The 114,836-nt window shown below is 71.5% G+C and carries 100 protein-coding genes and 1 pseudogene (2 of these 101 cut by a window edge); 57 read left to right on the top strand and 44 right to left on the bottom strand.

Going from position 1 to position 114,836, the window contains the following annotated elements:
- Positions 1-566, top strand: partial view of an AAA family ATPase gene (locus tag ACFYPM_RS10985; RefSeq protein WP_387194028.1) — the 3' end only. Its footprint begins 2,161 nt before the window's first position; 566 of the gene's 2,727 nt are visible here — the last part of the coding sequence; its start codon lies beyond the left edge, outside the window; its stop codon occupies positions 564-566.
- On the opposite strand, the gene ACFYPM_RS10980 is transcribed toward ACFYPM_RS10985, so the two are convergent.
- Positions 551-3,022 carry a hypothetical protein gene (locus ACFYPM_RS10980; RefSeq protein WP_387194025.1) on the bottom strand — a complete coding sequence of 824 codons (2,472 nt, stop codon included), beginning with the start codon at positions 3,020-3,022 and terminating at the stop codon, positions 551-553. The genes ACFYPM_RS10985 and ACFYPM_RS10980 overlap by 16 nt on opposite strands.
- Positions 3,023-3,160: 138 nt before the next feature.
- Positions 3,161-4,525, bottom strand: a complete 1,365-nt coding sequence (locus ACFYPM_RS10975) for a hypothetical protein (RefSeq protein ID WP_387194022.1) — start codon at positions 4,523-4,525, stop codon at positions 3,161-3,163.
- A gap of 115 nt (positions 4,526-4,640) precedes the next feature.
- On the opposite strand from ACFYPM_RS10975, the gene ACFYPM_RS10970 reads away from it, so the two are divergent.
- The 8 genes from ACFYPM_RS10970 to mycP all read left to right on the top strand — a co-directional run bounded on the left by ACFYPM_RS10970 (position 4,641) and on the right by mycP (position 12,797).
- Positions 4,641-4,928, top strand: a complete 288-nt coding sequence (locus ACFYPM_RS10970) for a hypothetical protein (protein WP_387194019.1) — start codon at positions 4,641-4,643, stop codon at positions 4,926-4,928.
- On the top strand, positions 4,925-5,266 hold the full coding sequence (locus ACFYPM_RS10965; protein WP_387194016.1) for a hypothetical protein: 342 nt from the start codon (positions 4,925-4,927) through the stop codon (positions 5,264-5,266). Before ACFYPM_RS10970 ends, ACFYPM_RS10965 begins: the two co-directional genes overlap by 4 nt.
- Positions 5,267-5,304: 38 nt before the next feature.
- The gene (locus ACFYPM_RS10960) at positions 5,305-6,255 is read left to right on the top strand and encodes a hypothetical protein (RefSeq protein WP_387194013.1); all 951 of its coding nucleotides are present in this window, start codon (positions 5,305-5,307) and stop codon (positions 6,253-6,255) included.
- 178 nt (positions 6,256-6,433) lie between these two features.
- A complete protein-coding gene (locus tag ACFYPM_RS10955) occupies positions 6,434-6,991 on the top strand; it encodes a sigma-70 family RNA polymerase sigma factor (protein WP_387194010.1) in 558 nt (185 codons plus the stop codon).
- A gap of 101 nt (positions 6,992-7,092) precedes the next feature.
- Positions 7,093-8,889 (top strand): RICIN domain-containing protein, encoded by a 1,797-nt coding sequence (locus ACFYPM_RS10950; RefSeq protein WP_387194008.1) that lies wholly within the window; start codon positions 7,093-7,095, stop codon positions 8,887-8,889.
- On the top strand, positions 8,886-10,568 hold the full coding sequence (locus tag ACFYPM_RS10945; protein WP_387194005.1) for a S8 family serine peptidase: 1,683 nt from the start codon (positions 8,886-8,888) through the stop codon (positions 10,566-10,568). The genes ACFYPM_RS10950 and ACFYPM_RS10945 overlap by 4 nt, the downstream gene beginning before the upstream one ends.
- 130 nt (positions 10,569-10,698) lie before the next feature.
- Positions 10,699-11,595 (top strand): zf-HC2 domain-containing protein, encoded by an 897-nt coding sequence (locus ACFYPM_RS10940; RefSeq protein ID WP_387194002.1) that lies wholly within the window; start codon positions 10,699-10,701, stop codon positions 11,593-11,595.
- Positions 11,596-11,597: 2 nt separating this feature from the next.
- Positions 11,598-12,797: a type VII secretion-associated serine protease mycosin gene (gene mycP, locus ACFYPM_RS10935; RefSeq protein ID WP_387193999.1), complete on the top strand. Its 1,200-nt coding sequence runs from the start codon at positions 11,598-11,600 to the stop codon at positions 12,795-12,797.
- Between the two features lie 15 nt (positions 12,798-12,812).
- On the opposite strand, the gene eccCa is transcribed toward mycP, so the two are convergent.
- Positions 12,813-16,784 (bottom strand): type VII secretion protein EccCa, encoded by a 3,972-nt coding sequence (gene eccCa, locus ACFYPM_RS10930; RefSeq protein ID WP_387193996.1) that lies wholly within the window; start codon positions 16,782-16,784, stop codon positions 12,813-12,815.
- A 202-nt stretch (positions 16,785-16,986) separates the two neighbouring features.
- Between eccCa and ACFYPM_RS10925 the strand changes: the two genes are divergently transcribed.
- The 14 genes from ACFYPM_RS10925 (at position 16,987) to ACFYPM_RS10860 (ending at position 33,636) form a co-directional block, all read left to right on the top strand.
- Entirely contained in the window at positions 16,987-17,865 is an 879-nt protein-coding gene (locus ACFYPM_RS10925) for a WXG100 family type VII secretion target (RefSeq protein ID WP_387193993.1), read from the top strand.
- A 21-nt stretch (positions 17,866-17,886) separates the two neighbouring features.
- Positions 17,887-19,275 (top strand): type VII secretion integral membrane protein EccD, encoded by a 1,389-nt coding sequence (eccD, locus tag ACFYPM_RS10920; RefSeq protein WP_387193990.1) that lies wholly within the window; start codon positions 17,887-17,889, stop codon positions 19,273-19,275.
- A complete protein-coding gene (eccB, locus tag ACFYPM_RS10915) occupies positions 19,275-20,687 on the top strand; it encodes a type VII secretion protein EccB (RefSeq protein ID WP_387193987.1) in 1,413 nt (470 codons plus the stop codon). The genes eccD and eccB overlap by 1 nt, the downstream gene beginning before the upstream one ends.
- A gap of 128 nt (positions 20,688-20,815) precedes the next feature.
- Positions 20,816-21,139, top strand: a complete 324-nt coding sequence (locus ACFYPM_RS10910) for a WXG100 family type VII secretion target (RefSeq protein WP_387193985.1) — start codon at positions 20,816-20,818, stop codon at positions 21,137-21,139.
- Between the two features lie 32 nt (positions 21,140-21,171).
- Complete coding sequence (locus tag ACFYPM_RS10905) at positions 21,172-21,474, top strand: WXG100 family type VII secretion target (protein ID WP_387193982.1); 303 nt, start codon at positions 21,172-21,174, stop codon at positions 21,472-21,474.
- Positions 21,475-21,557: 83 nt separating this feature from the next.
- Positions 21,558-24,464, top strand: coding sequence for a hypothetical protein (locus ACFYPM_RS10900; RefSeq protein ID WP_387193979.1), 2,907 nt, complete (start codon positions 21,558-21,560; stop codon positions 24,462-24,464).
- A gap of 72 nt (positions 24,465-24,536) precedes the next feature.
- A complete protein-coding gene (locus tag ACFYPM_RS10895) occupies positions 24,537-25,397 on the top strand; it encodes a hypothetical protein (RefSeq protein ID WP_387193977.1) in 861 nt (286 codons plus the stop codon).
- A complete protein-coding gene (locus ACFYPM_RS10890) occupies positions 25,390-25,842 on the top strand; it encodes a YbaB/EbfC family nucleoid-associated protein (protein WP_387193974.1) in 453 nt (150 codons plus the stop codon). Before ACFYPM_RS10895 ends, ACFYPM_RS10890 begins: the two co-directional genes overlap by 8 nt.
- On the top strand, positions 25,835-26,140 hold the full coding sequence (locus ACFYPM_RS10885; RefSeq protein WP_387193971.1) for a hypothetical protein: 306 nt from the start codon (positions 25,835-25,837) through the stop codon (positions 26,138-26,140). The genes ACFYPM_RS10890 and ACFYPM_RS10885 overlap by 8 nt, the downstream gene beginning before the upstream one ends.
- A gap of 55 nt (positions 26,141-26,195) precedes the next feature.
- Positions 26,196-28,631 (top strand): right-handed parallel beta-helix repeat-containing protein, encoded by a 2,436-nt coding sequence (locus tag ACFYPM_RS10880; RefSeq protein ID WP_387193968.1) that lies wholly within the window; start codon positions 26,196-26,198, stop codon positions 28,629-28,631.
- Positions 28,632-28,880: 249 nt separating this feature from the next.
- The gene (locus ACFYPM_RS10875; protein ID WP_387193965.1) at positions 28,881-30,995 is read left to right on the top strand and encodes a hypothetical protein; all 2,115 of its coding nucleotides are present in this window, start codon (positions 28,881-28,883) and stop codon (positions 30,993-30,995) included.
- Between the two features lie 232 nt (positions 30,996-31,227).
- Positions 31,228-32,325: a discoidin domain-containing protein gene (locus ACFYPM_RS10870; protein ID WP_387193962.1), complete on the top strand. Its 1,098-nt coding sequence runs from the start codon at positions 31,228-31,230 to the stop codon at positions 32,323-32,325.
- A 332-nt stretch (positions 32,326-32,657) separates the two neighbouring features.
- Positions 32,658-33,236, top strand: a complete 579-nt coding sequence (locus tag ACFYPM_RS10865; RefSeq protein ID WP_387193959.1) for a hypothetical protein — start codon at positions 32,658-32,660, stop codon at positions 33,234-33,236.
- A gap of 124 nt (positions 33,237-33,360) precedes the next feature.
- Positions 33,361-33,636 carry a hypothetical protein gene (locus ACFYPM_RS10860; RefSeq protein WP_387193956.1) on the top strand — a complete coding sequence of 92 codons (276 nt, stop codon included), beginning with the start codon at positions 33,361-33,363 and terminating at the stop codon, positions 33,634-33,636.
- A gap of 124 nt (positions 33,637-33,760) precedes the next feature.
- Here the strand turns inward: ACFYPM_RS10860 and ACFYPM_RS10855 are convergent, their stop codons facing one another.
- Complete coding sequence (locus ACFYPM_RS10855; protein WP_387193953.1) at positions 33,761-34,066, bottom strand: hypothetical protein; 306 nt, start codon at positions 34,064-34,066, stop codon at positions 33,761-33,763.
- A gap of 52 nt (positions 34,067-34,118) precedes the next feature.
- Here ACFYPM_RS10855 and ACFYPM_RS10850 point away from each other — a divergent pair, with 52 nt between their 5' ends.
- Positions 34,119-34,682, top strand: a complete 564-nt coding sequence (locus ACFYPM_RS10850) for an AAA family ATPase (RefSeq protein WP_387193950.1) — start codon at positions 34,119-34,121, stop codon at positions 34,680-34,682.
- Positions 34,683-34,696: 14 nt separating this feature from the next.
- On the opposite strand, the gene ACFYPM_RS10845 is transcribed toward ACFYPM_RS10850, so the two are convergent.
- The gene (locus ACFYPM_RS10845) at positions 34,697-35,251 is read right to left on the bottom strand and encodes a hypothetical protein (RefSeq protein ID WP_387193947.1); all 555 of its coding nucleotides are present in this window, start codon (positions 35,249-35,251) and stop codon (positions 34,697-34,699) included.
- A gap of 92 nt (positions 35,252-35,343) precedes the next feature.
- Between ACFYPM_RS10845 and ACFYPM_RS10840 the strand changes: the two genes are divergently transcribed.
- The 3 genes from ACFYPM_RS10840 to ACFYPM_RS10830 all read left to right on the top strand — a co-directional run bounded on the left by ACFYPM_RS10840 (position 35,344) and on the right by ACFYPM_RS10830 (position 37,718).
- Positions 35,344-36,096: an MBL fold metallo-hydrolase gene (locus tag ACFYPM_RS10840; protein WP_387193944.1), complete on the top strand. Its 753-nt coding sequence runs from the start codon at positions 35,344-35,346 to the stop codon at positions 36,094-36,096.
- Positions 36,097-36,401: 305 nt separating this feature from the next.
- Positions 36,402-36,542 (top strand): hypothetical protein, encoded by a 141-nt coding sequence (locus ACFYPM_RS10835; protein WP_387193941.1) that lies wholly within the window; start codon positions 36,402-36,404, stop codon positions 36,540-36,542.
- A 396-nt stretch (positions 36,543-36,938) separates the two neighbouring features.
- Positions 36,939-37,718, top strand: coding sequence for a hypothetical protein (locus ACFYPM_RS10830; RefSeq protein WP_387193938.1), 780 nt, complete (start codon positions 36,939-36,941; stop codon positions 37,716-37,718).
- Positions 37,719-37,763: 45 nt separating this feature from the next.
- Here the strand turns inward: ACFYPM_RS10830 and ACFYPM_RS10825 are convergent, their stop codons facing one another.
- Genes ACFYPM_RS10825 through ACFYPM_RS10810 form a run of 4 tightly spaced genes read right to left on the bottom strand, consistent with a single transcriptional unit; the run spans position 37,764 to position 44,409 of the window.
- Complete coding sequence (locus tag ACFYPM_RS10825) at positions 37,764-38,591, bottom strand: M55 family metallopeptidase (protein WP_387193935.1); 828 nt, start codon at positions 38,589-38,591, stop codon at positions 37,764-37,766.
- Between the two features lie 12 nt (positions 38,592-38,603).
- A complete protein-coding gene (locus tag ACFYPM_RS10820; protein ID WP_387193932.1) occupies positions 38,604-42,002 on the bottom strand; it encodes a S8 family serine peptidase in 3,399 nt (1,132 codons plus the stop codon).
- A 35-nt stretch (positions 42,003-42,037) separates the two neighbouring features.
- The gene (locus ACFYPM_RS10815) at positions 42,038-43,252 is read right to left on the bottom strand and encodes a hypothetical protein (RefSeq protein ID WP_387193929.1); all 1,215 of its coding nucleotides are present in this window, start codon (positions 43,250-43,252) and stop codon (positions 42,038-42,040) included.
- A complete protein-coding gene (locus tag ACFYPM_RS10810) occupies positions 43,249-44,409 on the bottom strand; it encodes a HesA/MoeB/ThiF family protein (protein WP_387193926.1) in 1,161 nt (386 codons plus the stop codon). Before ACFYPM_RS10810 ends, ACFYPM_RS10815 begins: the two co-directional genes overlap by 4 nt.
- A 506-nt stretch (positions 44,410-44,915) precedes the next feature.
- On the opposite strand from ACFYPM_RS10810, the gene ACFYPM_RS10805 reads away from it, so the two are divergent.
- Positions 44,916-47,462, top strand: a complete 2,547-nt coding sequence (locus tag ACFYPM_RS10805) for a tetratricopeptide repeat protein (RefSeq protein ID WP_387193922.1) — start codon at positions 44,916-44,918, stop codon at positions 47,460-47,462.
- On the opposite strand, the gene ACFYPM_RS10800 is transcribed toward ACFYPM_RS10805, so the two are convergent.
- The 5 genes from ACFYPM_RS10800 to ACFYPM_RS10780 all read right to left on the bottom strand — a co-directional run bounded on the left by ACFYPM_RS10800 (position 47,463) and on the right by ACFYPM_RS10780 (position 51,391).
- Positions 47,463-48,329, bottom strand: a complete 867-nt coding sequence (locus tag ACFYPM_RS10800; RefSeq protein ID WP_387193919.1) for an oxygenase MpaB family protein — start codon at positions 48,327-48,329, stop codon at positions 47,463-47,465.
- Positions 48,326-49,540, bottom strand: coding sequence for an MAB_1171c family putative transporter (locus ACFYPM_RS10795; RefSeq protein WP_387193917.1), 1,215 nt, complete (start codon positions 49,538-49,540; stop codon positions 48,326-48,328). Before ACFYPM_RS10795 ends, ACFYPM_RS10800 begins: the two co-directional genes overlap by 4 nt.
- An 8-nt stretch (positions 49,541-49,548) precedes the next feature.
- A complete protein-coding gene (locus ACFYPM_RS10790; RefSeq protein WP_387193914.1) occupies positions 49,549-50,073 on the bottom strand; it encodes a hypothetical protein in 525 nt (174 codons plus the stop codon).
- Between the two features lie 50 nt (positions 50,074-50,123).
- The gene (locus tag ACFYPM_RS10785) at positions 50,124-50,639 is read right to left on the bottom strand and encodes a hypothetical protein (RefSeq protein ID WP_387193911.1); all 516 of its coding nucleotides are present in this window, start codon (positions 50,637-50,639) and stop codon (positions 50,124-50,126) included.
- Between the two features lie 341 nt (positions 50,640-50,980).
- A complete protein-coding gene (locus tag ACFYPM_RS10780) occupies positions 50,981-51,391 on the bottom strand; it encodes a hypothetical protein (protein ID WP_387193909.1) in 411 nt (136 codons plus the stop codon).
- 121 nt (positions 51,392-51,512) lie between these two features.
- On the opposite strand from ACFYPM_RS10780, the gene ACFYPM_RS10775 reads away from it, so the two are divergent.
- From ACFYPM_RS10775 to ACFYPM_RS10765, 3 genes are all read left to right on the top strand, one after another.
- Complete coding sequence (locus ACFYPM_RS10775; RefSeq protein ID WP_387193906.1) at positions 51,513-52,361, top strand: NAD-dependent epimerase/dehydratase family protein; 849 nt, start codon at positions 51,513-51,515, stop codon at positions 52,359-52,361.
- Positions 52,358-52,630, top strand: coding sequence for a hypothetical protein (locus tag ACFYPM_RS10770; RefSeq protein ID WP_387193903.1), 273 nt, complete (start codon positions 52,358-52,360; stop codon positions 52,628-52,630). The genes ACFYPM_RS10775 and ACFYPM_RS10770 overlap by 4 nt, the downstream gene beginning before the upstream one ends.
- Before the next feature lie 137 nt (positions 52,631-52,767).
- Positions 52,768-53,055 (top strand): hypothetical protein, encoded by a 288-nt coding sequence (locus ACFYPM_RS10765; protein ID WP_387193900.1) that lies wholly within the window; start codon positions 52,768-52,770, stop codon positions 53,053-53,055.
- A 75-nt stretch (positions 53,056-53,130) separates the two neighbouring features.
- Here the strand turns inward: ACFYPM_RS10765 and ACFYPM_RS10760 are convergent, their stop codons facing one another.
- Positions 53,131-53,772 (bottom strand): class I SAM-dependent methyltransferase, encoded by a 642-nt coding sequence (locus ACFYPM_RS10760; RefSeq protein WP_387193897.1) that lies wholly within the window; start codon positions 53,770-53,772, stop codon positions 53,131-53,133.
- An 89-nt stretch (positions 53,773-53,861) separates the two neighbouring features.
- Here ACFYPM_RS10760 and ACFYPM_RS10755 point away from each other — a divergent pair, with 89 nt between their 5' ends.
- Positions 53,862-54,458: a helix-turn-helix domain-containing protein gene (locus tag ACFYPM_RS10755; protein WP_387193894.1), complete on the top strand. Its 597-nt coding sequence runs from the start codon at positions 53,862-53,864 to the stop codon at positions 54,456-54,458.
- A gap of 108 nt (positions 54,459-54,566) precedes the next feature.
- Here the strand turns inward: ACFYPM_RS10755 and ACFYPM_RS10750 are convergent, their stop codons facing one another.
- Genes ACFYPM_RS10750 through ACFYPM_RS10740 form a run of 3 tightly spaced genes read right to left on the bottom strand, consistent with a single transcriptional unit; the run spans position 54,567 to position 56,664 of the window.
- A complete protein-coding gene (locus tag ACFYPM_RS10750; RefSeq protein WP_387193891.1) occupies positions 54,567-55,208 on the bottom strand; it encodes a hypothetical protein in 642 nt (213 codons plus the stop codon).
- Positions 55,205-55,954 (bottom strand): hypothetical protein, encoded by a 750-nt coding sequence (locus ACFYPM_RS10745; RefSeq protein ID WP_387193888.1) that lies wholly within the window; start codon positions 55,952-55,954, stop codon positions 55,205-55,207. Before ACFYPM_RS10745 ends, ACFYPM_RS10750 begins: the two co-directional genes overlap by 4 nt.
- Entirely contained in the window at positions 55,951-56,664 is a 714-nt protein-coding gene (locus tag ACFYPM_RS10740) for an ABC transporter ATP-binding protein (RefSeq protein WP_387193885.1), read from the bottom strand. Before ACFYPM_RS10740 ends, ACFYPM_RS10745 begins: the two co-directional genes overlap by 4 nt.
- 112 nt (positions 56,665-56,776) lie before the next feature.
- On the opposite strand from ACFYPM_RS10740, the gene ACFYPM_RS10735 reads away from it, so the two are divergent.
- Both ACFYPM_RS10735 and ACFYPM_RS10730 read left to right on the top strand, forming a co-directional pair.
- The gene (locus ACFYPM_RS10735; protein ID WP_387193882.1) at positions 56,777-57,625 is read left to right on the top strand and encodes a sensor histidine kinase; all 849 of its coding nucleotides are present in this window, start codon (positions 56,777-56,779) and stop codon (positions 57,623-57,625) included.
- A complete protein-coding gene (locus ACFYPM_RS10730) occupies positions 57,622-58,287 on the top strand; it encodes a response regulator (protein WP_387193880.1) in 666 nt (221 codons plus the stop codon). Before ACFYPM_RS10735 ends, ACFYPM_RS10730 begins: the two co-directional genes overlap by 4 nt.
- 6 nt (positions 58,288-58,293) lie before the next feature.
- On the opposite strand, the gene ACFYPM_RS10725 is transcribed toward ACFYPM_RS10730, so the two are convergent.
- Positions 58,294-60,297 carry a HelD family protein gene (locus ACFYPM_RS10725; protein ID WP_387193878.1) on the bottom strand — a complete coding sequence of 668 codons (2,004 nt, stop codon included), beginning with the start codon at positions 60,295-60,297 and terminating at the stop codon, positions 58,294-58,296.
- 452 nt (positions 60,298-60,749) lie between these two features.
- On the opposite strand from ACFYPM_RS10725, the gene ACFYPM_RS10720 reads away from it, so the two are divergent.
- Positions 60,750-61,700 (top strand): hypothetical protein, encoded by a 951-nt coding sequence (locus ACFYPM_RS10720; RefSeq protein ID WP_387193875.1) that lies wholly within the window; start codon positions 60,750-60,752, stop codon positions 61,698-61,700.
- A gap of 34 nt (positions 61,701-61,734) precedes the next feature.
- On the opposite strand, the gene ACFYPM_RS10715 is transcribed toward ACFYPM_RS10720, so the two are convergent.
- Genes ACFYPM_RS10715 through ACFYPM_RS10705 form a run of 3 tightly spaced genes read right to left on the bottom strand, consistent with a single transcriptional unit; the run spans position 61,735 to position 63,960 of the window.
- Complete coding sequence (locus ACFYPM_RS10715; RefSeq protein ID WP_387193871.1) at positions 61,735-63,324, bottom strand: serine hydrolase domain-containing protein; 1,590 nt, start codon at positions 63,322-63,324, stop codon at positions 61,735-61,737.
- Positions 63,325-63,342: 18 nt separating this feature from the next.
- Positions 63,343-63,618, bottom strand: a complete 276-nt coding sequence (locus tag ACFYPM_RS10710; protein ID WP_387193868.1) for a hypothetical protein — start codon at positions 63,616-63,618, stop codon at positions 63,343-63,345.
- Positions 63,619-63,621: 3 nt separating this feature from the next.
- The gene (locus ACFYPM_RS10705) at positions 63,622-63,960 is read right to left on the bottom strand and encodes an ArsR/SmtB family transcription factor (protein ID WP_387193865.1); all 339 of its coding nucleotides are present in this window, start codon (positions 63,958-63,960) and stop codon (positions 63,622-63,624) included.
- A 300-nt stretch (positions 63,961-64,260) separates the two neighbouring features.
- Here ACFYPM_RS10705 and ACFYPM_RS10700 point away from each other — a divergent pair, with 300 nt between their 5' ends.
- On the top strand, positions 64,261-64,653 hold the full coding sequence (locus tag ACFYPM_RS10700; protein WP_387193863.1) for a hypothetical protein: 393 nt from the start codon (positions 64,261-64,263) through the stop codon (positions 64,651-64,653).
- Positions 64,654-64,716: 63 nt separating this feature from the next.
- Here the strand turns inward: ACFYPM_RS10700 and ACFYPM_RS10695 are convergent, their stop codons facing one another.
- Together ACFYPM_RS10695 and ACFYPM_RS10690 are read right to left on the bottom strand one after the other, a co-directional pair.
- A complete protein-coding gene (locus ACFYPM_RS10695; protein WP_387193860.1) occupies positions 64,717-65,862 on the bottom strand; it encodes a hypothetical protein in 1,146 nt (381 codons plus the stop codon).
- Between the two features lie 4 nt (positions 65,863-65,866).
- Positions 65,867-66,160 (bottom strand): hypothetical protein, encoded by a 294-nt coding sequence (locus tag ACFYPM_RS10690; RefSeq protein WP_387193857.1) that lies wholly within the window; start codon positions 66,158-66,160, stop codon positions 65,867-65,869.
- Positions 66,161-67,127: 967 nt separating this feature from the next.
- Here ACFYPM_RS10690 and ACFYPM_RS10685 point away from each other — a divergent pair.
- From ACFYPM_RS10685 to ACFYPM_RS10675, 3 genes and pseudogenes are all read left to right on the top strand, one after another.
- Entirely contained in the window at positions 67,128-67,460 is a 333-nt protein-coding gene (locus tag ACFYPM_RS10685) for a hypothetical protein (RefSeq protein WP_387193855.1), read from the top strand.
- A 273-nt stretch (positions 67,461-67,733) separates the two neighbouring features.
- On the top strand, positions 67,734-68,624 hold the full coding sequence (locus tag ACFYPM_RS10680; RefSeq protein WP_387193852.1) for an S-4TM family putative pore-forming effector: 891 nt from the start codon (positions 67,734-67,736) through the stop codon (positions 68,622-68,624).
- A 120-nt stretch (positions 68,625-68,744) separates the two neighbouring features.
- Positions 68,745-68,948, top strand: a pseudogene (locus ACFYPM_RS10675) (NAD(P)H-binding protein); the annotation flags it as partial.
- A 33-nt stretch (positions 68,949-68,981) separates the two neighbouring features.
- On the opposite strand, the gene ACFYPM_RS10670 reads toward ACFYPM_RS10675, so the two are convergent.
- Positions 68,982-70,046, bottom strand: a complete 1,065-nt coding sequence (locus tag ACFYPM_RS10670) for an SMP-30/gluconolactonase/LRE family protein (protein ID WP_387193849.1) — start codon at positions 70,044-70,046, stop codon at positions 68,982-68,984.
- A gap of 316 nt (positions 70,047-70,362) precedes the next feature.
- On the opposite strand from ACFYPM_RS10670, the gene ACFYPM_RS10665 reads away from it, so the two are divergent.
- Complete coding sequence (locus ACFYPM_RS10665) at positions 70,363-70,746, top strand: hypothetical protein (RefSeq protein WP_387194439.1); 384 nt, start codon at positions 70,363-70,365, stop codon at positions 70,744-70,746.
- 64 nt (positions 70,747-70,810) lie between these two features.
- Here the strand turns inward: ACFYPM_RS10665 and ACFYPM_RS10660 are convergent, their stop codons facing one another.
- The 3 genes from ACFYPM_RS10660 to ACFYPM_RS10650 are packed head-to-tail and all read right to left on the bottom strand — an operon-like array spanning position 70,811 to position 73,766.
- A complete protein-coding gene (locus ACFYPM_RS10660) occupies positions 70,811-71,455 on the bottom strand; it encodes a response regulator (protein ID WP_387193846.1) in 645 nt (214 codons plus the stop codon).
- 51 nt (positions 71,456-71,506) lie between these two features.
- Positions 71,507-72,625: a sensor histidine kinase gene (locus tag ACFYPM_RS10655; RefSeq protein ID WP_387193843.1), complete on the bottom strand. Its 1,119-nt coding sequence runs from the start codon at positions 72,623-72,625 to the stop codon at positions 71,507-71,509.
- Position 72,626: 1 nt separating this feature from the next.
- Entirely contained in the window at positions 72,627-73,766 is a 1,140-nt protein-coding gene (locus ACFYPM_RS10650) for a hypothetical protein (RefSeq protein ID WP_387193840.1), read from the bottom strand.
- A 129-nt stretch (positions 73,767-73,895) separates the two neighbouring features.
- Here ACFYPM_RS10650 and ACFYPM_RS10645 point away from each other — a divergent pair, with 129 nt between their 5' ends.
- The gene (locus ACFYPM_RS10645; RefSeq protein ID WP_387193837.1) at positions 73,896-75,032 is read left to right on the top strand and encodes a hypothetical protein; all 1,137 of its coding nucleotides are present in this window, start codon (positions 73,896-73,898) and stop codon (positions 75,030-75,032) included.
- Here ACFYPM_RS10645 and ACFYPM_RS10640 read toward each other — a convergent pair.
- The 3 genes from ACFYPM_RS10640 to ACFYPM_RS10630 all read right to left on the bottom strand — a co-directional run bounded on the left by ACFYPM_RS10640 (position 75,013) and on the right by ACFYPM_RS10630 (position 79,468).
- Complete coding sequence (locus ACFYPM_RS10640) at positions 75,013-76,482, bottom strand: hypothetical protein (RefSeq protein ID WP_387193834.1); 1,470 nt, start codon at positions 76,480-76,482, stop codon at positions 75,013-75,015. The genes ACFYPM_RS10645 and ACFYPM_RS10640 overlap by 20 nt on opposite strands.
- Positions 76,483-76,576: 94 nt before the next feature.
- The gene (locus ACFYPM_RS10635) at positions 76,577-77,653 is read right to left on the bottom strand and encodes a glycosyltransferase family 2 protein (RefSeq protein ID WP_387193831.1); all 1,077 of its coding nucleotides are present in this window, start codon (positions 77,651-77,653) and stop codon (positions 76,577-76,579) included.
- Positions 77,654-77,716: 63 nt separating this feature from the next.
- Positions 77,717-79,468: a hypothetical protein gene (locus ACFYPM_RS10630; protein ID WP_387194437.1), complete on the bottom strand. Its 1,752-nt coding sequence runs from the start codon at positions 79,466-79,468 to the stop codon at positions 77,717-77,719.
- 312 nt (positions 79,469-79,780) lie between these two features.
- On the opposite strand from ACFYPM_RS10630, the gene ACFYPM_RS10625 reads away from it, so the two are divergent.
- The 5 genes from ACFYPM_RS10625 to ACFYPM_RS10605 all read left to right on the top strand — a co-directional run bounded on the left by ACFYPM_RS10625 (position 79,781) and on the right by ACFYPM_RS10605 (position 84,182).
- Entirely contained in the window at positions 79,781-80,170 is a 390-nt protein-coding gene (locus ACFYPM_RS10625) for a GntR family transcriptional regulator (RefSeq protein WP_387193828.1), read from the top strand.
- Positions 80,167-81,048 (top strand): ABC transporter ATP-binding protein, encoded by an 882-nt coding sequence (locus ACFYPM_RS10620; protein ID WP_387193825.1) that lies wholly within the window; start codon positions 80,167-80,169, stop codon positions 81,046-81,048. The genes ACFYPM_RS10625 and ACFYPM_RS10620 overlap by 4 nt, the downstream gene beginning before the upstream one ends.
- Positions 81,045-82,061: an ABC transporter permease subunit gene (locus tag ACFYPM_RS10615; RefSeq protein WP_387193822.1), complete on the top strand. Its 1,017-nt coding sequence runs from the start codon at positions 81,045-81,047 to the stop codon at positions 82,059-82,061. The genes ACFYPM_RS10620 and ACFYPM_RS10615 overlap by 4 nt, the downstream gene beginning before the upstream one ends.
- A gap of 126 nt (positions 82,062-82,187) precedes the next feature.
- The gene (locus ACFYPM_RS10610; protein WP_387193819.1) at positions 82,188-83,075 is read left to right on the top strand and encodes a helix-turn-helix domain-containing protein; all 888 of its coding nucleotides are present in this window, start codon (positions 82,188-82,190) and stop codon (positions 83,073-83,075) included.
- A 102-nt stretch (positions 83,076-83,177) separates the two neighbouring features.
- Positions 83,178-84,182, top strand: a complete 1,005-nt coding sequence (locus tag ACFYPM_RS10605) for a hypothetical protein (protein WP_387193816.1) — start codon at positions 83,178-83,180, stop codon at positions 84,180-84,182.
- 78 nt (positions 84,183-84,260) lie between these two features.
- Here the strand turns inward: ACFYPM_RS10605 and ACFYPM_RS10600 are convergent, their stop codons facing one another.
- The 10 genes from ACFYPM_RS10600 to ACFYPM_RS10555 form a co-directional block, all read right to left on the bottom strand.
- Entirely contained in the window at positions 84,261-84,683 is a 423-nt protein-coding gene (locus tag ACFYPM_RS10600) for a hypothetical protein (RefSeq protein ID WP_387193813.1), read from the bottom strand.
- 302 nt (positions 84,684-84,985) lie between these two features.
- Positions 84,986-85,786, bottom strand: coding sequence for a PIG-L deacetylase family protein (locus tag ACFYPM_RS10595; protein ID WP_387193810.1), 801 nt, complete (start codon positions 85,784-85,786; stop codon positions 84,986-84,988).
- Positions 85,787-85,935: 149 nt separating this feature from the next.
- A complete protein-coding gene (locus tag ACFYPM_RS10590) occupies positions 85,936-87,177 on the bottom strand; it encodes a glycosyltransferase family 4 protein (protein ID WP_387193807.1) in 1,242 nt (413 codons plus the stop codon).
- Positions 87,174-88,043, bottom strand: a complete 870-nt coding sequence (locus ACFYPM_RS10585; protein ID WP_387193804.1) for a sugar phosphate isomerase/epimerase family protein — start codon at positions 88,041-88,043, stop codon at positions 87,174-87,176. Before ACFYPM_RS10585 ends, ACFYPM_RS10590 begins: the two co-directional genes overlap by 4 nt.
- Entirely contained in the window at positions 88,040-89,524 is a 1,485-nt protein-coding gene (locus ACFYPM_RS10580; RefSeq protein ID WP_387193801.1) for a YcaO-like family protein, read from the bottom strand. Before ACFYPM_RS10580 ends, ACFYPM_RS10585 begins: the two co-directional genes overlap by 4 nt.
- Entirely contained in the window at positions 89,521-90,348 is an 828-nt protein-coding gene (locus tag ACFYPM_RS10575; RefSeq protein WP_387193798.1) for a hypothetical protein, read from the bottom strand. Before ACFYPM_RS10575 ends, ACFYPM_RS10580 begins: the two co-directional genes overlap by 4 nt.
- A gap of 2 nt (positions 90,349-90,350) precedes the next feature.
- A complete protein-coding gene (locus ACFYPM_RS10570) occupies positions 90,351-91,337 on the bottom strand; it encodes a Gfo/Idh/MocA family protein (protein ID WP_387193795.1) in 987 nt (328 codons plus the stop codon).
- A gap of 5 nt (positions 91,338-91,342) precedes the next feature.
- Positions 91,343-92,431 carry a class I SAM-dependent methyltransferase gene (locus tag ACFYPM_RS10565; RefSeq protein WP_387193792.1) on the bottom strand — a complete coding sequence of 363 codons (1,089 nt, stop codon included), beginning with the start codon at positions 92,429-92,431 and terminating at the stop codon, positions 91,343-91,345.
- A 56-nt stretch (positions 92,432-92,487) separates the two neighbouring features.
- A complete protein-coding gene (locus tag ACFYPM_RS10560; RefSeq protein WP_387193789.1) occupies positions 92,488-93,414 on the bottom strand; it encodes an HD domain-containing protein in 927 nt (308 codons plus the stop codon).
- Positions 93,411-94,589: an inositol-3-phosphate synthase gene (locus ACFYPM_RS10555; protein ID WP_387193786.1), complete on the bottom strand. Its 1,179-nt coding sequence runs from the start codon at positions 94,587-94,589 to the stop codon at positions 93,411-93,413. The genes ACFYPM_RS10560 and ACFYPM_RS10555 overlap by 4 nt, the downstream gene beginning before the upstream one ends.
- Positions 94,590-94,789: 200 nt before the next feature.
- On the opposite strand from ACFYPM_RS10555, the gene galE reads away from it, so the two are divergent.
- The 6 genes from galE to ACFYPM_RS10525 all read left to right on the top strand — a co-directional run bounded on the left by galE (position 94,790) and on the right by ACFYPM_RS10525 (position 103,537).
- Positions 94,790-95,818, top strand: coding sequence for a UDP-glucose 4-epimerase GalE (gene galE / locus ACFYPM_RS10550; RefSeq protein WP_387193783.1), 1,029 nt, complete (start codon positions 94,790-94,792; stop codon positions 95,816-95,818).
- Positions 95,819-95,970: 152 nt separating this feature from the next.
- Entirely contained in the window at positions 95,971-96,768 is a 798-nt protein-coding gene (locus ACFYPM_RS10545) for a GntR family transcriptional regulator (RefSeq protein WP_387193780.1), read from the top strand.
- A gap of 131 nt (positions 96,769-96,899) precedes the next feature.
- On the top strand, positions 96,900-98,102 hold the full coding sequence (gene trpB, locus ACFYPM_RS10540; RefSeq protein ID WP_387193777.1) for a tryptophan synthase subunit beta: 1,203 nt from the start codon (positions 96,900-96,902) through the stop codon (positions 98,100-98,102).
- A complete protein-coding gene (gene trpA, locus ACFYPM_RS10535; RefSeq protein WP_387193774.1) occupies positions 98,099-98,926 on the top strand; it encodes a tryptophan synthase subunit alpha in 828 nt (275 codons plus the stop codon). The genes trpB and trpA overlap by 4 nt, the downstream gene beginning before the upstream one ends.
- Before the next feature lie 7 nt (positions 98,927-98,933).
- Complete coding sequence (locus ACFYPM_RS10530) at positions 98,934-99,941, top strand: hypothetical protein (RefSeq protein ID WP_387193771.1); 1,008 nt, start codon at positions 98,934-98,936, stop codon at positions 99,939-99,941.
- 596 nt (positions 99,942-100,537) lie between these two features.
- Positions 100,538-103,537, top strand: coding sequence for a glycoside hydrolase N-terminal domain-containing protein (locus ACFYPM_RS10525; protein ID WP_387193769.1), 3,000 nt, complete (start codon positions 100,538-100,540; stop codon positions 103,535-103,537).
- Positions 103,538-103,798: 261 nt separating this feature from the next.
- Here the strand turns inward: ACFYPM_RS10525 and ACFYPM_RS10520 are convergent, their stop codons facing one another.
- Both ACFYPM_RS10520 and ACFYPM_RS10515 read right to left on the bottom strand, forming a co-directional pair.
- Positions 103,799-107,257, bottom strand: a complete 3,459-nt coding sequence (locus ACFYPM_RS10520) for an alpha-glucuronidase family glycosyl hydrolase (RefSeq protein WP_387193766.1) — start codon at positions 107,255-107,257, stop codon at positions 103,799-103,801.
- Positions 107,258-107,400: 143 nt separating this feature from the next.
- On the bottom strand, positions 107,401-108,483 hold the full coding sequence (locus ACFYPM_RS10515) for a LacI family DNA-binding transcriptional regulator (RefSeq protein ID WP_387193763.1): 1,083 nt from the start codon (positions 108,481-108,483) through the stop codon (positions 107,401-107,403).
- Positions 108,484-108,668: 185 nt separating this feature from the next.
- Between ACFYPM_RS10515 and ACFYPM_RS10510 the strand changes: the two genes are divergently transcribed.
- The 4 genes from ACFYPM_RS10510 to ACFYPM_RS10495 are packed head-to-tail and all read left to right on the top strand — an operon-like array spanning position 108,669 to position 112,784.
- Positions 108,669-109,889 carry an extracellular solute-binding protein gene (locus ACFYPM_RS10510; RefSeq protein WP_387193760.1) on the top strand — a complete coding sequence of 407 codons (1,221 nt, stop codon included), beginning with the start codon at positions 108,669-108,671 and terminating at the stop codon, positions 109,887-109,889.
- The gene (locus tag ACFYPM_RS10505) at positions 109,886-110,998 is read left to right on the top strand and encodes an ABC transporter ATP-binding protein (RefSeq protein WP_387193757.1); all 1,113 of its coding nucleotides are present in this window, start codon (positions 109,886-109,888) and stop codon (positions 110,996-110,998) included. Before ACFYPM_RS10510 ends, ACFYPM_RS10505 begins: the two co-directional genes overlap by 4 nt.
- Positions 110,995-111,894, top strand: a complete 900-nt coding sequence (locus ACFYPM_RS10500; RefSeq protein WP_387193755.1) for an ABC transporter permease — start codon at positions 110,995-110,997, stop codon at positions 111,892-111,894. Before ACFYPM_RS10505 ends, ACFYPM_RS10500 begins: the two co-directional genes overlap by 4 nt.
- Positions 111,894-112,784: an ABC transporter permease gene (locus tag ACFYPM_RS10495; RefSeq protein ID WP_387193753.1), complete on the top strand. Its 891-nt coding sequence runs from the start codon at positions 111,894-111,896 to the stop codon at positions 112,782-112,784. The genes ACFYPM_RS10500 and ACFYPM_RS10495 overlap by 1 nt, the downstream gene beginning before the upstream one ends.
- 18 nt (positions 112,785-112,802) lie before the next feature.
- Here the strand turns inward: ACFYPM_RS10495 and ACFYPM_RS10490 are convergent, their stop codons facing one another.
- Positions 112,803-114,386, bottom strand: a complete 1,584-nt coding sequence (locus ACFYPM_RS10490; RefSeq protein ID WP_387193750.1) for a gluconokinase — start codon at positions 114,384-114,386, stop codon at positions 112,803-112,805.
- A 110-nt stretch (positions 114,387-114,496) separates the two neighbouring features.
- Here ACFYPM_RS10490 and ACFYPM_RS10485 point away from each other — a divergent pair, with 110 nt between their 5' ends.
- On the top strand, positions 114,497-114,836 hold the 5' portion of the coding sequence (locus tag ACFYPM_RS10485) for a hypothetical protein (protein WP_387193747.1). It continues 320 nt past the right edge of the window; the window shows 340 of its 660 coding nt (coding positions 1-340); it begins with the start codon at positions 114,497-114,499; the stop codon falls past the right edge of the window.

Raw genomic sequence — 114,836 nt, 5'->3', positions numbered from 1 at the left:
AACTCTGGCTGGTGGCCGCGGAACTCGCCACCGAACGCGGCGACGGCGAGGCGGCCCGCACCGCCGCAGCATCCGCCGTGGAGGCGGCGGACCAGACCACCGCCATCGGCGCGCTGCGGGTCGCCACCGCCCAACTGATCGTTCGACCGGACCGGGTGCGGGCCGGGGACCTGGTGGCACTGGCCCGGGTCGTCGGTCAGCCCCGCGAGGTGGCCAGGGCGATCGAGCGGGTGGTCCGCTGGACCGGTCGGAGCGTCGAGCTGCTGGCTGAGGCGTACGAGATCCTCGGCGACCTGGGCGCGAACCTGCACCGGTCCCGGGTCCGCCAGGCGATGCGCGACCATGGCATCACGGTGCCGGGACGGGCGCAGACCCTCGCCGAGGGCGAACGGTTGCTCGCCGCCCTGGTCGCGGAGGGACTGTCGAACCGACAGTTGGCCGCCGCCACGCAGAGCAGCGCGAAGAGCATCGAGGGCCGGCTCACCCGACTGTTCAACCGCACCGGTTACCGGTCCCGGGTGGAGTTGGCCACGGCCGTGCTGCTCGGTGACTACCGCATCGGTTGAGGACGCCGCACGTCTGGTGCGGGCCGATGCCCGAGGAGGTTCGGAAGGGCCAGGTCGACTCCTCTCGCCCGCTGCCGCCAGCGCCCGCCGCCGGTGTGCAGCACCTGCTCCACCCGGGTGTCGTCGTAGGAGCCCGGCGGCAACAGCAGCGTCACACCGTCGGCCACCAACTCGGGCAGGCGCGACCGAATCGAGGTATGGGCGGCCAACGCGGCGGCGCTGGCCCGCACGTCGATCGCCCGGCCCGCCGCCACCCGAAGACGTACCAACAAATATCCGTCGCGTGCCGGCGGTCGGCCCTGGTGCAGCGGCAGGAAGTCGTCAGTCGGCTCGTCCCCGGGGGCCGGGATCAGCGCCCAGACGCCAGCCCTCCGCCCACCTGCGGGCCAGCGCACCACGTCGTCCGGGAGACCGTCCGTGCCGTGTCGCGCCCCGGTGCAGCGCAGCACGACGTCATGTCCGGGTAGCTCGGTCTCCTCCTGTGGCCGCCCGGCGTCGTCGATGTCGTAGCCCGCCCGTAGCCGCGCCTGGTCGAGCCAGCCCGCCGGCAACAGGAACCTGCCCGTCGCCCCGGCGACACGGTGGCCCAGGTCCGCCGGCAGGTCACCGACCCGGTCCAGGTCCACCAGGCCGCCGGCCTCGACCCGCAGGCACAGCAGATGCTGGTACGGGTGGGCACGGGCGACCCGCTCGCCGTCGAGGTCGCCGACGAGGAACAGGTCGGCCGATGGCACACCCTCCACCGCGACCCGCTGCGCCGACCACGGGCTGGCCAGCCAGACCCACACGGGGTCGGCGTTGACCTCGGGGCGTTCCGGCAACCACCGCAGACCGTGTGGCCGGCTGCCGGGTGCGGGAACGGCCGGTGCGGGGCGCGGGCTCGGTGCCGGCAACACCCGCTCGGGCGGCGGCGCGGCTGCCGCCGGTGCGCCGGGCGACCGCTTGGCTGCCGGTTCGCCGGGCGACCGCTCGGCTGTCGCCGGCTCGGCGGGCGACGGCCCCGGCGCAGGTGTCGACGGCTCATCCGCGCCCCGCCGACGCGGGATCAGCCAACCATCGTCGTTGCGCCACCGACCGGTCTCGGCCCGCAGATCCGCATCGGCGGCCCGCAACCAGCGCGCCGGACGTCGCTGTTCGTCGACGGCCCGGGCCAGGCCGTCGCGGACCACGACGACGACGCCGGGGGCCAGCGACCAGATCTCGACGCCGAGGTCCGACTCCAGAACGCTCAGGTGCTCCCGCAGGCCCTCGGTCCACTCGTCCGCCACCGGGGTCAGCAGTTGGAGGTCGGCACCCTGCCACCCGGCGTTCGTCAACAGTGCCCGCAGCTCCACAGCGCTCACCGCGAGCTGGCTGCCATCCGGGTAGCGCAGCGCGAGACGCCCTCCGTCGAGAATTGTCAGATCGACGAGCGTCATGCCCGGCTCGGCCGACAGGTCGGCGTACCGTTCGAGGAACGTGACCTCCGACGGCCGCTCCGAGCTGATCAGCGCCACCCCGCCGGCGGCGCTGACCGTGGGTCCGCCACCGGGCACGAGCCGTCCGTCACGATCGGTCTCGAAGCGAGGGGCGCCCGGTGCGTGTGGGGGGCGGTATTCCCGCCAGCGGGCGACCTCGCCGGAGCGGTCACGGGCGGCCAGGTCCAGGCAGCCGCGCAACAGCACCGCCTCGCCGCCGACCTCCGGGGTCCACACCGTCGCGCCGGTCGCCTCGGCCAGGGCCGTCACCTCGGCGTCGAGGCGCGCGCACTGTGCGGGATCGTCCGGCCAGCGCATCCACAGGCGTAGGTCACCGCCGTACAGGAACGTCGCGGAGAGGGCCGCGGCCACGTCCTGCCCGGAGTAACGGCCCGGTCTCTCCCCGGCGGCGTCCGGCCGGTACGTCGAGAGTCGGAACTGGCCGGCGCGAGTCGCGAGGGCCACCGTCACCAGGTCCGGATGACCGACGCCGAGCCGGGCGGCAGCGGCCCGGCGTACGACGAAGTCCTCGCGGTTGGCGAACTCCAGACCGCCCGCCAGCGGCAGTGTCGCCAGCCCGCTCCTCGGCAGCACCAGGCCGCCGGCCAGGTCGAACCATCCGGGCCGGGTGGTCTGGAGTGCGGAGGGCTGCACCAGGACCCAGTCGACCACCGCCCCGCTGACCCGGTCGAGCGGGATCGCCTCGGCAGGGCCGGCGAGGCCCGGGCCGCTCCGGCGCCGCACGGTCGCTCCGGCGGGCGCGACCAGGACGTCGCAGCTCAGCGCGGTGGCGACCTGCCCGAACAGGACCGCGTCGCGGGCACCGTCGTCGACGAGGACGCGAAGGTCCCGCCCCGCGACTCCGAGCGCCCGCGCGCATTCGGCAATCTCGTCCGCGGTCAGTGCCGTGCTGTCATCCGCTGGCCGGGCCAGCCCGCCGTCCTCGGTGCGGACCAGCACGAGGTCGCACAGGCCGTCGATGGGTAGCGGCAGATCCACCGGGGAAACCTGCTCCGGGCCTGCCCCGAGCGTGCGGTGTCGGCTGGGTCGCAACGTAGTCCTCGCTCTGTGTCCCGCCGCGGCCCGGCACCGGCCGCGAGGCGTCCATTCTGGGCGTACGCCCGGCGCTGGGGCAGCTCACCATCCGGTCTGGGCCGCGACCGGTGGACCCAGCCGCAACGACCACCGTGCCGCGGGTCCCGCGCCGACGACAATCGGCACGGTGCGTTGGGGGCTGTGCGACAGCGCGCGCAAGGGAGCCCACCGCGCCACGGGCTCGGGGCCCGCGCACACCACCACCCGTACCCTCGTCGACGATTCCTCGGCGGCCAACTCGGCAACGGCGTCGACCCGGCGGCAACCCTCGGGTGCCGCGTCGCCGAGCACGTCACCGACCACCACCACGTCCGTGTCGGCGTCGAACTGGTCCAGCAGGGCCAACGCCTGCCGGCGGCAGGCGGCCAGGTCACCGTCGAGGGTGAGCACGTCGGGGGCCATCGCGAGGTCGATCCACAGTCGACGTCCGTCCCGGTCGCCCAGCACCAGAGGCGCACTCGACGGTGGAGGTCGCTGCCCGTCGGTCAGCCACCCGTAGGGGGATCCCCAGCGAGCCGGGCGTGCGCCGACCAGCCGCACGGTCGCCCGGTCCGGGCCGCAGGTCAGATCCGTGACCAGGGTGGCGAACGGGTTGGGTCGGGACAGTGGAAGAAGTCCGGCCGGCCGGACGTCGGGCACCGCCCGAGCCGGGGTGCGATCCGCGGCTCGCGGCGATGGGACCACCACCGGCGGCAGGGCGGGTGGCGTGGTGGTGACCGCCGCGGGCGGTTGGCTGGGCGGCCCGGTCGCGACCGGGGGTGGCATCACGAGGGCTGGTTTCGCGGGCGCCGGGGGAGGTGGTGGCTCCGCTGGTGGCGCGGTCACCGGTGCGGTGCCGCCGCGGGTGGGTCGATGCCGTGCACGGAGGGCCACGTGTGCCCAGAGCAGCAGGAGCACGGCGAGCGCGATCAACGCCACCCGCAGCCCGGTCGGGGACCACAGGGCCGACAGTTGCGGCAGGGTGACAGTGGACGGTGCCGGCGGGTCGACGGATGCGGTGGACGCGGTCGACGGTTGGGACGGTGACACCGCTGTCGGTGCTGGCGTCGGTGCCGGAAGCGCGCCGGTCTGGACGCCGGGGCCCGTCGCGTCTCGGGGCAGCACGAGGATCCAGCCGGGCCGCAGGCTTGTCGCGTCGGTCAGCCGACGGCCGTCGGGTTGGAGTCGCCCCTCGTTGAGCGCGAAGATCTCCGGGGACCGATTGCCGTTGCCCAGTGTCTTCGCCGCGATCGCGAAGAGATATTCCCGTTGGCCGTCGACCGGAGGTCCGACGACGTAGTACTTGCCGGTCTCGCCCGGAGCGCGCAGCGTCGAGGTGGGTGCGGCGACGGCCGCCGCAGCGATCACCTGTGTGCTGAGGCCCAGCATGAGAAGGCAGAGACCGAGCACCGCGAGCCGTCGTCTCATCGTGGCATCGTCCTTCGCCGGGGGTGCTGCCGCGATCCAAGGATCGTCGGAAGAATGGTGAACCAGGGCGTGCCGTCCGTCGTTCTCAGGATGTTCTCCCGAGATCGGAGGCGTTATGAGGGGAATTACACCGTATCCGCAGGGTCAGGGCAACATCGCCGACGCGTGCCGCGATGCCGCGGCCGGCATCAGTACGCAACTCGACCGGCTACGCGCCCACCTGGCGAGCCTCGACCCGGCCCGCCTGCGGATGTCCGCCTCCCGCCGCGACGCCCTGCTGACCGGGTACGACATCTATGCCCGGATGCTCGACGACGCGCTCCAGGACATCGCCGCTGGCCTGCAGACGGAGGCCGACCTCCGGCCGGCCGATCTGGCACTCGCCGCCGGTGGGTCCCGATGAGCGGCGCCGAGTGGGCACCCGTCCCCGACGGCGCGGGCGACCCGGCCGACCTGGGGCCGGCCATCAACGCGCTGGCCACCGACGTCGCCAGGCGACTCGCCAGGCTGCGCGAGCAGTTGGAGCCGACGCGGGCGCGCTGGGCCGACAGCCACGACTACCTCGATCCGGCGGAGGAGTGGGCCATCGCGACGGACGGTCTGCTCGGCCCGACCGGCGTGCTGGGCATCATCAGCGACGCGGTGCGGATCACCCTGCCGGACCTTGTCGGCACCAGGTGGTCCGAGCGCATGTCCGGCCCTTCCGCCGGGCACGGGGGATCGGCAGCGGGTGGCGACTGATGGCCGCTGCCGCCGTCCCCCGCGGGGAGTGACCTCCCATGGTCATGTCCACCTGCGTCGACGCCACGATGCGGACAAGTGTCTGCATGCTCGTGCTCGGTCTGTTGTCCGACGTGGAGAGACGTGACGTCGCCAGTCACCTGGACCAGTGCGCGAGCTGCCGGGCGGAGCGGGAGGACATCGACCACACCGTCGACACTCTCGGCCTGCTCAGCGCCGCACACGTACGACGCTTGATCGCCGATTTCGGGGCGGGTCCGGCCGAGCCGGACCGTCCCCCTCCTGGTGATCATCTTTTCGGCGCACCCGGCGCCGCGTCGGCGCGGGACCTGCCCGCCCGCGCCGAGGCTCCGGTCGTGATCGTGCGCGAGACCCGCGCGGTGCCCCGTCTCGGCGTCCCCGACGACGTCCGTCCAGTGACCCGGGCCCACCCGCCTGGGGTGGCCGACCGGTACCGCGCCGGACCCGGTGAGGGCTTCCTGCCCCCACGACCCGCGACCGGCCCGTTGTCCCGTGGCCCGCACTCGCACCGCCGCCCCAGGTCACGCAGTCGACGCATCGGTGGCGTGGTGGGCTTGACCGGCCTGCTCGCCGTCGCGCTCAGCACGGCACTGCTCGTCGAGCCCTGGAACGCGACTGACTCGCCCGGCCCGGTCGTGGCGGTGGCGACCACCGACGACGGCGTCAGCGGCGTGGAGTTCTCCGCGGTTCTCTACGACGACGACGGTCAGGTCAACCTGCGGGTCTCGACCGACGGTCTGGCGCCGGACGCGTCGTACCAGCTGTGGGCACTCACCACGGCGGGCGAGGAGTTGCTGCTCGGTCGGTTGAACGGCAACCCGGGCCGCGGCGGCTACGCCGGTGAGGTCGCGGTGTCGGTGGACGACCTGAGTCAGCTCAGCGTCCGTCAGGTCGACGGCGGGGTTCTGGTGACGGCCGACGTGGTCAAGGGATCGCCGCGACCGGACGGGGGACCGGATCCGACGTGAGTCGAGCCGACGCGCCAACCGTCCAATCGCGACCGCACCGCCCGTTTCGATGTTCCGGCAGGTCAGCGTACCCAATGGGGTTCCGACGGCGAGCCGGCCCGCGCGGGTCTGCCAAGATTCCTCGGGAAAACCCCCACGAACACTGAACGCGGGTACCGATGCACTCGTTATCGCTGCCATGAACCAGGCCGCGGGGAACATGCTCTCGGGTGCGTCGTCGCCGGATCCGACCTACGACGATGCGCTGCGGCTCGCCTATGAGACACATGGGCCGATTCTGCTCAACTACCTGCTGCGTCTGACGATGGGCAATCGTGGCCATGCCGAGGACATCGTCCAGGAGACGCTGGTGCGTGCCTGGCACCACCCGGAGGCACGGACGACCGACGGCCAGTGGAGCCGGGGCTGGCTGTTCACCGTGGCCCGACGCATCGCCATCGACCACCTGAGGGCGGCCCGGGGCAGGCCGTCCGAGCAGCTTGACGAGCGCATCGAGGAGCGGCACGCCGCCGTGGACGACATCGACCGCCTGCTCAACGGCCGCGAGGTGCGCGACGCCGTCGCCAGGTTGCCCGAGCGGCTGCGCAGCGCACTGATCGAAATCTACTTTCAGGAACACACGGTCGCCGAGGCCGCGCGCAACCTCTCGATCCCCGAGGGGACGGTCAAGTCACGGACCTTCTACGCGCTGCGGGCACTGCGCGAGGACCTCGCCGGACGGGGGTTCAGCAGCTGAGGGGTTCGCCGGCAGAAGTTCCGAAGTTGGCCCGCCCAACCGTGAACCAACCGGTCGCTCGGCTCGTTCACAGCGCACACCCGTCGGAGAGGGAAGCAACCGTGACACTGAGATCGGTGATCGGACGCCTGGCCAACCTGCACACCTCGGGCCGGCGCGCATGGGGTTCACTGCGGACGACCCGTCAGCGGATCGAGGCCGGGGTCGCCTTCACCTCGGCTGTCGTCTGCGTCGTGGCGGCCGGCCTCCAGGTCGGGCCGGCGATGGCCGAGACCACAGTCGAGGGTGAGCCGGTCCCCGCCGACGTGCTGCCGGCAATCGTCGTCGGCGCCACGTCCTGCCCGGCGCTGACCGGGCCGCGACTCGCCGCACAATTGATGGCCGCCTCGGGGTTCAAGGGGACGGCCGTGTCCGAGTCCGGCGAGGGCATTGCCGGACTGGATTCCCGGGCCTGGCAGACGTGGGCGCCGTGGCAGCAGGCCCAGCGCGCCGACGTCCGAGCCAACGTGCTCGCGCTGGCGCACCGCACCTGCGAGGCGATCGGTCAGGTCCGGGCCGGCGGTGCCGGCGGCGACCTCTGGAAGGCGGCCGTCGCGGCCGACAAGGTCGGTCTGGACGCGGTGGTCAAGGCAAAGGGCGTGCCGACGTCCGCCCAGGAGCACGTCGACACGGTGGCCGGGTACGCCAACTGGTACGCCAAGCAGCCGCAGTTCTCGGGCGCGACGAGGCCGGCACGGCCGTCCGCCACTCCCGCCGCGGACAAGGTGGGCATTCCCGAGGAGTACGTCGACGCGGTGGTCAAGGCCGGTCAGGTGTGCCCGTCGACCGTGCCCGCTGCCCGGATCGCCGCGCAGCTGAGGTCGCTCTCCGCCTTCAACCCGAACCTGAAGGGCAGCGGCGGCGGCCAGGGCATCGCCCAGTTCACGCCGTCGCTGTGGGAGGAGTACAAGCCGTCCGACAGCGCATCGGTCTGGGACCCGCAGGTGGCCATCCCCACCCTGGCCACCGCGATGTGCGACCTGCGCAACCAGCTCTCCGGCATGAATCTGCGCCAGTCGGGGGAGGAGACCGACCCCTACTCGCTGGCGCTCGCGGCGTACCAGTGGGGCGTCACCGCGGTGCGGGCCAAGGGCGGGGTGCCGCGCGGCGCCGCCGTTCCGCAGCTCGTCGACACGGTCGGCCTCTACCTCGACGCGTACAACTCGGACAGCCGACTGGCTAGCGCATTCCCGTCACCGTCGGTGAGCCGCCCGGCCCCGCCGCCGTCTTCCTCGCCGTCGCCGTCGCCGTCGTCTTCCTCGCCGTCGTCTTCCTCGCCGTCGCCGTCGCCGTCGCCGCCCTCGGCTGTGCCTACCCCCTCGCCGACGAAACCGGCTGCGCCACCCACGCCCGCCACGACTCCGTCGCCCGTGCCGCCTCCCCCGCCGCCGGCTACCGCCCTGCCGGCGAGATGGGACCCAGCTGTCTCCTACCAGTTCACAAACGTGCTGAGCGGCCGGGTCATGGAGGTGCCGGGGAAGGACAACGTCACCGCCGGCGGGACGACCATCCAGCTCAACGACAACCTGCACCACAAGGACCAGTACTGGCACATCGCCAAGGCCGCCGACCCGAAGTACGTCGTGATCACAAACGCGTTCAACAACAAGGCCCTCGGCATCCGCGGCGGCTCCACCAAGGACGCCGCGGAGTTGGTGCAGGTCGACCCGGCGTTCGACAACCCCAGCCAGCAGTGGTCGTTCATCGACGGCGGCACGTGGATCACCCTCATCAACCGCAACTCCGGCAAGGCCCTCGACATCCTCGGTGACGACTGCTGTGGCAAGAACGGCACCCCGATCACCCAGTGGAGTCGGCAGAGCTGGGCCGTCGACCAGCGCTGGGTGCTCAGCAGATGACAGGGACGCGGGACACGGATCGACGCGGCGCGACGCAATGGGTGGCGGCGATCCTCACGGCGGTCGTGCTCGTCGCCGGCGCACCCGCCGCGCCGGCGCGCGCCGCGGTCGACGAGTACGTCCTCTACTACACCGTCACCTCGGCCTACCAGGGCAAGCCGGAGAACCTCGGTGAGATCGCCGGCCGGCTGCTGGGCAACTCGTCGCGCTCCACCGAGATCTTCAACCTGAACACCGCCCGACGGCAGCCGGACGGTGGGGCGCTCACCGACCCGAACACCCTCCATGCCGGTTGGTACCTGGTCGTGCCCTGGGACGCGGTCGGGGCGGGTCTTCAGCACGGCGTGCTGCCCAGCACCGCTCCCGCCGCCGCACCAGCCGCGAGTGCTCCGGCCCTCCCGCCACAGGCGTCCACGCCACAGGCACCAGGCATTCCCGGCGTTTCCGCCGTTCCCGGTAGGCCGTCGGCTCCGGCCTCCCCTCCCGGCGGAACGCAGCCGATTCCCACCCTGACACCGGGCCCGGCGCAGATACCGTCCGCGCCGCCACCACCCGCACCGCCAGGCAAATGCGTCACGGCGACCGCCGCCAGCGCACCGTCGAACTGGGCCACCGTGCGGCTGGCCGCCGAACTGGCCTGGCCGCACACCCGGGGCGTCGGGCAGCTCGTCGCGATCGTCGACTCCGGGGTGGACGGTCGGGCGAGCCAACTCGCCGGCCGGGTGTCGGTCGGGGCCAACATCGTGACCGGAGACGGCCGCGGGGACAGCGACTGCCTGGGCACCGGTACCGCGATGGCGGGCCTGGTTGCCGCGCAGCCGGTCGACGGGGACGCTTTCGCGGGCGTCGCCCCGGAGTCGGTCGTCATGCCGGTGCGGGTGGTCACGGAGCAGCCATCCGCCGACGCGGTCGCCCAGGCGACGGCTATCGAGGTGGCGGTCTCCGCCGGGGCGACGGTGATCGCGCTCGGCTCGTACGTGGAGGTCACCGCCGAGGGCGTGCTGCGGGCCATCGAGGCGGCGCTCAGCCGCAACATCGTCGTGGTGGCCGGCGCTCCGGCCGGTACGGGCGCCGCCGCCCCGCCGGCGGAGCTGATCAGCGTCGCCGGTGTCGGCGTGGACGGCAAGTTCCTGGAGGAGTACGCCGCGGACCTGGTCGACGTGGTGGCCCCGGGGGTCAACGTCTCCAGCATCGGCATCAACGGCACGAAGCAGTTCGTCGGCAGCGGCACGCAGTACGCGGTCGCTCTGGTCGCCGGCGAGGTCGCCCTGGTGCGTGCCGCCCACCCCGACCTGTCGGCCGCGCAGGTCGCCCACCGGGTTCTGGCCACGGCCGACAAGATGGGTGACGCGCAGCCGGATGCCCGGTACGGCGGTGGCATGATCAATCCGGCAGCCGCGGTGACCCGGGAGCTGCCCGAGGAGGCGACGCAGGTGTCCAGCGGTCGGCGTTCCGGTCAGCGCACCGGGGGCGACGGTACCCGGGTCGCGTTCCTGCTGACCGTACTGGCAGGGCTCGTGCTCAGCGCGTTGCTCGTGTTCCGCCTCCGCCGCAGTGTGCGGCGGGCCGCGACCGAGCCTGACACCGAGGGTGAGGATGATGGGTTGGATGCGGACTGGCCGGCGGGAACCGCCCCCGACGAACGGCCGAGTCAGCCGACACTCACCGGCGCGCACTGAGCGACTGTCGGTTTCGTGACAGCACAGACGTCCCCGGTCGTGAACTCCCCCGTGGGCAGTTCCGTTCTTAGAAGGCCGGGGACCGCGGGCGACCAGCCGCGCGGGCGAGGGATTGAGGACTTGGTGCGACATGGCTGACGACGTGTGCGATGAGCCCCAGCTCCGCAGCGCGCTCGGCGTGTACCTGGCCGGCGGGTTGGCCGAGGACCAGCGCGACGCGGTCGAGAGCCACCTTGCCACCTGCGCCCCGTGCTCCGCCGAGGCCGACGCGCTGGGTGAGGCGGTGGCGATGCTCGCCCTGCTCTCCGACCTCGACCACCGGGAGTTGGTGGCCGAGTATGGCGTCTCGCCGAGCGCGGCGGCGGCCGGTCCGGCCCGTGTCGACGAGCGGATAGCAGCACCGGAGCCGCCGCCAGCGCCCGAACGGGAGCCCTCCGCGGCGCAGCCGGCTCCGCCGGTCACGGCCCGTGCGGCGGGGCCGGCCCGTGGTCCTGCCGCGAACCGCGCCAGCACCGGTCCGGGCCGTACGCCGACCACGGCGGCCACCCGGCCCGGCCGCCAGCAGCGCTGGCGGCGGATGAGACTCGCGGGCGCCGGGCTCGCGGTGGTGGCCCTGGTCCTCGCGGGTCTGCTTGTCGGCCAGTCGCTGCGTGGCCGGACGACCACCGGGGACCTGGCGGTTCCGAAGGGCCCGGATACCGTCGTCACGCTTGTCACGAACGCCACCGACACGCCTAGCGGCGCCACCCTGTCGGTGGTCGTCTCGCAGCAGGACGGCGCGGTGAACCTGCGGGCGACCCTGGCCGGCCTGCGCGTCGGTGAGGCCTATCGGCTGTTCGTCACCGACGTCGACAATCAGAGCTGGGAGCTGGCCGTGGTGACCGGCGGGGACTTCCGGCAGGAGGTTGCCCGCGGCTGTCCCGTGCCCGTTGACCGACTCGACCGGTTCAGCGTCACCGCGGCCGACGGATCCCTGGCGGTCGTCGCCGTCGTGGACCGGGCATCGCGGTCGGCGACGCCGCGCTAGCCGTGGCGGGAGGCCTGGCCGGCGCGGTGGTCGTGGCGTTCACGATCGTCACCGGCTGGCCGGTGGCCGTGGCTGCTCCGACCCCACCGGCGCGCGCCGGCGGTTGCCTGCGTCCGCCGGAAACCGTCGAGACCGGTGTGCCCTGGGCGCAGGAACGACTGGGCGTGGAGCGGGCCTGGCCGCTGTCGCGCGGTCAGGGCGTCACCGTGGCGATCGTGGACACGGGCGTGGCCACGAACAGTCCGCAACTCAGCGGCCGGGTGCTCGCCGGCGTCGACCTCACCGCCGCCGGCCGGCCGCGCGCCGACGACGACTGTTTCGGGCACGGCACGTTCATCGCCGGCATCATCGGTGCGGCGCCCGCCGCGGGCACCGGCTTCGTGGGCGTCGCACCCGAGGTGCGGTTCCTGCCGATCCGGGTCGCCACCAGCATGGACGACGGAACGGCGGCGCTGCTCGCCAAGGGCATCCGCACGGCGGTGGACGCCGACGCGGACGTCATCAACATCTCCGCCAGCACGCAGGCCCTGGAGCCCAGCCTGGTCGAGGCCATCGCGTACGCCGAGGCCAGGGACGTGGTCGTCGTCGCCGCAGCGGCCAACAGCGCCCAGCACGGCCAGCAGGTGGCGTACCCGGCGGCGCTGCCCACCGTGGTGGCCGTCGGCGCGATCGACGCCACCGGTGCCCTCGCCGGGTTCTCGCAGACTGGCCGGCACCTGGGGTTGACCGCACCCGGTGTGGATGTGGTGAGCATCGGCCCCGGCGGGCCGGGCCACTGGCAGGGCAGCGGCACCAGCTACGCCGTACCGTTCGTGGTCGGGGTGACCGCGCTGGTCCGGGCCTACCGGCCGGCTCTGACGGCGGCCGAGGTGCGGCACCGGCTGCTGGTCACGGCCGACCACCCGGCGGTGGCGTTGCCGCACCCGGGCTACGGCTGGGGCGTGGTCAACCCGGCCGCCGCCGTGGCGACCGTGCTGCCCGAGGAGGACGCCGCCCGGCCCGGCCTGCCCATGCCGGCCGCTCGCCACCCCGACCTGCCGACCCCCGACCCGATCGGGCGCTACCTGGTCACTCTCGGTGCGGGGCTCGCCGTCGTGCTGACCGGGCTCGTCGTCCTGCTCACCGTGCTGATTCCCGCCGGGCACCGACGCCGCTGGCGGCCCGCCCGCGTCGTCGAGGTCCGCCGACCGCCGCCGACCTGAGGCCCCGCTACGACGTCACTGCTCCGGCCGGTCCGGCGCCGGCACCTCGGGGGTCTGCACCAGGCGGACCGAGCGCCGGCGGTCAACGTACTGGCCGCGGGCGGTGGGTAACGTCCGCGGCCGGATGTTGCCGAGGAAGGTGCCCTCCTCCCGAGGACAGGAGAACAGGACCGCGGGAGAGCCCAACTCCCAGGCCCGACGCAGCACCGGGCTCATCATCGCCCGGGACGCGCCCACGGTGCTCCGCGCGATGATCAGGTGCAGCCCGATCTCCGCGCCGTGCGGCAACAGCGGCAGCAGGGGTTGCAGCGGCGAGTCCCGGCCGCCCTCGATCAGCTCGAAGTCGTCGACGATGATGAACAGCCGCCCGCCGGTCCACCAGTCTCGTCGCGGCAGCCGGCTCGGTGGGATGTCCGGGCCGGGCAGCCGGCCGGTCAGCACCTGACCCGCCTCGGCGATGGTCGCGGTGAGACGCTCCGCCGACATCGAGTACCCGATCTGGTTCGCCTGCGGGATCGCGTCGTGCAGCTCGCGGCGGAAGTCGCCGAAGACCACACGTGCCTCGGCGGGCGGGTGGTGCGCCACGACGCTGCGGGCGATGTGCCGCAGCAGGTTCGTCTTCCCGGTCTCGGTGTCCCCGAAGATCAGCAGATGTGGGTTGGCGTCGAAGTCGTGCCACAGCGGAGCCAGGCGTACGTCGTCGAGACCGAGCGGAACGCGGATCTCGGCCTCGCGGGTGGGCGCGGTCGCGACCGGCAGATCCGCGACCGGCAGCACCTCCGGCAGCAGCCGCACCTGCGGTGCGCGCGGTGCGGTGGGCACGTCCAGGGCCTCGACCAGCTCGGCTGTCGCCTCGGCCAGGTCCTCCGTCTCCGGAATCCCGTCGATGCGGGGCAGGGCCGTCAGGAAGTGCCGGCGGTCCGGGGTGATGCCCCGGCCCGGGATGGCCGGCACGGTCGCCGCCACCCGGCTGTTGACCTCGGACTCCACCGGGTCGCCGAGCTTCAGCTCGAACCGGGTGCCCAGCACGTCCCGCAGCCAGGGACGGATCTCCGACCACCGACCGGCGGAGACGAGCAGGTGAACGCCGAAGCTCAGGCCCCGCGCGGCGATCTCGCCGAAACGGTCGTCCAGCTCCTGGAAGTCCTGCCGCGCGGTGTACCACCCGTCGATCACCAGGAACACGTCACCGTACGGGTCCTCGTCCTGGTATCCGCCGGCCTGCCGGGCCCGCCGGTAGCTGGTCATCGAGTCGATGCCGTGCTGGGCGAAGATCTGTTCCCGGCGTGCCATCAGATTCGTCAGCTCCAACACGGTACGGGTCACCCGGTCGCGGTCGAGCCGGCCCGCGACGCTGCCCACGTGCGGCAGCCGCGACAGTGCCCCCAGCGCGCCGCCGCCGAAGTCGAGACAGTAGAACTGCACCTCGGCGGCGGTGTGGGTCAGTGCCAACGCGCTGATCAGCGTCCGCAGCAGGGTGCTCTTGCCGCTCTGTGGGCCGCCCACCACACCGACGTTGCCCTTGCTGCCAGCCAGGGAGGCCAGCAGCAGCTCCCGCCGTTGCTGCGCGGGCAGGTCGACGAGGCCGATCGGCGCGACGAGCTGGCCGGTGCCGTACCCGCCCACCGGGGCCAGACCGAGGGTGGGGTGGTCGATCAGCGGAGGCAGCAGCTTCTCCAGCGTCGTGGTCTCCGTCAGCGGCGGCAGCCACACCTGGTGCGCGGCCGGGCCGTGCCCGTGCAGCACGGACAGCAGCACGTCGGCCATGACCGGCGGCTTCTCCTCGTTTTCCTGCGCCTCGTCCGGCTCCGGCGTCACCGGCGCCTCGGGGCGCAGATACTCGGTGCCGAACGGAACGAGACCACCCTGGACCGCCTGGAGGCGGCGCTGGTGCGGTGGTCGCCACGGCCCGGAGCAGTAGGCGCCCTTGAACCGGATCAGAGTCTGGGTGTCCGGTCGCAGGTAACCGTTGCCCGGCACGTTGGGCAACTCGTACGCGTCCGGCACACCCAGTACGCTGCGGCTCTCCATCGAGGAGAAGGTCCGCAGACCGATCCGGTACGACAGGTGGGTTTCGATCTGGTGGATGCGCCCCTCGTCGAGGCGCTGACTGGCCAGGAGTAGGTGCACGCCAAGGCTGCGGCCCAGCCTGCCGATCATCGCGAAGACGTCGATGAACTCGGGTTTGCTGCTGAGCATCTCGCTGAACTCGTCGACGACGATGAAGAGCGCCGGCATCGGCTCCAGCACGACGCCCTCGGTCCGCGCCTTCTCGTAGTCGCGCCGGGACGGGTATCCGCTGGCCCGCAGGTGCTCCTGGCGACGGTTCAACTCACCGGTCAGCGCGTCCTGCATGCGGTCGACGAGCTCCAGCTCCTCGGACAGGTTGGTGATTACCGCCGAGGTGTGCGGCAACCGCTCGAAGCCGAGGAACGCCGCCCCGCCCTTGAAGTCGACGAGGACGAGGTTCAGCTCCTCGGAGGTGTGCCGAGCGGCCAGCGCCAGCACCAGCGTACGGAGCAACTCGCTCTTGCCCGAACCGGTGGCGCCGATCAGCATCCCGTGTGGGCCCATGCCGCCTTCGGCGGCCTCCTTGATGTCCAGCTCGATCGGGGTGCCGGTGGCCGACATGCCGATCGGCACCCGCAGCCGTTGCGCCGCCGTCCGCCCGGCCCGGTAGGCGGTCAGGTCCAGGGCGGTCAGATCACCGAGCTGGAGCAGGCCGGCCAGGTCGTAGTCGGTGGCCAGCGGCTCCTCGGTGTCGGTGCCCGCGCCCACCCGGTAGCGGGCCATCGACCGGGCCAGCGCCGCCGCCGCCACCACGCCCAACCGGTCCGGGCGGCACAGTCGGCTGCTGCTGGACTTGCCGAGGTGGTCGAAGGAGACGATGTCCAACTGCTGCTCGGTGGCCCGCACCAGCAGGGTGTGCGGGTGCGCCTCCCAGCCCAGCGTCGCGCCCACGTCCAGCGTGAGCACGTTGCGATAGCCCTCCATGCCGAGGCGGTGGCCGGCCGGCAGGCGTGGCCCGTCGAGAACGAGCACCACGAACGGCTCGATGGCCGTGACCGGGGAGTCCGGCTCGTAGCCGGGGCGGTCCTGCACGTTCAGCGTGGCGAGGGCCTCCTCGATCTCGGTCCCGTCGGTGGCGAACCTCCGCCGGGTGCCGGTGACGTCGGGAACGGTGTCGTCCTGCACGTGCGGCAGCCACTTGGCCCAGTCCCATTCCATTCCCCGAGCGGCGGCGATCACCACCAACAGATCCTGCGGGGAGTGGGCGACGGTGAGCTGAGCCAGGATCGCGCGCACCGTGGACCGGGCCACCGACACGTCGCCGCCGAACCCGATCCGCGAGAAGCCGCGCAGGTAGATGGCGATCGGCGCGTCCTGCAGGGTGGAGTAGGCCCGCAGGAAGCGACGCAGGGCATGCGCGGCCAACGGCTCCAGATCCTCCAGCGGCTTACTGTTCGGTGCGGCCAACCGCACCGTGGAGCGGCGGGTACCGAGCCCCACGCGTACCTCGCCGAAGTCGTTGTGCGCCGTACGCCGCTCCCACAGCCGCTGGCTGAGCGCCATCGACCACAGCGCGCCCGGGTCCGGGTGCAGCCAGCGGGCGGCGCGCCGCTCCTCGGTCAGCGCGGCGCGCACCTTGCGTCGAACCTGGCCGAGGTAGCGCAGGTAGTCGCGGCGCTCACCGTTGAGCCGGTGCTTGTGCTGCCCGGCGTTGCGGATCAACGGCACGATCAACATCGCGATCGCCGAGAGCACCATGAGGCAGACGCCGACATAGGCCAGTGCGCCGGCGTTGGGTCGCAGGAACATGAGCACCATCGCGAGCGAGGCGATGGCCATCGGCGCCAGCATCAGCACGGCGCTCAGGCCCCGCTCGGCCGGCTCGGGGATGACTGGTGGCTCCTGGAGCGCGATCTCCTCGGCCGGCGCGACCGGGCCGGCGCGGCGAGCCTTACGGACGTACGGCACCGTGCCCACGTTCGTCTCCTTCGGTGAGGGGTTTCCCTCCGATCGGCCCGGTCGCCTGCCGAGCACCCGTCGGGCGCGTGACAACGGGCTTATCGTCCTGGGGATTCGGCGCTCGACCCGAAAGCGATGTCGGAGGCCACGGTCTCGCTTGTGGAGGCAGACCCGGCACCGGAGAAACGAACAGCAGTGACCATAGCAGGAGGGGGCGATTGTGGCGGAGACTCGCGTTACCCCGGATCAGTTGCGGGAGATCGGGAAGAAGATCGGCGCCCTTCTGGAGGACCACCAGTCGGTCTTCAACAAGCTGGCGAAGATGGAGCCGAACGCCGGCAAGTTCGACGCGGCGACCTGGCTGGAGGATCTCTTCGTCGACCGCCGCGACGGAATTATCGAACACGTGAAATACCTGCAACGGGCATTCGACGAGATCAACACCGGCCTGTACCAGATCGCCGACGACTACGAGCGGATCGACGGGAGCAACGCTGACGCGGTGTCCACGTTCAACAAGGACGCCAAGAAGGTCGTCGGCGGCATGGGTGACGCCGAGTTTGAGCCGACCAAGGTGCGGGAGCAGTCCAGCTACAAGACCGGCGACTACGGGTCCGAGGTGGACAAGTTGACCATCGACCCGGGGAGGGACCTGATCAAACCCTTCAAGCCGGGCGACATCGAGGGTATGGACGACTTCCTCGACATCAAGGGCATCGGGCCCAAGGACGACACGAACCTCGACCTCCGCGAGAGCCCGCAGCTCAAGGACACCGACGGTTATCCCGACTCGCGGCTCAGCGAGGGCAGTGCCGAGGAGAAGCCAGAGGAGAAGAAGCCGGAGGAGGAGAAGCCGGACGAGAAGAAGCCGGAGGAGAAGCCGCTCTCCACCGGTGAGCACTTCGATCCGCATCATGAGCCGTCGGGGGAGAGGTACGTCCACAACCCGTCCAACGACGACGATTTCCGGGGCAAGACGTACCGGTACTACGAGATCGACGGTAAGCATCAGACCGGTCCGGGCGGCGTCGAGATCTGGTGGACGGACCTGCAGCCCTACTACTACGACGGCCGCCGATACCGTCCGTACGAGCGCTGACACCCCCCCGAGATGGAACGGTTGAGCACGCAGCGACTCTCGGCACCCGTACGTCTCCGGTTCGTGCTCGGCTCACGTGCCGTGGACGTGGCCCTGCCCGGAGACGCGCCGCTTGTCGATCTGCTGCCGTCGGTGCTGCTCCAGATCAACCCCGAGGCCGCCGACCACGGCGCCGAGCACGACGGGTGGGTGGCGCAGCGCGTCGGCGAGCCGCCGCTGGACGAGGAGCACTCGGCCGTCGAGCTGAACCTGCTCGACGGTGAGACGCTGCACCTGCTGCCCCGGGCCGAGCAGTTGCCGCCGATCGACTTCGACGACCTGGTCGACGGTGTGGGTGAGCAGGCGCGTACCAGCCCGTGGCGCTGGACGGCTGCCCGCACCCGCGCGATGCTGCTCACCGACGGCGCGGTGCTGTTGGCGGTGGGCCTGGTGCTGCTCTGGCTCGGTGGGCCGGCGGTGGTGCGTGCCACCGTCGCCGCGGCGCTGACCGTCGTGCTCCTCGCCGCCGCCGGCCTGGTCAGCCGAGCGGTCCCGGACCCGCGGACGGGGACGTTGCTGGCCATGGCGGCGGCGGGATACTCGGCGACAGCCGGTTGGCTCGGGGCGGTCGCGATCGCCCCGCACTCGGCTCTCTCGGTGCGGATCTGCCTGGCGGCACTGGCCGCGGTGGTGACGCTCGCCGCCGGCCTCTCCGCGGTGGCCGACGCCGGCTTGTTCTTCTGCGGTGCGCTCGCCCTCGCGGTGAGCGTCGCGGTTCCGGCGCTGCTCACCGCGGCGGGTCCGGTGACCCCACCGGAGGCCGCCGCGTGTGGGCTGGTCTTCTCGATGGTGGTGGCGTTGATGCTGCCGCCGGCCGCGTTCCGCCTCGGTGGGCTGACGTTGCCGTTACTGCCCGGCAAGCCCGAGCAACTCTCCGAGGACATCGACCCCGAGCCACACCGGGTCGTCGTGGAACGGGGGAGCGCGGGTCTCGCGTACCTGGCCGCGCTCACGATCGGCGTGGGCGCCGCGCAGGTCCTGATGGCCGCGGCGCTGCTGGTGGCCGGCGGGCGCTGGGAGATGATCCTGGCGCTGTTGGCGGCCACCCTGCTGAGCATGCGAGCCCGGCACCTGAGCGGCCTGGTGGCACGCTGGGCGACGATGACACCGGCCGTGGCGCTGGTCCTGTTCACCCTGCTCCGGTACGCCGCGGACCAGGAGGGCGTGGCGCGGGCCGCCGTCCTGGTGCCCACCGTGGTGGCGGTCGCCGGCGCGTTGCTGACCGCAGCGTCCACGCTGCCCGGCCGTCGGCTGCGGCCGTACTGGGCGCGCACCGTGGACGTGCTGGAGATCCTTCTCGCGGTGGCCCTGATCCCGGTCCTCGGCGCGGTGCTCGGCGTCTACCAGATGGTCCGGGCCTGGGCCAGCTGATGGAGTCCCGCAAGGATCAGGTTCACGCTTACTTCTACACGGTCAGCCGCCTCAACTCGGCGGTGATGCAGGGCCGTCCAGACCCGCACGAGCCGCCGAACCAGCGTCCCCTCCTCGGCCTGGTCATCGGGATCCTGCTGGCCATCGTCGTCGCTGGTGGCTTCGGCATCTACGGCATCTTCCGACCCGGCGGAGACTCCTCCTGGCGGCAGGCGGGTGTCGTCATCGCGGTGAAGGAGACCGGCGCGCGGTACCTGCTGATCGAGGGGCAGCTCCGACCGGTGCTGAACTACGCCACGGCCCGCCTGGTGCTGGGCAGCGGCAGCCCGGCACGCCTCGTCCAGGTCTCCCGCGACTCCCTGCGGGGCGTACCGGTGGGAGCCCCGATCGGCATACCGGGCGCACCCGACACGGTGCCGGTGGCGGGCCGGCTCTACTCGGGTGCGTGGACGGTGTGCGCCCAACCGCCCGAGCCCTCGGGTACGGCCGCCACCACGCTGCTCCTGGGTGACCTCGCCAGGCCTGTCGCACTGACCGACCGGGAGGGGTTTCTGGTTCAGACGACCGACCGCCAGCGATACCTGGTCTGGCAGGGGCGCCGTCACCACCTGGCCGACCAGGCCGCGGTGGCGCTGGGCTACGCGGCGGTCGAACCGGTGGTCGTGACCCCGGCGTGGCTCAACCCCATCCCGGCCGGTCGGGACCTCGCCTTCCCCGCGGTGGGCGACCGCGGGCGGTCGGGACCGGCGATCGGCGGGCGAGTCAGCCTGCTCGGCCAGGTGTACGAGGTACGTAAGCCGGTCGGCGACGCACCCGAGCTGTACCTGTCCCGTTCGGACGGATTCGTGCGGCTGAGCCGCACCGCCGCAGCCCTGGTCCTGGCTGATCCGGCGATTCAGGCGGCGTACCCCGGAGGTGGGGTCGCGCCGATTCCCGCGCGGCCGGACGAACTGGCGGGCGCCACGGTCGCCAGTAGCACCGAGTTCGTGGACGGCTATCCGCCCGAGCCGCCGAAACCGGTGAGCGGTGCGTCGGTGCTGCCCTGCGTGGGCTTCCGGCCGGCCCGGGACGCGGTGACTGTCACCCTGACCAGGATCTCGACGTCGGCGGCGCGGTCCGCCCTGCCGGTGCCGCGGACCGCTGTCGCGGCGGGCGGCATCGTGGACCGGATCCTGATCGCCGCCGGCACGGGGGTGCTCGCCCGCAACCCGTACGCGCCCGGCGGTGGTGGGGCGCTCTATCTCGTCTCCGAGTACGGCGTGAAGTTCCCGCTACCGCCCAGGGGTGCGGAGGCGCTCGGCTACGCCGGCACGACGCCTGTCGACATTCCTTCCGAGTTGCTGGAACTGCTGCCGACCGGTCCGGCGCTGGACCCGGCCGCGGCGCTGGTGAGCGAGACCTGGGGTGGTTGACGGGGGTTTTCCCCGCAAAGGGACCGCTGGGCCCGCTGAGGCGGTGTTGTCGCCAGACCCGCTGGTTGCATGAGCCCCACCAGGCGGGAAATCCAGATCACCACGGTCCACAGCAGGGAGAGGCAGCCATGGCCAACGGTAATACCACCCTCGATCCGCGCACCGCCAACCGTGTCGCGGGGGAGCACCGCCAGACGGCCGGCGATGTCGACAGCGCCAAGAGCAGGTTCGGTGCGGCTGTCGACCTGATGGACGACTACTGCGACGGCGCCATGATCAAGGCGTTGCTGGAGGCGCGCGAAAACTGGATGAAGGAGGTGACCCGCATCGTCGCGGACCTCAACGAGATGGCCGGCAACGTGGACGGCACGGTGCAGGACTTCGACGAGCAGGATCTGGCGAACGCCGGCCAGGTCGGCGCCATCGGTGTGGGCATTCTCAAGGACATCTGAGCCAGCACAACTGATCGGAAAGGACCCCGGCAATGCCCGACAACGGCCTCATCGGCTACCGGTACGACCAGATCTTCGAAGGCATCTCGCAGATGCAGCGAGTCAACCGCGACGTCGAGGGTTACATCGAGAAGTTGTCCCAGGAGACCGGCCACGCCCTCGACACCTGGACGGGGCCGGCGGCCGCGAACTACAACCAGCTCTCGAAGCAGATCGAGGACAACTTCGCCGACATGAACACCATCGTCGCGGAGTTGGCCAAGGAACTGGGAATTCGTGCCGACGACATGAAGGAGCAGGACATCCGCTCCGGCAACCGGTTCGGCAACCGCTGAGCGTTTCGAGGTGACGCCGGGGGGCCCGCGGGCTCCTCGGCGCATTCCGGCAGATCGTGACGAGTCCGAGCGGTGGGGGAATCGTGCCAACGGGTGAAGTCGGGTCCTTCGACGAGAAGAGCCCACCCACGGGAGAGACGTTCCGCAACTACGAGGTGTGGACGCAGATCGGCCCGTTCGTCGCGGACATCACCGAGCCCGGCCTCAACGCCGAGGGCGGCTGGGCCGAGGCGGAGGAGGCGTTCAACAAGGCGGAGGTCGAACTCGACCTCGTCCTGGAGGATTTCGACAAGCTGGCCAAAGAGCTGACCGGTGGGGCGAAACCAGCCTTCGCCGGAGATGCCGCCGCCGCCTTCGACACCCATGTCGCGGAGGTGGTCGGGAAGAGCAGGAAGGGCGTCTACAACGTCCTCGACAGCAACGCCTACGGCACCAAGATCGGCGACGTCGGCGATGCCATCGTGAGCTTCCGCCGGGATTTCTGGGACATCATCGACACCGGCCACCGTCTGACCGACCGGCTGCGGGACTGGGTCACCGCCGAGATCGACAGGATCTACACCGGAGTCGACGACCAGAGCTCCAAGCAGTCGGACCTGGAGCGTGGGCTGGGCCAGGCCTACCAGGCCGGTGAGCGCTGGATCATGTCCAACCTGCGCGCCCGGCTGATGGAGTTGTCCACGACGTACCAGGAGATCGGTGGCCGGCTGCCTCCGTTCGACATCGCTGTGCTGAAGCCGATCGATACCAGCAGCGGTAACGACAAGAAAGACGACAAGAAAGACGACAAGAAGGACGACAAGAAGGACGACAAGAAGAACGAGAGCGGCGGCAGCGGTAGCGGTGGCGGCGGGAACAGCGGTAGCGGTAGCGGCGGGAACAGCGGCAGTGGCAGCGGTAGTGGCGGGAACAACAGTGGTGGCGATGGCCGTGCGAAGGCCCTCGACGAGGCTGAGGGCGCGGTGTCCGAGGCCATCGACGATCTGAAGAACGGTGACCCCACGCACGACCGCGCGCTCGACGAGGCGAAGAAGGCCGCGACCGACGCGATCGAGGGCCTGGGCAACGGGTCCGGCAGTGGGGCGCCGCCGACCAACGGAATCACGACCCCGGGGGAGCTGGCTCCACTGACCTCCGGTGGGGGAAAGCCCTCTGGTTCCGGCGGTGGAGCGCCGTCCGGTTCCGGCGGTGGAGCGCCGATCGGCGGTGGGACCTCCGGTGGTGACGCCGCGCGAGACAAGGCGCTCAGTGACGCGAAGGGCGCGGCGACCGATGCCATCGATGACCTCAAGAACGGTGACCCCGCACGCGACCGCGCGCTCGAGGACGCCAAGAAGGCGGCGTCCGACGCGATCCAGGGGCTCGGCTCGGCGGGTGCCGGTGCGCCCCCCACGAGCGGCGGCCCCGGCTCGGGTGGGGTGCCCGTCGCGGACGCGCGCAAGGACGCGCTGAAGGATGCGAAGAAGGCGGCCGACGACGCGATCGATGGCCTGTTGGGCGGGGCTGGCGGCGGCGTCCCGGTGACGTCCGGTGAACCCGGGAGTAAGAATCCCGGTTCCGAGTCCGGCAAGGCCGGAGGCGGCTCGGGTACCCCCGGTGAGGCCGCCGAGCAGGCGCGCCGGGACGCCCTGGAGGATGCCCGGGAGGCGGCCGACGACGCGATCGATGGCCTCGCCGGCGGCGGCGACTCGAAGGACGGGACACCACCGACGTCGTCGGCCGACCCGGTCGCCGAGGAGGCGCGCAAGGACGCGCTGGAGGATGCCCGGAAGGCAGCCGATGAGGCGATCAAGGATCTGCAGGGCGGTTCGACCGCCGACCCGGTCGCCGAGCAGGCCCGCGACAACGCGCTGGAGCAGGCGCAGGAGGCCGCCGACGAGGCGATCGAGGATCTGATCGAGAAGCCGACAGGTGATCCTGAGGTCGACGCCGCCCGCAAGGACGCGCTGGAGGACGCCCGGGAGGCGGCGGACGAGGCGATCGAGGACCTGAAGAACGAGGACGCGGGCGACACCACCCCGAAAGAGGCGCGCGAGCGGGCGTTCGACGAGGCGCAAAAAGCCGTGGACGGTGCCATCGACGATCTCGACGGCGAGCGCACGACGGGTGACGGCGCGGACAGTGAGGCCAAGCAGGCCCGCGAGGACGCCCTCGCGGACGCCCGGAAAGCAGCCGACGACGCTATCGAGGACCTGACGGACCAGGGTGACGGCCAGTCGGACAAGGGTGACGGCCAGTCCGACAAGGGTGACGGCCAGTCCGACAGGGGCGACAAGGAGGGCGACGGCAAGGGCGACAAGGAGGGCGACGGCAAGGGCGACGGGGCCGCCGAGAAGGCCCGCGACAGCGCCCTCGTCGAGGCCAAGGAGTCCGTCACCGACGCACTCGACGACATGATCGAGGACGAGCGGGCCGGCAAGGGTGAGGGCGACACTCCGGCCGAGCGGGAGACCCGGGTGGAGGCGCTCACCGACGCCAAGGAGGCCGCCGACGAGGCCATCGACGACCTGATCGACGAGTCCGGCGGCCACTCGTCCATCTCGGACTACCTCAACGGCAAGTCCACCGCCGGCGCGGACGGCGGCTCGGGCGGCGGTCCCGGCAGCGGCTCGGGCGGCGGCTCGGGCGGCGGCTCGGGCGGCGGCTCGGGCGGCGGTCCCGGCGGCGGTTCGGGTGGCGGGTTCGGCGGTGGTGGCGATGGCGGTGGTTCCGGCGGCGGCGACACGGGTGGGGAGAACCTGCCTGCTCCACTCGAGCTGGCGCCGGTGGCCTCGGCGGATCCCGGCAGCTCTCCGTCGTCCGCGTTGTCGCCCGGCGCGCAGGCCGGTCAGGGCGCCGGGTCCGGAATGCCGATGTCCCCGCCGATGGGTGGCGGCATGGGCAACCAGGGCGATCGGGACCGCGAACGCAACACCTGGCTGGTCGGCGAGGACGGCATGTGGGGCGACGACGGCGAAGCGGTCTCCAGCAAGGCCGTGGGGAGGAACTGACCCGTGGGCAGCGCGAGACGAGGCCCGACCGGGCAGCCACAGACACTGCAGGACATCGCCCACGCTCTCGACGTGGCGTCCCCGGCGGACATGGAGACGTCCGCCCGACTCTTCGACGAGGCGCGGAGCGTCCTGCGGGCAATCGCCGAGTCGTTGGACCGTGCGCTGGGTGAGCTGGACGACGCGTGGCGGAGCACCCAGGCGACAGTTGTCCGACTTGGCGAACCGTCACGTCGTACCCGGCAGTTGGTGCACCGCCTGGACGACGCCGAGTGCGGACAGCAGTTGCGGGTCATGGCGAATGCGCTCGGTGTCGGGCAGGCGCGGGTGCGGGACCTACAGGTGCAGCGAGCGGCGGACGGCGGTCCTTCCGACGACGAGTGGGACCGCCGGGCGCGAGTCGTCCTCCAGGGCCTCTCCGAGACGTACCGCGATGTCGGACTCGGACTCGGCGGCCAGCACCCGCCGACGGCCGAGACCGTCGACGAGCCGGGGATCCGTCATGCCCTCTCCGCGGCGGCGCGCGACGATCCGCCGGGGGTCGTGCTCGCGGCGGACTCCGCTGCCGCCGACCTCTTCCGCCCGGCGGCCCCGACGGTCCGGGCGGGTCAACCCGGCGACGCTGCCGCTCCGCCGTCCGGCGGCGGTGGTGGCGGGGCGGGCGGCGGCCTCCCGATGATGCCGCTCATGCCCATGGGCGGCATGGGAGGCGGCATGGCCGGCATGGGCGGCATGGGTGGCATGGGTGGCATGCAGAGCGAGGCCGGCGGGCAGCGTCGCAGCAGCACGCTCGCCCAGGGCGACCCGACGGTGTGGAAGGACGCCGATGCCGGGTGGAACGTGCTCGGGCGCAGCGAACGGGTCGACGAGCACATTCGGGAAGGGCTCCGCCAGGAGCTCGGGGACGGGAGGAAGGGTGACCGGAATGGCTGACCAGACCGACCACGGGCCAGGCGGCTCAGGACTGAACGCGGTCTTCGCCATGCTCGCCGAGGAGCGGCGCAAACTGGATGAGTTCCAGGCCAAGATGCGCGCGGCGAGCACCACCGTCGAGTCGCCCAACAAGATGCTCAGCGCCGTGTTCGACGGCCGGGGCGAGCTGGTGAAGTTGACGTTCAACAACACCAAGTACCGCGGCATGGCACCCAACGAGCTGAGTAGCCTGCTGGTCGAGACGCTGCGCCGGGGCCGCGCCGAGGCGTTCGGGAAGATCGACGAGATGGCCGGCCGGGACGTGGTGCCCGGCGTCTCCTTCGGCGACCTGGCCGGCGGGAAGGTGGATCTCGACGTGGTCGTCGGATCACTGATGACCTCCGCGATCGACCTGCCGTCGATCGTCCGGGCCGCGAAGAGCGAGGCGGGCCGGGCCGATGGCTGACGAGACGAGGATCGACCCGGAGGGAGCCCACCATCTCTTCAAGGTGGTCGACAGCGTCGCCGACGACATCGAAGACGCCCTGACCCGGGTCAGGAACATCCGGACGAGCCTCAACGAGCCGTGGGGCACTGACGAATACGGTCGCAAATTCGCGCAGCAGCGGGAGCCCAACGCCGAACAGACGCTGGGTTACGTCGCGACGGTGCGTGACGGGACCAGGGAGCTGGCCCGTGAGGGGCATGGTGCGGTCGACGCGCTCGTGGACCAGGACAAAGACAACAGCGCCAACCTTTCGTAGGTCCGCGTAACCAGCCGCATCGGGGAGTCTCGGTGTCTGTGGAGGTAGGACGAGCGTGAACCAGCGGCGAATCACCGTCACCCAGTCGGCGGTCTCCGGGTACCGGACACTCACGGACGCGCTGGCTGCGGCGTCGGACGGGTCGGTGATCAGCGTCCAGCCCGGCAGCTACACCGAGAACCTGGTGCTGACGAAGATCGTCACCATCACCGCCGAGGACGGGCCGGGCACCGTGAAGCTGACCGCGCCGTCCGGCGTCCCGGTCGTCCTCGCGGCGGAGTCGGCCGCGCTGTCCGGGCTGTCGATCATCGCGACCGACGCCGACAGCCCGGCACTGGCCCTGGTGATGGGCCAACTGAGCGTCACCGAGTGTGAGCTTGTCGCGTCGTCGTGGGCCGCCGTCTTCGTCCGGGACAGCGGCTCGCTCACCATGCGCGGCAGCCTGGTGCGCAACGAGGTCGGCGCCGGGGTCGTGGTGACCTCCTCCACCGGCAGCGTGCTCGACGACTGCCGCATCGAGCGGCTCGGCACCTCGGGCGTCGTCGTCGCCGAGCACGGCGAGCTACGGGTCCGCGCCTGCACCGTGCGGAACGCCGGCGGCAACGGCATCTGCCTCAACGGCCAGGGCCGGATCTCCATCGAGGACACCGAGATCATCGGTACGAGTAAGCCCGCGCTCGCCGCCGAGCAACAGTCCGCCGCCACCGTGCGTCGGATGACTGTCCGCGACACCAACGGTGTCGGCATCTACCTGGCCACCGCCGGGGCGTGCCTGCTGGAGGACTGCACCGTGGACGGCTGCGCCGCCGACGGAGTCTTCACCGACGAGCGGTGCGCACCGGTCCTGCGCCGTTGTCGGGTCAGTGGAGCCCGGCGTACCGGATTCCGTTTCACCGGTCGCGCGGGCGGTCGGCTGGAATCGTGCGTCGCCACGAAGATCGACGGCGTCGGCGTGAGCGTCGGCGACCGTGGCACACCCGAACTCGTCGACCTGGTGGTCAGCGACTGCACCGAGGTCGGGGTGCACCTCGACGGTGGCGCGGACCCGTTCTTCCAACGGATGCAGGTGCACGGCTGTGACGGAGCGGCCGTCGAGGTCGTCGGCGGTGCCCGTGGTCGCTTCGAGAATCTCACCATCGAACGCTGCGGTGGCGTCGGCATCTCGGTCAGCGGCCGCGCCCAGCCGTCGCTGAGCGGTCTGAGTATGCGGGGCAGTGCCGCCGCGGGTGTGGTCGTCGCCGATGCGACCGCCTCGTTCAGTGACTGCGACATCGCCGACGCGGGTGGCGACGGTGTGTCGGTGGGCGCCGGTGGGGACGTCTCGCTGACCGGGTGCAGGGTCCACGCCGCCGAGGGCGACGGATGCGTCTTCGGCGACGAGTCGCGGGGGACGGTGACCGACTCGGAGTTCACCGCGAGCGGTGGCGACGGCATCGCCGTGCGGACCGGCGGTTCGGTGCGGCTGATCGGCTGCGTGGTGCGGGACAACCAGGGCTCCGGGGTACGGCAGACCGTGCCGGACAGCCACCTGACGGTCGAGGAACTCGTCAGCTCCCGCAACAAGCTCCCCGACGCGTACGGCACGGCCGCCGTTGCCACCGCCGGGAACGCCCCCGCCGAGACGACGCCCGAGGGGGAGCGGCACATCGTTGCCCGCGGCTCCGACCCACTGCGTGAGTTGCAGTCCCTCGTCGGACTGCACGGGGTGAAACAGGAGGTGACGTCACTGGTCAATCTCAACAAGATGTCCAAGCGCCGCCAGGAGGCCGGGTTGTCCGCCCCGCCGATGGCGCGGCACCTGGTCTTCGCCGGCGCGCCTGGCACCGGCAAGACCACAATCGCCCGGCTGTACGGGCGGATCCTCGCCGAGCTGGGGGTGCTGCGCAAGGGCCACCTCGTCGAGGTCGCCCGCGCCGACCTTGTCGCGCAGATCATCGGCGGCACCGCCATCAAGACGACCGAGGCGTTCAACTCGGCCCTCGGGGGTGTCTTGTTCATCGACGAGGCGTACACCCTCAGCAACAGCCGCGGCGGCACCGGGCCGGACTTTGGTCGGGAGGCCATCGACACGCTGGTGAAGCTGATGGAGGACCACCGTGAGGAGGTGGTGGTCGTCGCGGCCGGCTACTCGGCAGACATGGAACGCTTCCTCCAGGCGAACCCCGGTCTGGAGTCACGCTTCAGCCGGACCATCGAGTTCGCCAACTACACACCGGCGGAGCTGGTGACCATCGTGGAGAACCAGTGTGTCCGGCACGACTACCGGTTGGACCCCGCCGCGGCGTCGGCGCTGCTGACCCACTTCGACCGGATCCCCAAGGACGGTACCTTCGGCAACGGCCGGGAGGCTCGGAAGGTCTTCGAACGGATGGCGGACCTGCAGGCTTCCCGGTTGTCGGCCGCGTCAGACGTGACGACCGCCGAGATGGCGCTGCTCACCGTCGAGGACCTGCCGACCGCCGTCGTCGGGGTGGGCGTCGCCGGGGTGTGAGGCAGGGCTCAGCCGACGCAGCACGCCGGAAACACCGGGGCCTTATCATTTCCCGACATGCGTCGCGTCCGGCTTGACGAGGCGTGCCGTGGGCGGCATCCCCACCGATTGACAAACCGTTGCCCCGAGTCAACTATGTGGTGGTTCTCGGGGTGGGGTGCTGGTGGAACGAGATGAGACAGGATCGGTGAGGCTCGCGTGGGAGCGGTCTCATCGGTTGCTCTGGATGCGTCCCGGGTGTCGCCGGTGATGTCGGCAGCTTCAGCGTCGCTGAGCAGCGGTCCACGGCGTGGCTCCGCGAACGCGTTGCGGTGGGTCGCGGACAACCTCGCGGTTGTCGGGCCGGACCCGGACGGCGCGATCGTCGCGATGGCGCGCCTGTTGCCCTCGGAGCGCGGGGTCGTGACAGTGGTCGGCCAGATCGTCGATCCCGACGACTGGGCGCTGATCACCGAGGTCCTGCCGATCGCGGTCCCGCCCGGGGCGGCTGCCCGCCTCGCGGTCAGCGGCACCGGCACGACCCCGACATCCGGCCCGCCCCCGGCCGCGGCCCTGGCCCGACAGCTTCAGGCCGACGTGTACGCGCCGAGCGGTCAGCTCCTGCTCGTGCCCGGCGGCGGCCTGTTCGCCGTGGACGGGTGGCGCTGGTTCCGGGCCGACGGCAGCATCTCCGACGGTGGCCACCGTTATCCGCCACCGCACTGGGAGGCCGAGGTCGACACCCTGGTTCGGCACGTCGGCTCGGGCCTCAGGGCCCACTGCGTGCCGGCCGGCCTGTGGCTCTACGCCGACTCTCCGGAGCTGCCGGCCCCGAGCCTGGACGACCTGGCGTTCGCGGTGCCGATGGACGCCGAGCGGGTGACGGTGCTGCTCGGGCGTCCCGGCGCGGCGACGCCCGGCGTCGAGGCGGCACTGTCGATCCTCGACGCGCTGGATCCCTCGATGGTCATCGCCCCGTACGGCGAGGCCGCGAACGAGGCGATGCGGTTGGCCGCCATGATCGCGGACCGCTGGGACCGCCCGGTCGAGGTCGCGACCGGCCTGCCGATCCTCGATGACGAGCACCGACCGGTGTCGGTCGCGATCGACCCGGACGGCGACACGTGGTGGACGTCCCCGGTGGCCCGGCTGCGGTGCGCTCCGGGCGTTCCGCCGACGCCGATCGGGACTGTCGACTTCCTCGCGGACCTGCGACCGGCCGGCCCCGGCACGTTCCGGCTCGACGAGCGCTGGGTGGTCGAGCCCACCCAGTTCGGGCTCTGGGTCCGGCCCCCCTTCGCCGGGCAGCACACGGGTGACGTCCGCCGTCGTCCGTGGCATCCACAGTGGTTCACGATCGCCGTCGGCCTGCCCGGTCTGCCCCTGTCCGACGACGTGTTGCCGATCATGCACCTGCTGCTGAACCGGCTGCCCGGCAGCGTGCGGGCCCGAACGCGGTTCGTTCCGGAGGAACTGAGCCACCTGCTGGCCCCCGACCCGGCCGACCGGCCCGACGTGGTGCTCGCGGCACAGCGCTCGACACCACCACGTTGGTGGCACCGCGACAGCCGGCTCTTCGCGGTTCTGCTCACCGCCGACGCCCGCACCGGCACGGTGCTCACCGATGCGGGCGAGGTCGAACCCGGGCAACTGGGCGAGATCATCGCCGCGTACCGGGAGGCGGATCCGCGTCCGGTCCTGCTGGTCTCCTCCGTGCCCGTCGCCCCGGAGATCGAGCAGCAGGTGGCCGACCAGATGCAGGTCGTGACGATCGGTCGACGGGCGGACGGCTGGTGGGCCAGCCTGCCCCGCCGGGTGGACCGTACGCCCCGCCCGGCGGTGCGCCTCGCATCGTCCTTTCCCTTTCAGGAGGACGACCTGGCCGAACTGCGGGCACCGGCCGGGGCCACACCGCCGCGCGCCCAGGGCGCTCCGGATGACGACGGGCCGCTGTTGGCGCTGGCCCGGATCTCCGGGGAGTCCGCCGCGGACATCCGGCGACGGGCCGACGGGTCCGGTCTCCGTACCGTCGTGGCGGCGCGCGGCCCGGACTGGCGCCGGCCGTTCCTACTGGCGGGCCAGCCGGTCACCGCCTGGGACTTCGCCACTGTCGTCGCCGACCGGCGGCCGGGCTGGGTCGGCGGGGGCGAGGTGGTCTGGGTGGAGGGTGGTCAGCTGACCGAGCCCCTGCTGCGGCTGCTCGCCAACTATCTCGGGTGCCTGGTCGGCGCACGGGCACTGCTGGTGGAGGACGCGCAGCCGGCCGCGCTGGCGTCCGGCTGGTGCGCGGTGCCGCCGCGTGTCGACGGTGGACAGATTGATTCCGGCCAGGACGGGCACGGATGCTGCACAGAGCGGGAGAGTCACGAGCATGGAAAGTCCTGAGCGAGGGTCGACACCCGAGTCCGTGCCCCCCGGCGACAGCCCACCGGCAGCGCGCCCATCGACGCCGGAAGCCGATGACCGGGGCTCGGGCGCGAGCGTGCCAGCGACCCCGGGCAAACGCCGACCCCCCGTGCAGCGGGCAGTGGCACTGAGCGGACTGCCACCCTTTGCGACTCCGTCCGCCGATCCCGCGACCGCCGCGCCGCCGGTCCCGATCGCTGACCGTACCCGGATGCCGGTGCCACGCCGGCCCGCCAAGGACCGATCGGACGCAACGCCGACTGTGCTCCGGCGACCCGGGCCGGTTGCACCGGCGTCGACCGCGCCCCCGGCGACGCCGGTGGCCCCCGCCGCCCCGACCGGCCCGCCGCCGGCTCGGCCGGAGACCGTTGCCGCCCAGCCGGACGCCGGGACCCCGCTGCCGCCGCTTCCGGACCCGGTCGACCGCTCGTCGGACGACGCGGAACCCGGTGCTGGTGACACGCCGCGCACCGAGCCGATGCCGCCCGCAGCCGCCGCGCCCGACCAGCCGACCGCCGCGACCGGGAGTCGTCCCCTCGGTGTTCTGCTCCGGCCCTGGTCGGTGTCGCTCCTGCTGGTCGGGCTGGTGGCGGTCACCGCCGTCGCGTTCGGCAGCCGGCTGCCCGACGATCGCGCCGAGGACCCGACAACCCCGCCCGGGGACGGCGAGATCGTGATCACCGCGGGTCCGGGTTACGGGCCGCCGCTGCCGCCCGGAAGTGGCCCGCCCACCGCGGCACCCACCTCGTCGGCATCATTCCCGTCGGCGTCAGCGCCACCCGTACCGGCACCGCCCGCGCCGGCGTCACCCGCACCGGCGCTGCCCGCACCGGCATCGCCCGCCGCCACCAGCAGCGCCGCGAAACCCCCCGGCGGCTCAGCACCGAAGACCAACGGCGCCGTCTCCGGACTGGCGAACCCCTCGGGCAGAAACCTGGCGTTGCGCCGCCCGGCGACCGCCTCCAGTTCTGAGAAGGCCTGGTGGAACGCCTCGTACGCGGTCGATGGCGACGCGACTACCCGTTGGGGCAGCGTGTTCGCCGATCCCCAGTGGATTTCCGTCGATCTCGGCGAGGTGTATGCGATCACGACCGTGACGCTGAACTGGGAGCACGCCTACGCCACCGCCTACCACGTCGACGTCTCCGTCGACGGCGCCTCCTGGAAGAGGATCTTCGCCACGACGGCGGGAGCGGCTGGCCCGGTGCTCATCCCGGCCGACAAGGCGGCCGCGCGGTTCGTCCGTGTCACGGGCACCGAGCGTGTCAACCAGTACGGCTACTCACTATGGGAGTTCGCGGTCTCCTGACGAGACGTGCGCCCGCATCGAGCAGGCCGGGTCACGGACGCCACCGCGATCGGGGGGGTGACCAGGCCGGACCACGCTGACGCTCGTCTATGTTGCCAGGACGCATCCAGACGTGTTGGAATGGGCTCATATCGCCGCAGCGCGGGGGCAACCGCGCTGAGAACGGCCAGCACGGGAGCAGCGCAGTGCCGGCAGCGTGCCGCCTTGGCGGGCGCCCGCCGGCCGCATCGCCGGGTCATCGCCATGACAACGGGCGTCCTGCCGGGCAGGCATCCGCGCCCGCCGTACGTATCTGCCAGCGCACAGACCCGGCGACGAGGTGAGAAGCAATCATGGTTTCCCGAGAGAGTTTCGCGGGTTGGTACCGGCACCGCCTGGTGTGGGTGGCGGTGATCCTGCTGGCGGTGTCGGCCGGCGCGGTCGTACTCGTCAACCGGGCCGGCCCGGAGACGAAGCCGGCGGATCTGCAGACGCAGATCATGGCCCGGATGCGTACCACGCTCGAACAGGCGGACCCGGGGCAGCACAACCACGCCGGGCACAATGCCCAGCAGGCGGCCGCCGGGGAGAAGCCCGCGGTGATCTGCGGGGTCCGCGTCTACGGCTACGAGCCGACCGAGGTCACCGCGCTCGCCGACGTTCGGACCGTCTACGGCTTCCACCTCTGCGGGGTCGCGGAGCGGGGGCGGCCCTGGGACGTGGCGGTCAAGCTGGCCGGCCCCGTGATCATGGACATGTCCAAGGAGCCGCCGGGCATCCAGGTCGTCGAGGCGACCGCCGAGGTCATGTTCACCGACCGGGTGAAGCAGGTGTTTCCGGCCAAGTACGCGGAGTTGGCGCTCAAGGAGGCGCTTGCCGAGTCGGAGATGGCCGACCAGCGGCGCCGGTACGACGCGGCGGCCGGGATGTGACGTTTCGTCTTCCGCAGCCGCGGTCAACGCAGCGTCGACTGGCAGGTGATCCTCCCCGTCGACGTCTCCGAGTCGATGCAACCGTCCACTCAGGGCGGCGCTGACCGCGTCCGTCCTCGCCGGCGTGACGACCCTGCGAACCCGCTTCGTGACCTTCTCCATCGAGGTGGTCGACCTGACCGACCGGGTCGTCGATCCGCTCAGCCTGTTGATGGAGATCAGCGTCTGCTCACCCGCCACCTGCATCGAGTGGTCGCCGTCGGTCGCAGCGCGCTGGTGCCGGACCTCGAACGGGACGCGTGGGCGCTCCTGGACGCCCAACACCCGACGACCGCGTCCGTGCTGCGCGTGCTGCGGCGCGCGGGTCACCGGCGGAGCCGAGACGCGTTCGGGCGGTTGAGTCAGCAGGACTGCATCGCGCTGGCTCTGGCCTGGCTGGTCGCCGGTGCCCACCAGGACGCCGCGGCGACGGCCGCCACCGCGGGACCCTGGCAAGCCGACTGGGGCCGAGGCCGTGCGAACGCCTACCGGCCGAGGTGGAGCGTACTGGCGATAAGGTCCACGGCCTGCTTCGCCTCGATGAGGCTCGCGCCAGTCTGCTTCCGGTAGGCGCGAACAGCGTGGATCGTCCGCCCGCCCTCCAGGTGCCGGACGACGTCCGGGTGCACGGGCTCGGCGATGCCGAGGTGATCCATTATCAGGTCGAGCTTGCGCTGGACGGCCGCGAGTTGGGTCGCCGAGCGGCGCTTATCCTGAGACATGGCCCCGAGCGCGACCCCCACCGACCCGATGACGGCGAGGACGACAATCACTGCTTCCCACGGATCCACCGGCCCATCCAATCACCGGTACGCAACCGAGGGCACCGCCGCGCTCAGGACCATGGCCAGCAACGGGATCGTCGTGCTCTCCGGCCCTCCGTGCTCGGGCAAGACCACGGCCCGACGGGTGCTGGCTGAGCAACGGGCCTCCGCAGGTCGGATCCACCTGGAGGTGGACAGCCTGTTCGAGCTTCTGTTCCCCGAATCCGATCGCAATCGTGACGATCGCATGCACGCGTACGCCGGTGCGCACCTCCTGGCCCGAATGCTCGTCGATCGTGCAGACACCGTGGTCCTCGAGTGCACCTACGCTCGCCGTGACCAGCGAGCCAGTCTGCTGGAAACGCTGGCCGGCTCCGCGGCGCCGCTCTGGGTCGTCGAGTTCTTCGTTACTCCCGACGAGGCCGTGGGCCGGTTCCGGCAGCGCCACCAGGTTACGGACCTCGACGAAGCGCTCGTTCGCGAGCGCGCCGAAGCGTTTCCCTACTTCGCGGGAGCCCTCCGCGTGGAGTCGTCCTCGGGGACCCCCGAGCAACACGCGCAGCACATCAGCACGTGGCTGCGGCAGGGTCCCCGACCGGTGGACCGGGACGCCTGGGTCCGGGCCGGAAGAGCCTGGAACTGAGGACGCCGTCGCCGTCAGCTCAAGGTGAGCGTGACGTCGTCGACGTCGAAGGCCGTGGCGCCGTTGCCGGCCGTCTCGCTGGCGAGGAAGCTGACCGTCGCGGTCCGCTCGGTCGTTGCCGTCCCGGTCGACATGGCGTACTCCCGCCACGGCGACCCGCCGTCGAAGGCCAGCGAGAACCTCGTCTTCGGGGGTGTTCCGGTGACGGCCAGCCCGACGTTGAGGTAGTCGCCGCGGCTGGTCTCCGTGGTGGTGGTGCGGACCCAGAAGCGGACCGTCAGGGTGCAGCCGGCCGGCACCGTGGCGGTGGTGCGCAGCAGGTCACCACGCGTCACGTCCAGTCCGGCGAAGGTGGCGTACGCCTGACCGGTGTGTGCGGGCCGGGCCGCGTTGCCGAACACGACGATGCGGGGCCCGGCGGTCCAGCCGGTGGTGCCGCTCTCGAACCCGGGGTTCGGGTGGATCTGCCCGGCGCAGGGCGCGTCGGCCGTGGGTCGGGCGGGGGATGCGCCGGCCGTGGCCAGGAGCAACAGGGCCGCGGCCGAGGCGGTGGTGGCGAGGGTCTTCATCAGTTCTCTCCAGGGTAAGAGATTCGAGACGGTCGATATCATCTGACCATGCGTCCTGCCCGTCGGCGCGTCAAGTCGGGCATGCTGTACGGATGCGACAGGTCACCGTGCTCGGCAGTTGCGGTGCCTTTCCCGAGCCGGGCCGTGCCTGTAGCGGTTTCGCGGTGGACTGGGTCGGCTACCGCGTGGTTCTCGACCTGGGCTACGCCACGCTGCCGCGACTGCTCGGACACTGGCCGGATGGCGTCCTCGACGCTGTCGTCATCACCCACGAGCATCCCGATCACTGCATTGACCTGCACGGGCTGTTCCGGCTGCGCTTCTACGGTGACGTCGGTAGGCCACGGCTGCCGTTGTACTGCCCACCCGGCGTGCTCGACCGGATCAGCGGTCTGGAGCCCGACGTCGACCTGGAGGCGGTCTTCGACGTGCATCCGCTGCCCGGCACCTACCGGGTCGGACCGTTCGACCTGACCGGGCTGTCGCTTCCGCACCACGTGCCGAACGTGGGCATCCGGCTGGAGGCGGACGGGATAGCCGTGGCCTACTCCGGCGACACCGGACCGACCCCGGTGTTGGCCGATCTCGGTCGCGACGCCGACCTGTTCATCGTCGAGGCCACCGACCGGGAGGGCGAGACCGATCGGCCCACCCGTCATTTGATGACCTCCACCGAGGCCGGTCACTGGGCACGCCGGGCGGGTGCCCAGCGGCTGATGCTCACCCACTTCTGGCCCGGCAACGACCGGGCAGCCGCCGTGGCAGCCGCACAACTGGAGTTCGACGGTGCGGTGCTGGCCGCCGAGGAAGACCTCACCGTCATGCTCGGGACCCCAAATCGCTGAGTGGCTGCTTAGCCAGGATCGACGGCACCTTAAGCGGAATAACTGTTCGTCAACCGATCCTGCATCGCGATCTTGCAGTTTCTGCCCCGACATCAGGGTGCATTCCCGCTTGAATCGGCGACAGGAAATGCAAGATCGGCGCGATGCTCTGCTCGACGCGTCTTGATTTACAAGCTGTTCCCGGGATCGAGGGGGTTCCGTTCGTCGTCGAAGCCCTGGGGCCACCCGCACATCCGGCAGCGGCTGCCCACAGTTGTCACCTAGCGGGCCCAGGGCCGTGCCGGTGCTCGAGACGGGATGTCGCCGTGCCAGAGATCCCTGCGCTCTGCCTCGACGATCGCGCACAGGCCCGGTCGGCGGTCCGCTTCGCGCTGCCGCCGGTCGAATGCCTGTCGCGATCCGAGCAGTCCAACAGTGGGCTGGGACGAAACGACGCCACCTTCTGACCGTGCGCCCCGAGGGGGCACGCGGTCGTGGTCGGTGCGGTCCCGGCGCAGGCAGGGCACGCGTCGACGTAGGCCACAACAGATCACTTAACGATGTGCATCGATATGGCTGGATCGGCTGCGGGTGTGCTGGAATGGCTCAGATCGCCGCAGCACGGGGGCAACCGTGCTGGAAATCGGCAGCACGGGAGCAGCGCGCCGCATCGCCGGGCCATGTCCACGTCGACGGGCAGGTGTCCGTCGTACCAGTCGCGGACCCGTATTCCCACGACACCGAGACGCCCGATCTTCGCCCTGTCGACGCACCGAGGTCGACGACGAGGTGAGCAGGGGTCGCGATGTCCGGTGGAGCTACTCCGGCCCTGCCCACACAGCAGAGGCCCAACGTCATGGAGGATGACCATGCGCCGTTTCCTCGCGGTGTGCACCGCCGCCCTGATCCTCGGCACCACGGCCGGCAGCATTCCGGCCGCCGCGTCCGGTGCCTCGTCGCGCTCGTGCACCCCTGGTCTGCTCTTCTGCGAAGACTTCGAGCGTCTGCCGAGTGGCGGAGCCAGCACGCTGGACTGGGGCGTCGACACGCGCAACGGCACGCTCACCGTCGAGCGTGCCCGCCGCGGCAACCAGGTGCTGCACATCCACACGGTGGACAACGGGCGCGCCTTCCTGCGCGTCGACGATTTCGCCGCGCCGGGCAACCGCTTCTACGGCCGGATGCGGCTGCGCGTCGACGCCTTCCCCTCCGCCCCCGACTGGGCGCACTTCACCCTGGTCGAGGCGACCGGCACCGGCAGTTCTGAGGTCGTCCGTCCGGTCGGCGGTCAGTACGCTCCCACGGTCCCCGGTGTCTTCTGGGGTGTGGGCGCCGACGGCGGCCCGACCGGCGACTGGACCAACTGGCGGGAGTCCGCACCGGTCACGGAGGACACCTGGCAGTGCTTCGAGTGGAAACTCGACCCGACGGACAACCGCGTCACGGTGTGGATCGACGGGGTGGCGAACCCGGACCTGACCGCGTCCACGACCGGGCACGGCGGCAACGACGTGCCCTTCGTCCTGCCGGCGGTGAACACGGTGAAGGTTGGCTGGCAGCTCTACCAGGGCGGCACCACGCCCGGCGAGTTCGACCTCTGGATCGACGACATCGCTCTCTCCACCAGGAGGCTCGGCTGCTGAGTGGTCGGCCGTTGCGGCGGTCGGATGGCGCGAGGTAGGCGCCGCCTAGCCGGGTTTGACGCTGGCGAGTTGGACGAGCAGGTGCACCAGTCGGTACGCCTCGGCGACGTCAGCGGCGCGGAAGGCAACCGTCCGGCCGCCGCCCAGGCGGGTCACACCCGGCACCAGCACCGCGAGGTCGACCATGTACGGGCCGTACAGGTCGACCTCGACGTCCAACGGCCCGGTCATCTTCGGCGCGGGAATCGACGCGCGCCGGGTGACCGCGTCGGCGGCGGCGCGGCGCAGCCGCTCCCGCGCCTCCTGCGGGTGCAGCGCCACCGCGGCGGCCTGACCCAGGGTCTGCTTGACGGCGACGGTGACCGCCGAGGGCACCAGCTCGCTGAATTCGGCGCAGGCGGTGTCGTCCCCGCTGAGCAGGACGACAGGCACGTCCAGGTGTCCCACCATGGCGGCGTTGAGGCCGATCTCGCCCAGTGACCGTCCGGCCACCCGCACGTCGAGGACGGCGTCACTGACCGTGTGCGCCAGGACGGCGGGCCCGGCGCCGGCCCGAGCGTGGTAGCCGATGAACAGGACAGCGTCGGTCTGCTCGTCCAGCCCGGCGAGCATGCCCAACGGGCGGGGCTTGCCCCGGACGAGGTGAGCACGCCTGTCGAGATCCTCCGGCAGGAGGTTCCGGAACGTGCCGTGTGCGTCGGCGACCCACACCACGGCATCGGGTTCGGCGTCGAACACACCAGCGATCACCGCGTTTGCCTCGGCCGTCATCAGGGCCCGGCCGCGCTCGTAGTCGTACCGTTCCGGGTTCGTCTCGCTGGGATGCACGATCCCCGAGATGCCCTCCAGGTCCACCGAGATCAGCGCCTTCATGGTCCTGGGACCCTACGCCCTTGCGGCACCATGGTCGACCGCGCCACCATGCACCCGGTAGGCGTAGGGCACCGCGGCCACCTCCGTGCCGAACCCGGTACGGGCGTCCAGGGTGGTCACCGTCAACGACCCGGTGACCAGGTCTCCCACCGGTCCGTCCGCGCCGAAGAGCACGGTGACGCGGCCGCTCTGCCCCGGCGCCAACGTCAGCGGCGTGGTCGGCTCGGTCGAGCCGTCGACCACTCGCCGCCAGTGACTGCCGGTGGACGAGGTGATCCGTCGGTCGAAGAGTCGAGTCAGGGCGGTCGCCGCGCAGTCCACCCGGGCCGGCGGCTGGGGAGCACCGCCGAACGGCCCGGCCCGGTTGGCGTTGCAGATCCAGGTCGTGGCCGACACCTGCGTCGACGAGACGAGCACCTCCGAGTGCCGGCCGGCGGCTCCAGCCAGGTCTGGGTCACCGACGTAGTAGCCGTCCTCGCCGTACGGCTGCGTGTCCAGCACGTGCGGCACCGCCGAATCGGCCGACATCCGCAGCCGGGTCGTGCCGGTCGGCACCGCGAAGCGAGGGTAGACGTCGACGGCGGACACCGGTGTCTGATAGGTGGCGGACGCCACCGGCCGCAACGGCACCTCGCCCATGGCGTCCAACCGGGCGTCCACGAGGTACGACGCCGGTGCCGTACCGGTGTTGGTGATGGTGAGGGTGGACTCAGCCGGCCGACCCGCCGGCAGCGCGGCTCCCGTCGGCACGCCGCTGGCCACCACCGACGCCGGGGCGAATCCCACCCGGCCGCGGAACGGCTGGCCGGTCCGGACCGTGGCGGTCGGCGCGGTGAGCACCAGCACCACGGTCCATCGACCTGGCTGCGGGGCACGCCGCACCAGGTCCAACCGGGGCGGCGCCGTGGCCCCCGCGGAGCGCGAGCTGCTGGCCGCGAGCGGCATTCCGCTCGGGTCGACGAGCAGGCCCCACACCTCCAGCCTCGGGTCGTCGCCGGCGTGCACCGACACGGCCAGCGCCGGCTTCCCAGCCGGTACGTCGAGTTGGAAGCTGCGCCGCTGCCCGAGCAGCGCCCACCCGGCGAGGGCGCCGTTGCCCCCGGAGAAGGTGCCGCCGAAGCTGCCACCGGCGGGACCGGTCGGCACCAGCGCCCGCAGTCCCAACGGAAGCGCCGCGTAACCCGTCGCGCCGGCGACGACGGTCACGGCTGCCGACGAGTCACCGGCCGTGGTCGGCAGGCGGACCGGCAGCCAGGCGGTCCGCGTACCGCCGGGCGGCACGACGACCGAGGGACCGCCGCGCGTGGTCAGCCGCAGCGCGCTGACGTCGTACCGAACCGGACCCACCGGGGGTGTCCCGTCGTCACGGGTCCAGATCGCCACGGTCCAGCGGCCCGGCTGCGGCCGGGCCACCGTCACCCGCCCGTACCCCCCGTTGCCCAGCGGCAGTGAGTAACCGGCGAGCCGGCCGGCCGGGTCGAAGACGCTCACCGCGACCGGCGCGGTGTGCCCTCGGGGGTCCCAGGCCACCGCGGCCTGGATCTGGTCGGTCCCGCCGGGCACGGTGACCGGCACTCGGCGGGCGTTCGCCGGTACGCCGTCGGAGTCGACGAAGGCCGTCCCCGCCCCCGCGGCCGGCGTCACCTGGCCGTCGGCGAGGCTGCGGGCCGGCGCGGTGGAGCGCAGGCCGACGGTGACGCGACGGGCGCGCCCGCCCGGATTGGTGAGGTGCACGGCGACCGGCGTGGCCTGCCCTGGCGCGCCGGTGACGTGCGCCGTCGAGGTGGCGACGAGCAACCCCGCCGCGTCCCCCGACGCCGGCCGACCGGCGGCTCCGGCAGAGGCTTCGGCGGGCCGGGCGGCGGACTCCCGGTGGTCGGCCAGGGCTGCGGCCAGCCGCACCGCGGCGAGGGTGTCCACCCGCCCGGCGCCCTGCTGAGCGGCCGGCTGCCGCAGGTCGGTCGCCGAGCTCATGAGGATGCGTTTGACCTGCTCGGGGGTCGGGGTGGCGCCGGTGTGCCGGCGGACCGTCTGGATCACCAGCGCCGCCGCCCCGGCCACGAACGGCGCTGCCGCGCTGGTGCCGCCGAACAGGAAGAACGGGCTGGGGGTGCCGCCGTCGAAGAACGAGACGCAGCTCTGGTAGCGCGCGGTGTCGGTCGAGCAGGCAGCCCACCCGGTGTCGCCGGGCGCCACGAGGTCGACGGTGCGGGGTTCCTCCTGCGCCGTGCCGCCGGAGCTCAACGCGGACACCGACTCGGACCGGTGGCCGCCGTCGCCGAGCGGCGACCCGCCGTACCCGAGCTGGCCGTAGGCACGCAGCTGGGTGCTCGCGCCGACGGCGATGACGTCCGGGTCGCTGGCCGGCGAACCCAGGGTGTCGTCCGGCCCGGCGTCCCCGGTTGCCACCACCACTGTCACTCCCGCCGCGACGGCGGCGTCGTTGGCCAGCCGCAGGGCGTTGGCGGCCGTGTCCGGATAGCCGTAGCCCACCAACGACTCGTTCAGCACGTCGACGCGTTCGTGCAGCACCGCCCACTCGATGCCCTGTAGGACAACCGATGTGGGCGCCGCGACGTTGCTGAACACCTTGGCGACGTGCACGGTGGCGGCCGGTGCGACGCCGAGGATTCGCATCGGGCACGGTCCGTCGGGGCGGTGCGCCGGATGCGCGTAGCGCCCGGCGTCGTAGACGCCGACGCCCTGGGCCGCCACGACGCTCGCGTCGCCGAAGGATTCCAGGATGTACGAGGGGGCGTCCAGGCCGTCGCCGGTGAAGTCGGCGTAGCCGGCCACGACCGATCGCCCGTCGCGGACGAACTCGGCCGCCGCCGGGTCGATCGCCCCGCCGAGCACGCCGACCCGCACCCCGGACCCGTCGGCCAGGTCGTGGGCGCCGGGCGATCCGACGGTACGCGTCAACGCCAGCCCCTCCGGTTCGGTCAGCGGCGGCTCATCCGGCCCGGCACAACTGCGGGCACCCGCCGCGGTCCCGCCGGTCGGTGGCGCGGGCCGGGTCGGGGCGACCGGTTGGCGCAGTCGCAGCGGGGCGTCGGGCAGGACTGCCCGCACCCCGGGTCGGGTCGCCAGCTCCGCGACGGCCCGCTCCGGCAGGGTCGTGGCGATGGCGTTCACGAGGCGGAAGGGCGCCACCCGGGTGGCCCCGGCGCGGCGCAGGTCGGTGAGCATCGGCTGCTGGTCGGCGGTGATCCGGGCGGCCCGGTCGGCGAGCAGTCGCCCGCCAGCGGTGTCGTGCTGGTCGGCGAGGACGACGATGACGGCTCGGGCCGGTCCGGCGTCGACCACGGCCGGTGGGGTCATGGCGGCTACCGGTCCGGTGGCCAGGGCCGGCGTCAGGAGGGCGGCCAGCAGTCGGTGCGGGGCGGTCAGTGGCACGGTGGGCGTCCTCACGTGCTGGTAGTGGTGGGCTGCGGTGGACGAGCCGATCAGGCGGCGGTTCGACGTTCGGTGACGAGGACCCAGCCGAAGGTGGCGAGTTGCAGGGCGACGAGCGCGAGGAAGCCGACGCCGTTCCAGAAGGCGAGCCCGTCGACCGGAGCGTCGATCCCGTCGACGGCCAGCCGGACCATCGTGACCATGGCGGGCGCCGTGAGGGCCAGCAGCGCCGCGGTCACGGCGAGCGAGCCCAGCAGGTAGAACGGCGCGTACCAGCGGATGATCCGCAGTTCCCGGGCCGGCACACCGCCGAGGTCGTGCCCGGCGTCGCGGCCGACCAGCCGCCGCAGCTGGTTGGCCAGCCACCGCCGGGTGTCACCCATCAGGTCGCCCAGCCGCAGCCAGTTGCCCAGCACGTAGTAGATGTCGGTACGCATGAACACCAGGAACTGGTAGACCACCGACAGCGTGAGCGTGTAGACGACGCCGCGCACCAGCCGCTCGTGCACCCCTGCGAGTTGCAGCACCAGGCAGACCGACATGAGCAACAGGTCCCAGGTCAGCCCGGCCAGGTACGGGGCGTAACGGCGGCGCCGGGGCACGGACCGGACGGCTGACATCTCGGTCTGCGCCACCAGGAACCACAGCCTTCGGCTGATGGAGAGCCGTCCGGTGACGCCCAGCGCCCGCACGGTGGCCGCGTGCGCCAACTCGTGCAGCAGCACCAGCACCCAGGCCACCATCGCGACCACCAGGGCGTTGGCCAACACCCCGTCCAGCAGGAACGCGTCGGCCGGGATGGGCCGCAGGGAGGGTACGAGCACCAGCAGCACCGGCACGGTCAACCAACTGCCGACGTAGAGCAGCCGCATCGGCGGCGCGAGCAGCCAGGACACCCGGTGCGGCGGCAGGTTCGCCAGCACCGCCATTCCCCGGCGGTCCGCGGTCGCGGGGCTGCCGGCCCCGGTCGCCGGCGCGCCTGCGTGACCCGTCGTGGCGTCCACGAGCAGGAAGCCGCAGGACGCGATGCCGTCGAGAAAGTCGGCGAGGTCCGGCTCGGTGCCGTACCGGTCGGCGAACCGTCGACGGACCTCGCCGAGCGGCAGTCCCGCGCCGAGCCACCGGACGAGGTCGACGCCCTCGGCCGGCAGCTCGACGAAGGTGCCGGTGTCGACCCGGCCGACCTCGCACACACCGTCCTCGCTCTCGCCGATGTGCAGCGGATACAGCCGGACGACCGCGGTGTCGGTGAGCGTGCTTGTCACGTCGCGGACCCGGACACAACAGGGGCCCGCAGGTCGCCGGGGCGGGGGACCCGACCGCCCGGGCCGCAGGCGGCGCAGTCGTCGAGCAGCGTGCCCTCGGCGAACTGCGTCTCCATCCGGTGCACGTCGACGACGAGCTTCCGGCCGACGATGACCGGCTCCGCCATGCCGGTGAGGTACTTGACGGCCTCCAGGGCAGCCAGGTTGCCGATCATCCCGGCCATCGGCGCGTTGCACGGGTTGATGGTCCGGTCGCCGATCACCCCGACCACATACTCGGCCATCGGCGTGTACTCCGGGTGGTTGGCCGCGGCGTCCTGCTCGACGCACTGGAAGCAGGCGGTCTGGTGGGGCACGTGCAGGAAGAGGCTGACCGTGAGCCCGTCGTTGGAACCACGCATCCAGGCGGTGCCCTCCCGCAGGGCAGCCTCGTTCAGCCACTGGTAGAGCGTGAGGCGGGGCCGGTCCGCGGCGCAGATCACCAGGTCCCGGCCGGACATGGCGGCGCGGGCGGCCGCCACCCCGTCGACCCGCGCGTTGCGCGCGCTGATCCGCACGTGCGGGTTGATCTCGGCCAGCCGGCGGACGGCGGCGGTCACCTTGGGTTGTCCGACGTCGGCGTCGGTGTAGAGCACCTGGCGGTTGAGGTTCATCAGTTCCACGTCGTCGTCGTCGACGAGCAGGATGTCGCCGACTCCGATGGCGGCCAGGCTCATGGCCACGTACGACCCGAGGCCGCCGATCCCGAGCACCGTGACCCGGGCGTCGCGCAGCCGGAGCTGGAAGTCGGCCGCGGTCAGCGGCGGCTTGTGGAAGTAGGAGAAGAACTCGAGGTTGCGCCGGTACCGCTCGCGTTCCACGGCGGGCAGCCGGGCCGGCGGGGGTACGGCGGCGTCCTCCACGAAGCCCATGCCGATCAGCGCGTCGACGGACTCGTCGACGTCGACGGCGGTGATGCCCGGATCGTGCTCCGCCATCGCCTCCGCCAGTTCCTGCCGGGTCCGGGTGCCGTCCAGCAGGTTCAACAGGTGCCAGGTGTTGCCGTGCTCGTCGTCGACCATCTCCGAGGCGATGCCATAGTCGCCGCCGCCGATGCGGATGCGGCCGTCGCCCAGCGGGATGGGTGGAAACACGCTCTTGATTCGGGGTCGCCTCATCCGTACTCACTCCTTCGGGTGCTCAGGTCGTCGTGGCGGTCCTGGTCACCGCCCGCCAGGGCGGGCGGTGACCAGGACACTCGGGTCAGCAGTCCGTGCAGGGGCTGCAAGCGCAGATGACAGTGGTCTCGATCTTCTCGAGACGACGGATCTGGATCTTCATGGCGACACCTCCCTCCCGGGTTCTCCGACTGGCCCGACCGGGACCGGCGGAGGCCGGCCGGTGCGTGGACCAGCACCTCGGTGAAGTCTGTGGCGGGCCGCCGGGCCGTTGGTGAATCCCGGACGATCCCGGACGGCCACCACCGGGGTCCTCCGGTCCACCCGGCGGATCAAGGACAGATCAGGTGACGCCGCCGGACCGTGCGGGTCTAGTAGGGGTACAAACCCGAGATCAGGACCGTCCAGGAGCCGCCGTGACCGAGTCGCCATCGAGTGCAAGCGGTGTGGCTCCGCCGGATCCCGGACCTGCCGACTCACTTGACGAGGTGGCCCAACGACTACGGATGTTGAAGGTCTGGGCTGGTGACCCGTCCTACGACACGATCAAGACTCGGATCAACGCGGCCGGGAAGGCCACCGGCCGGACCGGTGGTGTGCTGGCCCGCAGGACGACTGTCGCCGACTGCTTCAAAGGCGGGCGAAGGCGGCTCAACACCGATCTGGTGATCGCCGTTGTCGAAGCGCTGCATCCGGACGTCGGGTACGTGGCGCAGTGGCGGCAGGCGCTTCGAGTCGTCGGCGGGGAGGCCCGGGCGGCAGCGCAGGTACGGGTGCAGGACAACCTGCCGCAGGACCTCGTCGGCTTCGTCGGTCGTACCGCCGCGCTGAACCGGCTCCGGCGTGAGCTGCGCAGGGGCGAGGTGGATGGCGGCCCGGTCGTGCTGGCGATCCAGGGCATGGCGGGCGTCGGCAAGACCCAACTCGCCATCCACGCCGCGCATGCCCTGCACCGGCGCAAGCCGTTCGACCGGATCCTCTTCGTCAACCTGCGCGGATTCCACCCCGACCCCGGTCAACCGCCGGCCGACCCGGCCTCGGTCCTGGAGGGCTTCCTGCGCCTGCTCGGCGTCGCCGGCCAGCAGATCCCGTACGACCTGCCCGCCCGGGTTGCCGCCTATCGCCGCCTCCTGGTCGGCACCCGCACCCTGGTGGTGCTGGACAACGCCAGCGACGCCGAACAGGCCCGCCCGCTGCTGCCCGGCATCCCGGGCTGCCCGGTGCTGATCACCAGCCGACGCGACCTCAGCGAGTTACCACACGCCACGCCGCTCACCGTGGGCCTGTTCACTGGGGAGGAGTCGGCCGCGCTGCTCGCCGGGGGTGGCCCGCCCCTGCCCGGCGGTCCCGACCCGAACGCGGTGGCCCGGATCGCGCAGCGGTGCGGCCACCTCCCCCTTGCGCTCGGGCTGGTCAACGCGCACTTCAGAAGCACCTCCGGCTGGACGCTCACCGATCACGCCGACCGGCTCGACGAGCGTCACCACCAGCGGCGCCTCGACGTCAGCGTGGAGCTCGCGTTCGACCTCTCCTACCGGGAGTTGCCCACCGAGCGGCGACGGCTGCTGCGTTTCGTGGCGGCACACCCCGGGGATGATTTCGACGCTTGGGCCGTCGCCGCCCTCACCGGCGTCCGCCCGTCCGACGCGGAGGTCCACCTGCGCCACCTCCACCGGGACCACCTGCTGCAACAGGTCGCCCCCGGCCGGTACGTCCTGCACGACCTCGTTCGCGCGTACGCCGCCAGCCGGTGCGGTGACGAGGACCCACCACCCGAACGGCGGGCCGCCCTGACCCGCCTGTTCGACTACTACGTGGCCACCGCCGCCGCGGCCATGGACGTCCTGTACCCGGCCGGGTCGCACCGCGAGGCGTCATCCGGTGGCTCGCCGTTCGCGGCGTCGCTCGACTCGGACACCGCCCGCGGCTGGCTGGACACCGAACGCCCGGCCCTGGTCGCCGTCGCCGCGTACACCGCCGCCCACGGCTGGTCAGCCCACACCACCCGGCTGTCGGCCAGTCTGTTCCAGTATCTGCACGGTGGGTATCCCACTGACGCCCTGGCCATCCACGAGCACGCGCGTACCGCCGCCCGACGTGCCGGTGACCCAGCCGGACAGGCCCACGCCTCGACCAGCCTCGGCGCCACCCACGCGCAGCTCGGCCGGTACGGGCCGGCCACCGAGCACCTCCAGCAGGGCCGGAGCCTGTTTCGACGAATCGGCGACCAGGTCGGTGAAGCCCGCGCGCTTGTCAACGTCGGTGTGATCGAGTCGCAGCTCGGCCGCAACCGGTCCGCCGCCGCCAGCTACCGCCAGGCCCTGGCCCTGTTCCGGCAGGCCGGCCACCACGCCGGGGAGGCACACGCGCTGAACAACCTCGGTGAGGTCGAAGCGCAACTGGGTCGGTACGGGCTGGCCGCCGAGCACGTGCAACGGTCCCTGATCCTGTTCCAGCGACTGGGCGGCCGTACCGGCGAGGCCTGGACGCTGAACACTCTCGGCGACATCGAGATCCGGCTGGGTCGGCACCGGGCCGCCGGGATCCATCTGGAGCGGGCCCTGGCCATGTACCGCCAGCTCGGCAATCACACGGGTGCGGCGTGGACGCTGAACAGCCTCGGCACGCTGCACACCCGTCTCGGCCAGACCAGCTGCCATCACCAGCAGTCGCTGGACATCTTCCGCGAGACCGGCGAACGGTACGGGGAGGCCAGCGCGCTCAACGGGATCGCCGAGGCGGCTCGCGTCACGGGCGATGCCGCGGACGCCCTTGTCCACCACAGCGCGGCACACACGATCGTCGTCGAGATCGGCGCGTATCACGAGCACGCCCGCACCCACGCCGGCCTCGGTCACGCCCACCGCGCTCTCGCGGCCCCCACGTCCGCCCGTGCTCACTTCCAACGGGCGCTCACCCTCTACACCGACCTGGACATGCCCGAGGCCGAGGAGATCCGCGCCCACCTCACCGCCCTCGACAGCGACGGCCTCGGGCCCGGGAGCCCGGACCTGACGGGACAGCTCCTGGTGAGCACCGTGAGCTGCGGTTGATCACCCCAGCGTGGCCGGCGGGTCGGGCCGCGGACCGAGCTGGCTGATCTCGTACCCGTCGGGGTAGCTCTTGGCGTTGATCCCGTCGGCGAACAACGCCGTCTTCCGGGGCGCTCCGAACCACCGCTGCGCCCTCGCGCGCGTCTTCAGCGCGACGTGCAGGCCAGCCCGGACCGCCCACGGTGGCGCGTCGACCCGCATCGCGCGGCGGAGCGGCGCATCGTACATCGCGCTGACCAGCGCGTTTCCCAGCGGCGCGAGCGGCCGGGGAATCCGGGTGAGCATCAGCATCCGGGTGGCCCGCTCGATCGCCGCGGCCTCGTCGTTGGGCTGGAGGTGAGTCGCGTCGTGGGCGTCGAACCAGGTCTCGAACTCGTCGTACGACCCGGGGATGTCCGTGATGCTCATCCGCCGGCCCAGCTCACGGTAGAACAGGTACGTGGCCTGCCGCTCGTGGCAGCAGGGCGGGCGCCAGCCGTACTCCTGCAACCACCGGGTCGGAACCACCACGAGGCAACCCAGGACGTAGCGGAAGTCGTCGTTGCTGATGTCGTACGGGCGGTGGATCTGGTTGACGCGCCGCAACGCGTCCCGGCCCCGGGGCTGCTCGAACCCGTTGAGCACCATCTCGTACATCAGCAGGCCGGTGTCGTCGATCCGCTTCTGGGTGCGTTCGGTCAGCTCACCGGTGGCCGTGTGCACCGCGGCCATGGCGGGGATGGAGAAGGACCTGTTGAAGGCCAGGTTGAGCCCGAGCTTCAGGTCCCACGGAAACTCGTGACGCAGCATGGTCTGGTAGATGTCCAGGTAGTCGCGCTCCGGGTCCAGAGCACGGGTACGGGTCAGGTTCGCGTAGCGGCCTCTCATCGGTGGGCGTCTCCAGTGGTGAGCTTGCCGGTCGCGGCGAGGGTCTGCGCCACCACCGGTGAGCGGGCGTAGGCGTCGGTGACGAGCGTCAGCCAGGCCACCTCGCCGGCGTAGCCGTCGTCCGGGCGGTGCAACTCGTCCGCGGGGTGCGGGCTGGTGGCCACGAGACCTGCGCCGTGCCGACGCAGCGCGCAGGCCAGGTGTGCCGCCTCGACGGCCGCCTGGCGCTCCCGCGTGGTCAGACCGGCCTGCTCGGCGAACTGCTCGGCCAGCGCCGTCACACTGACGTCGCTGTACGGGCGCAGTGCCAGGCGGCCGTCGCGGATCTCGGCCACCCGGCGGGTCAGCGCGTAGTCGATGTCGCGCACCGCTGTGCGGGGCCGGCGCAGGGCGGGGTCGAGTTCCAGCTCGGGCAGGGCCGCGATGAGGTCCCGCCAGAGCGGTTCGAGCCGCCGGTAGGAGTGGAAGTCCTCCCACCGACGCGTGATCCGCAGGGTGGGCCCCCAGGCGGGCATGGTGAGGCCGATCGTGATGAGCAGCGCGCCGATGGTCACCAGGACCGCGGCGATCTGTCGCTCGCCGGTGGGTTGGTGGCCGGCCCAGTAGGCGACGAGATACGCGATCTTGTTGACGCTGTAGAGCAGTGCGAAGGCCGCGCCCACCGCGGTGATGCGCAGGCCACGGCGCAACCAGGGTCGACCGCAGATCTTCGCGAACCCCCAGCACAACCGGGTGATGTCGACGCAGTAGGCGAAGAAGCCGAGCATCAGGAAGATCAGCAGGTAGGCGGTCACGACGGGGTCGGTCGCGTACTCGACGGTCAGGAGCACCGGGTCGTCGTAGCCGAGGGTGTAGGCGAAGAGGCCGGCCATGACGAGGAACGCGAGCCCGGTGACCCACACCCACACGCGGGCCCGGGTGGCGGCCTTCGTCGCTGGGAGCGCGAGGTGCAGGAGCATGATCTCGGCATTGGCGGAAATGGTCAGCGCGCAGCCGTGGGAGATGACCTTGGCCAGGTTGGGCAGGCCGGACGCCTGGTCGATCGCGGTCGCGATCGGCGGGATGGCGGCGGTGATCCCGGCGGCGAACGCCCCGAGGCCCACGCAGATCGCACGGCGGGCCGGGCTCGGGTGCCGGCGCTGGAGTCGCACCAGGTAGCCGACGGCGATCCAGCCGGCTATGGCGCACACGCTGTACAGGACGGTATCCATCGCTCCGGCTACCAGTGGGGGTGCTCAAGTGAGTGCCGCAGCCGGCCGTACAGCTCGGCGTCCTGGCCGTCCAGCGGCTCGTCGTCCACGTCGCCGCGCCCGCCCCGGAGCCGCCGCAGGAGCAGCGAGCCGATCATCTCCGCCTCGCGTTCCTCGGCCGCGGCGTAGTTGCTGCGGCCGAGGCTGCGTTGGACCAGCCGCGGGTCGAGATCCGGCAGCAACAGTCGGGACGCGTTCGCGTCCAGTACCTCGGTCGCCCGGTGACCGGCGAGCAGGTGACCCAGCTCGTGGCCGATGATCAGCTGTTGGTGCAGCGGCGAGGTGTCCTGCTCGAAGAAGATGGCGTCGAAGTCGCCGGTCGGCACGCACATTCCGCACACCGTCTGCGCCGGCAACTTGATCGGCACCAGGTGGATGGGCCGGCCGCGTCGCTCGCCGAGCGCGTCGCACAGTGTCTGGATGTCGAATGGCTCCGGCACCTCGAGCTCGGCGACGATCCGCTCGCAGCGCCTGCGCAATCGGTACAACCTCACGTCAGCGTTCCCCTGCTCGTCGACGTACTCCCACCGGAGGATGTGCACGGCTATCTGCGCTCGCCGGGCGCGGAACCGGTCGCGGCGGCATTCTCGGCCACGGCCCGCAGACGGACCACCATCTGCTCGATGAGCTGGGTGTCGGTCGCGGAGAGCCCGTTGTCGGCGAGCACCTGGCGCAGCGCCACCTGCTTGACGTCCATCCGACGCAGCTCGCGCAGGAGCGTGATCTGGTCCTGTATCCGCCGAGCCGCCGCGTCGTCGACGAAGTAGCCCGAGTTCACGCCGAAGGCGGCGGCCAGGGCACGCACGTGTGAGGTGCGGGGATCACCTGCCACCCCGCGGCGCAACTCTCCGATGTAGGCGGCGCTGATGGTGACACCCGTCTCGGACGCGGCCTCGTTGATCTTGTCGGCGATCTCTCTGTTCGTGTACTTGCGACCGGGCTCGTCGGAGTCGCTGAGCTCATCCCGGGTGGGGCGGATCTCGTCGAACAGATATTCGAGCCTCGCGGCCAGCGTGTCGAGGGGCGGCAACTCCCGCTCTGCGTGTCGATCGTCGGCCATGATTCTTCACCCTCCAGGCACCGAAACGACAGTGTCGCAGATGCATGCCGCAACGAAACAGATGTTGACACGTGCACGGAACGTGAGCGTATGCTCGCTCCTGTTTGGAGCAACGCGTGTTGAGCGCTTGGCCAATCTGCTCAACACCCGTTGCGTGGCGGGCGAACCCGAGGTCCGCCAGCCGAACGGGGAGGAGCCGTGGGAGGGGTCAGCTCCGCGAGGAGCAGGACGGGGGGACTCCTCCTGCAGCACTGCTGACGCGGCTCGCCGGTGGCGGAGGGGCGGACGCCACCGGCACCCGCACCCCCGGACGCCGGCCATCTCATCCTGCTGCCGTGGCGTCAGATCCATCTCCAGGGGCGGATCGCGGACCGAGCCCGTCGGCGCCACCGGGTCTGTGGCGGGTGCAGGAACATCCCGATGTCCCCCAGGGCATCCTCGGCGGTGCCGCGGATGTGGGGCAGTGCGAGCGCTCGGCGCAGGGCGGCGACCACCCGGCGTTCGTCCAGCCGACGATAGACCCTCGCGAGATGCCCGAGGCATGTCGCGGCGAGGGCACTGACCTCGTGATCCTCGTGTTCGAGCAGCCGAAGATGCAGCTCCTGCGCCTCCCGCCAGTCTCCGTCGCCGTACAGCGCGGTGCCGACCATGGCGTCCAGCGCGGCGGGCAGATCACCACGGTCGAGCGCGGCGCGCACCTCGGCCGGTGTCGACGGCGGCGGATTGAAGAAGACGCGTTGCTCATCGGCCACCGCGACATCCTCCTACGTCCGCGCCGGGCCAGGTGGCCCGCGTCATCTGCGCTCTGATCACCGACCCGGGACGCCAGCCGGCCCCAGCAGTGGCGTCGGGTTGTCGGTGGGTGCCGCCAGGATGTGGGCCATGAGTTCACCTCTGGGCACGGTCGTGGTCACGGGCGCGGCAGGTCGGATCGGCTCCGCGGTCCGCCAACAGCTTCGTGGCGAGGTTCGCGAACTCGTGCTGGTCGACCGGGTTGCGGTGCATCCACAAGCACCGACAGAGCGGGCGCTGCAACTGGATCTGGCGGACCTGGACGCTGTCGTCGCGGCCCTGGCGGGGGCGGACGCCGTGGTGCATCTGGCCGGGCTCCCGGATGAGGCGCCCCTGGCCGACCTGCTGGACAGCAACGTGCTGGGCGCCTACCACGTCCTGGAGGCAGCCCGCCGGCAAGCGGTCGGGCGAGTGGTGCTGGCCAGCAGCAACCGTGTCACCGGCTTCTACCGGGTCGGGCAGGTCGTCGCACCGGACGCGCCGGTTCGGCCGGACGGGTTCTACGGGGTCAGCAAGGTCGCGGTGGAAGCGCTCGGACGCCTGTACGCCGACAAGTTCGGGGTGTCGGTGGTGTGCCTGCGCATCGGCAGTTTCGAGGACGAGCCGGCCGAGACCCGGTATCTGGCCACCTGGCTGAGCCCGCGCGACGGCTGCGGCTTCATTCGCGCGGCCATCACCGCGCCCGACGTTCACTTCGCGACCGCCTATGCCGTTTCCGCCAACACCCGCGGGTTCTGGGACACCACCGCCGGAGCGCGGCTCGGCTATCTGCCGGTGGACAACGCGGAGAGTTACGCCGATCAGGTGCCCGGTGCGGATGCGCCGATCGACGCGGCCGCCTTTCAGGGCGGCGCCTACACCAGCGCCGAATACTCCCTCCGCCACGTCGCGTCGTCCCCTGCCACGGGTGCGGACGATCAGCCGTCGTGAAGCTGGCCGGTCCGTCACCAACCGTCCGTGCTTTTCGGCCGCGCCTGTTTCGCCCTGGCCTCGGTGCTCGGGTCGAGATCGTGCAGCGTGTCCTCCAGGTGCGCGACCTGCGCTATTGGGTGGTGACATATGCGTCGCCGGATGCTGATGACTCGCTACCTGTGGTTGTCGCGGTCGACGACGGCGGACGTTCCGCTTTCAAGCCCCTGGTCCGCAACCTCATCGTCGGCCCCGACCAGCGCGATCCTGGCCATCGACAACTGCGCTGACTCCCTCTCGCCTGGCGGACCGGAGGTCAGGATGAGACGATCGATCTCGACGGCGTCCCCTCGGTCCGGCTTCACGAAGCGAGTTCCGGGGGGCGGTCCTTCCACAAAGGAGCATGATGGTTCGCAGACGTGCAGCAATGGCTCTGGCCTCAATCGCCCTGGCGACCGGCACCCTCCTGGCCGTCGGTGCCACACCGGCCTCGGCGGCCGGCAGCTGCGACGAGTGGTGGGACTCCAACACCTACGGGGTCAGCTGCACCGGATATTCCAGCGGCACGCAGGTGCGCGCCACCGCCCGGTGTGCCGACGAGACTGTCCAGACTGGGTCGTGGAAGAACGCCAGAAGCGGGGGTTGGTCGTACGCCTACTGCTCGGGTCGCGGTGGCCGGCACTCCAGCGACAGCATGGCGCCCAGCTTCCGCTAGCGGACACCAACGGGGCCACGCAGTCACGCCTCACCCGGATCGCGCGGCGCGCCAAGAGCTGGTCGACTGGGCAGGTCAGGAACGGCGGCTGGCCCGCACGACCACGTCGTGGATCGAGGCTACGTGGCCGCCGTGCCCCGGCACGGCCCGGGCTGCCTCCCGAGCGGTCACGACCTCCCAGACCAGCGGGTCGAGGCGCGCGCTGATCTCGGCGGCGGTCACCGAGGCCGAGGCGGGCGGCCCGGCCCAATCGTGCCCGTGCCCGCCGGAGGCGTGATCCTGGTGGTGGAGGTGGCCGACGATGAGCAGGGTGCCGGCGGGGGCCACCCAGGACGCGATGCGGTCGTAGAAGTCCAACTGCGGCATCGTGGGGTGCGCGTAGTGGGTGGTGACCAGGTCGTACCGTGCGTCCGGCTGCCACCTGGACAGGTCCGCCTCCACCCAGCGCACCCGTGCGGCGACACCGCTGGCGGCGGCGCGCTCGGCCGCGCGGGCGAGCGCCGCGGTGGCGATGTCAGCCGCGGTGACCTGCCAGCCACCGGTGGCGAGCCAGATGGCCTCGGCCCCGGCGCCGCAACCCGCGTCGAGGGCCGTTCCGGGCGAAAGGTCACCGACCTCCCGCACCAGGTGCGGGTTGGGCTGGCCGGCGGCCATGGCGGCGGCACGATCGCCGTCCCAGATCTGGTCCCAGTAATCCTTGTCGAACGAGTGCGTCATCAAGGGTCTCCGTTGGTGGTAGGTGCGCTCAACAGTGACCAGAAGCGGACGGATCCGCAAAACCTTTTGCCAAATGGCAAACTGGGGCCATGGACGAGTCGACTGACCGCACCCTGGACGCCGTCGGGCCGAGGCTCAAGCGGCTGCGGCAGCGCCGCGACATCACCCTGACCGACCTCGCTGCGGAGACCGGCATCTCGACAAGCACCCTCTCCCGGCTCGAGGCCGGCCTCCGGCGTCCCACCCTCGAACAGTTGCTCCCGCTGGCCCGCGCGTACGGCGTCACCCTCGACGAACTCGTGGACGCGCCGCCGACCGGCGACCCACGCGTCAACATGCGCCCGCTGCCCACCAGCGACGGCTCCACTGTCGTGCCGCTGACCCGCCGGCCCGGAGGCATCCAGGCCTACAAGTTCGTCCTCCCGGCCGGCCGCGACGACGCCGAACCCGACCTTCGCACCCACGAGGGTTACGACTGGGCCTTCGTCCTCAACGGCCGACTCCGACTCGTGCTAGGCGAGCACGACCTCATCCTCGAACCCGGCGAGGCCGCCGAGTTCGACACCCGCACCCCGCACTGGTTCGGCGCCACCAGCTCCGGTCCGGTGGAGTTCCTCAGCCTCGTCGGCAAGCAGGGCGAACGCGCGCACGTCCGCGCCGCCCCCCAGCGCCACGAATCGAGTTAGCGACGGGTACCCGGGTGGGCGACGGCAACCAGCGCGGCGAGGCTGGTGGGGCTCCGGGCGATGGCGAGGTTCAGTTCACCCCCCGCTGGCGCGGGGGACCACCGGGTGTCACGCGTCGCGGCGACGGAACGTCAGCGCGGCCAGCGTGAGGGCGGCGAACGTCCACGCGATCGTGGCGGCGGCGCCGTGCGACGGGTCGAGGGCGGCCGTGTCCGGCAGGTAGGCGGCGCTGGCGGGGTCGCCGGCCCGCAGCAGCGGGCCGGCGACGAAGTACAGACCGAGCAGCGCGATCGCGGCGGGCACGGCACGGCGGACGACGGTGGCGACTGCCGCCGCCAGCAGCGTGGTGAGCGTCAGGTACGCGGCCGCGGCGGGTATCCGGGCCGCCTCGCCGCCCGGCAGGGTGCTGGTGGCCGCCGTCGCGGTGGCCACCGGGAGCGTCAGAGCAGCCAGCGCGAGGGCCTTCGCCGCCTGTAGGGGCAGACGGCGGGGCATCGCGAGCAGCGTGGCCCGGATCTGGTCGCCCTCCTGGTACTCGGACGTGGCGGCCAGCACGCCGAGCACCAGGAAACCGGCCTGGGTGTAACCGAGCGGGGCCAGGGCGGCGTCGTCGCCGAGCGGCTCACCGGAGGACTCGGCGGACGCGTACGCGTACGTCAGCAGGACGGTGGCGGCCCAGGTCAGCAGCGCGGTCCGGCGCAACGACGGCAGGGTCAGCAGTTTGCGCAGTTCGGCGCGGACGGTGTTCACACGTCACGCCGCTGGAACAGGACGGCGCCGACCGCGAGCAACGCGGCGATCCAGGCCGTCATCACCAGGCCGGCGGTCACCGGCGCAACCTCGACGGGGAAGTCCGACCCGCGGATGAACATCTGCGCTCCGACAATGTCCGGCAGGTAGGAGGCGAGGTCGGTGACCTTTGTCAGCAGGTACGACACGGACACGACGGAGCTGTTGATGATCAGCAGGGTCAGCGGCACGATGCCGTTGCGGGTGATCAGCGTGATCGCGTACGCGAGGAGCGCGGTGAGCGTCCAGTAGAGGATCGCGGCGGCGACGCGCGCCGGGGCGGGTACCGGCACGTGTTCGCCGTGCAGCGCCTGGGTGAGGGTGAGGGTGGCGGCGGTCGTGACCGCTGCCTGTGTCGCGACGACGAGCACCAGCGCGATGGTCTTCGCCGCGAGCAGCCGCAGCCGGTGGGGGACCGCGGCGAGCGTGGCGGTGAGCTGGCGGGCGCCGGGGGCGTCCCGACCGGTGGACGTGTACTCGCTGCTCACCACGATGACGCCGAGGACCATCGGACCGATGAGGCCGATACCCAGGTCGCGCAGGCCCAGGTCGGACGTGTCGGTGAGCGTGCCGGCGGCGATCGCCCGGCGGGTGTACGGCGCGTTCAGCACGACGACCACCGGTGCGACGAGCGTGCCCAGCACCAGACCGACCCAGGCGGTGGGCAGGCCGAGCAGCTTGCGGAGTTCGGCGCGGACCAGGTTCACCACGGGCCACCCGCCTCGGTGGCGGTCAGCGCGAAGAAGGCGTCCTCCAGGGTGCGGTGACCGCCGGTGACGTCGGCGAGTTTGCCGTGTGTCACGACCCGACCCTTGTCGATCACGACGACGTCGTCGGCGATCTCCGCCAACTCGCCCATCAGGTGGCTGGACAGCAGGACGGTGCGGCCCTGCGCCGCGCTGTCGCGCAGGAATCCGCGCATCCAGCGGATCCCGGCCGGGTCGAGGCCGTTGACCGGTTCGTCCAGGACCAGCACCTCCGGGTCACCGAGCAGCGCGGTGGCGAGCCCGAGCCGGCGGCTCATGCCCAGGGAGAAGCGGCCGGCCCGCTTGCGCGCGTCGCCGGTCAGACCCACGGTCTCGAGGACCTCGTCGGCGCGGGAGTCCGGGAGACCGTTGCTGGCGGCCACCCAGCGCAGGTGGGCGCGGGCCGGGCGAGCCCGGTGCGCGCCACTGCCGTCGAGGAGGGCACCGACGGTCGTCAGCGGGCGGCCCAGTGCCCGGTACGGGCGTCCGCAGATCAGCGCGGTCCCGCTCTGCGGTCTGTCCAGGCCGAGCAGGATCCGCAGCGTCGACGTCTTGCCGGCTCCGTTCGGCCCGAGGAAGCCGGTGACCCGGCCGGGTCGGGCCTCGAAGGTGACGTCGTGCAGGATCCGCGTCCCGCTCTTGGTCTTGCTGACGCGATCGATCGTGATCATGGGTCGAGTCAACAGGTGGTCCGGCCCGCACACATCGGACCGTCCTCGGATCCCGCCGGCCCGGTCGGTCCACGGACCGTCAGACCCTGGTCTGAGAACTACAGTCGGGGAGGTGAACGTCCACCCGCGCCCCTCCGGGCGGTCCAGGACCGTGCCGGTGGTCGCCGTGGTGGTCAGCGTGCTGGTGATGGCGATGTGCACGGTCGGCACGCAGGGTCCGCTCGCCGTCGTGCTGCCGTCGTTGATCGTCGGCGGCGCTGTCGCGGCCGCGATATGGGCGGTGCGGCGGTCCCGCGCCGACCGCACCGCCTACGAGTCGCGGTTGACCGCCTGGGCCGCCTCCGAGGCGGTGCTCGCCGAGCGGTTGCGGATCGCCCGCGACCTGCACGACATCGTCTCGCACGGCCTGGGTCTCATCACGGTCCGCGCGGCGGCCACCCGGCACCTACCCAAGCCGACCGAGGTGCAGGTGGCGCTCACCGACATCGAGGACGCGAGCCGGCACGCCACCGCCGAGCTACGCCGCATGCTCACCGTCCTGCGGGAGCCGTCCGCGGCCAGCCTCCGTGCGCCGGTGGACAACCTCGACGACCTGCCCGGCATCGTGCGCGGGGCGTCGCTGGCCGGGGTCCGGGCGCGGCTGACGGTCGAGCCGCTCGGCCCGGTGTCGCAGGGCGTCCAGGTCGCCGTCTGCAAGACCGTGCGGGAGGCGCTCAGCAACGCCGCGCGGCACGCGGGACCGACGGACGCGCGGGTACGGGTGTACCGGGACGGGCCGCACGTGGTGGTCACGGTGGCGGACACCGGCCCGTCACTCGATGGTTGGCGGGCCTCGCCGGGCGCCGGACACGGGCTGGCCGGGTTACGGGAGCGGGTCGCTAGTCTCGGCGGCACCCTGTCGGCGCAGCGCGTCGACGCGGGTTTCCGCCTGACCGCGCGGATCCGGGACGAGGCGGCGTGAGCGACATCCGGGTGCTGCTGGTGGACGACCAGGCGCTGCTGCGGCACAGCCTCGCCATGATCATCAACAACGAACCGGGCCTGGCCGTCGTGGGCGAGGCAGGTGACGGCGCGCGGGCCGTGGCGTGCGCCCGTACCACCCGCCCCGACGTCGTCCTGATGGACGTTCGGATGCCGCACCTGGACGGCCTCACGGCCACCCGGCGCATCTGTGCCGACCCCGCCCTGTCCACCGCCCGCGTCCTGGTCCTGAGCATGTTCGAGCTCGACGAGTACGTCTACGAGGCGTTGCACGCGGGAGCGTCCGGTTTCCTGCTCAAGGACGCCCGCCCCGAGGAGCTGATCGAGGGGATCCGTCGTACCCACCGTGGCGAGTCGCTCTTCGCGCCGTCGATCCTCACCCGGCTCGTCGCGCACTACGTCACGGCGCCCCGACCGGATCGACCGACGCCGGCACTGCGGCGGTTGACCGGCCGTGAGGTGGAGGTGCTGACGCTGATCGGTGGCGGCCTGTCGAACGACGAGATCGCCACCGCGCTGGTCATCTCGGTGAAGACGGTGAAGACGCACATCACGCACCTGATGGCGAAGCTGGCCGTACGGGATCGGGCGCAGCTCGTGATCGCGGCGTTCGACGCGGGCCTGGTGCGGCCCCGCCGCTGAACCGAGCTACGTCGGCGGCGCGAGGATCACCTGGCCGAGTTCCTGGGTGCACCGGGTGAGCGCGACGTAGAGGCCGTTCCAGCCGCGCGGTTCGGCGGCGATGCCCTGGGGGTCGACGAGGAGCGTCGCGTCCCACTCCAGACCCTTGGCCTGGGCCGCGGTGAGCACCGGCACGTCGCTCAGCACGGCCAGGAGTTCGTTGATGCGGTCGGCGGATGCGATGACGCCGACCGTGCCGCCACGCCACCGCTGCCGAAGCTCTCGCACCGCCTGGACGGCGGCCTCGGCAAGCTCGGCGGGTGTGGTGGTGAGCTCCCAGGGGGCGATGCCGGAGGAGCGTACCGCCCGCGGCGGCGCGTTGTGGCTGCCAGCTTTCGTCAGGACCGGCCCGGTGAGATCCATGACCTCCCGCGGGGTCCGGTAGCAGATGGTCAGCGTCGCGGCGGTCCACCGGTCTCCGAAAACAGCCTGTACCGCTTCCGCCCAGCTGCGGTGCCGGTGCGCCGCCTCCGCCTGGTCGATGTCACCGACCGCCGTGATGGAGCGACTGGGACAGCGGCGCACGACCATCTGCCACTGCATCTCGGACAGCTCCTGGGCCTCGTCGATGACGACATGGCCGTACACCCAGCCGCGCTGTCGGCGGGCGCGGTCGGCGACGAACTCGCCCTGTGGTTGCGGGGCTGCGCCCTCGCCCAGCAGGTCGGCGAGGGCGTCGAGCAGGGCGATGTCGCTCGGTGCCCACGGGGTCGGCTCGGCCGAGACGGCGGTGATCTCCGCCGGGGACAGCTGCGGGGCGAACCGGGCCAGCAGGGTGCGGTCGGTCAGGAGGGCGCCCAGCAGGGTTTCGGCGTCGAGGGTGGGCCACCAGGCCTCGACGAATCGGGCGATGCTGGCGCTGCCGGCGATCCGCGAACGAAGATCCTCGACCTCCTCGTCGGAGAGCAGGCCGTCGACGTCACTGCCGGTGGACGCGCGGCCGGAATGGTGCTCGCGCGCCATGCCCCGGTCGACCCGGGCGAGGATGTCCTCGAAGCCCTCCTCCATCTCGTTCATCAGCGTCTCGCGCTGCTCGACGACGGCGTCGGCGAGGAGGTGGTGCAGCTGCTCGGCGAAGACCGCGCGGGCGCGATGGTACGACCGGCCCTGCACCGCCGAGGCGAGCGACTGCGCCACCGTCTCGGCGGGAATGGCGTAGAACTCGCCCTGCCAGCGCAGCTTCAGCTCACGGGGCCGGGGGAGCAGCGACGTGACGTAGCTTTCCAACGTGGACTGCCAGAGGGCGCGGCCCTTGATCTCGGCGAGCTGCCGGCTCTCGTCACGGCCCACCCGGATCCCCGGCAACAGGGTGTCGCAGGTCGCCGAGACGACGGCGGTCTCACCGAGCGCGGGCAGCACCTGGGCGATGTACTCGAGGAATCGTGGCGAGGGGCCGAGGACCAGGACCGCCTGGTCGGCAATTGCCCGGCGGGCGAACAGCAGGTAGGCGACGCGGTGCAGGGCGACCACGGTCTTGCCGGTGCCAGGCCCACCCTGAACGATCAGCGGACCGGTCGCCTCGGCCCGGATGATGTCGTCCTGTTCGCGTTGCAACGTGGCGATCGCCGTCGACATGCGGCCGGTGCGTCGCTGGTCGAGGGCGGCCAGGAGAGCGCCCTCACCGACGAGTTCCGCCGACAGGGCCCCGTCCAGTGGCTCGTCGTCGACGCCGACGACCGTCGACCCGCTCGTGCGGATGTGCCGGCGCCGGGCCTGGCCCTGCGGGTCGACAGCCGTCGCGGTGTAAAAGGGCCGCGCCGCGGCCGCACGCCAGTCCACCAGCAGGGGCTCATCGTCCTCGCCGTCGTCGCGGAGACCGATGCGGCCGACGTGTCGCACGGTGCCGTCGAGGCCGTCGAGGCGGCCGAAGACCAGCCCTTCCCGTGCTTGCCGCAGCTCTTCGTACCGCTGAGCGAGCATGCGCTGCCGGGCCTGTTCCACCGCGTCCAAAGCTTCGGCCGAAAGCTCCACCCGGAGGTGGTCGGCCAACCCGTCGCGCCGGGCCGTGGCCAGGTCGAGAAATGTCTGTTCCTCAGCGACCGCTGATCGCCGGGCGACGTCGTCCGTGGCAGTTGGTGATTCGCCTTCGGGTGTGCCTTCGCCTTTGCCAGCAGTGCCGTGGTGCAGAGCGGAATCCTGGCGCATTCGCAATCCCTGTGCTTGTGGTCCCCCGGGCCGCGGATGAGCCGCGGCCTATTCCCGAGCGAGCATAGAACTCATCTTCCTCATCGGCCAGGAATTCTGTCGCCAGAGACGCGAATCTCAATGCCTTGCGAATGCGGTCCCGGTGGCATCCTCCAATCCATATTCGCTTGTTGACAGTTCGGTCCTTATCTGATCTGAACGCGGACATTCCTATGGCGCCGTTGGTCACGCGGTGACCGGGGCGCTTGCCGGTTGATTGATGTGACTACCATCGCCTCGTGATCGAGGAGCTGATCGAGGAGTTGGCCGCCGAAGACGACGAGGCCATCGAGGAACTGTCCGCGATCGCGGACACGGACCCGGGGAGGCTGACTCCGCACCTCGCAGACCTGCTTGACCGTGACGTGCTGTGGCCGCCGACGTTGTACCGGGCGGCGGAGGTCGACGTGGTCCGCCGGGTCATCGAGCGGATCGACGGCGGCACGACGCTGTACGACCTCGATCGGCTTTTCGCCATCCTGGCGCACACCGCTCACCCGCTGGCCGTGAGCGCTCTGCGCCGCTGGACGACCCAACCACCGGCTGGCGCCGAGGAGTTGCACGTCAGTGCAGTGAAGTACGCCGAAAAGGCCGGCTGGACGGTCGGCCCGGACGGCAGCCGCCGGGATCTGTGCGGCGGCATCGCGTACCAGTGGGTCATGCGGGAGACGCCGCGGCGCGTGGACAGCCCCACCTGTCCGTGGTGCGCGTCGCCGTTGTGGGCCGCCGCGGACCTCGACAGCGCGGAACCTGCCGTCGGCGCCGCGCTGGCTCACACGGGTTGGTCCGGCCGGCTGGTCATCGAGACCTGCCATTTCTGCTCCTGCTACACGACGCTGTACAGCCAGGTCACCGCGGCCGGCACCACCACGTGGTGGCCTGGCAACACCCGCCCGAGCTACCTCGGTTCCACCGAAGCGGAGGACCCGCCGACGCTGGCGCCGATCCTGGGGCCGGCCCGGACGAACCCCTACCAGGCCAGCGCGTGGCGTCGCGGCGGTTCGACGCTGGGCGGGATGCCCGACTGGATCCAGGACGCCGAGCCCGCCGACTGCCCCGGTTGCCACCAACCGATGGACTACGTGGGTCTGGTTGGCGGCGCGGACCTCGACGACTATGGCGAGGGTGCCTACTACCTGCACCTGCACCAACCGTGCGGCTTCGCCGCCGTGAGCTACCAGCAGAGCTGACGCCGTTGGCGGCGGACCGGTGGGCTGCATCGCGTCAGGTGGTCGGGATGACGGCCTGCGGACTCCTTGTCGGGTCGGTGGCCGTCGGACGGGAGGGGACCATGCTGGACAGGCCTACGGCCAGTCGGGTCAGGGCGAGTGTGATCGCCAGGGCGACCACGGCGATGATGGCGTGGCCGATGTCGGGTGCCCACAGCTGGAGTTTGCCGAGGTCGGCGCCCTGCCAGAAGGACGGCAGCGTCCTGGCGACGCCGGCTGCCACAGCGGCGGAACCGCCCGTCCAAACGGTGGTGGCGATCAGGGAACGGGCGCGTGAGCGGGGCGGGAGGATGCCGTGCCGGAGCCTGCGGATGAGGCGGGTCCAGGACCAGACCAGGACGGCGATCAACACCACGGCGACGCCGAGCAGGCCGGTCAGCGCCCAGAGGTGAACCGGGTCGGCGGCGGCGGCCGTGGGCGTGGCGCCGTGCAGGATCCTTGCGAGATTGAACGCTCCGGCGCTGAGCGGAGCATCCATCGGCAGACCGTAGATGTTGGTCATGATGATGACGGCCAGGTTCGACTCGGGTACGAGCACGAGGTGGGCGAAATAGTCCGGGGTCGCGCCGGCGTGCCAGACGACGCGGGTGCCGACGCCGTCGAGGGTGCTGTTCCTCCAGCCGAACCCGTAACTGCCGTGACCTGTGGACACGGTGCCGGTGTGCATCTGTTTCGTGCTGTCGGCGCCGAGGATCCGAGTGTTGCCGTAGCGGCCACCGTTGAGCTGCGCGATCGCGTAGTGGGTCAGGTCGTCGAGGCTGGCGGCGAGGAAGCCGTACGGCACTCCGGCGGTGTCGAACGGCGCGGCGAAGCGCTGCGGCTGGCCGAGGTAGTAGCGGTGCCCGGCCGGGATTCCGACCGCGCGGGCCTCGTCGACGGTGGCCGCGGCGTGCGTCATCTGGAGCGGGTCGAGCACGTGGCGGCGTAGGTAGGCGCCGAAGGTGTCGCCGGTGACGTCCTCGACGAGCGCGCCGAGGATCATGTAGTTGGCGTCGCTGTACTCGTGGCGCTGTCCGACGGCGGCGGTCGGTCGCAGGGTGGCCAGGTCCCGCACGGACCGGGTCAGGCCGCCAGGTCGGTTGTCGTAGCGGTCGGTCAGGCCGGTGCTCCAGACTTCCGGTAGGCCGCTGGTGTGGGTCAGCAGCTGGCGGACGGTGACCGTCCGCGCGGTGTGCGCGTCACCCAGTGCCAGCCATGGCAGGTACGTGGCCGCCGGGGCATCGAGGTCGACGCGGCCGGCCTCGACCAGTTGCGCCACCGCGAGTGCGGTGAACGACTTGCTCGTCGAACCGAGCAGGAACGGTGTCTGTGCGGTCATCGGGCGGCCGTCGCCGTCGACGCCCCAGGCGCCGCTGCGCAGGACCGTGTCGCCGCGCACCACCGCGTACGCCAGCCCGGGTGCCCTGGTCTGCTCCTGGTAGGCGCGCAGGTAGTCCTCGCCGGCGGCCAACTCGTCGCCGGGTGCGACGTGGTTGAGCACCGGGTCGGCGGCGACCGGCGCGGCCGTCGTGGCCAGCAGTGTCAGGCAGCCCGCCACCGCGGCCAGCCGCCCGGCTTGCCGTCGTAATCGGATCCATCCGCTCATGCCGCACGCCCTTCCGCGTCAGCCGATCTGGCTCAGGAGCTTCTCCAGCGCGGCCAGCCGATGCCTGACCTCGCCGAGCTCTGCCCGCACCCGCGTGAGTTCGTCCGCCATGGCCTGGCCTCCGTCGGCGCTCCGTTCGGCCAGCAGCCGGTAACCCTCCTCCCGCGTCGCGGCGTAACGGGCGCGATAGAGGCCGAGCCCGACGAGACCGGCGACGACGATCACCGTCGCCACGATCACCGCCGAGGCGATGGTGGAGGTCTGCGCCACGTCCGACGCCATCTGCTGGGTCATTGCTCACTTCTCCTGTTCTCTGGCCGGCTCCGCGCCGGTCAGGGTCTGCGCGGCCAGCGCGACCGCCGCCAGGTCCAGGGACACCGTGAACGGCGTGGCCTGGAAATACTTCACCGAGCTGCCGTCCGGTGCGGTGACCAGTTCACCGGTCACCAGATCGGCTGCCTCTAATTTCTGCAGGTGCATGTAGAGCAGCGGTCGGTTCATCTGCAGCCGCCGTGCGAGCTCGCTGACGTAGGCGCGGCCCTGGCTGAGCGCGGCAAGGATCCGCAGTCGGTGCGGGCTGGCCAGCGCGGCCAGCAGCGACACCAGCTCGTCACCGGTCCGCAGGGTGCCGCTCATCCGGGGATCCTTCCTCGGCACTGGTGTCAGATTTCTGTGACACCGGGGGTGTAAAGGAATCCTGACACCATGATTGGGTGGTGTCAACGCCGTGCCGGGCGCCGCGAGCACTCGCCGGCCTGGATCCGGCCTCGTCGGAGCGTGACGGAGCTGTGTGGGCCGGGGACGCCCGGTAGGTTGCCCACATGTCACCGATCCCGACGCCGCTGCTGCCCGAAACCCGACGTGCGCTGGTCCACCGGCTGGCCACCGGTCAGGTGACGGGTCGGGCGCCTTCAGTCGTCGCTGCCGTGGTGCGTGATGGCCGTCCGGCGTGGGTGGACGGTTGCCGAGCGGGAGCCGCGGATCCCTGCGCCGTGGCGACCGCTGCCCTCAGTTGATCCACAGCTACTGGACCTCGCCGGCCCGTGGTACTGGGGACCGGCCCCTTATCTGCTGCGCCCGCAGGCTGACGACTTCGTGGAGTTGGTCCCGCTGGCCGGCGGGCGTGGCACCCGGTTGCGCCCCACCGGCGACGGTGGCTGGGAGGGGCTCAACGGCTACTTCGCCGGCGAACGGCTGCGAGTGCACCGCGACGCGGCTGGCGTCGTCACGCACCTCGATCTCGGCACCTTCGTCCTCACCCGGCAGCCCTACGACCCTGCGGCGCCGGTGCCCGGCGGTGTCGACCCGGCCGGTTGGCGGGCCGGCTGACCTCGCGAGCGCACCGACCTCGTGGGCGAAGCGGCTCCGACGAGGTTGGCGAGAACGGCCGGCTCAGGATGTGCCCCGGGGGCCAAGCCACAGCCGCAGCGGGCGTCCGTCCTCGGTGTGCACCAGAGCGGTCTCCTGCGCGTAGGCCAGCGCCTCGCCCAGTTCCACCTCGCTCACCAGCAGCCGTTGCGCCAACTCTGCCGGCGTGGTCTCCAGCGGAGTCCGGGGTGTCCAGCGCAGTACCGCTTCGAGATCCTGGGCGACAGCGTCGTAGCGGCAACGCAAGTCCCGCTGCCGAACCGCCGCAACCTCATCGGGAGGCAACGACAGAACCGTGTCGATCCGGGCGGGTTGGCCAGCCCGGTAGGCGTCGTTTCCCTCGCACACCAGAATGCCGGCAGCGACCAGTAGCGGGAACACGTCGCGCTTGCGACGTACGGGAGGCACGCCCAGTTCGGCCGCGATCTCGTCGAGCCGGCGCTGCTCCGCGGCCTCCCGGGCGCGGTACCCGGGCGCGACGTGGCCGGTGGCTGACGGACGCGGCCACAACGGTTCGTCCAGCCAACCGACCGGATACGACGGAGGCGAGTGGAAGCCGTCCTCGACCTGCTGCGGGGTTACCGGTCGACCGAGCCGCCGCGCCATGTTGGCCGCAATGTACGCCACCTCCGTCACCCAGCGCGGCAGCGCCGAGTGCCAGCCGTTGTCCGGGCCTCCGATCGCCGACCGGCCGCGGGCCAGCCAGACAGGCGGCTCAATGAGTGGATCGGCCCAGAACCGCAGCACCCAGATGTAGCCGGACGTGCTCTCCGTGCCCGCCTGCCGGCGCGCCACCCGCACCCGATACCACTGCGCATCACCGAGGTCGAGGTCGGCGGGACCGACGCCGCCGGTCAGTGTGGTGACCGACAACCCACCAGAGCTCGAACGGTAGGACGCCTCCAGGACATCGTCGAACTCCTCGTGATCAGTGGGCGGCGGACCGTCGTGCAGCTCGAGACGTACCGCATGATCAGTCAGGCCCGGCGCCTGAGCGGTGACCCAGCCGGCGCCGGTCCCGGCGAACGTCCCGGTCGGCCGACCGCCGCGATCACGGTGCCGGGGCACCTCCGGATCCTCGTGACCCCATTCCACGCTCGGATCCACCAGAACAAGGAGTGAATACTCGGGACGGTAGTCCTCGACCTCGACTGCCTGCACCAGTGTCACGATGTCAAAATAGTCGACGGTCGACCCATGGCTCCGCGGGTGCGACCGCGACGTACTGCAACGTCGTGGGTTTGCGCCGTACCGGGGGTGGCGATGCAGGGGCCCCTCCGGCGACGGTTGGCACGCGCTCGCCGCGCCCGGCCCGGTCGACACCGTTGAAGGTGTCGGCGATGGTGGACCAGTGCTCGGGCTGCCCGACGAGCCGCCGGGGTAGTCGGTCGATCTGTCCCGCGGCGAGCAACTCGGAGAAGGCGATGTCGCAGCCGAGGATCTGGCTGCCGGCTCCGGCGACGAGCACCACGTTGTCCGGGGCGGTGAAGCCGAGGCTCGCCCAGATCTCCTACGCGGTCGTCTTGGTGCCCTGGACGAACACGTCGAGCAGGAGAATCGCGCCGATCTTGCACTTCCTGTCGCCGATTTAAGAGGTAATGCACCCTAATGTCGGGGCAGAAAGTGCAAGATCGCGATGCAGGCTCGGTTGGCGACCGAGGAGGTTGATCTCCGCCGGAGGTATGTGCTTGCGGGATCTTGGGTGCGCTCGTCGCCGCCGGTGCAATGATCTTGGGAGGTATGCCGGCCGCGGCGGCGTGGGCAGCGACCGCGGCACCGCCATTGCCGGAGCTGTCCTCGAGCACGCGGTCAGCAGGGTCGACGGGCAGGACGGGACGGTAGCGCTCCTGATCAGGCAACCACTGCAACCACACATCTCGGCCCTCCAGCGCCGTCGCGGTGCCAGTGGGCAACCGTCGACGGGGCGGGCTGAGCGTTGCGATATCCTGCAGGTGCCCACCCCGGCGTCGACCACAGTCGCGTCCGTCGGCTATCGATGGTCCAAGGGGCGCCCCAGATCCAGGGAGATACCGATGCCGGAGCCTGAGCCCGCTTACGACGACCACGAGGCGGATGCCGAAACCACGGCCGAAGCCGAGGCTGACCAGCCTGCCGCTCCCGCGAATCGGGCTGCCCGACGCGCGAAGGGCAAGGTCGCCTCACCCCAACCGCATGGAAAGGGTCAGCACTTCGGCGGCCGGGGCTCGGTCCAGAGCCCGCGCCAGTGGGGTAACCGCCGAAGCGGCTGACCGTCGCCTGTTCGGCCTGCCGGCGCCGGCCGGCTCCGACGCTGCGCGCGAAGCGCTGCCAGCGCGGGGAGCGCGCGCGGTGGCGCGGCCGGAGCACTGGGGGTCTTCCACCTGGAGCACAGCAAGATCAGCCGGAACAGCGCCGGCCAACGCGGCGGCGGGATCTTCAACCAGACTGGCCGGTTCGTGGTCGAGGACAGCCAAATCAGCGAGAACGCCGCCAGCACGATCGAGCACGGCGGCGGCGTCTACGTCGGCAGCGGCATCGTCGTGCTGCGGCACACCCACATCAACCGGAACAAGGCCGTCGGCACGAACTCGCGCGGCGGCGGGATCTACAACGGTGGCACCGTCAACCTCACCGAGTCCACGGTGACGGAGAACGTCTCGGCCCCTGCGCCGGGCGGGATCTTCAACGGGGGCGGTCAGGTCACCGTGGATGACAAGTCGGTCATCAGCGAGAACCGGCCCACCAACTGCACGCCCAGCGCGCCGCCCGTCCCCAGGTGCTTTGGCTGATCATCTGGCCGCTCGGCTCGTCGAGGGCAACAGGCACCGACAGCGGTACGGGGCGTCCGGTCCCGCCCGGGTTCGATCACCTGATCGGGTCCGTGGGCGGGACCGGACGCGGGTGCCGTTCCGGCGACGTGGAGCCGGGGCCGACAGCATGGGACGACGTGAGGTGTCGTCGGCGTCGTCGATCAAACGGACGGTAGCGCCTCGATCGCTGATCGTGTCACCATCTGGTGGCAGGGGTGGACCGCTTGACGGTCGGAGGTTGCATTGGCAGGCATGCGGCGGATCAACCAGTCACAGAACAACGACCGTTCCCTGATCCTCTTCCGGGCCATCGCGGTGGCACACCGCTACACGCAACGCGCCCAGGCGGTCAGTCTGTTGATGTCACTGGTCGTCGCGAGCCTCGGCGTGGTGGCGAAGGTGGCGCTACCCCCGCTGCAGCCCGCTGTCTCGGTCATCGGTGCGCTCTGGGCCGGCGTCTACGCGGTCGTACTGGCTCCCCTGGTCGGTCGTCACCTGCACGTCAGCGCGACGTTGCAGGAAATGCTGGACACCGACCTGTTCGACCTGCCGTGGAACGCGGTCCTGGTCGGTGAGCGGCTGTCCGAGGACGAGTTGAGCCGCCTCAGCCGGCGCTTCCGCGGCGACGAGACACGGTTGCGGGACTACTACCTCGTCGCGACCGTCGCCGCTCCGTACGACGTGCTCTTCTGTCTGGAGCAGAACCTGGCGTGGGGCTCGCGGGTCCGGCGACGCTTCGCCGCCGTGCTGCTCGGCGTCGTCGCGGTCTGGTGTGTGCTGGGCGTGACCGTGGGTCTCACCACCGAGAGTACGGTCGGCAGCCTGGTCGGCGTCTGGTTCGTGCCATCGCTGGGTCTGCTGCTGTCCTGTTCGGACATGGCCCGCGCGCAGATCCTGACCACCCGCGACCGCACCCGGGTCCTCGGCCTGGTGCGCGCGGTCACGGAGGAACCGTCGCCCGTGGTCGCGGACGATCAGGCGTTCGCCGTGTTCGCCCGGCAGGTGCAGGATGTGTTGTTCGTCGCCCGCCGGCAGCAGCCGCGGATGCCGCAGTGGTTCTTCCACCTCTTCCACGACGACGATCTGACCGACTTCCGCTACAAGATGCAGGCGCTCGAGCAGCGGGTGGGCGCCCCTTCCTAGCGTCAGCCCTGGTCCGTGGCAACGGCTCGGCTGCTGCCGGGGTGTGAGCTGGGCAACTGTCGTTCATGGGGGACCGGGCCGTCTCGTCTCTGTTGGCAGGTTCAAGTGGACGGAGACGTCATGAAGATCTTCCTCGCCGGCGCGTCCGGCGCGATCGGCCGCCAACTGGTCACCCAGCTCGTCGCACACGGTCACGAGGTCGTCGGGACGACCCGCTCGGCCGCCAAACTCGCCGCCCTGCGGGCCCTGGGTGCCGAACCGGTCGTCGTCGACGCGCTGGACCCCGGCTCGGTGGCCGATGCGGTGGCGAAGGCCGAGCCGGACGCCAGGTGGCACCCGGGCGTCCCTCGACGACTGTCAGTACGGGTATCCGGGGATGTTGAGCCGCACACTGTAGAGGCCGGAGTCGTTGCGCTGGCCGGAGGTGATGTAGAGGGTCTGCCGGTCGGGACCGCCGAAGGCGACGTTCGTGGTGCCGGAGTTGGCGGCCCGGATCGTGCCGAGCTGGGTGCCGGTGGGGGAGTAGACGTGGACCTGGCCGTCGAAACCCGACGTCCAGTACACGTTGCCGGCACAGTCGATCGTCCCGCCGTCCGGACCGCCGACGTAGTTCACGAAGACGCTGCGGGCGCCGGTGCTGCCATCGGCCGCGACCGCGTACTTGTAGATCTTGTTCTCGGAGTACGCGCCCACGTAGAGCGCCGTCCCGTCGGGTGAGAGCGAGATGCCGTTGGGCTGGCGTAGCCGGTCGTCGACGAGTGACACCTGACCGCCGGAGACGCGGAAGACGCTGGTGCGACCGTTCATCTGGTCGGCGCGGTTGCCGCGCTGGAAGTTGGGGTCGGTGAAGTAGGCGACGCCGTCCGACCGGACCGCGACGTCGTTGGGTGAGTTGAACGCCCGGCCCTGGTAGTTCGCCGCGACGGTGCTGCGGGAGGAGTCGCTCAGCCGGTACGCGGACACGTTCCGCTGGTCGTGGGTGGCCGCGATGAGCTGCTGGGAGTCGGCGCTGAGTGCCAGGCCGTTGCTGCCGGCGTTGGCGATGAACGTGTCGAAGGTCGCCGGCGGGGTGAACCGGCGGATCGTGGACGGCTGCACATTGTATTGACCCGTGCCGGCGGCCATGTCGGACATCAGCAGGTAGCCGCCGTCGGCGACCCAGACCGGCCCTTCGAGGAACGAGAACCCACCCTGGATCTTCGTGGCCGACAGGGAGCTCGCCGGCAGCGGTGATCCGTATCCGACCCCCGTCGGGCAGACCCCGGACGGTGCGCCGGGCGGGCCGGCGGGCGTGGCGTGAGCGCCGACCGCAGCGGCGTCCACGGCTGTCGAAGGTGTGGCGGCGGCACCGGTGGCGAACGGCGCGGAGCCGACCGCGAGGCACAGTCCGGCGAGTGCGGCAATGGTGGGACGCCAGGTCATCGAATGCTCCAATCGGCGTCGGCCGTTTCTGAGGACCGGCGGTAGGCGGTACGCGAGGACGCGGGGACCAGCACGTAGGGTGCGGGCGGTCGATGTGTCACCCGGCAGCCTAGGTGACGATCGAGTGTGTCGCATCTGTTTCACGGCGGTTAATTCGCCCGACATGACAGAGATGCTGGTCAATGCATAAACGGTGGGTGCAATATTCGCCCGGTCGTCGCGCACTGGTCCCGGACTCTGGATCGTTTCAACGACCCGGGTCCATGGGTACGCTCCCACCCGCTGAACCCTCGATCAACGGAGACCTATCGTGATCATGGCTTTGCTGCTCGACCTCGCCAACATCGTCGGCGGCTTCCTGCTCGCCGTCGCCGTGCTGCGGCTGCTGCCGCGGGTCGGCGACGACCTGGGCCGCCTCGCCGGTCGGGCCGCCCCGGTCGCCTGGGTGGTCGGCGTCGTGGCGCTCGTGACCGGCGGCTACTACCTCATCGTCCACCTGGTGTCCGGACCCCGGGTGTTCCACTTCGAGGTGGTGGGGATCGGCGTCGGGCTCGCCCTGCTCTGGGAGCGGCTGACCGGACGGCCGGCGCCACGTGGCGAGCAGCCGGCCGGCGCGACCGGGGTCCGCCTCCTGCTCGCGATCTTCGGTCTCATCGCGATCGTCGTCGGCATCCAGGGGCTCTTCACCCCGGACGGCTGACCGGGCCGCCCCCGAGGCTGCCGTGCGGTGGATCGGCCGGTCCGTCGCTCGTACCCTGTCCCGGTCAGGAGCGGGACACGAGGCCGGATTCCCAGGCCCAGGCGGCGATGCGGACGCGCGTGACGCCGCCGAGCTTCAGGGAGATGTGGGCGACATGGGTCTTGACGGTGCCCGGCGAGACGTGGAGTTCCGCGCCGATCTCGTCGTTGCTCAGCCCGCGAGCCACGAGCGTGGCGACGTCCCGTTCGCGGGCCGTCAGGGGCGGGTCCGCCTGGCGGACTTCGCGATCGGGTCTGAGCCGTTCCAGCAAGCGGACGGTGACTTCGGGGCTGATCAGGGCATTGCCCGCCAGTGCGGCTCGGACGGCCTCGACGAGCAGCCCGGGTGCCGAGACCTTCAGCAGGAAACCAGACGCCCCGTTGCGCAACGCCCGGCCGATGTACTCGTCCTCGTCGAAGGTGGTCACGACGATCACCTTCGTCCCCAGCGCGGGGGTGGTCGTGACGCGGCTGACGAGTTCGAGGCCGTCCATGCCGGGCATCCTGATGTCCGCCAGCAGCACCGCGGGGCGCAGGCGGCGGACCAGATCCCAGGCCAGGTTGCCGTTGCCGGCCTCGCCGACGACGGTCAGGTCGGGCTGCGCCGACAGCACCATGCGAAATCCGTGCCGGACCATGTCGTGGTCGTCGGCGATCACCACTGTGGTCATGACGTCGCCTTCCCGATGCCCAGCCGCAGGCGCGTCAGCGTGGGCATCGACTCAGTGTAGGGGGAGCGTGACGTGTACCTGCCACGATCCCTGCTCGCGCCCGGCACGCATGGTGCCGTCGAGCGCCTCCACCCGGGCCCGGAGGGAGGCCAGGCCGGTGCCCTGACCCTCGGCCCGTGGTGGCGGCGCTCCGGCCGTCAGTTCGTTCGCGACCACGAGGTCCAGGTGGCCGTTCCGTTGGGTCACCGACACCCGCACCGCGACGGCGGTGCGGGCATGCCGGGCGACGTTCGTGAGGGCCTCGACAATCACCCGGTACGCCGTGGCCTGGACCGCGGCGGAGAGGTCGCCGTGTCCCGCCACCGCCATGGTCAGCTCGACCGGGATCGGGTGGGCGTCGACGAGGTCGGGTACGTCGGCGAGGCCGTACTGGTGGGCCGTGTGTCCGTCGTCCCGCATCAGCCGGATGCTGCGGTCGAGACGCCGCAGCGCCCGGGCGGCGGCCTGCTCGACCTGCGCGACGAGTGCTCCCGGGTCGCTCGCGCCGACCACCCGAGCCGACTGGGCCAGGACCGCGATGCCGGCGATGTCGTGCGCGACGTAGTCGTGCAGATCCGCGGCGAGCTGGCGGCGTTGCTCGGACCGCGCCTGCTCGACGACGGTCGCCCGCAGCTCGTCGAGGCCGCGGAGGTAGCGACCGAGCAGCGCTCCGGCCAGCACCGTGGAGGCACCCAGGGCACCCAGGAACAACTGCTCGCCGACGGCGGCGTCGGGTAGGAGTCGGAATCCGACCGCCGAACCGGGCAGCAGCAGGAGCACCCCGGTCAGCCGGCCGGCCCGGCCGGCGCCGCGGCTCAGCGCGACCGCGAGGGTGCTCAGCGCGCCGACGTCGATCGTGGTCCACAACAGGAGCTTGCTGGAGTCGTTGCCGTCGTCGACGAAGTCGTAGCCAAGCCACCGCCACGCCCAGAGGCTCCCGCCCAGCGAGACGACGGCCGCCAGAGCGGCGAGCGGCACCCGGGGCAGTCGGGGCGACCAGATCGCCAGTGTCGCGGCGACGACCGACACCCAGGCGGTCAGCCGCAGCGGGGTCGGCTGGCCGTACCAGGGCGCCAGGACGGTGACGATCCCGGCGGCCAGTGCGGCGAGCCGCTTCACGCCGGTCAGCATCTCACGACGAGACCAGATCAACTGTCACGCCCGATTCCACGACGATCGTGCCGGCCTGCGCCCCGTTGACCCGGTGGTCGAAGAAGCTGGCCAGCGTGCGGCGGACAGTGCGGTACGCCAACGCGTGCACCTCCCCGATGTCCTGCCGCACGACTGGTTCGACGCGGGGGTAGCGCTCCGCGATCTGTGCCAACAGCACCCCGTCGTCGGTGAGCGACCGCGGAGACGCGCCGGGGATGGTGACCCTCGCCCGCCAGCCGGAGCGCGGGAGGTCGCGGCGCACGCCGATGGGCGAACCTCCGATGACGAGCAGGGGCACCGTGCCGGTGTCGGTGACCTCGGCGGTGCCGGTCAGGTCCGCGACGGCGGAGACTCCGGGCAGCCCGGCGAGGTGCGCTCGTTGTCTGGCGTCCGAGCCGGTCCACCCGAAGAGGCCAACTCGCCGCAGGTCCAGCACGCGGCTCACCGGCCGGTCCAGGCCGGAGAGTCTCCTCGTGACGTACTCGAGGTCGGCGATCCTGGTGGTGTCGGCGTCGAGACGCCCGACGGTGGCGACGGCGTCGCTGGGTTCGATCACCCGCCGGGTGGGATAGAGATCGACCACCGGCGCGTCGAACGGGTGGTCGACGGTGACGACCACGTATCCGCGGCTCGCCAGTTCCTCGGCGATGCCGGTGTACGCCGACCGCATCACCCCCGGTGGTGGCGAGCCGACCAGGACGGGGAACGAGCCGGTGGCCGGCGGCGCCCACTCGTGGGAATGGGTGCGGAACATCCAGTTGACCTCGTCCGGTAGCAGTCCCAGGCGTCGCTCTTCGCCGGGCGCCCATGCCAGGCGGCCGAATTCGGTCAGGGCGGGCGCCACCGCGTAGTGCGCCAACGGCCGGGACCCGGAGTCGGCCGGATAGTGCACGTCGATCATCAGCGTCCGGTCACGGTCCGGGCGCCAGGGGTCGCGGCGGTCCTGGTCCACGAGCCGCATCCGTCGTACGCCCACGTCGTGCGACCCGGTCGGCGCTGGCAGGGCAGGGCTGAAGGTGGCTCGCCAGCCGTCGGTGTCGCCGTGGCGGGGTAGCACCATCATGGCGGTCCCGGCGAGGAGGAACCCCACGAGCGCGGATGTCAGCTGTCGCCTTCGCATGGGTCGATCCTGCACAGGCGACACGTGCCCGCGCGTCTCCCGACGGATAGAGGCCGAGCGGTTCGACGCGGCCGGTCCACCCCGTACGGCAGATGTCGAGCCCATCCCCGCTGGCCGACACTGACCGTCATGACAGCATCGGTGGCACGCAACGGCGGACGGCGGTCCTGGCGGCGGTCAGCAGCGGCCGCGGCGAGCGGATGGGCCTGGTTCCTCGTCGTGCTCGGCATCTTCTGGTCCTCCGGGGGTGCCGGCTACCCGTTCGGTCACAACGACCGCACCGGGCCGGACTACTCGTCGCTGCTGGCCGGCCTGGAGCGTGCCGTGGGTGGGCCGCTCATCACCGTGTTCGGTGTGGTGGCGCTTGTCGTGGCCGGGCGGCTCGACGGACGTGACCGCCAGCCGAATCGACGTCGAGCCGGGATCGTCAGCGGTGTCGGCGTCGCGGCGGTGATCGTGTGCGTCGTGCTGGACGGTCGGATGATCGTGATGTTGCCGCCGTTGGGCATCCTTCCGATCGGTTGGCTGCGGGCGGACTGGCCGACGCTGTTCCAGGTCGTCGCGGCGGCCGGCGCGGCCCTGTTCGTCCTGGCGAGCGTCGCCTATGCCGACGGCACGAGCGACCACGATGCGCGTGCGCTGCGGCGTCGCCGCGCCGCCTGGATCCGGGCGGGCCGGATCGCCACCTTCGTGGCGATCGCGTGCCCACTGCCGTACGCGGTGATCCGGGTGGCCTGGTCTCGGGGCTGGGCTCTCGGGGCACCGGAACCCTTCGTCAGGTCCCTGCTGCGCAACCAGCCGGAGAACGTGTACATCGAGCCGACCCTCGCGTCGTTCGCCACGGCGGGTGCTGTGCTGACCGCTGGACTGCTCTGTCGCTGGGGCAGGGTGTTTCCACGCTGGATCCCGGTGCTGCGCGGCCGCGTCGTACCGATGTGGTTTCCGCTGCTGCTCGGCGGGTCGGCCGTCGTCGGCATCTTCGGGTTCGGTCGCGGACTGCTGCTGGACCAGTTGGGCGTGGACCTGCCCGGTCAGCTCGACACGTTTCAGGCGTGGGGAGAACCGGTCCACGACTGGGCGTACTGGGGGGCCGGCGGCCTGGGCTGGTGCCTGTTTCCACTGTGGTCGATCTCGTTGGCGGTCGCACTGACCGGCTACTACCACCGCTACGCCCCGTCCGCGGGAGAGGTGCCTGGCAACGAAGCCGATTCCGCGAGGACGTCCGGCGACGGAGACGCGGTATCCGTCAGACGCCAGCGAGGGTGAGCAGTCGCTCCATCTCGGCAACGGGCAGCGTCGGTGCCGCGGCGGCCGTCCGGGCCACAAACTCGCTGTCATCCGCGAGGAGGGCGCGGCGCGTGTGGGCCGGTAGTCGCGGATGCCCGGCGACGGCCTGGCGGACCGTGCTGTCCGGGTCGACGGCCAGGCGTTCGATCACCTCGGCGGGCAGGTCCGGATCTCGGGGGGCCAGGCGGCGCATGCGGGGATCCGGGTCGGTGGCGAGCCGGCGCAGGGTCGATGCCGGGAGCGGGAGGACGTCGGCGGGACGCCAGTCGGTCTTCTTGTCCGACCGGAACCCGCGATCGATGCGCTCGGCGGTGGCCGGGTCGACCAGGTGTGGGGCGTGCCTGGCCATTGTCGTACGGACGCCACTGTCGTCGTCGTCGAGCAGGCGGAGGACCGCGTCGACCGGTAGCGCCGGGCTGTGTGCCGCGGAACGCCGGAAGCAGATGTACGGCGAGGACACGTGGGGCAGCGGGTCCGCGGTGACCCAGTCCAGCCGCAGGTGTCGCAGCTCGGAGACGGCCAGGTGGTCTTCGACCTGCTGGATCAGCGCGTCGTCGTCGAGGTCGTCGTCGAGGACGTCGATGAGCGGGCGCTCGTCCTGCTGGACGGCCGCGTAGATGCGGCGGCGCGTCGGCTCGGGCGTGTCCGGCCGCCGGAAGACACCCACGCGCACGTTCGCGCTGGGATCCTCGGCGAGCACGTCCCGCACCGACGGGGGGAGCTGCGGGTGCTCGGCCACCTGCCGGCGGACCTGGTGGTCCGGGTCATCGGCGAGCCGGGCGGCCAGGTCCGGGGTCAGGATCGCGTGGCGTACGGCACCGGTGCGGGTGACCGGATTGTCGAGCAGGCCCGCCACGAGGTCGGGCGGCGGCACCGGATGTGGTAGCCGCGCGTAGTAGGTCGAGCAGGCCGCCGCGCGAACGCTGTCGACGGGGTCGGTGAGCAGGACCCGCCGGACCGCCTCGGGTGCCCGCGTCCACCACCGTGCGAGCGTGGCCCGGACCGTCGGCTCGGGATCGGTGGCGAGGCGGGCGAGCAGATCGGCCGGCACGTCGTCGCGTTGCGCGAGGTATTCCCGTGCCCGCGGCTCCGGATCGTCGATCAGCCGTTCGTGCAGCTCGCGGGGCGCGTCCCGGGCACCCACGACCAGGGCAGCTCGGACCGCCGAGTCGGGGTACGCCGCCAGCCGCATCCGGACGGCGTGCGGCAGGTGGCGGTTGAGTGCGGTTGAGTGCAGCAGCCGGTGATCGCCCGACGCGAGGATCTCCTCGATCACGTCCGGGGGCAGGTCGGCGTGCCTGGCCACGCGATCGGAGCCGCGGCGGTGGCGCACCAGCCGGCGGACCAGCTCGACCGGTAGCGCCGGGTTCTCGGCGAGACCGTCGAGCACCTCCGGCAGGTGGACCGGAGTCGGCCCGTCATCAGCCATCCGCTGCCCTCCCCGGATCCGTCGTGCCGGCACGAGTCTCGCATGACCCGCCGAGCCCCGGCCGCCCTCGTCGCACCGGCCGCTGTCGCGGGGCTCAGCCGGCGTCGCCCGTCGTGGCCTCTCCGGCGGCTGGTCGCTGGGAGGGCCGGCGGAACGGGTCCTCCCGGGCCGGCACCGCCTGCTGGCCCCGATCGGTCGATCGCGCCGCGGGCTGCGACGGCATCCGTGGCGACTCGCCGGTCTCGGTGACCAGCCGCTCGGTCTCCTGCACCAGATAGTGCGGCCGGCGCTTCGTCTCGTAGTAGATCCGGCCGATGTATTCCCCGATCACCCCCAGGATGGTCATCTGGATGCCACCGAGACCGATCACGCTGACGATGATCGTGGTGTACCCGGGAACGTCGATGCCCTTCTCGATGGCGTCCGCGACCACCCAGGCCATATAGACAAGTGCGATGAGGGTGAGGAACATGCCGCCGTAGATCGCCAGGCGCAGTGGCCGGTTGTTGAACGACAGCAGGCCGTCGAACGCGTAGTTGAACAGCTTGCCGAACGTCCACCTGCTCCGCCCCGTCTGCCGGGTCTCGTTGCGGTGGGCCACCACGACCGTGCGGAAGCCGATCCAGGAGAACAGTCCCTTGGAGAACCTGTTGTATTCCGGCATCGCCAGGATCGCGTCCACGGCGAGCCGGGACAGCAGCCGGAAGTCGCCCGCCCCGTCCTGCAGGCGCACGTCGATCCACCAGTTGATCACACGGTAGAAGGACCGCGAGGCGACCATGCGGACGAACCGGTCACCCCGCCGGTCCCGGCGGGCGATCACCTGGTCGAAGCCCTGCCGGTAGAGAGCCACCATCTCGGGCAGCAACCGTGGCGGGTGTTGCAGGTCGGCGTCCATGATGACGACCGCGTCGCCGGTGGCCCGTTGCAGGCCGGCGAGCATCGCCGCCTCCTTGCCGAAGTTGCGGCTCAGCGACGTGTAGCAGACCGCCGGGTCGGCGGCGGCGAGCCGGCGCAGCGCCTCGAGGGTGCCGTCCTCGCTGCCGTCGTCGACGTACACCACCTCGACATCCAGGTCCGACAGCTCGGCGAGCGTGGCCGTGACGGTCTCGTGCAACCGCTCCACCGACGATTCCTCGTTGAAGCAGGGCACCACGATGGACAACCGCACCCTGCTCACCCCGCCCGGCCGGTGATCGGGCGTCCGCCGTCGGGGCTCGCGGCGCCTTCCCGATCAGAGGCGGTAGAGCAGTGTGCCATCGAGATCCTCCCGAGTGATGCCCAGCCCGTCGACGGGCCGGGCCGCGATGCCGTCCCACGGCGTGCCCGCCGTGCGGTCCGGCACGGCCACCACCGACCGCACGCCGATCCCGCGCAGGTACGCCACACTGCCGGCGTCGGGGAACGATGCCACCGCGATCCGGGTCTGCGCCTGGCTGACCGGCTCGAACCCGGCCAGCCCGTTGGTCACCCGGGGGAACCCGTCGGTCGTCCACAACATGTACGTCAGGTCGCCCACGCCGCCCGCGGGCAGCACCAGGATCGGGTCCTGCGCGGCCCGCATAGCGGCCGGTGGCGCGGTCACCGTCGGGTGGGGTGTCCGGTTGACGCCCTCCAGGGTGACCAGGGCCAGCGGCACCAGCAGGACCACCGGCATGAGCACCCGCGTCCAGCGGTGGGCCGAGGGCTGGTCCGACGATGTCGAGGTCTGGCCCGATGATTCGGCGAGCGCCGTCACCGCTCCGGCGGCGAGCAGCGCCAGCAACAGGCTGGTCCAGTGCATCATCCGGCCCGGGGTGCGCAGGGCGTCCCAGCCCGGCAGCAAGGTGGACAGGGTCAGGTAACCCGGGTCTCCGTCACCGCCGAGGGTCGAGCCCAGGCCCAACAGCACCGTGCCGAGCACGCCGAGGCCCAGCGCGACCCGGTGCCGAGCCGGGAACGTCGAGATGAACAGCCCCGCCGCGGCCAGCGCGATGAGCGTGATCCCCGGCAGCAGCGCCATCTCCGGCGGCCAGGACAGCTGTTCGCGTGCGGCGGCGTGCCGCTCACCCCACAACCAGGAGTCGCCCGGTGCGGTCACGAACCCGATGAGCGGAGGAGAGAACATCTTCGTCCACTCCAACCCCCGCTCGGCCTGCGGGTTGAGGTCGACGACGCGCAGGTAGACCAGACCGAGCAGCACCGTCACCGCGCCGAACACGGCGCCCCCGCCCAGATCCGCGAACAGCAACCGCCGACCGAACGGCGGGCGCTCCCGTTTGCGCCACCAGGACCAGCCGTAACAGCCGGCTGCCACCAGGACCGCGGCCAGCAGGAAGTAGACAAGGGGTAGCCCGATGCCGAAACCGAGCGTGACCTGCCAGGCGGCGACGAGCCACCCGGCCAACGCCCAGCCGGGCCGCCGTCGCTCCGGCCGGTAACCGTGGCGCAGCGACCAGCCGTGCCCACGGGCCAGCATCGCCAGGCACAGCGCGATGCCTCCGCTGGACAGGATGTTGAGGTGACCGGCGTGCGCCAACCGCCAGGGCGCGAACGCCCACGCGATCCCGGCGACAGCGCCGCCCCACCGGTTCGCGCCGAGCTGCCGTGCCAGCACGTACGCCCCGAAGGCCGCGAGCGCGTGCAGCAGCACGTAGAGCACGTTGTACCGGATCACGGCCGCCTCGAAGCCGGAGCCGAGCATCCCGATCGGGGCGTACCCGAGCAGGGTGTCGCTGTAGGCGTACGTGTATTTCTCCGGGAAGAACGTGTTCGAGTCCCAGAGGTTGGCCGGACTGTTCAGGAGAGCGTGGCCCGACCAGGCGACCTGCCACGCCTGCAATGTCGGGTCGCCGAGGTCGTTGGGGATCGTGCTCGCCGGGTGTCGCATCGTCGGCCAGGTCAGCACCACCGACAGCAGCAGACTGCCCAGTGCTGCCAGGGTCCATTCGTGACGCGCCCAGCGCCACCGGCCCCGCCCGTCCGATGTCCGGTCGTCGTCGGCGATCTGGTCCGGGCTCGCGTCTTCGGCGGTTCGCTGAGCGGCGGTGGAGCGGGTATTCACGGAATAGATCCTCTCCGATGACCTGGGCATTGTCCAACATGTGTCCGAAGCATGGTTCCACGGGGTGGCGTGGCCTGCCCATCGTTACCAACGCGATCGTGGCGGCGCACGACCCCATCGGCACCGGCCGGGCGGTCGCCGGCCGGTGCGGTCCGCGCGGTGGTCGGCTCATTCCGCCCGGCATCCGGGCGAGGGCTGGCGGGCTACTCACAGATGGCCTAATCTACTAGGTACCTAGTAGATTGAGGTGGCGACGTGATCGAGTTTCACCTGGACCTGCGATCCGGGGTCGCGCCGTACATGCAGCTCATCCAGCAGGTACGGCATGCGCTCCGGCTCGGTGTCCTCAACGAGGGCGACAAGCTGCCCACCATCAAGGAGGTGGTGGCCCGGGTCGCGATCAACCCAAACACGGTGTCCAAGGCGTACCGCGAGCTGGAGTACGAGGGCCTGGTCATGGCCCGGCCAGGGCTGGGCACGTTCGTCACCCGCACGCTGGGCAGCGACTCGCTGAGCAAGCACGAACCGCTGCGGCAGGACCTGACGCGCTGGCTGACCGAGGCTCGGGAGGCGGGCCTGGACGACGAGAGCATCGAGGCGCTCTTCCTGACCAGTTTTCGGGCGTTTTCGGAGGCCCGAGCATGACTAGCGCGTTGAGCGCGGACGCTCTGACCAAGCGGTACGGACGGCGGACCGCTCTCAGGGACTGCACCCTGGACATCCCGGCTGGCCACGTCGTGGGCCTGGTCGGGCCGAACGGCGCCGGTAAGTCCACGCTGTTGCAGTTGGCCTGCGGGCTGCTCGATCCGACCGCGGGGCGGATCGAGGCGCTCGGAGCGCGGCCGGTCAGCGGGTCGCCGCGGGTCGGGTTCGTCGCGCAGGACACCCCGATCTATCCCAGCCTGACCGTCGCGGACCACCTGCTGATGGGCGCGCACCTCAACCCCTCGTGGGACGGTGTGCTCGCCAAGCAACGAATCACCCAGGTCGGCCTGGACCCGGCACAGAAGGCCGGCAAACTCTCCGGCGGCCAGCGCGCCCAACTGGCCCTGACCGTCGCCGCAGCGAAGCGGCCCAGTCTCCTGTTGCTCGACGAGCCGGTGGCGGCACTCGACCCGCTCGCCCGGCGCCACTTCCTGCAGGGGCTGATGGAGCTGACCGCCGAGCAGAGCATGAGCATCGTCATGTCCTCGCACCTGGTCGCCGACCTGGAGCGGGTCTGCGACTACCTGATCGTGCTGGTCGAATCTCGGGTACGGGTGGCCGGCGACGTGGACGACCTGCTCGCCACCCACCACCGCCTGGTCGGCCAGCGGCGCGACACCACCGACCTGGGCGCCGGGCGAGCCCTGGTGGAACAGAGCCACACCGACGTGCAGTCGACGCTGGTGGTACGCAGCACCGCGCCGATCGACGACCCGTCCTGGCAGGTCGACCGACTCGACCTGGAGGACGTCGTGCTGGCGTACATGAGCGGAGCCGCCGGCAACGGGCCGGACCGGATGCTGGAGGGACAGCGATGATCTGGATGACCTGGCGACAGTTCCGGACTCCGGCTCTGGCCATCGGCGCCCTGTTGGTGGTGGTCCTGGGCGGCTTGGCGCTGACCTGGTCGGAGGTGACGGAACTAGCCTCGCAGACCGGATACACCGGTTGTCAGGGCGATGCCTGCCGCGCCGCGGGCGAAGCCTTCCTCCAGGCACTGCAACCGGGGTGGGCGAACGAGTTCCACATCGCCGCCATCGCAGTCCTGTATCTGCTGCCGGCCCTCGTGGGCATCTTCTGGGGAGCGCCGCTGGTGGCCCGGGAGTTGGAGTCCGGCACGTACCGAATGGTCTTCAGTCAGTCCGTCAGCCGTGGCCGCTGGCTGCTGGTCAAGCTGGCGGTGGGCGGCGGGGCCGCCGCGCTCGGCGCCGGCCTGCTCAGCCTGATGTTGAGCAGATGGGCGCAGCCGATCGACGGAGCCACGGCGGACCGGATGAACCCATTGGTGTTCGCGGCCCGAGGAGTCGTGCCGGTCGGCTACGCGGCGCTGGCGTTCCTGGTGGGTGTCACGACCGGGCTGCTGCTGCGGCGGACCCTCGCCGCGATGGCGTTGACCCTGCTGGTCATCGTCAGCCTCCAGATCGCCGCGCCGTTCGTGGTGCGCCCCTGGCTGGCCCAGCCGAGCACCGTGGTCACCCCGCTGCGGGTGGACGGGGAGTACGGATTGTCGCTGAGCCCCGACAGCGGGGAGATGAGGGTCCATCTCGAGCCCGACCGCAGAGGCGACTGGGTCCTGTCGAGCACCACGATCACCGCGACCGGAGCGGAGTTCCGGGGTCCGGCGGACATGACCCAGTGCGGCCCGTTGGCCCCCCGGGACCGCGAGACGTGCCCGGGGTGGCTGGAGAAGCAGAACCTCAGACAGGAGGTGGTCTTCGTGCCGGGCTCGGCGTTCTGGATCCTGCAATGGCGCGAGTTCGGCGTGCTGTTCGCGCTGACCGCCGCACTGTCCCTGTTCTCCCTCTGGTGGATCCGGCGTCGGCTCGTCTGACGGGCTTCGGCGGTGGACGGGTCATCGCCGCTCCGGCGGCGGTGCTGCCCACCTCGGCAGACGAGTAACGAACCTATCCCTGGCAGGATGTGGTTGCGGCGAGGAGAGGTCGCAATACTTCGAGTCATGAACGCGAGAGGACAGCTCGGCGATTTCCTCCAGGCCCGACGCTCCCGGTTGAGGCCGCAGGACGCCGGCGTGGTGACGTACGGCGACCGGCGCCGCGTCCAAGGTTTGCGCCGGGAGGAACTGGCCCTCCTGGCGGGTGTCAGCGCCTCGTACTATTCGCGCCTGGAGCAGGGGCAGGCCGTCAACGCCTCCCCCGAGGTCCTCGAGGCGCTCGCCCGGGCACTGCGACTCGACGAGGCGGAACGCCGCCATCTCAGCGAACTCGCGGCCGGGACCCGCCGCCGGCCCGCCGTGCGGCGTCCGCCGTCGGAGCGGGTGAGCCCGGCGGTACGCCAACTCGTCGCGACGCTCGGCGACGTACCCGTGCTGGTGCTCGGTCGTCGCGCCGACGTGCTGGCCTGGACCATCGGGGGCCACGCCCTGTTCGCCGGTCACCTGGACCACCGGATCCCCGAGCGGCCGAACCAGGGTCCGAACCTGGCACGGCTGGTGTTCCTGGACGCGCACACCCGCGACCTGTACGTGGACTGGCCCGCCAAGGCCCGCGCGGTGGTGGCGACGCTGCGGATGGTCTCCGGGCAGCACCCGAACGATCCGTTGCTGGCCGCGCTGGTGGGGGAGTTGACCGTGCGGAGTCCGGAGTTCGGTGCCATGTGGGCTGACCACCGGGTCAAGGCCGGCGGCGGCAGCCGTTACGAGATGCGCCACCCGCTGGTCGGCCCGATAGCCGTGACCCAGCAGGCCCTGCAGACCGAGGACGGTCAGACGGTCGTCGTCGCCACCACGGAACCCGGCTCGGCGTCGCACGCCGCGATGACGTTGCTCGTGCACGGCGCCGTCACCTCCCGCGCCGGCACTCGGCAGCAGCCGACCATGCGCGACTAACGCACCTAATTCGACCGCGCGAAACGAGGTGCTCCGAAAGGAGCGCCGGACCCTTCGCGCCCGCATCAGCCGAATCAACTCGGCTATTCGAAAGGAACAGAAATGCGCAAGAGAATGATGACCCTCGCGGTGGCTCTCGCGGCGGCCGGGGTGGGCGTCGTGACGGTCCCACCGTCGGGTGTCGCCCAGGCGGGGACCGCACGGGTGGGCGCTGTCGAGTTGGCGGTGCCGTCGACCGCGCCGCTGCCCTCGCGGATCGCGGTCCACTTCGATCTGGCGAACGGGCAGATGCCGGAGAACATCGCGCTGGGTCCGGACGGCACGGCGTACGTCACCTTCGCAGCCGCCCGACAGGTCGCCGCCGTCAGTCTGTCCGGTGCGACGCGGATCCTGGCGACCCTGCCCGCACCGGCCGACGGCGGCGTGCACACGCCGGTGCTCGCGTTCGCGTTGACCACCGGCATCGTCCGGATGACCGACGGCACTCTCTACTTCCTCTACGCCAGCGGTGACGCCGCCACCACCGGCCTGTACCGGCTGCGCCCCGGCTGGGCACCGCAGCGCATTGCCGCCCTGCCGGCTGCCGGACTGCCCAATGGACTGGCGTACGACGCGGTGGCGCGCAGGTTCTACCTCACCGACTCGGTGCTCGGCACGATCTCGACAGTCCCCCTGGAAGGTGGCCGTGCCGAGGTGTGGTCCTCGGCACCCGAACTCGCCTCGACGGGTTTGCTCGGTGCCAACGGCCTCAAGGTACGCGCCGACGCGATCTGGGCGACAAATCTCGACCAGGGAACGTTGCTGCGCATCCCGCTGCGGCACGGCCGTCCCGGACCCGTCCGGGTGGTGGCGACCGGCCTGGTCGGCATCGACGACTTCGCCTTCGTGGGCGCGGGCGACCGCCAGGTCGTCGCCGCCCTCAACGGGCCGAACACGCTGGTGAGCATCGACGCCGCCGGCCGCTCGCGAACGCTGGTGAGCGGTGCTGCCGGGTTGCAGAACCCGACCTCGGTGGCCGTCCGTGGCCGCACCCTCTACGTGCTCAGCGCCGCGTACACCACGGGCGTCGACCCCAACCTGGCGCTGGCCACCCTGCCGCGCGGCTGACCCGTCCGCGCCACTGATCATCCGGGTGCCCGCCGCCGTCGTGAGACGGCGGCGGGCACCCGGGCGTCGGGCTTTCCGTCATCGGGTCGGGTTGGTGGTCGTGGGGCGCCAGGCCAGCCAGCCGCGGCAGAGCACGTAGGCCGCGGCGACCACGGCAACCAGCCCGATGTCGATGACGGCCGAGAGGCGTGCCTCGGGAACGTCGCCGATCGCCAGGCCGAACACCACGAGGGCGGTCTTACCGGCGAGCACGATCTCCCAGACGCCCGCCGACTGGCGCGGCCTGACCGCGAGCAGGGCGAAGAGCCCGGCGAAGATGGCGAAGCTGGAAACTCGCCAGCCTTCGATGAACAGGCGGTCGTCGGGCGCGTTGAGGGTCAGCATGATTCCGTTGACGAACGCCACCGTCGTGGCGAGGGCGGCGACGACCGCGAGCCCGCGACCGATGCGGTCGGTGTTGGGGGCGGCGGTGTCGATGCGGGAAGCGGTCGCGGTGGTCATGAGAACTCCATCTCTGCGGTACGGAATTGAACTTACAACCGTTAACTTACACCTTCACCTAACGCTTGTAAAGTCATGCTCGCGGCGGTCAGAGTCATCTCGCCGGGCAGCGTGGTGACCCTGCGCGGCGTGCAGGTCAACACCCGCACCAGATCGATGTTGTTCGAGGTCGAACGCCTGCGGTCAGCCCCAAGCGGACCTGGGAGGAGTACCAGCGGGCACTCTGACGGCGCGGCCGCGCAGCGCCGGCGCACACCGGCTTCGGCGGTGACGGCGGGCGGGGCCGCTGCCCGGCCCGAGACTCACGTGGTGCCCGCCGGCACCGTGGACACCGACGAGACCGCCCCGATCGACGCGAGGCGGTCGGCGGGGCCGCACAGCGCCTCGACCGAGCAGCCGGGCAGGCCCAGGCGGGCGGCCTCCGCGCTGGCGAGGTTCCGCAGCAGCGGCGCCACCCCGGCCGCGCCGAACTGGAAGCCGAGTTGGGTGTGGTAGCTGCCGGCGGCCGCCACCTTCGCGGCCAGGTGACAGCCGATGTCGACGCCCGCCTCGACGTCCCCGGGCGCGCCCTGCCACGCCGACTCCGTCAGTCGCCGGCTGACATACGGCACGTCCCGCCACCACAGTCCGTCGGGCGCGAGCCGCGCGACCGTCTCGGTGACGATGCGATGGTCGGCATGGTCGCCGAGGGCCTGTGGCGCGAGCACCACGTCGGCGTTCGCCAACTGCGGGCGTAGCAGTGGTCGGAGAGCGTCCGCCACCCGGTCGTCGGCGCGGACGCCGGCGAAGAGCGCGGCGGGGTCCGAATAACCGCGATGCGGTGCCTCGGGCAGTGGCAGGTGCACCGGCTCCGCCCCGAGCACCGCGCAGGCCGCATCGTCCTCCGCCCGGCGCAGCGCCATGTAGTCGACCTCGGCCGGGAGCCCCTTGTCCACCTGGCAGGCCAGGGCGAACGGCGACAGTTCCGCCACGGTGGCGGTGAAACACGTGACCACGCGCACCGTCCAGCCCGCCGCGACCAGCGCCGCGAGGGTGCCACCGACGGAGAAGACCGCATCGTCCAGGTGCGGGCTGACCGCCACCGCGAGTCCGGGTCTGGTCACCGCTCGCGCACCGGGTGCGCTGGTCGCGCTCACCGGGCCATCTGTCGTTCGCGACTGCGGGGCTCGCAGACCCGGCTCACTCCTCGCGCTCACCGGGCCATCTGTCGTTCGCGACTGCGGGGCTCGCAGACCCGGCTCACTCCTCGCGCTCACAGCAGATGGGGCGCCGCGCGGAAGCGGCAGGCCGGGTCGACCGGGGGGTCGGGGATCTCTGGTACGGCCGACGTCAGCCCGTCGTAGACGGCGGTGATCCGATCCGCGATCACCGGCCAACTCCACTGCCGCTCGACGTCGCTGCGGGCCTGCGCGGCGAGCCGACGGCGCAGCGCCGGGTCGTCGAGCAGACGGCGGACGGCCGCCGCCAGCGCCGCCGGATCACCGGGCGGCACCAGCAGGCCGTTCTCCTCCGGGCGCACACAGTCGCGGACGCCGACGACGTCGGTGGAGATGACCGGCAGGCCGCTCGCCATCGCCTCCAGAATGGTGTTGGAGAAGCCCTCGGCGTAGGTGGGGCTGACGAAGATCTCGCCCCGGGCGTACACCTCGTGCGCCCGCTCGTAGGGCACCGCACCGAGCAACTCGACCGTGTCGTCGAGGCCCAGCTCGGTGATCCGGGTCGCGACGGTGTCCAGGTCGGGGCCGATGCCGGAGAGCAACAGCCGGACCGGCACCGCGTCCGCACGGAGCTTGGCGATCGCGTCGAGCAGGTCGAGCACGCCCTTCCGCGCGTCGACGCGGCCGTGGTAGAGCAGCACCGCCGGGTCGGAGACCCGGCCCGGGGAGGCGACCGGCACGAATCGTTCGGCGTCGGTGGCCCCGGGTACGACGGTGAAGCGGGTCGGGTCGAGATCGTGTCGCTGGCAGACCTCGGCGGCGAACGACGGCGACCCGATCAGCAGCGCCGGCGCGTGCGCGAAGACGGCCCGCACCAGATCACGATGGGTGCCGCAGCAGGTGCCGACCCAGTGACCGTCCCCGCCCTGCACGGAGACCACCGCGGGCAGCCCGGCCGCTCGGGCGGCACGCAGGACCGCAAGCCCGTTGGGGTACGCGTACTGCGCGTGCAGGACGTCGAAAGGTCGACGGGCGTGCAGCCGTAGCACGGTGTCGGTCATGGTGGCGACGTCCGCCTCGAAGTCGGCGGGCTCGCCCCGGCCCACGGCCTGTTCCCCCAGCGCCTCCAGGGCGTGCACCTCGACCCCGGCGGGCACCCGGTCCGTTGGCGGTGGACCGCCGCCGTAGACGGCTCGGCCCGCGCTGTCACCCCGGTACTGGGACACCAGGGTGGGCTCGTGGCCGGCGCGGACCAGGTGCCGGAGCAGGTTCTCGGCGTACGCGCTCATTCCGGAGACGGCCGGCCAGTAACGGCGGGAGACAAAGCAGATTCTCATGGGGCGCTGACCTTCAGCTCGGCGGTTCGGTCCGGTTGGTGCTCGGCCGCCCGTAGCGCGGCCAGCGCGGCGGGGACCAGGGTGTCGGCCCGGTGTGCGTCGCGGGACAGTTCGAGGCTGACCAGACCGGCGTAACCGACCTCGGTCAGCGCACCGAGCACCGCGGGAAAGTCCTGGTCGCCCTCGCCGGGTGCGCGGTGTTCGTGCCGGCCGCGGGGCATGTCCTCAATGGCACACGCGCCGAGCCGGCCCGCGAAGGCGCGTACCGCGGCGGCCGGCTCGTACCGGCCGGACACCAGGCAGTGCCCGGTGTCCAGGGCCAGGGTGAGGCCGGGGACCTCGGTCGCGAGGCGGACCCAGTCGTCGCAGTCGTCGACAAGCATCCCCGGTTCCGGTTCGAACGCGCACGTCATCCCGTGCCGATCGGCGTACTCGACGACGTCCCGAACCCCGTCGACGAGCCAGTGCCAGCAGTGGTCACGGTCGGCGCCGGGCTCGGGGACCCCGGCCCAGAACGACACCGCCTCGCTGCCCAGCCCGACCGCCACGTCCACACAGAGGCGGAGGAAGTCGCGCCGCCGCATCCGATCCTCCGCTGCCGGCGAGACCAGGGTCGGGTGATGCTTGCGCCGCGGGTCGAGCAGGAATCGCGCACCGGTTTCGACGACGCTGGCGAGGCCGAGCACGTCGAGACGCTGGGCCAGGCGACGGGTGCGCTCGGCGAGGTCGGGCGCGTACGGGTCGTGGTGCGCGACGTCGAGGGTGAGCGCGACACCGTCGTAGCCGCAGTCGGCGAGCAGGGCGAGCGCGTCGTCGAGCCGGTGCGAGGTCAGCCCGTTGGTGTTGTAGGCGAATCGCAGGCTCATGCGTCACCCCGGGCGACGACGTGCCGGCCCGGCTCACGGTAGAGCGGGTAGAGCGGGCCGACCGTCCGGGCGACCCCTTGGTAGTCGAGCCAGGCGTCGCCGCCCAGTCGCTCCCGGCCGGCCGGGTCGAGGACCACCGCCGCGGCACCGTCGTGCGGCGGCGCTCCGAGCCCGACCAGCGGCGAATCGCGTTCGATCAGGCGCTCGACCCCGCGGGCCGCGATCCGACCGTACGACATGGTCTCCGCCTCCAGCCCCGGCACGATCACCTTGACTGCCACCGCCCCCTCGCCGGGTGCGACGACGACCAGCACGTCGAAGTCGGCGAGCCGGTGCAGCAGCTCGGCCAGCAGCGCGCTCGGATCATCCAGGCTGCCCGGTGCGACGGTGGGCAACGCGGTGAAGGGCACGGTGCTGCGTCGGGCCAGCACCGCGGGTTCCAGCAGGGCACGCAGCTGTCCGCCGTCGAGGTGGGTCCACTCGCGCATCGCGGTGAACGCTCGGGTCTCCTGCGTCTCGGCGGGGCGGGCGAACTCCCGCCGCCAGTACGCCTCCGGTGTGAGCCGCCGCAGGACCTCCAGCGGTCCGTGCGAGAAGACCTTGCGGGAGCGGGAGGAGACGTACTCCAGCAAAGCCTTACGGAGCGCGGTCTCCCGGTCCGGGTGCGCGGCCTCCCCGCAGGCGGTGACCGCCAGCGGCGCGGTGTCCGGCTCAAGGTCGACGCCGACGACGTGCACGTCGACCATGCCGAACGCGGTCGAGGCGAGCTTCGGGACCACGTCGATGCCGGCGGCCCGCAGTCGGTCCAGGGTCGCCCGGGTCACCGGGTCACGGACCCCGTCGAGGTCGATCACCACACCGGCGTCCATGGCCCGGAAGGCGGTGGTGTTGCCGTCACGTTGCAGCAGCTCCAGCAGGCCGTGCGAGACGGCCCGTTCGATCGTGTCACCAGCCCCCGACCCGTTGGTGATCACCGTGACGAGCCGCTCGGTCGGATCCTGCCAGGGCAGGTCCTCATCGGCGGAAGCACAGAACTCCGCCGGGACCAGCACCGTCTCGCCGGTGCGCCAGCGCACGGTGGGCAGCCAGGAGCGGGGCTGGTCGTCGTCGACAGTCGTCCCGGCCGGCAGCACCAGCGACCGAGGGTCCACCACCGAGGCGGCACCCCGCTCGGCGCGAAGCTCGGCGTACGAGGCCCGCCGGGGCGTCATGGCCCGCAGTTGCCCGTGCAGCAGCAGCGCCTCGGCCAGCTCTCCGTAGGCGCCGGTGCGCGCCTGCTCGACGGTGGCGCCGTAACCGACGGCGGCGGCCCGGGGCCAGCCGTCGCCGAGGTGGTCGGCCGAGATCACCGGTAGACCGATCCGGTCCAGTCCGGACACGTCGAAGTCGCCGACCTCACCGGGCGGCAGGGCATCGGCGAGCCGGTCGGCGACCGACAACGCCGAGACGGTCGGGGTACGCGGTTCGACGGCTCGGGTCACGTCAACTCCTCGATTGGTATGGGTCCGGCCGTCGGCTGCCCCCGCAGCTGCCGGTCGAACAGGGCGAGCACCTGCCTGCGGGAGACCGGCGCGGCGTACTCGAAGGGGGTGGCGACCGCGTCGAAGTCGAGCGTCGCGACCAGGTCACGGGCCTGTCTCACCTCGGCGTGGGAGAGCGGGATCTGGGCGTGGAAGGCCTTGTGGCAGGAGAGGGCGGTCGGCGTCTCGCCGGCCAGTTCCACCTTGATCAGGTCACCGACGAACAGGATTCCGCGCTGCTCGTCGTGCAGCACGTTGTGGCCGGGAAAGTGGCCACCACTGCGGTGGATCACCAGGCCGGGTGCGAGCGGGTGCCGATCGTCGGTGGGCCAGGTGACCTGGAACGCCTTGGTCCAGACGAGGTCGTCGACACCGATGGCGAGCACCGGCGGGGCGAGTTCGTCCTGCAACTGCCACAGGGCGCCGTACCCGTGCACATGGCTTGCCCCGAGCGCGGCCAGGCCGCCGCGGGCCCGCAGGTCGGCGAGGGTCTCCGGGGGATACCAGCCGGCCGCCTCCCAACCAACCAGACCGGCGTCGGTCTCGATCACCCAGCCCGTGCTGCCGAGCCCGAGGTGCGGCTCGACCCAGTAGCCGGTCACACCGGGGGCGACCACGGCCGAGCGCGCCTGCCGTCCGATCGCCACGTCGTCGACGGAGCTGAACTGCCAGCCATCCTCGGGCAGCGCGTTGCGTACGTCGGTGCAGACCGGACAGGACGGCGGGGGAGCGAACCAGCGCTGCCAGTGCCCGCAGTTCACGCAGGCGTACGGGCGCAGAGGCACGGTCAGCTCCTTTCCGCGGCGGTGTGCAGCAACTCGTGCAGGCGCAGGTCCCGGGTCAACGGCCAGGGCCAACCGCCCGTACGTACGGCCGTGGCGAAGGCATTCGCCTGGCCGGTGAACGGGGTGGTGCCGGTGTCGAACGGCACCTCGGTGGCCGCGCCGGTCGCGGCGTCGAGGCGGGTCAGTGTGCCGCCGGCGCTCTGCCCGAGGGTGTCGACGGCGACGAGCTGCGCACGGGTGCCGACCACCTCCAAGCGGCGCCGGGGCAACGGGTCGGCGGTGTTGAACGAGACGTGTGCCTGCACCAGCACCCCGGCGCCGGTCACTCCGGCCAGCAGCGCGCCGTCGTCCACCGGGTAGGGGTGCACCCGCCGCTGGGTGCGTACGGTCAGCTCGACCAGATCGTCGCCGAGCAGTACGCCCACCAGGTCGACACCGTGCGGGGCCAGGTCCACCAGGGCGCCACCGCCGGACCGGGCCGGATCGATTCGCCAGTTGTCGTGCGGTCGGCCGTCCGGACTCCACCGCTCGGGCAGCCAACAGCCGTAGACGATCCGGACGGCGGTCACCGTGCCCACGTCGCCGTGGGCGACGAGATCGGCGATGCGCTGGTGGGCGGGGTGGAACCGCTGGTCGAAGGCGGCCCCGGCGAGCGCGCCACCGGCCGCGTCGACGAGTCGCCGGGCGTCGGGCACGGTGGCGGCCAGGGGCTTCTCGCACAGCACCGGCAGCCCGGCCCTGGCCACCGCCGCCACCACGTCGGCGTGCGTGTGGTTGGGGGTCGCGACGTGTACCGCCTCGACGTCCGGGTGAGCGAGCAGCTCGTGCAGGTCGGGCGTGGCCAGCCGTTCAGGGGCGAGCGTACGGGCGGCGGCCGGATCCGGATCGCACGCCGCGACGAGCCGGTGCCCGGCGGCGCGGATCCCTGGGGCAATGTGGTCACGGGCAACCCAGCCGCAGCCGATCACACCCCACCCGACCGGTTCCATCCCCCTCACCACCGCTCGGGTAGGTCGAGCAGGAGGCGACGTCGCACCGCGTCCGAGCCGGGTTCCGTCGGCCACCGGTTCGGCAGGTACGTGGCGGCCTGGTCGCCGTACTCGGCGGCCCACCGCGGGTCGGGCCAGCGGCGGATCCCGTCGGTGTAGAGCGGGTTGGGCCGCAGTGGGCTCGCCGGCGCGGGCCGCAGCAGGGTCGGGTCGGCCGGTGCGACGCCGGCGTCGCGGGCCAGACCGACGGCTTCGGTACGGAGCAGCGCGGCGGGGTCGGCCGGTGCGGGCAGGCGCCCGGCTGCCGTCGCCGCCGTCAGCTCCTCTTCGGCGTACGCGCGGGCGGCCGGCAGCAGGGCCTGCCAGTCCTCGGGTGGCAGCGGCAGCCCGCTCGTGCCGGACGGGTGCCGGGCATTGTGCAGGTGGCCGAGGAGCACCGCCCCTCCGGCCCCTGCGCAGGCCAGCGCGGCGGTCACCACGGCTGCCTTGTCCGGCAGGAAGTACAGCGCGTCGTGGCAGGCCACGTGGCGAGGCGCCGCCGACGGTGGCAGCGGCCAGGCGGCGGTCAGGTCCGCGCAGACCAGCGCCACCGGTGCGCCGGGGGGCAGCACGAACCGGCGGGCCAACCAGAGCTTGGCGAACACCACGTCCATCCCGGTCAGGTCGTGGTGGCCGTGCGTGACCAGGTGTCGGAGCAGGTGGCCGGCCCCGCAGGCCAGGTCGACCACCGGCCGGCCGTTCGGCGGATGGGCGGCCGTGAGCGCCAGGGCCGCCAACCAGCTCGGGTCGGACCAGCGGTGCAGGAAGTAGACCCCGACACGGCCGAGCCCGAGCAACTCCACCGCGTCACGCAGGGTGCTGGCGCGCAGCGCCGACCGGAGTTGGTCCACGGGTGGGGCGCCGCCGTCCCACCAGTCGTCGGCGTCGGCGAGCAGCGTCACGGTCGCCTGCTCGGGATCACCGGCGTCGAGCGCGGCCACCGCCCGCTCGCGCAGGTCGTCCCGGCCGGGGCGCAGCCAGGGGATGCTCTCCACCACCGGCCAGCGCCGGACTCCGTCGGTGAGGGTGTACGCCGTGTCCGCACGCAGTGGCACGCCGTCGGGTCCACGCCAGACGGTCGATGGGGCGGCTCGCACCGCGCGCACGGCGGTCACAGCCCGGCCGCCCGCAACACCGCCCGGTGGTAGTCCAGCACCGGGCCGTCGTGCACGAGCGCCAGGTCGACCAGGGCCTGCTCGACGGTGAACGCGGCGGCGCGGGCGTGGTGATGGACCTGGAGCACCCGGTCCAGCACGTCCGCGGCGTGGAAGGTCCGTCCGAGTGGCGTCTCGGCGTCGACCCGGAACGCCAGCACTGCGGCAACGCGGGCGGCCAGCCGGTCCGGCAGCTCGGCCAGCTCCCGCTCGACGAGCCGGTTGGTCACCGGTTCGAGGTACGCGCCGAGCAGCAGCTCGCCGGCGAATCCCGCGTCGGGTAGCCGGGCGTTGTGCAGGTGGTGGGCCAGGCCGAGCAGGAACGCCTCCGCCGGGTCGGCGCCGGTGTCGTCGGCGAGTAGCGCGCCGTACACGGCGACGGCCCAGCAGTGCTCGGCGTGGTTCTCGGCCGGCTCGACCACCAGCCGTGGCCGTCCCGAGGCGGTGGCGCCGGCGCGCGGCTGTCGGCGCAGCGCCGGCACGAACGCCGGGGCACCTACGTCCGGCAGATCCTGGGCGACCAGGTGTGGCAGGGCCGCTCGCATCCGACGCTCGGTGTTCGGGTGCAGCGACCCGACGAGTTCGTCGATGGCGCTGGCCAGCACGTGCTCCACCTCGGGCGCGGCCAGTCCGCAGGCGGTCAGGGTGGCCGCGTCGACCCCGCCGAGGCGGGCCCCCGCCAACGCGGCGGCGCACTCGCGGTCGGCGACGATCCCCGGGTCCGTGCCGTTGGCGATGGCCGCCCACGCGCGGGAGAACGCGCGATCGGCCGCCGAGCCCTCGGCGTGTGCCACCCGGACCCGTTTGAGGTCGCCGATCTGGCGCAGCGTGGGCGTCACGGCGGCCAGTCGGTCCATCGGTGGCGCGCCCAGGGCAGTGGTCATGCGGACGCGTCCAGCCAGGCCAGCAGCGCTCGTTCCTGCGCGTGCAGCGCGTGCTCGGGGGTCCGGCCGTCGCGGGTCATCGGGGCCTTGAAGAAGTAGCCGAGTTGTTCCTGCGCGCCGCTCGCACCGCGGCGGGCGGCCTCGTTCAGGAGACGCGCCAGGTCCAGCACCAGCGGCGCGGCGAGGATCGAGTCCCGGCACAGGAAGTTCACCTTGAGCTGCATGCGCTGGCCGAGGAAGCCGACCAGGTCGATGTTGTCCCAGGCTTCCTTGGCGTCACCGCGCGGCCGGTAGTAGTCGATCCGGACCACGTGGTCGTCGACGTCGTAGCCGAGGATCTGGTTGAGCACCGAACCCTTGGTGTCCAGTTTGCTGGCCAACGACGACGGGTCGTCGAGGATCTGCCCGTCCCGGTTGCCCAGGATGTTCGTCGAATACCAGCCCTCCACCGTCAACGACCGCGACCGGAACGCCGGGGCGAGCACTGTCTTGATCAGCGTCTGCCCCGTCTTGCCGTCCTTGCCGGCGACCGCCACGCCCTCCCGCTCGGCCAGCTCCACCAGCGCGGGCACGTCGGCGCCCAGGCTGGGCGTGAAGTTGACGTAGGGGCAACCCTCCAGGATCGCCGCGTACGCGTAGAGCAGACCGGGAGTGATGGCCGGATCGTCGGCGTCCAGCCCGGCCTCGAACCCGTCGAGGCTGCCCAGCGCCGCCGACGTCGGGTCCGGTCGCGCCTCGGTCGAGGCCAGGTTGACCACGACCACCCGCTCCGCGCCCTGTTCGGCGCGGAACCGGCCCAGATCGGCGCGCAGGTGCGCCACCCGGTCGCGCAGCGGCCCGATCGGCACGACGTTGGCCCCGGTGGCGTTGCGGCAGTAGGCCGGGTCCGCCACGGCGGGCCAGGGTTGTATCTGCCCCAGCGGGCCGGCGACGGCATCCAGGTGTGCCGGCTCCACCACCCGATGGACGTGCGCCGCCTTGGCCAGGTCGTCGGGCGCCAGGTCCCAGCCCCCGAAGACCATCGACTCGTACGGAACCAGATCGGTGCGGTGCGCCAGCGGCAGTCCAGACATGTCCGTCATGCCGAGTCGCAACAATTCCACCCCGGCTACCGCCGTGGTCGCGACCGCGCCACCCAATCCGACCACCGCGACCCCGATGCGCTGCTCCGTCATAGTGCCTCCTGATTCGACCCGACCGTCCGACCCGAGCCGCCGCGTACCCGTCCCGCCGCCGAACATTCATCGGACTACGCCGACGTGGTGGCGGAGCGCGATCTGGTGATTTCGCAGGTGGGCGGGCCTGCGGTCTGGTGAAAATGCAGATGGGTACGGCGTCGCCGGTTCGGTGACGGTCACCCGGGGGAGGTCTGCTCGTGAAGGTGCTGATCGCGGGTGGGGCGGGGTTCATCGGCAGCACGATCGCCTCCGCCCTGATCGACGCGGGTCACCTGCCGGTGGTGCTGGACAGCCTGGTCACCGGGCGGCGTGAGTTCTGCCGTGGGCGGTCCTTCCAACTCGGCGACATCGCGGACGCGGACGCGGTGGACCGGTTGTTGACGCGACATCCGGACATCGAGGCGGTTGTCCACTGCGCCGCCCTGATCGCGGTGCCGGACTCGGTGGCACGGCCGGTCGACTACTACCGGGCGAACGTCTCCGCGACTCTGGAATTCGTCGACCGGCTGCTCGCGCACGGCGTACACCGGTTGATCTTCAGCTCGTCCGCGGCCATCTATCAGCCGGACGCGGCTTTCGGTGTCGACGAGCTGTCGCCACTGCACGCCACCAGCCCCTACGCGCAGACGAAGCTGGTGGTGGAACGGATGCTCGCCGACATCGCGGCCAGTAGCCCGCTGCGGGTGCTGTCGCTGCGCTACTTCAATCCGATCGGCGCGGATCCGGCGCTGCGCAGCGGGCTCCAGGTCGCCGCACCGTCGCACGCGTTGGGTCGGTTGGTGCAGGCGTCCGAGACGGGCGTGCCGTTCCTGGTGAACGGTCTGGACTGGCCCACCCGCGACGGTTCGGGGCTGCGCGACTACGTTCACGTCTGGGACCTCGCCGACGCACACCTGCGGGCGCTGGACCGGTTCGACGACATCGTCGCGGTCGGTGGTGCTCCGCACACCGCGATCAACCTGGGCACTGGCACCGGCACCACGGTGTTGGAGCTGGTCGCGGCGTTCAACGCGGTGGTGGGCCGTCCGGTTCTGGTCAGCGCGGCGCCTCGGCGGCCCGGGGACACGGCCGGCGGCTACACCAGCAGCCGGCGGGCCTGGGAGTTGCTGGGTTGGAGGGCGCGGCGCGACCTGTTCACCGGGATCGCCGATTCGCTGGCCTGGCACGACCGGCGTGGGCAGGTGCTGGCGGACCTGGGGGCACGGCACCGGCAGTTGGCCGGCTGACCCACCGCCGGGCAAACCGCCCGCGTGGCGACCCGTGGGTAGGCCGGGGCGGACGTCGGCCATACGCTGACACCCGGTAGAAGGACGTGAAGCGCCGCACCTCACCGGGCGGCGCGACCCGCTCCGTCACGACTCTCAGGGCTGGGTAAGGCATGCGCGTCATTCCGGGTAGGACTCCGAAGTACATGGTCATCCGCGACGACCTGATCAAGCGGATCGGCAGAGGCGAGTTCGCTCCCGGCGACGCGCTGCCCGGCCAGCGGCACCTGAGCGAGGAGTACGGCGTCAGCCTCATGACGCTGCGGCAGGCTCTGGACGAGCTCTGTGACCGGGGATTGGTGGAGCAGTTTCCCGGCAAGGGCACCTACGTCCGGGCGATGCCGGTCCCGTACTCGATGGGCAATCTGCGCAGCCTCGCCGACGACCTGCGCGCGCGCGGCATCGAGGTGCTGACCCGGGTGCTCGGCCGCAAGACCGTCGCGGTGCCCGACGATGTCGCCAGGCGGTTGGGCATTCCCGCAGGCGACGAGGTGCTCCGGCTGGAGCGGATCCGGGTCGTGCGGGGCGCGCCGCTGATTCATCAGGTGTCCTACCTCCCGCAGCCGTTCGGTGGCCTGCTCCGCGACGTCGACTTCGAGAAGAACGAGCTGTACGCCGTGCTCGCCGAGCGGGCGGGCGCGGTGGCCGTGCAGGCCGAGGAGACGATCTCGCCGGTGCTGATGCCCGAGCGCATCGGCCACCTACTCGGACTGCCCGAAGGCGTTCCGGCGATGCGGAGCGAGCGGATCACTCGCGACGCCGACCGACGCCCGCTGGTTGTCGACGTCGCCATCCTCGCGGGAAACAGCGTCGTGATCATGAATATTCGCGAGGTCAGCGGCCATCAGGTCAGCTACGCGGTCGGCGACGGCACCGGGCTGTCCGGGGTCGGCAGCCCACCGCAGGGCTGACGCGAGAGGCGCGGGACCATCCCGCGCGCTCATCGGAACCGTTCTAGAACTATTTCGCTACAGATCTAGAACGGTAGCCAGTTGCCCTGCTATACAGACGTTGTCGTTCTAGAACTGTGAGGTGATGTGTCGTGGACCAACTCCTACGCTCCGCCCGCCCAGCCGCCCAGGTGGACCCCCGTCGGCCCTCGGGGCTCGGCAGGTTCGGTGACTACGGCGGACGCTTCGTGCCGGAGTCGCTCGTCCCGGCCTGTGTCGAGGTCGAGCGGGCCTTCGTCGAGGCCTGGACGGACCCGCTGTTCCGGGGCGAACTCAACCACCTGCTCGCCGTCTACGTCGGCCGGCCGACGCCACTGACGCCCGCGGTGCGACTCTCCGCGGAGTTGGGCGTCAACCTGCTGCTCAAGCGGGAGGACCTCACCCACACCGGATCCCACAAGATCAACAACGTGCTGGGTCAGGCGCTGCTGGCCCGGCGGATGGGTAAGCGGCGACTGATCGCCGAGACCGGCGCAGGCCAGCACGGCGTGGCCACCGCCACCGCCGGTGCCCTGTTCGGCATGCCGACCACTGTCCTGATGGGCGCGAAGGACATCGAACGGCAGCAGCTCAACGTCTTCCGGATGAAGATGCTGGGTGCCGAGGTGGTGCCGGTGACCTCCGGCAGTCGCACCCTGAAGGACTCCTGCAGCGAGGCTCTGCGCCACTGGGTCACCTCCGTCGACGACACCTACTACTGCTTCGGCTCGGTGCTGGGTCCACACCCGTACCCCTGGATGGTCCGCCAGTTCCAGCGGGTGATCGGCGACGAGGCCCGCGCGCAGTGCGCGGCCGACCTCGTCGCCGGCACCCCCGACTACGTCGTGGCCTGCGTCGGTGGCGGGTCCAACGCCGCCGGCACGTTCGCCGGCTTCATCGACACGCCGGCCCGGTTGGTCGGTGTCGAGGCGGCAGGTGGCGCCGCGATCAGCGCCGGCACCCCCGGCGTGTTGCACGGCTTCCGCTCCCTGGTGCTTCAGGACCAGCACGGGCAGATCAGCGAGGCCCACTCGATCGCCGCCGGTCTGGACTACCCGGGCGTGGGACCGGAGCACGCGTACCTTGCCGATTCGGGCCGGGCCACCTACGTGACCGTGGACGACGCCGAGGTGCTCGCCGCCACCCACCGGCTGGCCCGCACGGAGGGCATCCTCTGCGCGCTGGAATCCGCCCACGCGGTCGCGTGGGTGATCCGTGCCGTGGGTGACGGCACGGTCCCTCCGGGTTCGACGGTGATGCTCACGCTCTCCGGGCGGGGCGACAAGGACATGGCCACCCTGATGGAGCTGTCGTGAACGCACTGGAGACCCGTACCCGCGCCGCCAAGGCGGCCGGCCGCAAGCTGCTCGTGCCGTACGTGACCGGCGGCGTCACCGGGAACTGGACCGACCTGTTGCGGGCCGCCGTGGACGCGGGCGCCGACGCCATCGAGATCGGCCTCCCGTTCTCCGACCCCATCCTGGACGGACCTGTCGTGCAGGAGTCGTCGCACCGGGCACTGCTGCGGGGCGTCACCACCCGGCAGATCCTCGACGAGGTCACCCGGCTCGCACTGCCCGTGCCGCTGATCGCCTTCACGTACGCCAACCTGGTCCTGCACGGCGGAGCCGACCGCTTCTGCGTCGCGCTCGCCGATGCCGGAGTGGACGGTCTGATCGTGCCGGACCTGCCGGTCGACGAGATGGAGCCGGTCTCCACCGCGGCGGCGGGCAACGGGGTCGACCTCGCGCTGCTGGCATCCCCGGCGACCACGCCGCAGCGCCTTCACGAGATCGCTTCGCGTAGCCGGGGCTTCGTCTACGCGGTCAGTGTCATGGCGACCACGGGCGAGCAGTCGACGGTGGGCGCGGCCGGCGAGCAGTTGGTGACGTCGCTGCGACAGGCCACGGATCTGCCCGTGGTCCTCGGCTTCGGCATCTCCGGTCCGCAGCAGGCGGCCGAGGCCGGTGGGTACGCCGACGGCGTGGTGGTGGGCTCGGCGCTCATGCGTCGCGTGCTCAACGGGGTCCAGGCGGCGGAACTCGGTGTCTTCCTGACCCAGCTCCGGACAGCGCTGGACGAGACCGGCCGGGGGTGGCCCGCCCCGCGGGCGGTGCGAACGACTCCTGTTGCCCGATGATCGGTGCATGAGCGCGGCTACCTGGCGGGTGGCGGGTCGGACACTTCCCGGCCCGAAGATCCTGGCACTGTGGATGCTGGCGACCGTGCCGGCGCCGCTGGTCTTCTTCGAGTGGACACACCGCTGGGAAGAGGACCCGGGGGTCTCAGCGGCGTTGTGGTGGATCGCCGGGGCGGTGCCCGTGCTCGCCGCCGCGGTGGCGGCCCGGTGGACCTGGTCCGCCGCGCCGCGTCGCAGCACCTCGGCCCCGGTGGCCGCCGTGGTGGCGGCAGCGCTGGTCAGCGCGGTGTTCGTGGCCGCGACGATGGCCGTCTACCGGTGGGTCATCCCGCTCACCGGTGTGGCCCCGTGGCGAGGGGTGGTGATCGCCTGCGTCCCGCTGGTGATCTGCGGCGCGGTGGTCGGCCACCTCCTTGCCCGAGGTCGCCCACGCCGTAGCCACCCGTCGGTGCGACACGGTCTGGTCACGGGCGGGATCACCGTCGTCGGGGGTGCCCTGCTGGCCCAGCTGACGGTGCAGTTGGGGGCCGAGGGCAGCACCGTGCGCTACGGCGAGTGGGAATACGGGGCAGTGGGGCCGTACGCGAGCTCAGCCATCGAGTCCGGGCACCTGACGTTGCCGGCGGCGGGCCGGTACGCGATCTACGCGGTGGGTTTCGCACCTGCCGATCCGGACTGCGAGGTCACCGGCGCTGGCGCGACCGCCCGGCGGGCGCAGCCGCTGACGATCCCACCCGGCGGCTACGGGGGCGACGCGGTCTCCTACGCCTGGGTCGCCACCGTCGACGTGCTCAGCGCCGGTGCCTACTCGCTGTCCTGTCGAACGGCCGACCCGGAGACGTCGTACACGGTCGGGGAGGTCCCGGAGATCCGCGGGGCGGTGGCTGCGTTGATCCACTGGCCACTGATCGCGATCTGGCTACTCGGCGCCGCCCCCGGTCTCGCGATCATCGCGGCCAGCGTCCGGCGACGCGCCGGGCGCCGCCCGGCGCGTGACGTGACCGTCGAGGTGTAGCGCGTCCAACGGCGGCGGTGCCGTCGACACCAACCGCTCCGCGGTCGTGCCAGCCGACCTGGTCGCCGATGTCCTGCGGGATGCCGAATGGGCTGCACTCGAGTGCGCTGCCTTCGCCGAGCTTCCGTACACCGTCGTCGACGCCGACAGTGGTCTGGTGGCCCTCAGGTCCGCCCGAACCGGCAGGTACGTCTGCGCCGAGCAGGCCGGCGCGGCGGCGCTGGTGGCCGTACCGCGACGGGCTGCGCCGACCTCGCCTGCTTGGCGCTCATCATCCGATGTATACAGCGGTGCAGCGCGGCCAGCGGGCTCCTCTCCGCCGCCCCGCCCCGTCGGGTCGCGTCGGTGCGCTGCCAACCTCCAGCGGAAGCCTGCGGGCCGGTAGGCGGGTTCGTGCTGATCTCGTCATCGATCGATCGTTGCCGATTGCGTGGCGCCGGAGTAACCTTCGCGAAACACATCAGATGTCTGCCCGACTCGGGGCTCGACGCTGGCCTGCTGCACAAGGTGCTGGTCGGCCCGCGAAGCGGACCCATCTCGGTTACCACAGTTGTCACGCATCGGGGTGGCCGAATCGGTCACCGTTTGGAGGATCGATGTCAGACCTGACCCGACGCCAAGCCCTCAAGATCGGTGCGGCCGGTGCGGGCGGTGCCCTCCTGCCGCTGCCCTGGACCGCCGTAGCGAAAGCGGACTCGGTGGCGCCGCCGCAGGTGCTGGCCGCCAACGACCTCGCGCTCTGGTACGACGAGTCCGCCGGCACCGACTGGCTGCGGGCCTTGCCGATCGGCAACGGCCGGCTCGGTGCCATGGTCTTCGGCAACGTCGACACCGAACGACTCCAGCTCAACGAGGACACCGTCTGGGCCGGTGGCCCGCACGACCCCAGCAACACCAGAGGCGCGGCGGCGCTGGCGGAGATCCGACGGCTGGTCAACGCGAACCAGTGGACCCAGGCCCAGGATCTGATCAACCAGACCATGATGGGCAACCCCGGCGGCCAACTGGCCTACCAGACCGTCGGCAACCTCCGGCTCGCCTTCGGCTCCGCCAGCGGTGCCTCTCAGTACAACCGGACGCTGGACCTCACCACCGCCACCGCCACGACGACGTACGTGCTGAACGGCATCCGTTACCAGCGGGAGGTGTTCTCCAGCGCACCGGACCAGGCCATCGCGATCCGGCTGACCGCGGACCGGGCCAACTCGATCAGCTTCACCGCCACCTTCGACAGCCCGCAACGCACCACGGTGTCCAGCCCGGACGGCGCCACGATCGGCCTCGACGGCCTCTCCGGAAACATGGAGGGCGTCAACGGCCAGGTCCGCTTCCTCGCCCTGGCCAACGCGACAGTCACCGGTGGCAGTGTGTCCAGCTCCGGCGGCACCCTGCGGGTGAGCGGTGCCACCAGCGTCACCGTGCTGGTCACCATCGCCACCAGCTACGTCAACTACCGCAACGTCGGTGGCGACTACCAGGGCATCGCCCGGCAGCGACTCACCGCCGCGCGGGCCAGCAGCTACGACCAACTGCGCAGCCGGCACGTGTCCGACTACCAGGCGCTCTTCGGCCGGGTCACCCTGGACCTGGGCCGCACCTCCGCGGCCGACCAGACGACCGATGTCCGGATCGCCCAGCACAACAGCGTCACCGACCCGCAGTTCTCCGCGCTGCTGTTCCAGTTCGGTCGGTACCTGCTGATCTCGTCCTCGCGACCCGGCACCCAGCCGGCCAACCTCCAGGGCATCTGGAACGACTCGCTGGCCCCGTCGTGGGACTCGAAATACACCATCAACGCCAACCTGCCGATGAACTACTGGCCGGCCAACACCACGAACCTGGCCGAGTGCCACAACCCGGTCTTCGACCTGGTCCGGGACCTCGCCGTCGCCGGAGCGCGGACCGCCCAGGTGCAGTACGGCGCCGCCAGTGGCTGGGTCACCCACCACAACACCGACGCCTGGCGGGCCACCGCCGTGGTGGACGGCGCGTTCTGGGGCATGTGGCAGACCGGTGGCGCCTGGCTGTCCACGCTGATCTGGGACCACTACCTGTTCAACGGCGACATCGAGTTCCTGCGGACGAACTACCCGGCCATGAAGGGCGCGGCGCAGTTCTTCCTCAACACGCTGGTGACCGAGCCGACCCTCGGGTATCTGGTGACCAACCCGTCGAACTCGCCGGAACTCAGCCACCACTCCAACGCCAGCGTGTGCGCTGGACCCACCATGGACAACCAGATCCTGCGGGACCTCTTCGACGGGGTGGCCCGGGCGAGCGAGATCCTCGACGTGGACAGCACCTTTCGGGCCCAGGTTCGCGCCACCCGCGACCGGCTCCCTCCGATGAAGGTCGGCTCGCGCGGCAACATCATGGAGTGGCTCTACGACTGGGTGGAAACCGAGCCCAACCACCGGCACATCTCGCACCTGTACGGGCTGGCCCCCAGCAACCAGATCACCAAGCGCGGCACCCCCCAGCTGTTCGAGGCCGCCCGTCGGACCCTGGCGCTGCGGGGCGATGACGGGACGGGCTGGTCACTGGCCTGGAAAATCAACTTCTGGGCTCGGATGGAGGAGGGCAAGCGGGCCCACGACCTGATCCGCTACCTCGCCACCACCGCACGGCTCGCGCCCAACATGTTCGACCTGCACCCGCCGTTCCAGATCGACGGCAACTTCGGCGCCACCGCAGGCATCGCCGAGATGCTGTTGCAGAGCCACGCGGGCGAGCTGCACATCCTGCCCGCGCTGCCGCCGGCCTGGCCGAGTGGGCGGGTGGCCGGCCTGCGGGGTCGGGGCGGGCACACGGTCGACGTCACCTGGAGCAGCGGTCAGGCCACCGAAATCCTCGTCCGACCGGACCGCGCCGGCACTGTCCGCCTGCGCGCCCGGATCCTCACCGGCACCGTCACCGTGGTCGACACCGCCGACGGTACGGCGGCCCGGGTCACCCGGATCGAGTCCGACCTGATCGAGGTCACCGTGCAGGCCGGGCGCACCTACCGGGTCACCAGCACGGGCGTCGCCCTACCGACGCTGGAGCAGAGCTTCAGCAACGTCGGCATCACCAGCGACAGCAACACCAACGTCGGCAACTTCGACGGCGGTGGGGCGTCGCTCTCGGCGCAGGCCCTGGCCGCGGCCGGTGCCAGCCCGGGAGGCACGGTGAGCCGCAACGGCGTCAACTTCCGGTGGCCCAGCGTCAGCTCGGGCGCCGCCGACAACGCCATCGCCTCGGGCCAGACGATAAGCGTGACGGGCACGGGCAGGACCCTCGGCTTCCTCCTGACCGGCACCTACGGCGCCCCGTCGGGCACGGGCACGGTCGTCTACGCCGACGGCAGCCGCCAGACGTTCACGCTGAGCACGCCCGACTGGTACGGCGGGCCGAGCTCCGCGGGGACCGCCGCCATCGTGTCCGCCTACCAGAACCGGCCCAACAACCAGCGGCAGAACACCGCCGCCTGCATCTACTACGTCGGTGTCGCGTTGCAGAGCAAGGCGGTCGCCTCGGTCGTGCTGCCCAACATCAGCGCCCGGCCGGCGACGAACGTGGTGACCATGCACATCTTCGCCGTCGCCATCGGGAGCTGACGGCGACGAAACCCGCTCGGGGGAGCACGACCGGGCCCGTCCTCACTGAGGACGGGCCCGGTCGCGGCTTGCGGTGCTGCGGTGGCTCCCGGACCTGGCTGGGGTCGTGGGCGCGGCCGGCGTTCGGGGGTCGCCGTCGGGTCGCGTCGTCGGGGCGGACGCGGTATTGAGCGGTATACCTCGGAGTCATGTTCATGACGCTGAGGTATACCGCTCAACAGCACATCGACATGCCGGGCCAGCCGACGCTCATGCTGGAGGTCAGCGGACCCGCTCCCCGCGGCTCTCGATCCGGAAGTAGTCGAAGGCGACGTCGAGGTCGGTGGAGGTGCCGGCCCGGTTGAAGGCCGCCAGCCCGGCCTTCGTCGTCTCGACGTTCAACGTCGTGGAGCCGATGTAGCGGTAGACCCTGCCGTCGCGTGAGTAGTAGGCGCGGTAGCTGTCGCCGATCTTGGTGAGTCGAAGCCAGCTGGCGCCGTCGGCCCCGACGATCCGCTGGGCGTCCGCGCCAGTGATCTCCACAGTCGACGTCGCGCCGTTCTGCTCGCGCAGCAGGACGAGCCGGACCTTGTTGACGGCCGCGGTCGCGCTGCCCATCTCCCAGGCGAGCTTCACGTAGTTGTTGTCGTCGGCGTACCCGATGACACCGCCCTGTTCGTTGTTGGCGGCCAGCGGGCGGGAGAAGACGACCTTGGACTCGGCCGTCCAGTCACCGTCGACGTCCTGCACGGCAAGGTTCTTCGCGGTGTTGGTGGCGCCCTGCAGGTCACCCTGCTGCGCGGTGATGACGAGCGACCCGTCGGCCAGACGCCACCGGCTCTCGTCCGGTCGTACCCACTGCCACTGGGAGCCGAGTGCGGCCGAGCCGAACTCGTCGCTGCCCGTGTTTGTCGTGTTCAGGTCCACCGTGTAGACCGACGTCGCCGCGCCGTTCGTGACGGTGACCCGAGCCTGCCCGGTGGCGCTGCTCGCCTGCTCGACGGCGATTGAGGCGGCGGGATCGGCGGCCTCGGCGGTGACCGTCGGCGCGGCCGTGGCGTCGGCCGGGAGGAGTGCGTTGTAGTGCAGCGTCGTCGGCGCGAAGGAGGTCAACGGCTCACCGCCCACGCGCAGGCTCGTCAGCGTCGTGTCGGGCACCAGGTTGAAGACGTAGTTCTTCACCAGCGGGCCGAAGAAGCTCTCCGTCGTGACCTTGACGACCGCCTGCCCGGGAACGCTCACCGCCTGGGACACGATCTGGTAGCGCGCCTTCCGGTCGGCCGTCCGCACCTTCGTGAGGGTGGGGGAACCCCCGGCCCGTACCGGGATGGTGTACGAGGTGTCGGACAGGTTGAAGCCGCCGAACTCGGAGCCGTTCACGACGATCGTCGCCGAGAGGGGCGCGTCGTCGACCGGGATGTCCCGCCCGCTGAACTCCTTCCAGTAGTTCACCGACGTGTCCCGCCAGTCGGCGGCGTCCGTCTCGTGGACGGCCAGCTTGGCGCGTACCTCCGCGAACCGGCGTGCGTCGATGTCGGCCTGGAGCGTCTCCCAGGTCTCCCGCATCCACGTCACGTACTGCACGCCCATCTGGTAGCGGTAGACCAGCTCGTCCCAGAACGGTCGGCCGCTGTCCATCCGATGGCCCCACGGCACGTGGTGGAACCACATCAGCAGGTTCTCCGGGACCGAGTCGATGTTTCCGTAGCGCTGCTGGAGCCGGGGGAAGTACTGGGCGGCCAGGTTGCTGCCGGTGGGGGAGCGGTCGTAGCCGAGGCCGACGCTGTCGGCCTGGTTGTAGTAGACCGGGCTCCAGTCGTCGCGGCCCGCCCAGTCGGCCGGGTCGGGCCGGTAGTGGGCGCCCTCGGCGAACTGGTGGCCGATGCCCAGCGGCGTCTGGTAGCTCACCAGCGCCTCCCACGAGCCCATCATCATCTTCCGGATGGTGTCGACGACACGCCTGTCGTTGCCCCAGGTCATCCGGACCCAGTCGGTCGCGATGTCGGTCGAGTCGAGCGTCCAGTTCCACGCCTGCCGGCCGAAGGCGAAGAGGTTCGCCTGGGCGAAGTGGTGCCCGGTCAGGTTGTCGGCGTTGCCGAGGTTGGCGACACCCACGATGGCGGTGTCCGGATGGTGCTGGGCGCTCCCGTCGACGATGTTGCCGACCAGGCGCCTCGTGAGCAGCTTCCCGTTCGCGTCGGTCGCGTACGTGTCGGTCTTGAGGATCTCCTCGTACATCGGGCCGAGGTAGGTCAGCATCCAGTTCTGGCCCGTGTACTCCTGGGTGATCTGGAGTTCCAGGGCCTGGTTGGTGTTCTCCATTCGCCCGAGCATCGGGTGGACGGGCTCCCGCGCCTGGAAGTCCAGCGGCCCGTTCTTGGTCTGCAGGAACACGTTGTCGGCGAAGCGTCCCCGGGTGCCGTCCGGTTGGACCTCGTCGTCGATCGGCCCGAACTCCAGGTAGGCCCGCTTGAGCCGGTCGTTGTCGACCTCGGCGTTGTAGACGAAGGTCCGCCAGTGGACTGTCATCCCGAGTGGCGCGACCGCCGCGCCGATGGCGTTGGCGCCGTCGCCGTGGTCGTACCCGAAGTCCTGTGGCCCGGGTTGGCCCTCGGAGTTGGCCTTCACGGTGAAGCCCATGAAGTCCGGGATGGCGGCCTGGATCTGCTGCGCCCGGCGCTGCCACCAGCCCCGGAAGTCGGCGCCGTACGGATCGAGTTGGCTGTTGGTGAGCGTGTCCGGCGAGAATCGGCTGTCCGTGGGGGCGGTGTAGCGGATCGACAGGCCCAGCTTGATGCCGTACGGACGCAGGGCGTCGGCGAGGGCGGCCTCCTGCGCGATCCGAGCGCTCGTCAGGTACGCGTTGTCGGCGTTGACGTTGTTGATGGTGATGCCGTTGATGCCCAGCGACGCCAACGCGCGTGCCACGACGACGTAGCGGTCGAGGATGACGGGCAGGTTGGCGCCGGCGCTCGCTCCGGTCGCGGCGAAGTTGAAGATCGCCCCGCTCTCGCCGTTCAGGCCGCCGAGGCCGGAGGCGTTGTTGCCGGCGTAGAGGCGCTCGGTCTCCCAGTTGTTCAGCAGTCGATGCTTGATCTTCGGTGACTCCGCGACACGGAGGTGGTCGATGGGCTTCTGCGTCTGCAGCAGCCGCAGGAACGCGTACGTCCCGTAGAGAGCGCCGAGGTCGGTGTTGCCGGCGATGACGGTGAACCGGTCCCTGCCGCGCGACAGCGAGCGCACGAGGTAGCCCTCGTCGCCGACCCGGGCCAGGTCGTGTGCCGGGATGAGGCGGCGCACCAGCGGTGAGCTTGCCGGCGTGCCCACCACGACCGCACCAGCCGGGACGCGGTCACCGCTGACTATCGGCACGGGTGTCGAACGGCCGAGGAGCCCGCCGAGGCCGCGCACCAGCTCGTCGCGGGCCGCGCCGAGCGTGGTCTCGGCCAGCTTCTCGGTGGAGCCGGGCGCCATGGCGAGGTCGGTGGTGTGCCGGTGGACCCGGTTGGCGTCGGCGTTCTCGACCACGATCGTCGTGACCGCGCGGCGGTAGTCGCGCAGCAGTTTCGCGTCGCTGACCGGCACGTATCGCAACCACAGGTCGGAGCCGCCGTAGTCGTCCGGCGACTCGGCGGCGGTAGCGGGCGTGGTGGCGACGGCGAGGGTGGCCGCGACCGTGGCGAGCGCCGTGCCGAGCACGATGAGGACTCGCCGCAGCCTGGGCACCGGACCTCGGTTCATTGCCTTCTCCTCTGTTGTCCGACGGAGACGTCGATCGGAACGGCCCACGCACGTAGTGACCCAATTGAATGGAAGGTGCGCCGATCCTGTCCGAGGTGCCCCAGCCTGGGCAAGGAGTTGTCGTTTCTTGTCGCCGGGTGGCCTCACCACAGGTGTGCCGCCGGGTTGGGCGCCGGCCGCCGCCGGGCCCAGGGCGCTCGGGCTCGACCCGGGCTCGGGTTGCGGGCGGCCGTGGAGTGACGGACCACGAGGCGTACCGGGAGGACCATCGGTCGACCGGTGTGCCCGGGTGCCCCCTCGATCATCGTGAGCAGGTGTCGGGTCGCGGCCGAGCCCTCCGCGTAGAGGGGTGCCGCGACAGTGGTCAGCCCGGGTGTGACGATGTCGGCCGCGACGATGTTGTCGAAACCCACGATGCTCACGTCGCCCGGAATGTCGACGCCCCGTTGCCCGAGACCGCGGATGAGGCCGATCGCCATCTGGTCGTTGAAGGCGAGGACGGCCGTTGCCGGCCGCGCGCACAACTCCTCGGCGGCCCGCTCACCGCCCGCCATGGTCGGGCTGAAGGGGCCGATCTGACGTACTTTGATCTCCAGCTCCATGCCGGCCTCGAGCAGCGACCGCCAGCGGATGCCGTTCGGCCAGGAGGCCTCCGGCCCGGCGACGTACGTGATGTGGTCGTGCCCCAGCTCACCGAGGTGTTCGACGGCCCGCCGCACACCCCGGGGGTTGTCCGTCACGACGCAGGGCACGTCGGCGATGGCGCGGTTGAGGACCACCACCGGCCGTTGCTTGGCGAACATCCGGATGGCCGAGTCGGACATCCGGCTGCTGGCCAGCACGATGCCGTCAACAGTGGACATGGTGCGTTCGATCGCCTCCCGTTCCCGTCGGTCGGACTCCTGGGCGTCGATCAGCACGGTGGTGTACTCGCCGTCGGTCGCCGCCTCCTGCGCGCCGCGCGCGATCTCGGCGTACACCGGGTTGGTGATGTCGGCGATGACGAGCGCGATCATGTGCGTGCGTGCCGTGCTGAGGGTGCGGGCGAGGGGGTTGGTCCGGTAGCCCAGCCGCTCCGCGACCTGCCGGACCCGCTCTGCGGTCTCGGAGTTGACGCGGCTCGGCCTGGAGAAGGCGCGGGACACCGTGGACGGTGAGACGTCGGCTTCGCTCGCGACGTCGTAGATCGTGACCCTCTTGTCGGGCGGCCTGGTGTGGTCGGGCATCTGGATGCTCCTCCCGGCTACGCGCCGTGATCATGGTATGACGGCGGTGAGTGCTCGGCAATGCCCTCGTAACAAACCAGTGCCGTTAACGCATTCGCGCGAGGCAATACATGGCAACCCATTGCCGTCGCGTCGCGTCGGCTGCCTCAATCAGCGGGGATGACACCTGGCGGAGGGAACAGCTCATGGGTATGACGCGGCGCGGCGTTCTCCTGGTTACGGCATCGTCGGTCATCGTGGGCGCGGTCGGGTGCGGGGCACCGGACGGTCCCGGCAAGGCCACCGGCGACACCACGGGTGAGGTGCCGCAGCGACCCGGTCGGGCGGTGACACTCAACGTCCTCGACGTTGCCGGAAATCTGCAGCTGACCCAGGGGATGATCGACGACTTCGTCGCCAAGAACCCCGACGTGATCTCCCGGGTGACCTATTCGAAGGCGCCGGCACCGGAACTGTCCGGCAAGATCAAAGCTCAGCAGGGCGCGAACCGGGTGGACATCGGTCTCGTGCTGACCGGCGTCGACGGGCTGGCTGCGGGCATCGAACAGGGCCTCTGGATCGACCTGCTGCCGACGTTCTCCGACCGCCTCGGCGGCATGGGCAACTACCTGGCACCGGCAGCCGCGATGCAACAGCTCGCCGGCAACGCCGGGGTCACCGTAACCTACTACCCGTCCGGGCCGCTGCTCGAATATCTGCCGGCCCGACTGGCCACACCGCCGAGCACCGCGGAGGCCCTGCTCGCCTGGGCCCGAGCCAACCCCAAGAAGTTTCAGTACGCCCGGCCGGCCAACTCCGGCCCCGGTCGCACCTTCCTGATGGGCCTGCCCTACATCCTGGGCGACGCCAACCCCAAGGATCCCACCGCGGGATGGGACAAGACCTGGGCCTTCCTCAAGGAACTGGGCCAGTACGTCGACTACTACCCGTCCGGCACCACCGAGACGATGAAGAACCTCGCCAACGGCACGGCTCACCTGATCGTCAGCACGACCGGCTGGGACATCAACCCCCGCGTGCTGGGCACGGTGCCGAAGGAGGCCAGGATCGCCACGATCGACGGCTTCCACTGGGTCACCGACGCGCACTACGCCGTGCTGCCCAAGGGCGTCTCGACCGACACCCAGGCGGCGGTCCTGGCCCTGCTGGCGTTCATGCTCACTCCCGAGCAACAGGCCAGGGCGTACGACGAGGGCTACTTCTACCCGGGCCCGGCGGTGAAGGACGTCGGGCTCACCTCGGCGCCGCAGAAGAGTCAGGACGCGATCCGGGAGTTCGGCCGCCCCGAGTACGAGGCGCTGATCGCCGGCAACCCGACCGAGGTGCCGCTGGACGCGAAGAGCCTCGTTGCGGCGTTCAACCGGTGGGACCGCGAGATCGGCGGCGGGAAGGTCAAGCAGGGATGAGTGCCTTCTCCCAGCTGCGGTTGGACGGGGTGTCCCGTCGGTTCGGAGGTCAGGACGCGCTCACCGAGCTGGACCTCACCATCGAGACCGGTGAGTTCATCGCGTTGCTCGGCCCGTCCGGCTGTGGCAAGTCGACAGCCCTGAACTGCCTGGCCGGGCTCCTGCCGTTGACCCGGGGGAGCATCTGGCAGGACGAGCGGCGGATCGACACACTGCCACCGGAGCGCCGGGACTTCGGCATGGTGTTCCAGAGCTACGCCCTCTTCCCGCACCTGACGGTGCGGGCGAACATCGCCTTCGGCCTGCGCATGCGGCGGCTGCCGAAGGAGGAGACGCGCCGACGTACGGCGGAGGCGGTGCGGCTGGTGCGGCTGGAGGACCACGTCGACAAGCTGCCCGGTCAGCTGTCCGGTGGTCAGCAGCAACGCGTCGCCATCGCCCGCGCCGTCGTGTTCGAGCCGTCGCTGGTGTTGATGGACGAGCCGTTGAGCAACCTCGACGCCAAGCTGCGGCTGGAGATGCGGACCGAGATCCGCCGGCTGCACCAGTCGTTGGGGCTCACCACCGTCTACGTCACCCACGACCAGGAGGAGGCGCTCTCCCTGGCCGACCGGCTGGTGGTGCTGCGGGAGGGGCGGGTGCAGCAGATCGGGTCGCCGCGCGAGTTGCACACCCGCCCGGCGAACTGGCACGTCGCCGACTTCATGGGCTACCGCAACCTGTGGCGGGGCCGGGTGGTGCGGTGCGACGGCAGTCGGGCCACTGTCGAGTCGTCCGGTCATCGACTGCTCGGCGAGGCCGTCGGCGACCTCGCCGACGGCGCGGAGGTGGTGGTCGCGGTACGCCCGGAGGACATCCGCGTCGACGGGGCCGGGGAGACCTCCAACGCCCTCTCGGCGACCATCGAGGTGGTGGAATACCAGGGCCGCGAGTTGGCGGCCGAGGCGCGTACCGACACCGGTCAGTCGCTGCACCTGCGTAGCGAGCAGCGGATCGCACCCGGTGACCAGGTCACGCTCGCCATCGACCCGCGGCGGCTGCTCGTCTATCCCGCCGCCGCGACAGCGGAGACCGCGCGCCTCGCGGACGCCGCGGTGGCGACGCGGTGAGCGCCGCCGGGCCCGGCCGACCGGTGGCGCACTGGCAACACCGCCTCGCCGAACGGGGCATCGACCGTCAGCTCCTCCTGTTGGTCCCGGCGCTGGTCTTCGTCATCGCCCTGTTCCTCTACCCGTTCTTCTACGGGTTGACGCTGTCGTTCCAGCCGACCGACGGCGGGCCGTTCAGCGACTACGCCCGGTTCTTCTCCGACGCCTACGAGCGGGGCACGATCGGGATCACGCTGCGGATCGCGCTGCCCGCCGCGCTGCTGAACGTCCTCGCCGCCGTGCCGATCGCCTACCGGATGCGTGGCCGGTTCCGGGGCAAACGGCTGGTCACCACGCTGCTGGTCGTGCCGATCACGCTCGGCACCGTCCTCACCGCCCAGGGGCTGCTGAATTTCCTCGGCCCGACCGGCTGGTTCAACCGGATCCTGCTCGCCACGCACCTCGTCGACGAGCCGGTACGGCTGACCCACAACTACTGGGGCGTGTTCTTCTCGCTGGTGATCACCGGCTTCCCGTTCGCGTTCCTGCTGGTGCTCTCCTACCTCTCCGGGATCGACCCCACCCTGGAACGGGCGGCCGCGACGTTGGGGGCGGACTGGCGTCGCCGGTTCACCCGGATCACCCTCCCGCTGCTGATGCCAGGGCTGGCCACGACGTTCTGCCTGACGTTCGTGTTGGCGTTCAGCGTGTTCCCGTCGGCCGTCCTGGTCGGCAACCCGGCCGGTGAGACGCGGGTCATCTCCCTCGCCGCGTACCAGGCGGCGTACGAGCAGTACGACTACCCGTACGCGTCGGCGATCGCCATGATCATGGGCTTCGTCGAGTTGGTCGTCATCGCGGTGGTGCTGGCCGCGCGCAGTCGTTTCTACACCGGCGCGACCGGAGGCAAGGGCTGATGGCCTCGATCACCCAGGCGCCACCGGCGCGACCCACCGCCACCAGCACCGACCGGCGTCGGCGCCTCGCCGCCCGGCCGGCCGCCTGGCTCGTGTGGGGCGTCGTCATCTTCTTCTTCGTCAACCTGCTGGGCGTCGTGGCGTCCGTGCTGGTCAGCTCGTTCGGTCAGCGCTGGTTCGACACCTGGCTCCCGGACGGCTACACCACCAGCTGGTACGGCCGGGCCTGGGACGAGTTCGCGCTTCTCCAGGTCATCGTCGTGACGCTCGAGGTCTCCGTACTCGTCGTGGGCCTCTCGCTGCTGATCGGTGTGCCGGCGGCCTACGTCCTTGCGCGGCGGTCCTTCCCCGGCAAACGGCTGATCTTCCTCGTGTTCCTGCTGCCCATCCTCATGCCCCCGATCACGTACGGCATCCCGCTGGCGACGGTCCTCTACAAGTTCGGGCTGGCCGGGAACATGTCCGGGGTGGTGCTCGCCAACCTCGTACCCTCGGTGCCCTTCGTCATCCTGACCATGACCCCGTTCATCGAGCAGATCGACCCACGCATCGAGAGCGCCGCGCGGATGTGCGGCGCGGGTCTGCGTACGGTGTTCCTCCGGGTCCTCACACCGCTGCTCGTGCCGGGCATCCTCGCCTCCGCGATCCTCGTCCTCGTCCGGACCGTCGGCATGTTCGAGCTGACCTTCCTGACCGCCGGGCCCGATTCGCAGACCCTCGTCGTGGCGCTCTACTACTCGATGTCCGCGTCCGGGATCCGGGCGCAGCAGTCGGTCGACGCCATGGCGGTCATCTACACGTCGATGATGCTCGTGCTGCTCGTCGTCGCACTGCGCTACGTCAACCCGACCCAGCTCGTGGCCCAGGTCAAGGAGGACCCCGAGCACTGACGCCCGCCGGCCGCCCGGTCAGCCGCCCACCACGTCCCGCGACGCCGTGGTGGCCCGCCAGCCGACGCCCGGCCCGGCCGCCACCTCGTCGAGGATCTCGCCCACGCGGCCCACGACCGTGTGGAGTGCGGGCAGCTTCGCGCGCAGGCCGCGGTAGGTCGCGGCGAGGGCCGGGTCGACCAGGACGGGCTCGGTGCGGGCGCCCTCGGGATCGAGCAGGGTGACGGCCCCCTTGAGGTCGGCGGCGAGGCCGATCGCGAAGAGCCCGAGCGCCGCCGCGCCGAGGGCGGCGTCGTCGTCCTCGCCCGCCACCTGGGTCGGACAGTCCAAAACCGCGGCCATCACCGCACGCCACAGCGGAGACCGGAACGCGCCGCCGGCCAGCCGAACGCTGCTGACCGGTGTCAGCTCGGCCAGGCGGTCCCGGACGCCGCCGAGGTGCAGGCACACACCCTCCAGCGCCGCGCGCACCAGGTGACCTCGGGAGTGCTCGCTCCGCAGGCCCAGATACGCCCCCGGCGGGCCGGAACCGACAGCCGGTGCCCGATCGGCCAGCAGGTAGGGCAGCATCACGAGGCCGTCGCTGCCCGGGGCGATCCGTTCGGCGAGAGCCAGCAACTCGGGTGCGGCGAGCTGGTCATCGGACGCCTCGCGGCGGTCGGGGTCGAGGGCGCCACCGGCCCACCGCACGACGTTGCCGCCGTTGTTGACCGTCCTGCCGACCACCCAGGCGTCCTCGGTCAGCGCGGCGCAGGAGAAGGTCTCCGCCGGGTCGACGAGCGGAGCCGCGACGACAGTCCGCAGGGCCCCGGTGGCCGCGAGCGTCAGGCCGGCGACGGTGCTGTCGATCGCCGCCATGCCCAGGCTGCGCGACGGACCGTCAGCCGCACCCACGACGACAGGTGTGCCGGACGGCAGGCCGACCGCCTGCCCAGCCGCCGAGGACAGCCGCAACACGCCAGTCGTGGGCAGGACCGGGGGCAGTTGGCTGCCGGACACCCCGGCGAGATCGAGTACGCCCGCGCTCCACACCCGCCGGTGCACGTCGAACATGCCGGTGCCGGACGCCGACGACAGCTCGGTCACCAACGTCCCGGTCAGCCCATGGACCAGGTAGTCCTTCAGGCCGATCCACCACCGCGTCGCGGCGCAGAGGTACGGCTCGTGGCGGGCGAACCAGATGAGCTTGCAGAGCGGGCTCCCCGGGTGCACGGGCGTGCCGGTGACCCGGTGCAGCTCCCGGCTCTGACCGGAGACCCGCAGGTCGCGGGCCACCTCCGCGGACCGCGTGTCCCGCCCGCTCAGCAGCGGCGTCAGCGGGTTGAGTGTCGCGTCCAGCCCGATCACGCCGTACCTGGGGGAGCTGACCGCGAGGGCGACGACCTCCGCGCCGGCGGTGTCGGCGACACACGCGGACACCGCCGCCAGGGTGGCCGCCACCAGCACGTCGGGGTCCTGGACCTGCCAGCCGGGCAGCGGTTGGAGCAGCGGGTACGCCCGCGTCCGGACGTGTCGGGCCGAGCCGTCCAACGCGAACGCGCCCACCCGCACGGCGGTGGCGCCCACGTCGACCCCGAGGATGACACGACGCTCCGGCCCCATGAGCACATGGTCGAGCGGTGTTCGACGGGTGGGCAAGCGGTTGCGCAGAGTTGTCGTCGGCCGGGGGCCAACCCGGCGACCAGTTGGGACAAGGCGGTGGTGGGCCGGCGTTGACCGGGCCGACAGTGGACAACGCCGGCAAGCCGGGGGTGAGCCGGCAGGGGGACGTGTTCGACGTGATGGTGCCGATGTTCACCGACGCCAGCGGCCATCCGAGACCCACCGACGCGTTCGGTGACGGCACCACGGGCAGCACCAGCCTGCACCGGAACGGGCAGCTTCGCGGCACCGTCGCCGAGCCCGGCCGGGGGCAGTTCGCCGTACCGGCCGCAGCAGCGACGTACCGGCTCACCGCCGCGGCGACGCACCACTCGCCGACCTGGCGGTCGAGCACGACGGTCAGCGGGTCGTGGACCTTCCGGTCCGCCACGGCATCGGACCGGCGGCCAC

The sequence above is a fragment of the Micromonospora sp. NPDC005203 genome (genome assembly GCF_042872705.1).
Taxonomy (GTDB): domain Bacteria; phylum Actinomycetota; class Actinomycetes; order Mycobacteriales; family Micromonosporaceae; genus Micromonospora.
Note: the sequence above shows the minus strand (reverse complement) of the source record. Positions and strands in the feature narration are given on the sequence as shown.

What these genes read in the sequence shown, in the direction of transcription:
- ACFYPM_RS10660 (WP_387193846.1), bottom strand. Translation starts at nt 71,455, where the DNA reads ATGACCACAGTGGTGATCGCCGACGACCACGACATGGTCCGGCACGGA.
- ACFYPM_RS10800 (WP_387193919.1), bottom strand. Translation starts at nt 48,329, where the DNA reads ATGAGAGGCCGCTACGCGAACCTGACCCGTACCCGTGCTCTGGACCCG.
- ACFYPM_RS10650 (WP_387193840.1), bottom strand. Translation starts at nt 73,766, where the DNA reads ATGCGAAGGCGACAGCTGACATCCGCGCTCGTGGGGTTCCTCCTCGCC.
- ACFYPM_RS10970 (WP_387194019.1), top strand. Translation starts at nt 4,641, where the DNA reads ATGAGGGGAATTACACCGTATCCGCAGGGTCAGGGCAACATCGCCGAC.
- ACFYPM_RS10490 (WP_387193750.1), bottom strand. Translation starts at nt 114,386, where the DNA reads ATGGGGCCGGAGCGTCGTGTCATCCTCGGGGTCGACGTGGGCGCCACC.
- ACFYPM_RS10505 (WP_387193757.1), top strand. Translation starts at nt 109,886, where the DNA reads ATGAGTGCCTTCTCCCAGCTGCGGTTGGACGGGGTGTCCCGTCGGTTC.
- ACFYPM_RS10560 (WP_387193789.1), bottom strand. Translation starts at nt 93,414, where the DNA reads ATGACCACTGCCCTGGGCGCGCCACCGATGGACCGACTGGCCGCCGTG.
- ACFYPM_RS10665 (WP_387194439.1), top strand. Translation starts at nt 70,363, where the DNA reads ATGGCTTTGCTGCTCGACCTCGCCAACATCGTCGGCGGCTTCCTGCTC.
- ACFYPM_RS10975 (WP_387194022.1), bottom strand. Translation starts at nt 4,525, where the DNA reads ATGAGACGACGGCTCGCGGTGCTCGGTCTCTGCCTTCTCATGCTGGGC.
- ACFYPM_RS10755 (WP_387193894.1), top strand. Translation starts at nt 53,862, where the DNA reads ATGGACGAGTCGACTGACCGCACCCTGGACGCCGTCGGGCCGAGGCTC.
- ACFYPM_RS10620 (WP_387193825.1), top strand. Translation starts at nt 80,167, where the DNA reads ATGACTAGCGCGTTGAGCGCGGACGCTCTGACCAAGCGGTACGGACGG.
- ACFYPM_RS10525 (WP_387193769.1), top strand. Translation starts at nt 100,538, where the DNA reads ATGTCAGACCTGACCCGACGCCAAGCCCTCAAGATCGGTGCGGCCGGT.
- ACFYPM_RS10795 (WP_387193917.1), bottom strand. Translation starts at nt 49,540, where the DNA reads ATGGATACCGTCCTGTACAGCGTGTGCGCCATAGCCGGCTGGATCGCC.
- ACFYPM_RS10645 (WP_387193837.1), top strand. Translation starts at nt 73,896, where the DNA reads ATGACAGCATCGGTGGCACGCAACGGCGGACGGCGGTCCTGGCGGCGG.
- ACFYPM_RS10955 (WP_387194010.1), top strand. Translation starts at nt 6,434, where the DNA reads ATGAACCAGGCCGCGGGGAACATGCTCTCGGGTGCGTCGTCGCCGGAT.
- ACFYPM_RS10865 (WP_387193959.1), top strand. Translation starts at nt 32,658, where the DNA reads ATGGTTTCCCGAGAGAGTTTCGCGGGTTGGTACCGGCACCGCCTGGTG.
- ACFYPM_RS10570 (WP_387193795.1), bottom strand. Translation starts at nt 91,337, where the DNA reads ATGGAACCGGTCGGGTGGGGTGTGATCGGCTGCGGCTGGGTTGCCCGT.
- ACFYPM_RS10585 (WP_387193804.1), bottom strand. Translation starts at nt 88,043, where the DNA reads ATGAGCCTGCGATTCGCCTACAACACCAACGGGCTGACCTCGCACCGG.
- ACFYPM_RS10740 (WP_387193885.1), bottom strand. Translation starts at nt 56,664, where the DNA reads ATGATCACGATCGATCGCGTCAGCAAGACCAAGAGCGGGACGCGGATC.
- ACFYPM_RS10775 (WP_387193906.1), top strand. Translation starts at nt 51,513, where the DNA reads ATGTGGGCCATGAGTTCACCTCTGGGCACGGTCGTGGTCACGGGCGCG.
- ACFYPM_RS10840 (WP_387193944.1), top strand. Translation starts at nt 35,344, where the DNA reads ATGCGACAGGTCACCGTGCTCGGCAGTTGCGGTGCCTTTCCCGAGCCG.
- ACFYPM_RS10510 (WP_387193760.1), top strand. Translation starts at nt 108,669, where the DNA reads ATGGGTATGACGCGGCGCGGCGTTCTCCTGGTTACGGCATCGTCGGTC.
- ACFYPM_RS10905 (WP_387193982.1), top strand. Translation starts at nt 21,172, where the DNA reads ATGCCCGACAACGGCCTCATCGGCTACCGGTACGACCAGATCTTCGAA.
- ACFYPM_RS10870 (WP_387193962.1), top strand. Translation starts at nt 31,228, where the DNA reads ATGCCGGTGCCACGCCGGCCCGCCAAGGACCGATCGGACGCAACGCCG.
- ACFYPM_RS10610 (WP_387193819.1), top strand. Translation starts at nt 82,188, where the DNA reads ATGAACGCGAGAGGACAGCTCGGCGATTTCCTCCAGGCCCGACGCTCC.
- ACFYPM_RS10680 (WP_387193852.1), top strand. Translation starts at nt 67,734, where the DNA reads ATGCGGCGGATCAACCAGTCACAGAACAACGACCGTTCCCTGATCCTC.
- ACFYPM_RS10495 (WP_387193753.1), top strand. Translation starts at nt 111,894, where the DNA reads ATGGCCTCGATCACCCAGGCGCCACCGGCGCGACCCACCGCCACCAGC.
- ACFYPM_RS10875 (WP_387193965.1), top strand. Translation starts at nt 28,881, where the DNA reads ATGTCGGCAGCTTCAGCGTCGCTGAGCAGCGGTCCACGGCGTGGCTCC.
- ACFYPM_RS10960 (WP_387194013.1), top strand. Translation starts at nt 5,305, where the DNA reads ATGGTCATGTCCACCTGCGTCGACGCCACGATGCGGACAAGTGTCTGC.
- ACFYPM_RS10710 (WP_387193868.1), bottom strand. Translation starts at nt 63,618, where the DNA reads ATGACCCAGCAGATGGCGTCGGACGTGGCGCAGACCTCCACCATCGCC.
- eccB (WP_387193987.1), top strand. Translation starts at nt 19,275, where the DNA reads ATGGAGTCCCGCAAGGATCAGGTTCACGCTTACTTCTACACGGTCAGC.
- ACFYPM_RS10520 (WP_387193766.1), bottom strand. Translation starts at nt 107,257, where the DNA reads ATGAACCGAGGTCCGGTGCCCAGGCTGCGGCGAGTCCTCATCGTGCTC.
- ACFYPM_RS10785 (WP_387193911.1), bottom strand. Translation starts at nt 50,639, where the DNA reads ATGGCCGACGATCGACACGCAGAGCGGGAGTTGCCGCCCCTCGACACG.
- ACFYPM_RS10555 (WP_387193786.1), bottom strand. Translation starts at nt 94,589, where the DNA reads ATGACGGAGCAGCGCATCGGGGTCGCGGTGGTCGGATTGGGTGGCGCG.
- ACFYPM_RS10545 (WP_387193780.1), top strand. Translation starts at nt 95,971, where the DNA reads ATGCGCGTCATTCCGGGTAGGACTCCGAAGTACATGGTCATCCGCGAC.
- ACFYPM_RS10850 (WP_387193950.1), top strand. Translation starts at nt 34,119, where the DNA reads ATGGCCAGCAACGGGATCGTCGTGCTCTCCGGCCCTCCGTGCTCGGGC.
- ACFYPM_RS10705 (WP_387193865.1), bottom strand. Translation starts at nt 63,960, where the DNA reads ATGAGCGGCACCCTGCGGACCGGTGACGAGCTGGTGTCGCTGCTGGCC.
- ACFYPM_RS10965 (WP_387194016.1), top strand. Translation starts at nt 4,925, where the DNA reads ATGAGCGGCGCCGAGTGGGCACCCGTCCCCGACGGCGCGGGCGACCCG.
- ACFYPM_RS10515 (WP_387193763.1), bottom strand. Translation starts at nt 108,483, where the DNA reads ATGCCCGACCACACCAGGCCGCCCGACAAGAGGGTCACGATCTACGAC.
- ACFYPM_RS10940 (WP_387194002.1), top strand. Translation starts at nt 10,699, where the DNA reads ATGGCTGACGACGTGTGCGATGAGCCCCAGCTCCGCAGCGCGCTCGGC.
- ACFYPM_RS10715 (WP_387193871.1), bottom strand. Translation starts at nt 63,324, where the DNA reads ATGAGCGGATGGATCCGATTACGACGGCAAGCCGGGCGGCTGGCCGCG.
- ACFYPM_RS10845 (WP_387193947.1), bottom strand. Translation starts at nt 35,251, where the DNA reads ATGAAGACCCTCGCCACCACCGCCTCGGCCGCGGCCCTGTTGCTCCTG.
- ACFYPM_RS10805 (WP_387193922.1), top strand. Translation starts at nt 44,916, where the DNA reads ATGTTGAAGGTCTGGGCTGGTGACCCGTCCTACGACACGATCAAGACT.
- ACFYPM_RS10890 (WP_387193974.1), top strand. Translation starts at nt 25,390, where the DNA reads ATGGCTGACCAGACCGACCACGGGCCAGGCGGCTCAGGACTGAACGCG.
- ACFYPM_RS10910 (WP_387193985.1), top strand. Translation starts at nt 20,816, where the DNA reads ATGGCCAACGGTAATACCACCCTCGATCCGCGCACCGCCAACCGTGTC.
- ACFYPM_RS10810 (WP_387193926.1), bottom strand. Translation starts at nt 44,409, where the DNA reads ATGAGGCGACCCCGAATCAAGAGCGTGTTTCCACCCATCCCGCTGGGC.
- ACFYPM_RS10765 (WP_387193900.1), top strand. Translation starts at nt 52,768, where the DNA reads ATGGCTCTGGCCTCAATCGCCCTGGCGACCGGCACCCTCCTGGCCGTC.
- ACFYPM_RS10605 (WP_387193816.1), top strand. Translation starts at nt 83,178, where the DNA reads ATGCGCAAGAGAATGATGACCCTCGCGGTGGCTCTCGCGGCGGCCGGG.
- ACFYPM_RS10670 (WP_387193849.1), bottom strand. Translation starts at nt 70,046, where the DNA reads ATGACCTGGCGTCCCACCATTGCCGCACTCGCCGGACTGTGCCTCGCG.
- ACFYPM_RS10640 (WP_387193834.1), bottom strand. Translation starts at nt 76,482, where the DNA reads ATGGCTGATGACGGGCCGACTCCGGTCCACCTGCCGGAGGTGCTCGAC.
- ACFYPM_RS10945 (WP_387194005.1), top strand. Translation starts at nt 8,886, where the DNA reads ATGACAGGGACGCGGGACACGGATCGACGCGGCGCGACGCAATGGGTG.
- ACFYPM_RS10760 (WP_387193897.1), bottom strand. Translation starts at nt 53,772, where the DNA reads ATGACGCACTCGTTCGACAAGGATTACTGGGACCAGATCTGGGACGGC.
- ACFYPM_RS10600 (WP_387193813.1), bottom strand. Translation starts at nt 84,683, where the DNA reads ATGACCACCGCGACCGCTTCCCGCATCGACACCGCCGCCCCCAACACC.
- ACFYPM_RS10700 (WP_387193863.1), top strand. Translation starts at nt 64,261, where the DNA reads ATGGCCGTCCGGCGTGGGTGGACGGTTGCCGAGCGGGAGCCGCGGATC.
- ACFYPM_RS10830 (WP_387193938.1), top strand. Translation starts at nt 36,939, where the DNA reads ATGACCATGCGCCGTTTCCTCGCGGTGTGCACCGCCGCCCTGATCCTC.
- ACFYPM_RS10825 (WP_387193935.1), bottom strand. Translation starts at nt 38,591, where the DNA reads ATGAAGGCGCTGATCTCGGTGGACCTGGAGGGCATCTCGGGGATCGTG.
- ACFYPM_RS10530 (WP_387193771.1), top strand. Translation starts at nt 98,934, where the DNA reads ATGAGCGCGGCTACCTGGCGGGTGGCGGGTCGGACACTTCCCGGCCCG.
- ACFYPM_RS10590 (WP_387193807.1), bottom strand. Translation starts at nt 87,177, where the DNA reads ATGAGAATCTGCTTTGTCTCCCGCCGTTACTGGCCGGCCGTCTCCGGA.
- ACFYPM_RS10615 (WP_387193822.1), top strand. Translation starts at nt 81,045, where the DNA reads ATGATCTGGATGACCTGGCGACAGTTCCGGACTCCGGCTCTGGCCATC.
- ACFYPM_RS10655 (WP_387193843.1), bottom strand. Translation starts at nt 72,625, where the DNA reads ATGCTGACCGGCGTGAAGCGGCTCGCCGCACTGGCCGCCGGGATCGTC.
- ACFYPM_RS10885 (WP_387193971.1), top strand. Translation starts at nt 25,835, where the DNA reads ATGGCTGACGAGACGAGGATCGACCCGGAGGGAGCCCACCATCTCTTC.